The following is a 115,343-nucleotide window of genomic DNA, read 5'->3' as shown; positions in this document are numbered from 1 at the left end:
TGAACATAAAAAAACCCGTTCTAATAATAATTAGAACGGGTTAAAGCTAGCTAAAGTTAACCAATACCGATGATATTGAAGCCAGCATCCACGTAAACGATCTCACCAGTTACACCGCGTGAAAGAGCACCCAGTAAACCAACTGTCATATCGCCAACTTCTTCAGCAGAAACATTACGGCGAAGCGGTGCAGTATGCTCCACTTTTGAAAGAATGTCATTGAAAGAAGGTACGCCTTTTGCAGCCAATGTACGAATTGGACCTGCAGAGATAGCGTTAATACGGATATTATCCGGACCAAGATCATTTGCCAAGTAACGTACACTTGCTTCCAAAGCTGCTTTAGCAACACCCATAACGTTGTAGCCTTGAAGCACACGATCAGCACCAAGGTAGCTCATTGTTACAATGGAACCGCCTTCTGACATAATCGGGCGGACAGCTTTTGCTACAGCGACTAAAGAATACGCACTTGTATCCTGCGCAAATGCATAGCCGTCACGAGAAGTGTCGATGAAATCACCTTTCAAATCCTCTTGATGTGCATGTGCAACGGAATGCACAAGACCATGGACAGTTGTGAACTTGTCTTTGATTTCTGCAAATGCAGATGCGATGCTGTCATCATCGTTAACATCACACTGAATAACTGATGCTTCCATTTCATTCTTTTCCAATAGCTTGTTCAGCTTTTTAGCGGAACGCTCCTGACGATATGTAAAAATCAGCTTCGCACCAGCAGCATACAATGATTGCGCAACGCCCCATGCGATACTGCGATCATTTGCCACACCCATGATAACGATGTGCTTATCCTGTAATTGTAGAAAATCCTTCATTTTCATTCTCCTTCTAATGAACGATTTCGTTCACGTTTTCTACCGCCTATCATAACAGAAAACAGAAATGAAAGGAATGACACGTCTGTTCAGACAAGTCTCACTTCTATATAATAGGGTTTGGAAATAACAACCAAATAATTGCGAGGTGAAAAGATGGATACTACGCCTCCTAATAAACCTGGAGACAGTTTTGATAAAAGGCTCCAGGATTTATACGATCAAGGCTACATATCTGATGCAGTATTCACAAGCGCTTTAAACGGTAATCGAAGAAAGCGGCAAGATGATTCTTCAAAACACAAAGAAGCACAGACGCAAAAAGATTCAGTACCTATGCAGCAAACAGCTGCAACAGCAGTACAAACGCAACCTGTACCAAAACCGGCTGTATATGCAAATTCATCCTTTAAAAAACAAAAGACTCCGGAGCAAATCCGGGAACGCAATCTCACAATCATTCTTGTCCTAGGAATCATTATGCTTTTCTTTGGCGGATTATATCTCGGTACTTCCAACTGGGGAAACTTCTCTTCATTAGGAAAAGTGTTATTAATCAGCTTGATTCCTTTCCTTTTCGCAGGCTTGAGTTATATCAGCTATAAGGTCAGGATTCCACAGACAGCCTTCGCGTTCTTAATGCTTGCAGCGCTGTTTGTGCCGATTGTCATTTTCTCGGCATCTTATTACCAGCTGTTTGGCAGTTATTTGTCCTTCGGTGGTGATGGAGCAGCCTTAATCGGAACCATTGCAGCGTTAAGCTGTACAGCTTTGTACTATGCAGTGGCAGCACGCACAGGCTCAAAAGCATTCATTTGGGTGACCTATGTCGGCTTATCGTCGACACTAATCTCAGCACTGCTGTATGTGACGACTACATATAGTGCATTTCTATTCTGTTTACAGCTAGCCAATTTGCTGCTGCTTTTGTTCGAGCGAACGATCCGCAATTCATTCAAACTTCAGACACTGCAGCACTATTGGCCATATTATCTGCAAATGAAGCTTGGAACAGAAGCCATTATCACAATTATTTTGATGAGCAGCGCCATTACGTATGATCTGACTTTATTGGTGATTGGAATTAACGCATTGATTCTGGCCGCCAAGAACTTCAGCAAACTCTACCATCTTGGCTTTATCGCCTTTACCTTGATTGGCAGCATCTTACTTCTTTTGGAGATTGATTCTTATTTCAACATGTTCTTTGGACAATTCATAGGCCTAGGATTCGTTCTCGTTCTGTTAACATGGCGTCTGCCTCGCTGGATGCAAGTGGTCTATGAAAGTTTCATCCATGCAATAAATGGCTTTCTTCTATTCTTTTTCACAAGTCTTATCTATTATTTCGAATTTAATTGGGCGTACTTGATCGGGATTTTATTCCTGCTGGTTCAGTATACAATTTGGACGGCTGCATCACGCAAAGTTTACTACAGCTATCCTAGCGTCGGACTGTTCCTGATTGTCGTCTATTGGCTGCTTTATATGGCTGGTGCCTCAATCTGGATTCGCACAAGTGTATTCGCAACACTATCTTTCATTGGGCTTGCATACAATTATATTTGGCCGAGAAGGATATCACTTTTGAAGCCATTCCAAGCTACGATAAACTGGACAGCTATTGGATCTGCCATACCTATATTTCTAGTGAATCATAGTTATGGATATTATGAAGCAAATAGTTATCTGCTGCTATTAGTGGCTACGGCAGGTTTCTTCTGTTACAGCAAAGAAAATGCAGAAGTTGTGCTTATCAGTAAGATTGTTACACCAATTAGCTTGATTGCAGCGTTATTACTCGGTGGTTACCGTCTGTATACCGAAAATGAATTTTATCGTGAACAAGTTGGTATTTCAGGACACGCGACTTGGATTGCATTGATAGCTATTGCAATTGCATTCCTTTGCCGTAGATATCAATACCGGCCACTGTTTTTATCTTTCTTCCTAACCGGTCAAATCTTACAGAGTTACGCTGTTTTGCTCGCCATCTTTTCGTGGAATTTACCAGCAATCACCGTTACGATTGTTTCACTTATAAATGTCGGTATTCAGTTATTGGCTCTTCAAGTCTTTCGGAAACATCCATTATGGGTCGCCGTGCTCGGCTCCATCATCGTGACATACGCATCACTGCAAAGTCTATTCGGAATAAGGGACTCAAATATATTAACCGCTTATGTGCTGTTATGCGGCGTGCTATTCTTTGCAGCTAGTCTATACATCAAGAAGAAGGCTCCAATTGGTTCTGTCTACTTCTTCTGGTGCAGTCATGCTTTGATAATTTTTGGTACGCTATGGGTATTGCTTGCACAGTTGTTAGATTATGTTCCGCCTATCTGGCTTCTTGTTCCGCTCGTCCAATTCGCGTTGTCTGCACATTTTGTGACGAGAACGATAGAAAAGTATATATTTGCAAATGCCAGTATTATAGTTGTCTTCCTTATCTCGATCACTCATTTGGATCAGTACACAAATCTGAGTCATCAATTTACATTGGCAGCTGCTTTGACAACAGTTTGCATAGCCTTGGTATTTGCGCTTTTGCCCAACTGGCGTTTTATACTGAAGATCAGCCTGCTGACTGCCTATAACATTATTCTGCTGTTCGCGTTAGCAGAGCTTACTATGCTTTTCTCCTGGCAAATCATCCTGCTTGCCATCCTTGTCGGGGTAATTGCAATCTATCAGCAGCATCAATGGCAGCTAAGCATCATTTCTGCCGGTACATTGCTGTTACTTCTCACAATTACGCTTCTCTACGGAAGCATCGGCCAAGAAATCCGTACAGCTTACTTACTGCTGGCGGGGGCAGCAGGATTAGCTATTACCAGCTTCAGTAATTACCAATCTTTCGTTGCAGAAGCAGACAAGAATTCTGTTTGGAATAGAATAGATGTATATCGGATTGGCTCTATCGTTTATACCGTTGTAGGAAGTCTGGCGGGAGTTGCAGCGTATGAATCCGGCCTTGCTGATACACTGTTTGGTTTGACAGTTCCTGCACTGTTATTTGTGATCAGCATATCTACAGCTCCTGCTGCTGAAAAACGTTATGTACGACTGGCAGCCATCGTATCTTGTTTGTATCCTTATATACTTGTGCTGCAGGTTGCAGACATAAGTCCGTATTTAACAACAGAGCTCTATGTTGTGCCAATTGCATTACTAGTTCTTATCATCATGCGGCTGTTTTTCTACGATCCTGATGTGACACCGCATATCGAGTTAGTTTTGCTCACAATTGGTTTCGGCATCCTGGTGCTCGATGGACTGTCTACGATGACTATTTATGACGCCCTATCTCTCGGCAGTCTTTCTTTACTAGCTGCTGTCATTGGTTTCTTACGAAAATATCGCGCGTATTTCTTAACGGGTACGATCACCGTCGTATTTAACTTATTCTTCAACACGCGCACGCTTTGGGGCAGCGCACCATGGTGGTTATATCTTATTGGAGCCGGCTTCCTGCTGATTGCTTCTGCCAGCTTTATTGAATATCAGAAGCAAAAGCACGACAGAACCACCGAATCTCTGCTGAAAGCAAGCAAATCCAGGTGGACAAAATGGTTTAAGCAATACAAATAAAAGAAAGGAAGCTGTCTGCGTATAGACAGCTTCCTTTCTTTTTTATTTAAAAATCGAATTCATCCGGATGCGGTCCGCTGCGGGTACCATCATCCAATTGATCCAAACGCTCCATATCTTCTGGTTGAATTTCGAAATCAAAGACTTCCTTATTTTCAATAATACGTTTTTCTGTCATTGATTTTGGTATCGTGATGACATCATGCTGAATATCCCAGCGAAGTACAATCTGAGCCGGTGACTTCCCGTATTTAGCAGAAAGCTCCTGCAGCAAAGGCTGCGCTAGTAGCTCTCCGTTCATAAGCGGAGACCAAGCTTCCAAAAGAATACCCTTTTCCTTCGTGTATGCACGCAGCTGCTCTTGGATTAAACGCGGGTGGAATTCTACCTGATTGACTGCTGGCACAACAGATGCGGCACTTAATAATTTTTCTAGATGATGTACTTGGAAGTTGCTTACACCAATCGCTTTCACTTTCTTCTCTTGGTACAGTTCTTCCAGTGCTCGATAGGCTTCTAAGAACTTATCTTTTCCAGGCCAATGGATTAAATAAAGATCTAGATACTCAAGCTGCATTTTCTCCAAGCTCTCTTGATAAGCTGCTTTTGTTTGTTCAAACGTCAGCCCTGCATTCCACACTTTAGATGTGACAAATAGCTCTTCTCTTTTCACTAAACCTGCTTGGATGGCCCGGTTAATCCCTTGACCGACACTTGCCTCGTTTCCGTAAATAGCAGCTGTATCAATGCTGCGATAGCCTTGCTCAATAGCAAAGTAGACTTTATCAGCTAAATCCTTTCCATCTTCTACACGGAAGACACCGTAACCTAGTATTGGCATAGAGTTGCCGTTATTGAGCTTTACTGATTTCATGAGATATTTCTCCTTTGTTTTCTAGTTTTCTCGAAATTGCTGTTAAACCAACTGCTGCTGCAACCATAATGGCTGCTACCCAGCTTGTATGAAGCAGGCCAAGTCGCTCTGTAATGACTCCGCCCAAATAAGATCCAAGGGCAATTCCAGCGTTGAAAGCCGCAATATTCCAGGCAGAAGCTATATCGACTGCCTGCGGTACGAGCCGTTCGGCAAGCACAACGATATACGACTGCAAACCCGGAACGTTCATAAACGCGAACAATCCCATAAGCAGAATGAACAGCAAGCCGATTCCTTTGACTGGTAACGTGATGTACAAAGCTGCAAGCACAATTGCCTGTATGGCAAACATATAAAATAAAGCATGAACCGGCCGCCTATTCGCAAGTCTTCCACCTGCAATATTCCCGACTGCTACCGCCACACCATATACAAGCAGCAGCCATGTTACAGTCTCTGGCTGAAATCCGCTTATTTGCTGCAGAAGTGGTGACAAATACGTAAAGACAACGAATGTTCCTCCATAACCGAGCGCTGTAATAAGCAGAACAAGTACGATAGGTAGTGACCGTAAGAGGCTAGTTTGATCTTTGAGGCGAACTTTGACGCCTTTAGGCAGTGTATTTGGCAGCAATGCCAGATTAGCCAAGCTAGCGAGAATCCCAATAACTACGATGAATAGAAAAGCGATTCGCCAATCCAGCTGCTGACCGATGAATGTGCCGAATGGAACTCCCGTTATAGTCGCTACGGTAAGTCCAGTGAACATGATACTTATTGCTCCTGCCCGCTTATTTGGCGGAACTAAACTAGCAGCAATTGTCGAGCCGATAGACATAAATACGCCGTGCGCAAGCGCTGAGATGAAACGAGCCGTCAGCAGCACAGACATATTAGGAGCCACAGCGGCAATACTATTACCTATTAAAAAGACAAGCATAACCAATAGAAGCTGCTTCTTTTTCGGTATACTGGAAAGCATCGGTGTCAGGATCGGAGCACCGACGACGACCCCGATGGCATATAGGGACACTGTAAGTCCGGCCGCCTGCACTGATGAGTGAAAGTCATCCGCAATCAACGGCAACAGACCCACACTGATGAATTCTGTTGTGCCAATCGCAAAAGCTGTAATAGCCAAAGCGATCAAGGCAAAGGTTTGTTTTCCTTTCATATTACATTTCCTTTCCGATTCTTTTATCTCCCGCCTCAGCCGGAGTAATGTTATTATGTCGTATGGGATTCATATTGAACAGTACGTACTTTTTTGTGCTATAGGCACCATTTAGTACCTATATAAGGAGAATAGACGATGCAAAAGAAATATAATATTAGTGTCGAAGCAACACTTGAAGTGATCGGCGGGAAGTGGAAAACCGTTATTCTTTGCCATCTGACACACGGAAAGAAACGGACAAGCGAATTAAAGCGGCTTATGCCGAATATCTCCCAAAAAATGCTCACTCAGCAGCTCCGGGAGTTGGAGGCAGATGGAATTATTAATCGTATCCAATACCACGAGCTACCGCCGCGTGTCGAATACGAGCTGAGCGAGTATGGATGGAGTTTGAAAGTGATACTAGATTCCTTGTGCAGCTGGGGTGAATCTCACATCGTCAAGGTATATGGAAATAAAGAAGACTATCTGGAAAAGACGTATCTAAACGAATGAAAACAGCTATAGCATAGTCGCTATAGCTGTTTTTTCTTAAAATGTTTCGATTTTAACTTTGTTTTTCTGTTCCGCTTTGACTTGCTCTCCCTCTTTAAAGACAACTCTTTCAGCAGATCCCAGATTCGTGAACACAACCGGGGTCAGCAAGGATGGGACGTGTGGTTCAATTTTTGCGAGGTCAGCTTCCGCGATCTTTTGACCCGCAGTGACCCGGTCCCCCTCTTTCACGAATACCTCGAATCCCTCACCCTTCAAATTAACTGTTTCCAATCCAATGTGAATCAGCACCTCACGACCAGTGTCTGCCTCCAAGCCAATGGCATGCTTTGTCGGGAAAATGTTGATGACTTTCCCATTAACCGGAGAAACGACTGTCCCATCGACAGGTTCGATTGCAAAGCCATCTCCCATCAATTTTTCAGAGAAGACCACATCAGGTACGTCTTCCAAGTGACGAAGTGTTCCAGACATCGGGATAACAAATACATCCGCTTTCGGATCATTCTGAAGTGGGTTTGATATAGCATTCCCGACCACTTCTGTCGCAGATGCAGCTTCAATTTGTGGACTCGAACTTTTGCCAGTTATAATATCCTGCATCTGCTCTTTCAGCCCCTCCGATTTCGGTCCAAAGATAGCCTGCATATTGTTGCCGACTTCCAGCACACCCGCTGCTCCTAGTTTCTTCAGTGCATTTTTATCAACTTTGTTTTTATCATTCACTGTGACTCGAAGACGTGTGAGACATGCGTCTAAATACTTGATATTTTCTTTATTACCCATTGCTTCAAGCACGTGATACGCTATTCCTCCAGTCTTAGCATTACTTTCGTTTGTTACTTCTTCCACTCCTCTTTCACGGCCTGGCGTCATGAGATTGAATTTACGAATAGCAAATCGGAATCCAAAATAGTAGATTACCGCAAAAACCAGCCCTACTGGAATGACCAGCCACCAATCAGTCCGGTTAGGCAGGATTCCGTAGAGGAAGAAATCAATGAATCCACCGGAGAATGTCATTCCGACTTTAATATCCAGCATGTACATCGTCATATAGGAGAGCCCGGCAAATACACAGTGTACAGCGTACAATAGTGGTGCTACGAACAGGAAAGAGAAATCCAGCGGTTCGGTGATTCCTGTCAAGAAGGAAGTCAGTGCCGCCGACCCCATCAACCCAGCAACAACTTTCTTCCTTTTGGGGCTTGCTTCGTGATAAATAGCCAACGCTGCCGCAGGTAAGCCGAACATCATGAACGGATATCTTCCTGTCATGAATGTACCTGCTGTCAGTTCTGCCCCGTCTCTGATTTGTGCCATGAAAATACGCTGATCCCCACGGATCAGTTCACCAGCCGCATTTGTATAGCTGAAGAATTCATACCAAAACGGTGAATAAAAGATATGATGCAATCCGAACGGAATCAACGCCCGCTCAATGACACCGAAAATGAAAGCCGTCAGCGTCATATTGGAAGATAACAGGCCACTCGAGAAGCTATTCAATCCATGTTGGATTGGCGGCCAGACTACAAGCATCATCAGACCAAGCGCCAATGCCGCAATAGATGTCACGATTGGAACAAAACGCTTCCCGGCGAAGAACCCCAGATACTGCGGCAATTCAATCTTATAAAATCTATTGAACATAATGGCTGCCAGCACACCGACAATGATCCCGCCGAATACTCCTGTGGCGAGAGTCGGGATTCCGAGCATCGTCGTATAGGCCGGATTATTCCCCGCAAAGAATTCTGCTTGTTCCACAGCACCTTCCGGAATACTGCCATTAGCGATAAGCACCGCCCCCATCGTCGCGTTCATGGTCAGATAACCGATGATCGCAGCAATACCTGCCACGCCATCCCCATTCGCAAGTCCAATGGCAACACCCACCGCAAATAGCAACGGTAAGTTATCAAATACGATATAGCCGGCACTTTGCATGACCGAAGCAATGAGCTGCACCCAAGCATTGTTCAAAAAGCCGATATTCCCAATCAAATCCGGGTTCTGCAATGCATCTCCCAATGCCAGCAAAATACCGGCAGCAGGAAGGATTGCGACAGGCAGCATAAGTGCTCGTCCAATCTTCTGCAAAACACCAAAAGCATTTTTCATCTTCTTGACCTCCGATTTTCACGGTTGATAACGGTTACAAATAAGCTAATAAAAAAGACATGAGCGATAAAGAATATTACACAAAAAGAATAAGATTCTTCTTGCGCATCCTTTTATCCTCATGCCTGATCAGTTCAGTTACACGTATAAATGTAATGCACATTATAATTTATTGGTCAAACGGTACAGATGCAAAGTGAGATAGACCGTCTCCGCTTCTTGCACTGGACGTTTTAACGTTTGCTGTAATATTTTGACTAGCTTCCAAGCAGTATTATAGCATAGCGGGTATTCATTTTTCAATAGGGTCATAATCTTGTCCGGCTCTCGGACTTCCTCTCCCCGTTTTATCCTGTCGATTGCAAATCGGAAATGACGGACGAGTCTTATATAATTGATGCTTTCGCGATCCACTGTAATGGCTAAACTCTTCTCGATCACCTGGAACATCTGTGCGATAAGTCTTGTATATTGACTTAGCTCTCCTACTGGCTGATTGATACAGGCACTGTGAATATGCAAGGCGATAAAACCGATTTCCCCGTCTGGAAGTTCGATGCCAAGCCGTTCGTTTAATAATGATACTGCCTCACTAGCTACTGTATATTCTTTTGGATAAATGAATTTTGTTTCCACAGCAAAGGGGTTTTTGATACCTAAGCCTTGTTCCAGCCGTTTCATCGCAAAAGCTAAATGGTCCGTCAATCCGACATGGATATGTTCATTCAGCGGATGCTCCATTCGTTTTGCTATTAAATAAATCACATCATTCATTACTGCAACAAGCTCTTCATCGATATGATTCAGCATCTGTTTGTAGCTGTTTTGCTCTTTTTCATCTTGAAGGACAAACAGCTTTTCAAATGCACCTTCCTCCAATCTGCTGCCTGCTTTCTTCCCGAAACCAACTCCTTTACCGATCAGGACGACTTCTTTCGCTGCTTCGTTTTCAGCAATAAGTACATTGTTGTTCAACACCTTTTGGACAGAAAAGGAATTCCCCATAGATTATCTCCTTTTATTATTCATACCGATATTGTAATAGATAATTAGTCCTTTGTGTAACTTTTTGAATCCGCTTTCTTTCCTATATAGAAAAAATGTATAGCTATTTTTTGCTATACACTTCTTTATACGGGCTCTGGTATCGATGTATGCAATAATAAATCCGCGAAATTACGCGTTAGCGGCAAGGCATCGTCCAGGCTGCGGGAAGTACCATATGCATAAAGGAACGGGCTATGCTTCTTTTTCCTGATAGCAACACGGCAGCTGGCTTCTTTATATTTCTCTCGTACATCCATACACGCCAGCAGCTGGTCGAATGTCAGGATTGCGATTTCTCCGCCAAGAAGATCTTTCTTACTGCAGATCAGCACAAACAGCTGGTGTCGCTCTTCATCAGACCATTGCAGCAGACGTTCTCTTTCTTCATCCGAGAAGCGGAAATTCCACGTATTAGTGGAGCTTGTCGCGTACTTGGAGTACACTTTCATCCGATTCGATCCTGTTTCCAGCTGGTAAACCCGTCTTTCCTTACTTTCTTCGATCAGTGCAGGTACAATCTGCATGGATACAAGCTTAGAAAGGAAGGCACCATAATAATAATCATATTTGTTCAACATACAATCGTTGCTCCTGTCTTTGTTGTTCCAACAGTATAGCATGGCCGCAAGTTTTTTTGCAGATGCCTGTTACAAATAATAACTCGCTTACGAATGAGCATTTTGTTTGCTACCTTTTTCACAAGTCTCTAGAATATAGTCCATACAAAGGAGGAATATTTCCCATGAATGAAAAATACGCTTCTCTTTTCGAGAGTTTAACTTTACCAAATGGCGTTACGTTGAAAAACCGCTTCGTACTCGCTCCGATGACACATTACTCTTCCAATCCTGATGGAACGATTTCTGATCAGGAACTTCCATATATCGCGCAGCGCTCCAAGGATATCGGCTTGGTTATCACAGCTGCATCCAATGTATCTGATAGCGGGAAAGCGTTCCCTGGACAGCCTTCTGTCGCCCACGATACAGACATTCCTGGCTTAAAAAAGCAGGCAGATACAATCAAGGCTGAAGGAGCAAAAGCAATCATCCAGCTGCACCACGGCGGACGTGAAGCAGTTGCTGATCTTGTGCCTAATGGAGATGTCGTTGCTCCAAGCGCTGTCGAAAAAGAAGGAGCAGCTACTCCGCGAGCATTGGAAACTGCAGAGGTGCAGCAAATTGTAGAAGATTTTGGTGAAGCTACCCGCCGTGCTATCGAAGCTGGATTTGATGGCGTAGAAATCCATGGTGCAAACGGATATATCATTCAGCAGTTTTATTCTCCATTCTCCAATCGTCGTGATGATGAGTGGGGCGAGCGTCTACGCTTCCCATTGGCTATCATTGACAAAGTCACGGAAGCTGTGGAAAAGCATGGCTCAAAAGACTTTATCGTTGGTTACCGCTTCTCCCCAGAAGAACCGGAAACACCAGGGTTGACGATGAAAGAAACGTTCGAGTTAATTGATGCACTTGTTGAAAAACCATTAGATTATCTGCATGTATCGTTGATGGACTTCCATTCCACAGCTCGTCGCGGTGCTGATACAAATGCAAAACGTATTGATTTGATCAAAGAACGTATCAATAACAAAATACCATTGATCGGCGTTGGATCCTTGTATTCTGCTGAAGATGTAGCCGCAGCGAAAGCGACTGGTGTCCCGCTGATTGCTTTAGGCCGTGAATTGCTAATTGATCCAGAATTCGCTACCAAGCTTAAAGAAGGACGCGAAGACGAAATCGTCCGTCTAATCGATCCTACCCGTGCGGATCACCACGGTCTTACAGAAACGCTTTGGAATATCGTCTTGCAAACAAAAGGCTGGGTTCCGACAAAAGCAGAGTAATAGCGAAGCGCATCCTATTATGCTTTAATGGAATAAAAGCGTTCGAAGGAGAGAACTCAAATGGCAAAAATTTCAGCACTAGTATTGAAACCAGAAAGAGACTTCGCTGCAAAGTCCGTACCATCAGACCCGCAAGGCATTCAAAAATTCGTTGGCGGTTCACCTATCATGACAAGATTGGTTGATGGAATAGTTGTCGTCAGCAATGAAAGTGCTACGGAAAATGATCCGTTGAACTTCACTATTTTCCAGCGTCACAATGATCATGTTCATGAACTAGGCAAACTATATGGTGATGCTGTATTTGCAGCAGAATCCGATAAAGGATTGACTAGCCTCGACAAGGATCAGAAACAAGCTGTTAAAGAATGGTTCCAGTTCGGTCGGGATAGACTTCTATTAAATGAATAAATTTAATGAAAAATACCCTCTCATACGAGAGGGTATTTTTCATTTTTACAAATCTTCTCCATTACTCGCTATCACTTGTTTAAACCAGTCAAAGCTTTTCTTTTTCGTTCTTTCCATTGTACCTTTGCCATAGTCATCTAAATCAACATGGATGAAACCATATCGCTTACTGACCTCAGAAGTTGACACGCTGATAATATCAATCGGTCCCCAGCTGGTAAAGCCCATTACTTCCACTCCATCTTCTGCTATAGCTTTTCCTATTTCCCTTATATGTTCTCTCAAGTAATCAATTCGATAATCATCTTGGAAAACGCCATTTTCATCCTTCACATCGATTGCACCAAGTCCATTCTCCACAATAAACAATGGCTTTTCATAGCGATCGTAAAGCTTATTCAGCGTTACGCGCAAGCCAACAGGGTCAATCTGCCAGCCCCATTCAGATGATTCCAAGTAAGGATTTTTCAAACCAGAGAATAAATTCCCAGGTGCTCTATCCCCTTTGGGACCAGCACTCTCAACAAATGACATGTAATAGCTGAATGAGATGAAATCTACCGTGTTTTCCGCCAAAATCTTCTCATCTTCCGGACCCATTTCAATATTGATGTTTTCCGCCTCGAAATGCTTTTTGATCAAGTTCGGATAATGTCCTCTGACCTGCACATCCGTATAGAAGAAATTCATCTGATCCTGTCTAAGCGCCTTTAGGACATCTGCTGGATTACATGTCTCCGGATAAGTTTCCAAACGGGCTAGCATACAACCGATTTGAGCTGATGGGATAATCTCTCTGCACAATTTCACAGCCTGCGCACTTGCCACGAACTGGTGATGAAGAGCCTGATAGACTGCTTGATCAATATTATCAAAACGGTCATTTATGATTCCTCCAGCATTGTAAGGTGCTAATGGCATCGCATTTATTTCGTTAAAAGTAAGCCAATATTTCACTTTATCCTTGTAACGGTGGAAAACTGTTTCCGCAAAACGGGTGAATAAGTCAATCAAAGCCCGATCTGCCCATCCATCATATCTCTGCACAAGTACAGCTGGCATCTCATAATGCGATAGTGTAACTAACGGTTCAATATTATACTTGGCAAGTTCATCAAAAACCTTATCATAGAATGCTAAGCCTTCTTCATTAGGAGCTACATCATCTCCGTTCGGGAAGATTCTCGCCCATGATATAGATAAACGGAAAGTTTTGAATCCCATCTCTCCAAATAGAGCTATATCTTCTTTATAATGGTGGTAGAAGTCCACTCCCCATCGCTTCGGATAAAGAGTATCACCTGCATCTTCAAATGCTTGTTCAAATACTTCTGATGTAATATGAACAGCGTTATCTCCCGTTCTTTCTTCCTTCGGGATAAACGGAATCATATCAGCAGTAGATAAACCTTTTCCCCCTAGATTGTAGCCACCCTCTAATTGATTAGCAGCAGTTGCGCCGCCCCAAAGGAAATCTTCCGGAAATATATTCTTCATTGTGAAACTCCTCCTAATTGAATTCAATTATTCGCTTTAAAAAACAGTTTTTCGTTTTTGGAAATCTCAGTCGCTTTTGTTGATTCCATTTCTGGAAACTGACTTCCGTTCGTAATGATCACCATAGTGACTAAATTGTAGCCTTCGTTTGTTATGCTCGTCCCGTCAAAGAGTACCAACTCTTGTCCCTTTTCCACCTTCTGGTCCTGTTCTACCTTCAGCTCAAAATATTTACCTTCTAAATTGACTGTTTCAAGTCCGATATGAATCAGCAGCTCCAAACCATTTTCTGATCGGAGGCCAATAGCATGCTTGGTAGGGTAAACCATCGCTACTGTTCCTGCAAATGGAGCAACAAGGACACCATCAGCCGGCATGATTGCAACTGATTTACCAAGAACCTCATCTGAGAATGTCTTATCAGGCACTTCGGATAGCGGTACTACTTTTCCTGTCAAAGGACTTGCGATATCTTCAGGTGCGGCTGCTGTATCTGTATCATCTGCCTTACTAAGGATTGGCTGCTCTCCTTCTTCCACTTCATCCTTGAAACCAAATACCAGAGTTAGCACAAAGGCTATTACAAATGCAGCTAAAATGGATAACCCAGTATAAACTAGATTCATAGCATTATCAGGGTCTATATAAACCGGAAATGCTTCTACACCTTGTACTACAAATCCAAAACATTTTACCCCAAAGAATACAGCCATTCCCCCGCCAACTGCACCAGCAGCCATTGTAGCGTATAAAGGACGCTTTAATTTTAAGTTCACACCGAATACCGCAGGTTCCGTAACACCAAGGAAAGCTGATATACCTGATGATACAGCAATAGACTTCATTTTCTTGTTTTTTGTGCGGAGCGCTACAGCGAATGCAGCTCCAGATTGCGCTAAACTGTTTACTATATTCAACGGCAGAATCGCCGCATCATATCCATATCTGCCCATATTCTGCAAAATAATTGGCGCAAACCCATAATGCATACCTGTAACGACGAACAATGGTAATAGTCCGCCAATTAAGATACCAGCGAAAGGACCAATTGCTTCGTATAGCCAAGCAACACCTATGCCAACATAATCACCTATAACAAAACCAATCGGACCTGCCACGATAAGTGTGAAAGGTATCATGATAAGGAATACAAAAGTTGGCGTTAAAATGACTCTTAAAGCTGCAGGGACAATAGCATTAACCCATTTGAATACATAGCTCAGCACCCATACAGCAAGTATGATCGGGATGACCGTTGCACTATAACTAATAAAGGAAACAGAAAGCCCTAGAAATTGAAGTCCTTCTTCTCCGCTTGCAACCCCGTTCGTTATAGTCGGATAAAGCAGCGCTCCCGCCAGTGCAATGGATAAATATTCACTGACTTGGAATCGCTTAGCCGCCGAAACCGCGAGCAGGAATGGCAGGAAGTAGAAAGCGGCATCTGAAATGATTGTCAATACTTGATAAGCATCACTCTCTACCGAAACCCAGCCCAGCACCTGCATCAGGGCTAAAATACCTTTCATCATTCCCGCGCCAGCAATAGCTGGGATTACGGGGGAAAATACGCCGCTGATCATATCAAGGAAACTGCTCACCAGATTCTTCTTTTGTCCGCTTTGATTATCCTTCGTCTCTGCACTGATCATGGAGTTTAATTCCTTGAATACATCGGAAACTTTATTTCCAATGATTACTTGGAACTGTCCATTCTGGAACTGAGCTCCCATTACACCTGGTATTTCTCTAATACGATCCACATTAACTTCAGCTTCTTCGTTTACGTGAAATCGGAGTCTTGTAACACAATGCCAAGCCCGGATTATGTTTTCATCTCCGCCTATACTATCAATTATGTCTCTTGCAATTTTGGAATTATCCATCATCAATCTCCTATTCTATATAAATAAAAAAACCTAAATATATCCATCTGATAGATGAGTATATTTAGGTTATGCCTGATCGAATCAGTAACACCCTAATCAATTTTTTTCGTTCTGGAAGTCATTCGATGCAGGTGAAGGGTTAAATACGTCAATTCATCCTGCGTTGTGTGCCATCCATATTCAGACTGCAAATGCTTCGCTATTTTCCGGGCACACTCGAAGGAGCTTTCATATCGTACTTTGATAACATCATATAAAGATATTGGCTCTGGTTCAGCTTCATTTTCCTTATTTAGCTGTCTTAGAATAAAATATCGGAGATGCGTTAGGAATCGTGAATAGTTCATGGAGTTTTCATCGAGCCTCATCTGAAAATGATAGCTTATGATACCCAGTATTCTATTCGTAATCTCTGTGATTTGCATTGTCTCGGACATCTGTTCCTGTTGATATTGCGCATTTACGAAATGAAGTGCTATTGAACTAGCTTCGAAATCAGGCAGCTTGATTTTGGTAAATCTAAATATGATATTCAGCGCTTCCCGGCCTACTGCATACTCCCGAGGATAAAGCTTCTTTACCTCCCAATGCAGCGGATTCTTCATCAAGATACCTTTATTATGTCTCTCCATCGCAAAATTGATATGATCAGCCAAAGTGATCAACAGCGCATCACTTAATTTCATATCCAGTATGCGTTCACCGGCTTCAATGATGCTATTCGTAGCAAGGATATACTCTCCTGGGATTTGATCTAATATTTTAAAAGAGTAATTGGCATGACTGGAATTCAGTGTATATATCTTGTCGATTGTTGCTTCGTCGATCATGTCATATTTCCTTTTATTGAATCCCACCCCTTTTCCCATCACGATAACCTCATTGCCACTATTATCAACAGCTAATACTACGTTATTGTTAAATGGTTGCTTTAATTTCATAGGAATCCCTCTACTTTAAAGATAAAATTAAAAAAACCAATTATAAAAGCCGAAATCTCCCCTGGAAGACTTCAACAATTATAATTGGTTATGCCTGATCGAATCAGTAACAATCCAAGAATTTTCTTAATCATAGCATCAAATTGAAAACGTTGTCAATACCCTCGTAGGAATATATACTCACAGCGTATACTGCTTATGATTTGCTATTATTCTCAACAAAACGTTTAATTCGCTTCATCGCTTCCGTTAGCTGCTTCATCGAAGTCGCATAAGAACAGCGAATATAGCCTTCGCCGCTTTCCCCGAATACACTTCCAGGTACAACGGCCACCTTTTCTTCAATCAGCAGAGCTTCCGCAAAAGCTTCTGAAGTCATTCCGGTTTCTTTAATAGATGGGAAGATATAGAAAGCTCCGCCCGGTCTGTTGGTCATCAAGCCCATTTCTTCGAAAGCTGATGTAACAAAGTTCCTCCGCTGACGATAGCTTTTTCTCATATGCTCTACACTGGCAGATCCACTTCGCAGCGCTTCTACTGCGCCGTATTGAGCCATTGTTGGCGCGCACATGATCGTATACTGATGAATTTTCGTCATTGCTTGGATCAGTTCAGCAGGCCCCGCAGCATAACCGAGACGCCAGCCTGTCATCGCAAATGATTTAGAGAATCCGGAAATGAGAATCGTGCGATCCTGCATATTCGGTAAGCTGGAGAAGCTCACGTAATCAGCTTCATAGCTCAGCTCTGCATATATCTCATCAGAAAGGACGAGCAAGTCATGTTCTTCCACAAGCTCTGCAATCGGCAGCAATTCCTCTCGATTCAGCATAGTGCCGGTCGGGTTATTCGGATTACATAGGATAATGGCCTTTGTTTTAGATGTAAGAGCATTCTCCAACTCTTCCGGCTGCAGCTTAAAGCCATTCTCCGCTTTCGTACCGACAGAGACAGGTACGCCTCCTGCCAATGAAACAGCCGAAGCATAAGCAACAAAACATGGTTCGACGATGATAACTTCATCACCCGGGTTAAGAATCGCCCGCAAAGCAATATCAATTGCCTGGCTCGCTCCTACCGTCACGATTACTTGATCAGCAGGGCGGTAAGTCACAGCGTATGTTGTTTTAAGATAATCAGAAATCAGTTCCCGCAATTCCATCAGTCCAGCATTAGCTGTGTAAGCTGTATATCCTTGCTCGAGCGAATGATAGCTTGCTTCAATAACATTCCATGGCGTGACGAAATCTGGTTCACCCACTCCCAAGGAAATAACATTCTCCATTGTAGAAGCTAAGTCGAAGAAGCGACGAATCCCAGATGGTTTCAAAGCATCGACGTGCTCCGCAATGAAGCGGCTTGTATCTAAACTCATGGACTCACCGGCATTCTGCGATCATTATTGTCATCCTCACCGAAGATGATGCCATCATGTTTATACTTTTTCAAGATGAAGTGAGTGGTCGTCGAGATAACAGTGTCCAATGTGGACAGCTTTTCTGATACAAAGCGCGCCACCTGCGACATAGTTTTGCCCTCCACCGAAACGGATAAATCATATGCACCCGACATCAAATAAACAGCTTTCACTTCCGGGAAACGATAAATACGCTCTGCTACATCATCGAATCCTTTGCCTCGAATAGGCGTTACCTTTACATCAATCATGGCAGTCACACCTTCATGACCACGCACTTCCGTCCAATCGATCAACGTTGAATAACCATGAACAATTTGCATTTCCTCAAATTTACTGATAGCTGCTTCTACTTCATCAACGGACAGCTCTACCATCCGAGCTATCATATGTACATCCATTCTTCCGTTTTTCTCTAATAGCTCTAATATCTCTATCTCTTTCTTATCCAAGTCTGTCACTCCTCTATTACCTTAATGGTGTACGTTCTATTTTATCTGAAAACAAAGAATTGAGAAACCGAAAACGGATACACCGTCGAGATTATCCGATAATGATCCGTTCTTCCGGATTTCGCACGGCCGTCTTCTTGATTCGGAAAGCTAATGCGAACGCTATTGTAATCGGTCCAACACGGCCCATGAACATGAGGAGGGAAAGAAGCATCTTACCAGGTTCGGAAAGCTCCGGCGTCAATCCCAGTGTCATCCCAACCGTCCCGAAAGCAGAAAGTACTTCGAACGCAATATAATTGAGTGCAGCACCTTTCTCCGTAATAGCAAGTAAAAACACGAATAGCGATACGAGAAGAACAGAATATGTCGTGATCGAAAATGCCCGGAACACTAAATCACCCGGTATCCGCCGATTTCTAATATTCACTTCCTGCTTCCCTTTGATCAGTGCCCATACCGCGAACAGCAATATGGCAAATGTAGTGACTTTAATGCCCCCAGCCGTTCCTCCAGTTCCGCCGCCGATAAACATAAGTGCCATTGTTACCAACTGTGATCCTAATGTCAGATCAGCTGTATTCAACGAATTGAAACCAGCAGTTCTTGGAACTACGCCATGGAAATAGGAAGCCAATAGTTTATCATTCCATGGCAGATTTCCGATAGTGGCTGGATTACCATACTCCAATAAAAAGATTAATATTGTCCCGATAGCGACAAGTATAGCAGACATCCATAAAACAACTTTTGTATGAAGCATCAGCCGTTTTCCTTTTTTCTTCTGTAAGATATCAGCTACGACGATGAAGCCGATTCCACCTAATATCAGAAGACTTGTCAACGTAAGATTTACTATCGGATCACCAACAAAAGCAGTCATGCTACTGAAATCTCCCATAATATCAAATCCGGCATTATTGAAAGCAGATATTGAATGAAAGAGTCCGTAATAAAAAGATTTCAGATAGCCAAACTCATCCCCCCAGTGAATCCCGAGGATAATCGTTCCAATCACCTCACAAATAACTGTGAATAAGAGAACAAACCGCACCATTCGGACAATACCTTCGTACGAATTCTGATTGAGTGATTCTTTGACTAAATGCCGCTCCTCAAAGCTTATATTGCGGCGAAGCAGCAATGCGATGAATACTGTGAGTGTCATAAATCCTAATCCGCCTATCTGGATAAGACACAACAGTACAATTTGGCCAAATAAAGTAAAGGTGGTCTGTGTATCGACCACTACCAGCCCTGTCACGCAAACAGCTGAAGTTGCTTCGAATAGCGCATCAATAAATGAAAGATGGTGTCGATCCGCTGTCGCCATCGGAAGCATCAGAAGAAACGTACCCAATGCGATTAACACGAGAAATCCCAGCGCAAAAAATTGTGGCGGGTTGATCTTTATACGATGAAACAGCTTTCTCCTTCTAGTCGCCATGTCTATACAAGTCCTTTTATAGTTTTGTTTTACGTCTCACTTATACTATATATTATTCGATTATAATACTGAAAAAAGTGTGAATATGCTATGGTATATTGTAGCTAAATGAAGAAAAGGATGTTCGACATGCATATAGCAATTATTGGAGCAGGAATAGCGGGCTCTGTTACCGCTTATAAACTTGCCAAAGCGGGCATGCAGGTAACCGTAATCGATCGTTTTGACCAAGGACAAGCAACAGATGCAGCTGCTGGAATCGTCTGTCCATGGCTCTCTCAGCGACGAAACAAAGATTGGTATCAGCTAGCAAAAGGCGGGGCTCGCTATTACCCGGAGATTATTGAGGAACTTCGACTTGATGGCGAAGAGGAAACAGGCTATAGCCGTGTAGGTGCCTTAAGCTTGCATCAAGATGCCAAGAAATTAGAAGCCATGCAGAAACGAGCAGAAAAACGCAGAGACGATGCTCCTGAAATGGGAGACATTACCCTGTTGGAAGAAGATGAAGTACGTAAGATTTTCCCATTACTTGCACCAGGGTTCGGTGCCGTACACGTCAGCGGAGCAGCTCGTGTCGACGGCCGGGCTTTACGCAATAGCTTGCATCGGGCAGCCAAGAAATACAACGCTCATTTCGTTTCAGCCGATGCTCACCTTTCAATGAATGCAAATCAAATCGTTGTGACAGCTGGCGATGAAGAATGGATACCTGATCAGGTTGTAGTCACAGCCGGAGCTTGGGCCAAAGAGCTGCTCGAACCGTTAGGCTATTCACTGCAAGTCAGCTTCCAGAAAGCACAGATTTGTCATTTGCAGCTGGACGCTGCTCAAACAGAAGACTGGCCAGTTATTATACCGCCCAACGATCAATACCTGCTTGCCTACCCAGATGGCAGAATGGTAGCTGGAGCCACACACGAGAATGATGAAGAAATGAATACAAAAATCACCGCTGGCGGTGTGCATGAAGTGTTAAGCAAAGCCATCGAGCTTGCACCTGAACTAGCAGAGGCTAAGTTAACTGAGACCCGGGTTGGATTCCGGCCATTTACACCGGGCTTTCTTCCGGTATTCGGCCGCCTTCCAAAGCATCAAAATCTTTATGTAATGAATGGACTGGGCGCATCAGGTCTTACAATGGGGCCATTTGTCGCCTCTCAGCTCACGAAGTTGATACTAGGACAAGAAACCGATCTCGACATTTCTGCTTATAATCCGCTAGGTGCGCTATTATAAAGTAAGCCCATGGTCAGCATGGGCTCTTTGTCATAATCAGGAACAGCAAGCCATCAGACTCCCGATTAAATCGATTGATTTCCCGGAAGCCGGCCTTTTCATAAAGGTGGACAGCACGTTCATTGAAAGCAGCTACCGTAAGCCGGTATTGATTCTGCTCGATATTTTCTTTGATCCACTTCAGGATTTCAGAGAAAAACTGCGAACCTCTCCCTTGACCCGTCTTTTCGGGTACCATACCGACTCCGATATCCAAATAGGAATCGTCACTATAGTCACCGCCAAGCACTCGTGCATCATCTCCAACACAGAAATATCCAAGCAGGATCCCGTTTTCGTAGACTCCATAATAGTCGCCGACCATGAGCATCATGACTGCACCTTCTGTGTAGGTGAGGTTATAGAGATCATAAGGCGGGGAATAGCGCCAATGCAATACAGCATACGCATCATCTGCAGTTAGTGATTTTATCTCATATCCCATCAAAAGGACTCCTTCTATCAGTTATTGCTTGTATTATAGCATTTTCCATCTACAGAGAAATGGGTATACTTGAACTTAAGAAAGGACGGTATCATTATGGAATTGCGGCAGCTACGTTATCTGATCGAAATCGTAAAACAGAAAAGGCTGACAAAAGCAGCAGAAAGCCTGCATGTCTCTCAGCCTGCTCTCAGCAAAACGATCAAGAGTTTGGAAGAAGAACTCGGGATTACCTTATTCAAACGTACGAACAAATCCACTACCTTGACCGATGCAGGCAAAGTAGTACATACCTATGGTCAGCAAGTGCTTGCCCAATTGGACGAAATGCAAACGACACTCCAAGATCTTACTGATCTGAAACAAGGAGCTGTCACTATCGGGATTCCGCCTATCATCGGCAGTCTCTTCTTTCCTAAAGTAATGGCTCGCTTCCACCAGACCTATCCGAATGTCACAATCAATATTACCGAATATGGGGCTGCCCGGGTCGTAAAGGCGGTTGATGAGGGGGAATTCGAGCTTGGTGTTGCTGTTTTGCCCCTTGATGAAACAGAGTTCAATTATTATCCGATTGTTGAGGAAGATATGAAGCTGATGGTACATCGGGAGCATCCGCTTGCAGATCGGGAATTGGTTGAGCTGAAGGAATTAAAGGACGAAGATTTCATTTTCTATAATGAAGAATTTGCGTTACACGATATTATGCGAAAACGCTGCATCGAAGAAGGCTTCGAACCGCATATCCTCTTCAAGAGCGCGCAGTGGGATTTCATCAGTGAAATGGTTGCCGCTAACTTGGGCGTCAGTCTGCTTCCTGAATCCATTTGTAATCGTACTTATAATGCAGATATCCGCATTATTGATTTAACGCCCTCCATTCCGTGGAATCTGGCTATCATCACAAAAAAAGACAAATATATTTCCTATGCTGGAAGACGTTTTATTGAATTTTTCCTTTAATTAAATATAACTTTTAGTTATACACAATATAATATATATGTATTTTACGAATACGTGAGACCGCAGTATGATGGAGTTATCAATAATAGTTATGGATAACTTTCTGTTAGGAGGAAGAATTATGGTACGAAAAACGATTACCATGCTTTCTCAGCTAGCGATCATTCACGTATTTTATTTTGCCGGTGTCGGCTTAGCACATATATTATCTCTTCCGGTACCAGGCTCCATCGTAGGTCTGGTCTTGTTGTTACTAAGCTTATTTGCAGGCATCGTCAAACTGGAATGGATCGAGAAAGCAGGGGGCTGGCTATTGGCTGAACTTCTGCTTTTCTTTGTCCCATCAGCTGTCGGTATCCTGAATTATAAGGAGATTTTGAACTGGCAAGGTCTAGAGACAGTGCTGCTGATTCTTATCAGCACCTTCATCGTAATGGCCGCTACTGGATTCACCGCTGAGAAGCTGTACAGAAGAAAAAGAAAAGGAGGACACACACAATGACTACCGCACTGATTATCTTAATAGGCACCATTGTAACCTACGTCATCTACCGCGCCTCAAAAGTTGTTTACAAGAAATGGCCCATGCCGTTCTTCCACCCGCTGCTGCTGTGTCCCCTTATTCTTATCGGCATCATTCAATTGTCTCATTTACAGCCAAGTGACTATGCCCTATCTTCAAGCCTTTGGACACATATGCTCGGGCCAGCTACTGTTGCCTTTGCTATTCCAATTTATAAACATGCTCCCTTGCTGCGGAAGAACATCATGATCATTCTAACGAGTATTGCAGCCGGTACATTGGTAGCAATCGGTTCTTCTCTGCTTTTGAGTCTCGTTATGCGTTTCAATGGCGATTTACTGATCAGTATCCTGCCTCGATCCATTACAACACCTATCGCAATTGAAGTATCGAAAACGATTGGCGGCTTACCGACCTTGACGACTGTCTTCGTTATCGTTACTGGTGTGACAGGCGGTATCATCGGCCCGTATGTTATTCGACTGATGGCACTCAAATCCCCTGTTGCCCGCGGTTTGGCACTTGGAATGGGAGCTCATGGAGTGGGCACCAACAAAGCAATGGAATATGGTGAGCAAGAAGGTACATTCTCGACTATCGGAATGATTATGGCTGCCGCTATGACATTGATTTGGGGAGGCTTGCTCATCCCTTCCTTATTGAACATCACCATCCTATGAAAAAAAGCATTTGCCGAAAATGGCAAATGCTTTTTCTTATGCATGTTTTTTGCGAAGAACGAACATGCATACTGTGATGATTACGAAAGCGGTGAATGCCAGCAAAGGAATCGTGATGAATCCGAGCCAGTTGATATAGTGACCGGAACACGGCACACCGCTGGAACAGAGGCTCGCTCCTTGTAAAGCAGGAACCTTTTGATGCAGGTAGTGATAGCCTGAAATTAGTATTCCGAGAATACTAAGCGGCAGCACATACTTGTAGATTCGAACATCATTTTTATAAAATGCGATACCGAGTATGATAGCCAGCGGATACATAAGAATACGCTGGTACCAGCATAATGTACATGGCACGAATTTCATGATTTCACTGAAATAGAGACTGCCCAGCATCGCAATGACTGCAGTTACCCAGGCAAATAACAGGCTCTTATTCATCAGTTCGCCTCCTGCGTTTCCTCATCTACCATATCGATCAAGTCGTTCATGTCTTGACCTTCAAATAGTTTTCCATTGACGAAGATAGTAGGTGTACCTTGCACACCAAGTTCATCTGCAAGTTCTTTATCCGTTGAAACAGCATCGTCGGTTCCGTTATTCTGATACACTTGCAGCACCTCTTCCGCTTCCTCAGCGCTGACTACTTCACGAAGCTTGTCCATTAGGAAATCATCGGAAAAGCTTGTATTTAAATCTTCTGCAAAGAGAACATCATGGAATTTCCAGAATCCATCATCTCCAAGCACTTGGTAAACTGCCTCACTGAATTTTGCACCCTTCTCAGAGTCTGCATTGATGATTGGCATATTCATAAAGTAAAAGCTAGCCTTGCCAGTCTGAATTAATTCCTGATCGATTACCGGGAAATTATTATCATGGAACTCTTGGCAGTGGATACACTTGTAATCGCCGAATTCAACTATTTTAACCGGGGCATTTTCATCACCGAGGAAAGGCTGACTGCTGTAGTCGATGTCCTGCGCCTCATCACTGGAAGACCCTGTATAATTATTAATGAGGACCAGTGCTACTACTAAAAGGACAATCGCCAAGACAACCCACACAATGACCTTAGATGCTTTAGAAGCAGCCCCTGATGTATTGCCAGCGGATTTCTTCTTTTTTGCCATCTCACTATCGCTCCTTTATTACATAAAATAAGATGATAGATTTCTTCTATCACATAACATCATAACATTAAAAAGTAAAAATGGATGCCTTGCAACAAATTTGATTACAGGTATTTTATGCGCAAGTTTCACACTAAATACTTCACCCGTTTGAATTAGTTTGTGAATTGCATTACAATATAATAGTTCTGATTATGACCTTTTTTTATGGGTATCACGGAAAGAAAAGAAGGGATTTACTTGAAAGAATATCATTTACCACAGGCACCAGCGCGCCTTAGTCTGCGGGATGCATTGCGCGTCAGATCCGCTGCCTACCCATGGAATCGAGCAATTGGATCTGGCATTGCCACCTGCTTGCCGATATTGATTGGTTTACTGTTAGGTGACATCATCCATGGATTTTCAGCTGCGCTTGGTGCTTTCACATTCTTATATATAGGAGCAGAAACGTATAAACAAAGAGCTAAGAAGCTCGCTGCCGTGGCTATATGCCTTGCTGCCGCCATGGTGCTCGGAAGCCTGCTTGCTCCCTATACACTTATACTCTCTATAGTCGCAGGTATCATTGGTATTGTTGCCTTTTATGTCCTGAACACCTTGCAGCAACTCATACCAGGGCCAATGTTCTTCGTTTTAATATTCTGCATGGCTACTGGTCTGCCCGTAGACCCACAGAGTGCTTGGGAACGAGGATTCTACGTCCTGCTTGGAGGAGCACTATCCTGGCTTCTTGCCATGGCAAGCTGGCTCTGGACAAAAAAGAACCACGAAAAACAAGTTCTTATCAAATCTTACAGACAGCTTATGGCAATGCTGCAATCCATTGGGACACCATCGTTCTATCAAATGCAGCACCTTACCGTCCTGACCTTAAAGCAAACTGACCGAATCATCTATGCAGCCAAAAGGCAGCCAGCTGCGCTGCGTTTACATGAACTTGCAACTGATATTTTCTATACATTGACGCAGCTCAATAATGATGGACTCACACCTGACATGCGAAAATCCTTGGAAAATCAGCTGACCGCAGTCGTCGATGCACTCGAAAATGCAAAAGGCAACTGGCCTGCATATACAAAGTCAGACCAGTCAGTAGTACACAATCTACAGCTTGAGTTGGAGCAAGCATATGAACTTGCTACACAATCAACTAAAGAGGAAACAATCCATGTTGAGACAGAATCGGCATGGAGTGCGCTTCGAAATGGTATTTCACGTAAAAATATTACTGTCCGGCACGCTTTATTTTATGGTTTGTTTATTATGATCGCTTCGCTGCTGGCACATGGTCTGGGATTCAACCGGCCATATTGGGTGCCTGTAGCATGTGCGGCTGTACTTATCGGTGCAAATACGACGCTCACTATTCATCGTGCAATTCAACGCTCACTCGGCACCATTGTTGGTACGATAATAGGCGGATTAATCTTATCATTGGAACCGTCCGGAATTTACCTGATTCTTGTTGTCGGTCTGCTGCAGCTCTGCGTTGAACTAGTAATTGTACGCAACTACGTTTTTGCTAACATGTTCATTGCTCCTCTCGTCCTTGTACTGGTAGAAACAATGAATCCAGGCAATACTGTCAGCTATTTTGTCACAGCGAGGGTTGTTGATACAATTGTCGGAAGTACGATTGCCATTGTGGCCGTTTTGCTTTTATGGCGAGGTATCCATACGCGTTTCCTCCCTATCATATTGAAGGAAACGATTGTGAATATGCAGGAGCTGCTCCGTGCAATCCATTCAAATGATCAGCAAAAGAAACATACCAAAAAGCTAATGAACAGTTTAATCGAATTGCGAGCTGCCTATGACCGCAGCCTTGGCGATTTCTCAGCTTCCCAGCAGCAGGCAGAGGTTTTATGGCCAGCCATCATGCACACGCAGCATGCAGGATATTTGCTCATGTCTTTACGCAAGAACAAAGATAAATTAACGGAATCACAGTATGACGCAATTCAGAACCAGCTTGGCGGTATTATGACCAGTCTAACAACACGACAGCCAGTATCCTTTGAAAGGTACGATGAGCTCGATTTACAGCAGGAGCTAAACCAGCTGCAATCTGCTCTTCAGCAGCTTCATAAATCAAATAATGCGACGAAGCTCGCACCAAATTGACCTTCTCTGACTGCAGAGAAGGTTTTTTTGTGTTACAGGTACGAGAAAGAAGGGTACGATTAAACACAAGAACCAGAAGACAGGAGCGGTATATCATGCAAACAGAACAAAAAAAACGCCCAGTCGTTGCTTTGACAGGAGCGAGCGGCTACATAGGCAGCCATCTATTGGATAAATTGAAAGAGCGTTTTGACATTATTGCCCTATCACGGAGCGGTGACAAACGAGAAAACACAGAACAGGTAACATGGCGGTCTTGCGATTTATTTTCCCAGATCGATACTGAAAAAGGTCTTCAAGGAGCCGATATCGCCGTCTACCTTGTCCATTCGATGAGCCCCTCTGCCAAGCTAACACAAGCAAGATTTGAGGATATGGATGTCATTTTGGCCGATAACTTTGCACAAGCCGCCAAGAAAAACGGCGTGAAGCAAATAGTTTATTTAAGTGGGATTATTCCTCCGGAGGAAAAATTATCCCGCCATCTCCGCAGCCGATTGGAAGTAGAAAAAATACTTGGATCTTACGGCGTACCCGTTACGACAGTTCGAGCAGGATTAATCGTCGGTCCGAAAGGCTCTTCTTTCCCGATTGCTGAAAAATTGGTTAAAAGACTGCCAGTTATGGTGTTGCCTAGCTGGACAAGGACGAAGACTCATCCAATCGCGCTTGCAGATGTACTCACCGCCTTACAAAAAAGTGTCGGCAATAAAGATGTTGCTGATAAGGCAATTGATGTCGGCGGCCCAGAAGTCATGACGTACAAAGAAATGCTCGAGCACCTTGCCGGCGTAATGGGTAAAAAGCTCCGCAGTTTCAATGTACCATTCCCAACTGTTAAGCTCTCCCGTCTATGGGTGAAACTTATTAGCGGTATGCCAAAAGAGACAGTTTACCCATTGATCGAGAGCTTGTCCCATCCAATGGTTGCACAGCAGTCACATTATGTCGAGGGTATCAGCAATGGCAAAATTTCCTTTGATGAAGCTGCCAAAGCAGCAATGGAAGAAGAACAGAAAAGTAAAGATTCCAAGCATAGCAAGAAGCCATCACTTCCTTCGCTTCCGCCTCGTCAGGATGTGCGTTCGGTGCAGCGCATGCCGCTTCCTTCCGGCAAGGACGCAGATTGGGCAGCCAGACACTATATGAGCTGGGTTGCTGATTCACTTCGGCCTGTCGTTCGGACAGAAGTCGATGAAAACCTTAACTGCAAAATTTATTTGACTTTCATGCAGAAACCGTTACTGATTCTGTCCTACGCCAAGGAAAGAAGCACCGAACACCGCGCCCTTTATTACATTACTGGCGGCTTGTTCGCGAATGTTAAAGATACACAGAATGGCCGAATCGAGTTCCGTCAGATACCCGGCAAAGAGGAGATGATCGTTGCCATTCACGAATATTTACCTTCATTACCTTGGTTCGTCTATAAATACACTCAAGCTCCTATTCATATGCTTGTTATGTTCTTGTACCGAAAACATCTTGAACGACTAATTCGTAATAAGCAGCCTGGTTTTCAGTTACCACAGCTTGCGGCACAGCATTGAAAAAAGGCAGCGCCTAATGCGCTGCCTTTTCTTATTCACCGCTTCCCCCATCCATCGAGAAAGTGTTGTTATTGTTGTGCAGAACCATATCCATTACAATCATGACAGCAATATAAGTAAGCAAATGTGATTCATCCTCTATTTGCATTTCATACGTATCGCCCCAGGTGAACCACTTCTTTGTTACATGCATCAGCGGACCATTTTCATCCGTCAGCGTGTACTGGTGTGACCAAACGTCTCCATCCAAACTCCAGTTGTGCGGCTTTAACGAGAAGTTTGCTTTGAAAAATGTGAAGTTCTTAATTACTTCGGCAACTTGTTCGCCATTTTCTTCAATGATATATCTTGGCTTCCAAAAAGATAGCTGCTGCTTGATCTCAACAAGCGGCTGATCATCCAGATTGGTGATCGTCAGCCGATCCTGCAGAGAAAAGAGTTTGCTTTTGACACGGTAAAGCTCCCGTTGGTCTGCATCAAATACCGAAAAGCTATCCTTGAAGCTGAATACTCTCTGCTTGATATAATATGTCCCCATTGCCGCACCTCCGCAAATTCTTATTCCCTTCATACGAAGGTACGGAAGCTTTTGTTCCAATTTCTAAATAAGTTTGGTTTTTTCTTTCGACACGACACGTTCTATACTCGCATACCGCTGGCGCAGTGCCATTTCACAGAACAAGATGCCAAGCAGTGTAAGGACAATATAGCTGAAGCCCATACCATATTTGCCAACCGATTCCCCCATGATAATTCCTCCTGCGCCGATTAGCTTTCCGAATTGGAACACAAAACCATGGAAAGCCATGTATGTCCCGCGTTTCGTATCATCAACCATGTCAGCCAGCATGCTTTGCCTCGTAGGTACATACATCAGTTCTCCAAAAGATAAGATCAACACTGATACCGCCAATAGGAACGGACTGTTGCTGACAGCCATGATGGTGAATCCTATACCAAACATAACAAAGCCTGTGTACATAACCAGACGCTCATTATGACCTTTAATCAGCTTAGTGACCAATCCGGTGAAGAGCACAATCAACAGAGTATTTTCTACAGTCAGAAGACTGACCAGCCGCAGTCCATCTACAGATAAACTGAAGCCGAAAATAGACATACTCATCTCTGTGATATCTTTCTCCATGCGAACCGTCAAATAATTGCTCCGCTGGAACTCAAGCGAAAGGATAGCAATGCCGCTAAGTACAAACAGCAAGAAGGCTCTGTCTTTGCCAACACTGCGGTAACTTTGAAACAAAGATTTTAACCCAAGGTCTTTCTTTTCTCCAACTGCTGTACGAACTGTAAATGTTTCTTGGATGAACATAATTGTAATTACCATCGTGATGACCGACATGACGACCAAACCAAGAAGCAGCTGGAACATATAATCCTGAAACAGCCAACCGCCTATAGTAAGACCAATCATCATAGCCAGATTATTCGCCCAATAGTTAATCGCATACATATAAGCACGTGTTTCCTGTGTACTCACATCAATCAGCATCGCCTCTTGGGCTGGCATGATCATTCCGCTGGCAATACTAATCACCATCAGCATGGCAAAGGTGACTGAAGCAGAAGTGAAATTTGGTGTATTAGCAAGCACCATACCAATAAAAGCTGCCGCTTTAGCCGCTTCACCAAGTACCATCATCCGCTTTCTGCCGATTCGGTCAGCTAAGTGTCCGCCATAAAGACTTGCCAGGAACTGAATGACAACATTGACCATCATCAGTACCCCTGCTATTGTCGCATTCATTTCTTGCACAAAATAAACCGCCATAAACGGGAAGATCATGCTGCCAATCATGCGACTCATAAATGAAGTATAAATTCGTATTCGTATATTCGGATGCAGACTTCTGAACATTTCTGCTCCCCCCTCTCTCTTTTTTCCATTATGTAGGAGTTCAAAAGAGGTAAAAAGTGTATAATTTTAATAAAGATGTCACCTTTTAGGAGGGAAATACAACTTGGATATTAGCTACTACTTAATACGAGCACACTTATACGAGAAAGAAAGAAACGGGCAAGTATCGTGTACGCTGCAGGAAATTGAAGCTATCTGGCAATGTACGAGAAGACATGTCATCCGTAAACTGAAGAAGCTGGAGCAGCTCGGACAGCTCCGTTATCAGCCTGGACGAGGCAGAGGCAGAAAGTCCACTCTTACGTTTCCTAGTGATTTTCGCGAAGAAGTAGAAAAGTTTTTGAGATTCTGTATTCAGGAAAACAAACCTACTATCCTCTTCCAGCTCTTACAGCTGCCAATCCCCCGCCACTGGTATGCCCATATGACAGAGCTGGAGCAGCTTTTCGGCTATCAGCAACAAGAAGGGCAGGATACACTTCGCACCGTTTTCAACCGGCCAATTACAACACTTGATCCATGCGCGAGCTCGATTACCTTTGAAAGCCATCTGATTGAGCAGATCAGCGATACACTTGTTATCTACGATCAAGAAACGGACAGCGTGCACCCCCACCTTGCCCATCATTGGAAAACGAATGAAGATAATACAGAGTGGTTTTTCTATTTGCGAAAAGGAGTTCTTTTTCATCACATGCGGGAGATGACATCAGAAGATATAGCATATACAATAGACCGTTTCAAACCAGATTCACCTTATTATTGGCTCGTTAGTGATGTAGTGCAGACAGAAGTGATTGATCGTTACATCATCCGTTTCCAGCTAGCGAGATCAAATCCATTTTTCCTTCGTTATATGGCGAGTGTAAGCATGGCCATCCTTCCCCGAGATGTGCTGTTCAATGAATATGAATGGGTTGCAACTGGACCTTATCAGTTGAAAGAAAGAACGGAGCAAAAACTTGTACTCGAGGTTTTCCCATCATACTTCCATATGCGGCCTTTTCTGGATAGAGTTGAGATGTGGCGAATCAAGCCCGGAGAAAAGAAAGTAAATTACAGTTTGTCCGAGCAGGGACCGACGCAATCTCACTATGAAGTCGAGCAAGGGTTCCGATTTCTTGCATTCAACTTTCATCGTGATTCTATTATTCAGGATAAATATTTCCGTGAAGCTATGTATCACTTAGTAGATACCGAGAGGATTTTCACCGAATTAAATCTAGAGCAGTTGTTCGGTAAACTAAAACATGCCAGCAGCTTCTTTCTTGAAAAGTCCGTTGCACCTATAAAGAGTGAGCAGAAACTGAAAGAAGCACTGAAAAAATCAGCTTATCAGGGTGAGCCATTAAAGGTTGGTGTTCTGCGTCATAAATCTACCGGAATTCAGGCCGAATGGCTGTTACAAGAAGCAGCTAAGTATGGCATAGTCCTTGAATTATGCGAATACGAACTGGACAGTATTTACAACAAAAACGAGATGCTTGCATTCGACATGGCCTTCATGGGGGAAGTTGCCAATATCGACCGGGAACTTTCCTTCATTGGCGCCTTCAAGAATGAAGCGTTGTTATTCCGGACATACTTTGGCCCATCACACCTTCGAAAGATTGATACTTATTTAGAAGCTTTCAAAAACGGTAAAACAAAAAAAGAAAGATACAAGATTGCCGACAAAATCGAATCTTATCTTCACCAGGAACGATTGATTATCTTCCAAAACCACCCGATGAAAGAACGAACCCATACCGCTTTCCTGCAGGATTTTGAGCTGACTGGCTTCGGCCATCCGAATTTCCGTAGATTATGGATTGATAGATTGGCATAAAAAAAGCACCCTCAGGGTGCTTTTTACTTGGCTTCCTTCTCATTTTCGATGATATCTAGTATTTGATTCTTTAGTATTTCTGCTTTTGGTCCGTAGATTGCTTGAATACCATTGCCCACTTCCAGCACACCTTTGGCTCCAAGATCCTTCAAAGCGTCTCGATCAACCTTGCTTTTATCATGGATCCCAACACGAAGACGCGTGATGCAGGCATCAAGATTGCTTATATTCTCTTCTCCTCCAAGTGCAGAGAGAACTTGTAATGCTTGGTCGCTGTTCTTTTGCCCTTTTTGCTTCTTCTTGTACTCTTCCTTTGTCACCAGTGCATTTGATGCACCACGGCCAGGCGTCTGCAGATTCCATTTTTGAATTGCAAAACGGAAGACTGCATAATAAACAGCAAACATGCAGATTCCGACAATCGGTACATACCACCATGGTTCCCCAACACCCGGCAGAATACCGAACAACGTAAAGTCGATGAAGCCTGAGCCTCCCGCATATCCGATATTTACATCTAGTACATACATGAGCATGAAAGAAAGCCCCGCCATCAAGCAATGGAAGATGTACAAGATTGGCGCCGCGAATAGGAAGGTGAATTCTAACGGCTCGGTAATCCCTGTAAGAAATGCCGTCAGACCCGCAGTTAGTAAAAGTCCTCCGACTGCTTTCCTGTTTTCCGGCTTAGCAGTGTGATACATAGCAAGTGTGATAGCTGGCAAACCGAATAGTACGAACGGGAATTTCCCAGCCATGAAGCGCCCTGCCGTTATCTCTACCGCACTATCTACTTGACGATCAGCAAGCTGCGCCATATACATCGCCGTATCACCGGATACCATTTGACCGGCTAGCGTCATATACGTTCCACCCACTTCCGAGAATCGAATCGGAATGTAGAAGATATGATGCAGCCCGAATGGAATGAGTGCCCGCTCTACCAAACCATAGATGAACAGATAAAATGGCGGTGTATTTTGTCCAGCCAGCTGATTGCCCAGCCAGAAGATACCATTTTGAATCGATGGCCAAACAAATGAAAGAAGAAGTGCTATAACGATCGAAACACCTGCTGTCACAATCGGTACAAAACGTGCTCCGCCGAAAAAGGAAAGCACTTCAGGCAGCTGGAAATCATGAAAACGCTGATAAAGCGCTGCTGCCACAAAACCGATGATGATACCCCCAAACACACCGATTTGCAGTGTTGGTATGCCTAATTCTGTTGTGTAACCCGCTTGGCTTGCATTCTCAGGTGTCACACCCACCACGATTCCGATAACCGTGTGCATAATAATGTACCCCACAAAAGCCGATAAACCAGCAGCTGCTTTTCCGCCTGTCCAGCTTCCTGCAATTCCGATGGCGAATAAGATACCTAAGTTCGAGAAGATGACACTCCCCGCTCCACGCATCAGCTCTCCGAATGTTTGCCATCCTCCGCTTTCTAAAAACGGAAAGTACTCAATAAAGTACGGAGACTGCAGCGTTGTCCCGATACCGAGCAACAGCCCTGCTGCTGGCAGCAAGGAAATGACGACCATGAAAGTCTTTCCGACTCGCTGGAAGAAATCAAAGCTGAATATATTTTTCATAATTCTACCACTCCTCAAAGAAAGCGTTTACTATATAGTGCAAAGAAAAGGAGCTTTACTCCTTTCCTCACTTCAATTCCGGCCAAAAATCACCGTTTGCTTCAATCAATGCATCCAGTACTTCCCGCGCCTTTTGAGCAGAAACGACCGTTCTGTTCAACGTCAACGCCTGCAAGGCCTTTTGATAGGAGTTCTCTACATATGCTTCTACTGTGAGTCTTTCATAGGCATATTGCCCTTCGATCAATCCCTTATAAAAGACCGGAATCTCTCCGACCGCATATGGGCGTGGCCCATTCGCTGTCAAACTCGCAGCCACTTCTACCATTGCATCGTCTGGGAGATTAGATATGATACCGTTATTTGGAATGATTACGATGAAATTATCCCCTTTATTATAAGCGATTGACTCTGCCACAATCAGGATGAACTCTCCATGTGCATCGTTATGCACGACAGATGCACCAACAGTTGTTCCTTTATCTACTACCTCACGGCATGCTTCGAACACACGCTTCTCACGACCTTCCATCACCTCGTTCGCTCGAGTGTGTGTTGGGTCTAATTTCTTCAGCACTTTATCCGGATACAAATAATATTGTAAATACGTATTCGGAAGATAATCCGGGAAGTCACGTACTGTCTGTTCGACCATCGCATACGTATCCAGCCAGGATTGATCACGCTGCTCATAATCTACAGGACGGAAGCCTCCGTCTAAAATCATTTCGCGTAGTTCTGGCAGCAGATCATTACCGGATTCATCATATAAATGTGTGAACCAGCCAAAATGGTTCAGACCGAAGTAAACCGGGTCGAATGATCTTGGGTCACGTTCTAGCAATCTGCCATAGGATCTGAGCAGGTTCTCAGGCTGATCACAAATATTCAAGATTCGCTTATCATTCGGGAACAGCTGCTGCAAAGCATCTGCTACAATCGCTGCAGGATTCGTGTAATTTAGAATCCACGCCTTTGGATTATGTTCTCGTACATCCGTGACAAGCTGCGCCATATCCTTGATGGAACGCAAACCATATGCAAATCCACCGGGGCCGCATGTCTCTTGACCGATAACTCCGTGCTGGAGCGGAATTTTCTCATCCTGCTCCCGCATCCCATATCCCCCAGTTCGCATCTGAACAAAGACGAAATCAAGTTCTTGGGCATAAGCTGCTTGTTTATCTGTTGTATACTCAAATTCAAGTTCCGGGTATTCTTCCTGGAATAATATTTTGGCGAATTCACCGATAACTGCTTGTCGTTCTTCATTCACGTCAACCATTGTTAATTTCCCAATTGGGAAAGAATTTTTTCGAACACATAAGCTTTTCAAAAGTCCAGGCGTCCATGTACTTCCGCCTCCGACAATAAGGATATTGAATTTCTTCATGTTGACCTCTCCATTCTCTATATCTAATATCTATGCCCTTACTCTATCAGCAACGAAAGCGATTACAGTAAAAGTTTCATATTATGAAACTTTTGGTTTACAATGATACGTGAGAGGGGGATCACCATGTATAATTTCTTCGCAAAGCTACAGAACTTCCTGGAAGCATCAACCGACCATTCCACTTCCGATCATACGATAGCGGAATATATTCTCCGCCATGTCTCCGAGATTCCGAATATGACGATCTATGAATTAGCAGAGGCTTGTCACCTCTCTCCAGCAACAATCTCCCGTTTTTGTCGTCGTTTCGAAAGCATTTCATTCAAGGAACTAAAGGAACATGCCAGCGAATTCAATGACTTCAATCGGACAGAAATACACCAAGGACCAGAATCAGACATGATAGTTGGTTTACCCGATTATTTTGAGCAAGTAAAGAAATCACTTGCTCAAACAGAAAAACTGCTGCAAGAGGACATATTGCAGCAGGCCGCAATCTTAATGCATGATGCTAATAAACTATCTTTCTTCGGCGTCACGTTTTCAAATGTCGTGGCCAAAAACGCACAAATCAAATTCATGCGGTTAGGAAAACATACCGCATCCTACAGCAATCATGAAAACCAGATCATCGAGGCAAATGCAATGATTCCCGACGACCTTGCCATTGTGATTAGTTCCTCCGGTGACACGCGTTTCATTGTAAAACTAACAAAAGAACTGTCTAGAAATGAAGTTCCAATATTAGCAATTACGAGCAACCCGAGTAGCTATTTAGGACAACACGCAAAGCTTATTATTCAGATAAGCGGACAGAAAATGGATGGCTATAAATCTCCCATACTGGAAGAAATCAATCTGCAAGCAGCCGTGAATATGTTGTATCTGCACTACTCTGGACGATACAACTGAAAAAGGACTGCTAGGTAAGCAGTCCTTTATGGTTTTAAAATGACTTTGATACAGCCATCTGTTTTTGTATCGAATTTTTCGTAGCCTTCCTTAGCTTGATCAAGCGGAAGGATATGCGTGATGATATCAGCTAAATCGACCTTCTGATCCTGAAGCAGACCATGTAAATAGGGCATCGTGTGAATAACAGGAGCTTGTCCGCTCTTGATTGTGACGTTGCGCTGGAAGATATCCCCGAAAGGAAATGCATTGTAACGGCCGCCATATGCCCCTGTCACTTGGATATTACCGCCCTTGCGTACGCACTGTGCCGCCATGACGAATGCCCCTAATGCTCCGCCCTGTAGCTTCAGTCCGCTTCCGATAAACTCCATTGGCGTCATCTTTCCATCCATGCCGACAGCATCGATGACGACATCAGCTCCGCCTTTGGTTATTTCCTTTAAGTACTCCCCTGTATTCTCATGTTGTTCGAAATTCACTACCTCTACATTATTGGTACGCTTGGCATGTTCCAGACGATAGTCGATGTAGTCAACAGCAATAACCCGTTTGGCACCTTTCAGCCAAGCGAATTTCTGTGCTAGTAAACCGACCGGGCCACATCCAAAAATGATGACCGTATCTCCAGGTTTTACGCCCCCATTATCAACAGACCAGAAAGCTGTTGATCCTGCATCTGCCAGCAGAATCAGCTGTTCATCTGCTACTTCGGAATTCTCGGGAATCTTGAAAGGCACAAAGTTACCATAAGGCACTCTCATGTATTCCGCTTGTCCGCCCGGATAGCCTCCATTGTTATCTGAGTAGCCAAAATAAGCACCCATCTGTCCGTTTTCATTGCTGTTGTCACATTGGCTTTCCAAATCATGCTGACAGAAAAAGCACTCCCCACAGCTCACATTGAACGGAATAACAACGCGGTCACCCTTTTTCACTTTTGTTACCTCGGGACCGACTTCCTCCACGATACCCATCGGTTCATGGCCGATAATATAATTCTCTGGCATATTCGGAACCATGCCATGAATCAAATGCAAATCAGAACCGCAAATCGCTGTAGCAGTCAGCTTCACGATAATATCATCCGGTTTCTTGATAGAAGGTGCCTTTACTTCTTTTACACGAACATCTTTAATCCCTTGATACGTAACTGCCTTCATTGCTGATTCTCCTTCGATTCGGTATTGGTCGGCGTTGCAAACATACCGAGACGGTCGGTGTCATACGGGAACAAATCCATGCTGACTACATCGATTGCTGTATTGGCAGCCTTCCGGTCAAATGGAAACTGCGATTTCGGGTCGGCTGGAAACAGCCAGTTGTGCTGAGCCATCAAAGAAGAAATAGCGCCCTGCATCTCAATTGCTTCATCCAAATGACGAACAAGGGTTTGTCGGAGCTCGGGATTTACAGCTTCTGTTATGGCGATTGCATAGTTGTTCACTGCCGACTTTGCAGTGATAAGCATTTCCGTACAAATGGCGGAATCCATCAGATCAGGCATGCCTTTGGCGTTTTCCGGATCTAAGTAGTCACGCATCTGCTTCACCTTCCTTTAATAACTGAGACTTGCTGTACAGCTCCTCCAGTTCCCGAATTTGGCGTACTGAGGTTTCCACGTCTTTCTCCATCAGCTGCTTGATTTTTTGATCAAACACAACACCTTGCAGAAACTTCGCCTTCATGACTGCCGTTGTCTTGAAGTTCAGCAGCTCATGAACTTCCATCGTTTCATGCGGTGCCAGTTGTTGATTATCGCTCATCGTTCATCCTCCTTGTCTTGTTTCAGCTTGTCCCCGAGACACGATTTTATGTATGTATAAAGCAGCCAGTTTCTCACAAGATAGTGTTAAAAAAGGAGGCACATCCGTTATGCATCAATCGGGTATCCATGAAACAATGGAGGCTATGGAGCTATTGAATACAGCTTGTCTTTCGCTAACAAAGTCCTCAGGTATGCAATTCTTGGCAAAGGACGATGGACTTAAAACCTTACTGACAGCTCAAGCGGATGCAGATAAACGTCATATCCATATGCTGCAGCGCTTTCTAAACGAGGAGGCACAGCATGGATAAGCTTATTCAAATACTAGGATCTGCTCGGGAGATAACAGATCAAGTAATTGCCACAGATTTGTTAGTCACCGTTAAAACTGGCATTATTAACACCGCGAAGGCAATAAACGAAACAAGCAATGATCAGCTGCGCAACGATTTGAAATCAAAGTTGCATGAACATATAGAGCAGCATGAACGTGTTTTCAGCTACATGATGGAACACGGCTATTACTCTCCACAAACACCAGCTAAGCAAATTCATGTATTGAATGAAACAGCTGAAACTGTCTTGACACTGAATAAAGACTAAGCAGGAAAGCACGAGCTCTACGCTCGTGCTTTCTGCTTTGTAAGCTGTTCTTTTGCTTTCTATTCTTTCACCTACGTATAATAATCGGTAGAGCGTGTAAGTCGCATGACGAACTAGGAGGCCATTATGAACGACTTCATTAATCAATTGCACAATCACCGTTCCGTACGGACATTCACTGATAAAAAACTGACACAAAAGCAGCTCGATGCAATTATGGGAGCAGCAATTCAAGCACCAAACTGGATCAACGGTCAGCAAGTTTCTGTTATCGTCGTAACTGACGAGGAGAGAAAACGCCGGTTAGCAGAGCTTTCCGGAAATCAGAAACATATAGATGACGCAGCAGCTTTTCTCGTCTTTTGCATGGATTACAGTCGCGCTAAGCATATAACGGAACTGCATGATAAGAAACTTGAGGTAATGGAGAATATCGAGGCTGTACTAGTAGGTTCTACTGATGTTGGCATCGCACTTGGTACTGCTGTTGCTGCAGCAGAATCTATGGGTATCGGCACCGTTCCAATCGGCGGCGTCCGCAGAAGCCCAGCCGAAATTTCAGAGCTGCTTGAGCTGCCTGAGCTTGCTTTCCCAATCTCTGGTCTTGCCATCGGTTACCCTGCTGATCCGCTGCCAGCACAAAGTCCGAGAATTCCAATGGAAGCTTTTTATCATAAAGAAACATACGTACAAAACCAGCGGGAAGCGGTCGAAGAAATGGATAAAAGACAGCAGGAAGCAATTAAAGTCCGAACTGGCGAAACGAAAGCACATCCTTGGTCAGAAAGAATTGCCGCTTTCTATTCCGAACGATATAAAGAATACGGAAAAGTAACAGACGTTCTGAAACAGAACGGATACGATTATAAATAAAAAGAACCAAGTAGAAAGGAAGTATATATGATGACCAGAACACCTTTATCGGTTTTGGATTTATCACCTGTACCAGACAATAAAACACCGAAAGAAGCCTTTGAAAACAGCAAACAGCTGATTCAGCACACAGAAAAACTAGGATATAATCGTTACTGGGTTGCTGAGCACCACAATATGCCGAGCATTGCCAGCTCTGCAACTTCTGTATTGATCGGTTATCTTGCTGGCCATAGCTCTACTATCCGTGTTGGCTCCGGCGGTGTGATGCTGCCAAACCACTCTCCGCTAGTCATAGCGGAACAATTCGGGACATTGGCAACGATGTATCCAGACCGCATCGACCTTGGACTAGGACGAGCACCTGGTACAGACTATATGACAAGCCGCGCTTTGCGCCGTGATGCACATACGAGTGCAGAGAACTTCCCCGAAGATGTGAAAGAGCTGCTTGCATATTTCAGTGATGCCAACCTGCCAATCAAAGCACATCCTGGGCACGGTACGAATGTGCCGGTATATCTATTAGGTTCCAGCACATTCAGCGCACAGCTTGCCGCTATGCTCGGTTTGCCGTTTGCATTTGCCAGCCACTTCGCACCGGGAGAGCTGCACAATGCATTGCGCTTATACCGTGAACGATTCCAGCCATCTGTTTACCTGGACAAACCATATGCAATGGTTACAGTTAACGGTATCGTAGCAGATACGAATGAAGAAGCGGAATTCCTTTCCACGACATTAAAACTTAAGTTCCTAAGCATCATCCGCGGTCGCTCTGGATCTTCCACTGCACCAGTTGAGAGCATGGATCATATCTGGAATGAACACGAAAAGCTGCATGTCACAAACACACTGACTTACTCTTTCGTCGGAGATAAAGAAAAAGTGGCTAGTGAACTGGAAGCCTTCCATGCAAAAACACAGTTTGACGAACTTATCGTTTCAGCAGACATTTATGACCAGGAAAAACGCAGAAATAGCTATAAATTGCTTTCTGAACTTTGGAAGTGATCTAAAAAGAACCTCATTTTAGAGGTTCTTTTTTACGTTGTTATGTAATAACCGATTAATGTCTCTCTTAATGCTGGCTTGCTTCAGCATTTTATGGCGCTTCAGGTATAGGAGGTCAGCGATATTATCATAGGAAAGCTGCGTATAGAAGTAGTTTATGTACTCCAATATAGCGAAGAGATATATAAATAATGCTATAAATAATCCGCCTATAGGCAGTGGAGACTGTAAGTGTAAAAGATCATAGATAAAAGCAAAAAGAGGAATGGAAATCAGCAGCAAATTTATTTTCCTTAGTTTTATTAGTTTGTATACTACCTTTTCTGGGGTAATAAATGTCTTCTCATTCCTGAACCTTTTAAGCTTGATATACCAATACATAGTGCCTTGCAATAACAGGAACTCCAAAAGAAGAAATGCTGTCCAAAATGAAAAAAGAGAATAGAGCTTCAAATCCGGATAGTTTTGATTTATAAGTACGCTGAGAATTACGAAGGAGATTACAGCAGCTAACTCCCCGGAGTAGAGAAATTTCAACCTATTTTCTATATGTCCTTTCAACTGTAAACCCCCTTGAGAATTTTAACTAAGTATATAATTGCTATTCGTTTTCCGTATCCTTATTTTCATTGATCTTTTCGAAAGAGAACCTATCTTTCTTTTCATTCATGTTTTCCCTCCTAAAAAGTATATTGTAAGTCTACATGAATTATCGCTAGAAGGATTCGTTAATTTGTAAAAAATTACAATATAATTTCATACAAGTACTGTTATTATAACAATAAAAAAGACCGCTAAATTAGCGGCCTTCCTTTACGTTATTAGTTATAAACATCCTCAACCGGTGTATCTCCAGCAAGCAAGGAAACAATCTTTCCTTTCGCCTTATCATTTCCGATAGCTGCCGCGATGGCACGCGCTACATCCTCGCGCGGAATTTGAGTTGTCTTGAATCCAGATTCATCTGTTGTAACTTTGCCAGTTCCTGCATCATCTGATAGTCCGCCCGGACGCAGGATAGTGTAATTCAGCTTACTGCCTTGGACAATCTGATCCGCGTAATGTTTTGCGATATAATACGGCTTCATGTCTTCCGTCCATTGATCTGGAGAATCCGCATGGATGGCACTAACCATGATGAACTGCTTCGCTCCAACTTTCTCAGCAGCTTTCACTGATTTCGCAGCTCCGTCCAAATCAATCGTTAATGTCTTATCTGGTCCAGTGCTGCCGCCGGAACCTGCTGTGAATACAACTACATCGGATCCGTTGATAGCGTCTGTAAACGCGTCTAAATTATCCTCTAGATTTAGGAATACGGGTTTAACGCCTTTTTCTTCAAAATATCCAAATTGCTCTTCCTTCCGCAGTCCTACGGAAACTTCGTGTTCTTTGCTTTCATTCAGTACGTTAACTAGGTTTTTCCCTACTTTACCGTTTGCTCCAATAATGAATACTTTGCTCATATTAATCCCTCATTCCTATTTATTTTAAAAAGCTATCATAATCTGTGCGTTCGTTTTGTACACCGATCCATTTTGTTTCCGTGAATTCTTCTAATGCCCACTTACCGTTGAATCGGCCAAGACCGGATTGTTTCACACCGCCGAATGGTGCTTGCGGTTCGTCATTGATACTCTGATCATTAACATGAATCATTCCTGTTTCAATTCGCTTAGCAATCAATTCACCATGTCCTACTGTAGAATGAACTGCACCAGAAAGACCAAACGGATGCTCATTTGCCATCTCGACTGCTTCGTCTTCTGTTTCAAACGTAATGATTGGTGCGATTGGTCCGAATATCTCTTCCGCTGCGAGTGGTGACTGGTTATCTACTTGATTGACGACTGTAGGCTCTAATACGTTGCCTTGGAAGTTGCCGCCAGTAAGAACATTTGCACCAGCGTCAATTGCGCGCTGCAGCTGCTCTTTTATGCTGTCCACTTGCTGCTCGTTTATAATCGGACCTACTTGTGTATTTTTATCTTCAGGGTCACCGTAACGCAGATCTTTAACTTTTTCAACGAACTTGCTCGTGAATTCCTCTGCAACAGATGACTGTACAAGTATGCGGTTCAGCGCAATACAAACCTGCCCCTGGTGATAGAACTTACCATATACAGCGGATTCTACTGCCGCATCGATATTGGCATCCTCCATCACGATAAGCACGTTGTTACCTCCAAGCTCCAATGCTGTGCTTTTCAATTCGCCTGCAGCAAGAGATGCGATATGCTTACCTACTTCAGTAGATCCTGTAAAGGAAATCATACGGGGAATCGGGTGCTTCACAAAACTATCCCCGATTTCGGAACTCTTACCACTAACAAGATTAATCAACCCTTTAGGTGCCCCTGCCTCCTCGAATACAGCAGCCACTAGCGAACCTGCAGTCACGGTTGTATCTTTAGAAGGTTTGATAACTACTCCGTTTCCTGTAGCCAGTGCTGCAGCCACAGAGCGCATAGTCAAATGAAGCGGGAAGTTCCAAGGACTAATAACACCGACCACTCCTAGCGGCTCCTGATAAACTTTATTCACTTTGCCAGGAACATGAGAAAGAAATACCTCCCCCTTCATCCGATTCGGATAAGAAGCAGCTTCTTTCATGAAATTAACCGCGGTCGTAATTTCACCGACAGCTTTTCTGTACGTACTGCCAGCTTCTTTAATCAGCCATTCGATAAACAGCTCTTTCTCCTGCTCAATGATTTGGATTGCTTTTTCAATCAGCTCTCGCTTCACTTGTGGCGGCTGCTCAGCCCATTCCTTCTGTGCACGTGCCGCTGCTTGGTAAGCTTCATCCAAGTCTTCCTCGTTTGCCCCTTGGATTGTAAGCAGCGTTTCTCCTGTATATGGATTGGTATTATCGAATGTATCTTCACTATTCCCTTTTCGCCATTCACCATTTATATAAAGTAAATCAAACTGCTTTTGCAAAATAACGCCTCCTTAGGATTTGTCTCGACTTAGAGACAATTCCCCCTTTGCATAAGATTAAACAAGTTGTCTGTGAAACGTCTTCTTCTTTTCTCAGCGTTTTCTAATTTTCACTTCATGTTGCTCTAAGATGCGTTGGATATAGTAGTACCATAACAACGATCAAGGAGATGGATAATATGAAAAGAAAAAACTTATTAGCAAGCGGTCTGGCGATTACATTGGCAGCGGGATTAGGCTTTGGATTTCAGCATGTAAGTGCAGATGACGATAAAGTACCTGCAGATACAAAGGTGAATCTGAACCAAGCAATTGACAATGCCAGCAAAGAACAAACAGGAACAGTCACAAGCGTCGAGCTTGATACTACACGGAGTGGGCAGGCTTATTACGAAGTGGATGTAAATGATGATAAAGAGGAATACGATGTTCGAGTAAACGCTGATGACGGAACAGTCGAATCAAGAAAAGATAATGACGATGATAACGATAATAACAAAGCACCGCAGCCAAAAGTAGACATCAAAACTGCTGCTGAAACAGCTCTAGCACAGGAAAAAGGTGCTACACTGACAGATATCTCATTAGACGAAGATGACGGCAGACTGGAATATGATGTGGAGCTTCGTACCGATAAGGATGAAATCGAAGTGACTGTTGATGCAGAATCCGGCGAAGTGACATATACAGAAAAAGAATCCATCCAAGATGATCAAGACGATGATGGCGATGATGACTAATTAACACTAGAGTCTCCTATAGGAGGCTCTTTTTTTATGTTTCAGATTTTCCAAACGGGTTATTAGTAGGGGGTACAAGATATTCGAAGGGAGCAATCAAACTATGAGCGAAAATATTCAAGATAAAGTTGTCATCATTACAGGTGCATCAAGCGGCATTGGAGAGGCAACGGCTAAAGAATTAGCGCAGCATGGTGCTAAGGTTGTCCTTGCTGCCCGACGAGAAGAACGTTTGCAAGAGTTAGCAGAATCCATCAAGCAAGATGGTGGAGAAGCAATTTATCAAGTGACTGACGTAACAAAACAGGAAGAGGTCGAACAGCTAGCTCAGCTGGCTCTAGATACGTATGGTCAAATCGATGCCATCTTCAACAATGCTGGTTTGATGCCACTATCCTTCCTGCATAAAAAGCAAATCTCTGAATGGGATACGATGGTAGACGTTAATATCAAAGGAGTATTGTACGGCATTGCTGCTGTGCTGCCTCATATGCGCGAGCGCAAGCAAGGCCACATTATTAATACTTCCTCCGTTGCGGGGCATAAATCCGGACCAGGAACAGCTGTTTATTCTGGAACTAAATTCGCAGTACGTGCCATCACGGAAGGCTTGCGCCAGGAAGAAGCGGAAAACAATATCCGAACAACAATCATCTCACCAGGAGCTATTAAAACCGAACTTCCGGATAGTATCACAGACGATGAAATCCGCGAAAGCATGGGCGAAACATTAGGAGCAGCTGTTACACCTGACAGTATTGCACGCGCAGTCCGTTATGCTTTAAGTGAACCGGGTGATGTTGCAGTCAATGAGCTGCTCATTCGTCCGACGAACCAGAAAGGCTAATAATAAAAGAACAGCACCTCTTCCGGCTGATCCGGAGAGGTGCTGTTTTGTTAATCTTTCAAATTTCCACCATTCGTTTCGATGACTTCCTTATACCAATGGAAGCTGCTCTTTTTGATCCGTTTAAGAGAACCATTTCCATCGTTATCCTTATCCACGTAGATATAGCCATACCGCTTCTTCATTTCTCCAGTACTCGCGCTGACAAGGTCGATCGGCCCCCAGCTAGTATAGCCAAGGATTTCAACGCCATCCTGTATTGCTTCACCCATTTGTTCCAGGTGCTTTTGCAGATAGTCAATGCGATATGAATCCTCCACTTGACCTTCTTCATTGACTGTATCCACTGCACCTAGTCCGTTCTCTACGACAAACAACGGTTTTTGATATCGATCATAAAGCTGATTCGCTGTAATACGGAAACCTGTCGGGTCAATCGTCCATCCCCATTCCGATTTTGGCAGATACGGATTTTCCACAGAACCGAATACATTACCAGCAGTCGTCTTACCGAGCACTTCCGGATCCGTGCTCGTTGTACGGCTGGCATAATAACTGAACCCGATATAATCGACAGTATGACGGAGGATTGTTTCATCTTCTGGTTCCATCTGGATATCGATATTATTATCCTTGAAAAAGCGCTTAGCATATCCAGGGTAAGCTCCTCGAGCCTGAACATCTATAAAGAAGAAGGAATCTCTGTCTCTGTCCATTGCATCCAGATAATCTGCCGGATTCGCCGAATACGGATAAGTCGTACCTGCAGCCAGCATACAGCCGATTTTGGCATCTGGAATGATGTCGTGACATGCTTTTACCGCTATTGCACTGGCGACTAACTGATGATGAGCTGCTTGGTATTGGATTTGCTTTCTATCATCACCTTCATGAAAGACAAGGCCAGCCCCGACAAACGGCAAATGCAGGAGCATGTTGATTTCGTTGAAAGTCATCCAATACTTCACTTTCTCTTTGTATCTTGTAAATATTGTTTTAGCATATTTTTCAAAGAAGGATACGAGCTCACGGTTCCGCCAGCTTCCGTATTTCTCTACAAGATGGACTGGCACGTCGAAATGCGCCATCGTAACGACTGGCTCAATGTCATACTTCCGCAATTCATCAAACAGATTATCATAAAATTGCAGCCCTTCTTCATTTGGTTGTTCTTCATCTCCCTTTGGAAAGATACGAGCCCAAGCAATGGAAACTCGTAATGCCTTGAACCCCATCTCTGCAAATAATGCGATATCCTCTTTATAGTCATGATAGAAATCAATCGCCTCATGCGACGGATAATACGCTCCTGCAATTGGTTCAAGTGTTTCTATATTACCTTGCATAATTGAAAATCTATCTGCTCCTATCGGCAGCAAATCGACTGTCGTCAGCCCTTTACCGCCTTCACGATAAGCACCTTCTACTTGATTGGCCGCGACAGCGCCGCCCCATAAAAATCCTTCTGGAAAAACACTCATATACTCCGCTCCCCTCTCTCTTTATATCTACCGATCAAGTATTCTATATATTCAGGGTAAGCAGCGGCTCGCCCCATTTCACTTGTTTCTCCTCTGTTGCTGCCACTAAATTGTAACCCCTTACATCTGTCACCACAACTGGCGTCGTAATATCAAAGCCGGCATTCTGGATACTATCCAAATCAAACTCTATGAGCAGCTGCCCTTTTTCCACACGATCTCCTTGCTTTACATGAGCGTCAAAGAACTTGCCGTCCAACTGAACCGTATCCATCCCGATATGGACCAGAATCTCGGCTCCGCTATCCGCTGTGATTCCGATGGCATGTTTCGTTGGGAATAAAACAGATACAACGCCAGATGCAGGAGCGTACAGTTTTCCTTCTGACGGAATGATTGCTACACCCTTGCCGAGTGCGCCTGTCGCAAACGCCTCATCTTTGATCTCAGATAATGAAACAATCGAACCTTGAAATGGACTAGCAATCACGTCATTACCAATAGCCAGCTTCTCTTCTTTCTGAATCGGTGTTGTTGGCTCTTGCACTGTGTCAGGTTTGTTGTTTTCCTTTGTGAATCCAAATAGCATCGTCAGTACGAAAGCACTCGCAAACGCTACTCCTATTGAGATAAATGATCCCCAGAATCCCAAATCAAAACCGTTTGGACCGATGAAGGTAGGGATTTGGAAAATTCCTAATCCGCCAGTCATATATCCTGTCGTTTTCGTTATACCTAAAACAGCACCACCTAAGGCACCACCGATACAGCTAATGATAAATGGACGTTTCAGAGGAAGTGTAATACCATAGATAGCTGGTTCCGTAACTCCAAAAATGCCTGAAATAAAGGCTGGTATACTTAATGTTTTAAGTTTTTTCTGCTTGATGCGGATCCAAACAGCCAACACTGCACCAATCTGGGCGAAAGAAGCAGCAAAGACAAGCGCTAACACAGGGTCTCCGCCGTAGACAGCTAGGTTATTGATCGAGATCGGTACAAGTCCCCAATGCAAACCGAAGATAACGAAGATCTGCCAGAAAGCTCCCAGGAATAAACCAGCAATAATTGGGCTCAAGTCATAGATGCTAAGTGTTGCTTGCCCGATCAGTTGTCCTGCCCATGTTGCAATCGGACCGATAATCAGGAATGTCAGCGGTACAACCACCAACAGTGTCAAAAACGGGACAACAAAGGTCTTGATGACACTAGGTACAATCTTTGCGAAACCTCTTTCCACTTTCGCTGCAAAAAACGTCGCCAAAATGATTGGAATAACTGACGATGAATAAGTCATCAAGATTACCGGCATACCCAAGAAGGTAATATGCACAGGCGATTCAAACAGCGTACCACTAAATAGCGTATACAGCGGATCGCCGGTTGTAAGTCCGGATAATGTCGGATAAACAAGCGCCGCCCCAATAGCCATTCCGATAAAATGACTGCCGCCGAACTTCCTCATCGCAGTATAACCCAAGAATATCGGGAAGAAGTAGAACAGAGAATCACCAACAGCGTTTAAAATCTGATAAGTTCCTGATTCTTCTTTGAGCCATCCGAAAGCAAGAAACATTGCGTTAAAACCTTTGATCATACCTGTTGCAGCCAATACACCCAGCACTGGCGTAAAGATACTAGAAATAATATCGATAAACTTATTGAAAGGATTCGTATCCTTGTCTTTTTCTTGTGATGCTTGTTCATTACCAGTAAACCCGCCAACATGCGCTACTGCTTTATATACATCCGGCACATGGTTGCCGATGACAACTTGATACTGTCCGCCACTCTTAAGAACGGTAACAACATCATCCATGTTCTTCAGTGCTTCAGTATTTGCTTTATTTTCATCCTTTAACTTGAAGCGTAAACGAGTAATACAATGGACAACACTGTTAACATTTTCGCGGCCACCGACTTGCTCGATGATATCTTTGGCCAGTTGCTCATACTTCATCTTAATCCCACCTTTTATTTGGAATTTGGCAAATAAAAAACCTGATCAGGTTGGCGCACAAAATTCGTGCAGCCAAGCTAATCAGGTTATGCCCTATTAAGGTAACATTCCTTCGAAGGATATTCAGCTGATAAGTAAAATTTATCACCTTACTCCTAAAATGTCAACGCTTACATTTACAATTTATTTACTTTTATTTTGCTGCGACTGTTCTGTAAGACGATGTATATGAACAGTTAAATACAATTGTTCATCCTGCGTAAGTCCAGAATTAAACTTTTCCTTTAGATAGACATCCATTCTTTCTGTACATTGAAATGCTTGTTTGTACTTCAGCCGCACTTGGTCATAAAGGAATGATTCAGCCAGTTCAGGTAATCTCTCATCACGCAGAAAACGTACAGCAAAAAAACGTAAGTGTGTTAGGAACCGCTCATAATTGACCGAGCTTTCATCTACGTTTCCTTTTAAATGATAGGTAACAATATTAAGCAAATTGCTGACTATTTCCGTTACTTGTACAGCTGTCAGCATGTGCTCGCCTGTCACCTGGCTGTTAACTAAATGCAATGCAATAGATGCAGCTTCATCTTCTCCTAAATGATAGCCTGTATCTTCCTCGATGATATCCAATGCTTTCCAGGCAATCTTATATTCTTGCTTATAATATTTCCGTATCTCCCAAACAAGCGGGTTCTTTAAAGTGATGCCTTGTTTCTCCCTGCTGATAGCAAAACTAAGGTGATCAGTCAATGCAACATAAAGGTATTCATCCAAGTCGTACGGAAGATGACCGCGAGCATACTCCACTATTTTTGCAGCAATATTAAGATAAACGGGAGAAACGTCTCGCAGAAGTGTCTCTAATTTATCGGCCATACCTGATTTCTCTAAGATAAATTTTTTCTCGATCTGAGATACATCTATCGGATCCCCGATTTTCTTCTTGAAAGCCAAGCCTTTTCCCATCACGACCAGTTCCTGATTTTTGTCATTCCTTGTGACCACAACACTATTGTTCAAGATCTTTTCTATCTTCATCGTTATCCCCCATTTCTCTAACAGAATGAAAAAAACCCAAATTCACACATAGCAGCTAATCGCTTGTGCAAATTCAGGTTTTGCCCGCAGTGCGGTAACAATCCTCGTTCATTTGTAAACGCTTTATATAGAAAGTATCATAGCAGTTTTTTCCTGTCAATCTGATCATTATATACTTAATTTCACTTTCTTTAGTTTAACTATCATTTATTTTAATTATAAAATGGGAATTACAAGCCAATTTATCGCTTTCCTACTCTGCAGAAAGGTATAATCGAAGCTGGTATAGAAATCTACTATTAGATATTTACATATACAGAAGGGATGTAAGAGGATGAGTAATCTACGAGAAGATGCACTGAAAATACACCGTGAAAATAAAGGGAAACTGACAATGAAGTCGAAGATCCCTGTCCGTAATGCAACGGATTTGAGTCTTGCTTATTCTCCTGGTGTAGCTGAACCTTGTAAAGAGATCCACCAAAACAAGGATAATGTCTACGAATACACGATGAAAGGCAACATGGTTGCGGTTGTCAGTGACGGCTCTGCCGTGCTTGGCCTTGGTAACATCGGTCCAGAAGCGTCTCTTCCGGTAATGGAAGGAAAATCCGTTCTATTCCAAAGCTTCGCAGGTGTTGATAGCTTCCCAATCGTGCTTGATACAAACGATGTCGACGAAATCGTTCGCACGGTAAAATTGATGGCACCAACATTCGGCGGCGTGAACTTAGAGGATATTTCCGCTCCTCGCTGCTTCGAAATCGAAGAGCGTTTGAAAGCAGAAACTGACATTCCAGTATTCCACGATGATCAGCATGGTACTGCAATCGTAACAGTTGCTGGTTTACTGAACGCATTGAAATTGGTTGGCAAAAGCTTTGATAACATCAAAGTTGTAGCGAACGGCGCTGGCGCTGCAGGTATCGCAATTATTGAATTGCTGCACAGCCTTGGCGTAAACAATGTTATCATGTGTGACTCCAAAGGTATGATCTACGAAGGTCGTCCAGAGGGCATGAACAAAATGAAGGACCGTGTTGCGAAAATCACAAACCGTGATCGTCAGGAAGGTAGCCTTTCCGATGCGATCAAGGATGCTGACGTGTTCATCGGTGTATCTTTGGCAAACCTATTGTCTAAAGATGACGTACGCACAATGGCTAAAGATCCGATCATCTTCGCAATGGCGAACCCAGATCCGGAAATCCTTCCAGATGATGCAAAAGAAGCAGGTGCCCGTGTAATTGGTACAGGCCGCTCTGACTTCCCTAACCAGGTGAACAACGTACTTGCTTTCCCTGGTATCTTCCGTGGTGCCCTGGATGTTCGCGCAACTGGCATTAATGAAGAAATGAAGATTGCAGCTGCTAGAGCGATTGCAGATCTAATCGACGAAAGTGATCTGAACGAAGACTACGTTATCCCAGCTCCATTCGACCCACGCGTTGCACCAGCTGTTGCAAAAGCAGTAGCAAAAGCGGCGATGGATACTGGCGTCAACCGTATCACTGTTGATCCAGAAGAAATAGCTGAGAAAACACGTCAGCTTACAATCATTGACGAAGACTAAATACAAAAAAGAGGAATCCCGCGGGATTCCTCTTTTTTTATTTTATTTATCCAAGTTCAATACAGTCAATTTTTCTCTTGTCATAGAAAGGATGCTGTTCGCAATACCTTGCGTACCCATACCAGAACCTTTTACTCCAAGGAATGGGAAGTGATCAGGGCCACGCTCTGTGCGTCCATTGATTTGGACAGCTCCTGTTTCCAATTCATTCGCAATATAGAAGGCTTTATCTACATCACGAGTGAAGATGCTCGCCTGCAAGCCGTACTCAGATTTATTAGCTAACTCGATTGCTTCCTCATCAGAACCAACGCGGATGACAGGCAGTACCGGACCGAATGGTTCTACCCATGCAACGTCCATATCTTCGGTTACATGATCAAGCAATGTCGGATGAATCAGATTGCCTTCACGTTTGTTACCTGCAATAAGTGTTGCGCCTTTTTCCAAAGCATCATCGATTAACGCTTGCACGCCATCTGCTGATTTACTATCAATCAATGGAACAACTGTATTGCCGTCTTCTGGAGATCCAACAGCCAATTTTTCCACTTCCGCTTGCAATCTTGCAACCAAGTCATTTGCCACATTATCATGGACAAGTACACGTTTGATTGCTGTACAACGCTGACCTGAATAAGAATATGCTCCGCTGATGATATTCTTCACTGCTTTATCAAGATCTGCATCTTCGCGGACGATACCAGGATCCTTACCGCCAAGCTCAAGAACGACAGGCTTCATGCCAGCGACTTTCGCCAGATTTTCACCCGTTTTAGTTCCTCCAGTGAAGGAAACCATGCTAATATCTTTATGCTCCACAAGGAAGTCACCGATGACAGAACCGCGGCCAGTGACGATATTGACGACACCTGCTGGGAAGCCAGCTCGGTCGAACGCCTCCATCATCTTGATACCGCTCAAAGCGCCTTGCGTTGCAGGCTTGAAGATGACCGTATTACCGGAAATAAGTGCTGGAGCCAGTTTGGATGCTGACAAGTTTACTGGATAGTTGAAAGGCGAAATTGCCAGAATGACACCTAACGGTACTCTGTCCACAATTCCAACCTTGGAGCTGGATCCACCAGGGAAACGATCGCCTCTCATGCTTTCGCCATTGGTATGCAATGCTTCTTGCGCAGTATAACGGATATAGTCATAAGTCCGCTGTACTTCGCTTTTGGCATCTTTCAGGCTCTTACCGACTTCAAGCATCATTGTTTGTGCAAGTTCATCCTGCATAGCAAGAAGCTCATCAGCCCATTTATAAAGCAGATCTGCTTTTTCCTGCAAGGAAACCTTTGCCCATTCTTTTTGTACTTGCTTCGCAGATTGAATTGCTGCTGCTGCCTCTTCTTGAGACAATGCCTGCACAGTACCAACGACACCCTCTTTGTACGGTGACATGATTTCTACGACATTTCCTGTGGTGCTTTCTTTCCATTCGCCATTCACATAATAACGTTGTGCTGTTAATGTTGACTCCACTACTTTTTCCTCCTCGTGTTACAGTTAGTTTATTTAATTAAAAAACTTAAAAAAGTTTCTGACACCCATTCTACTACTAACATTTTTATAATGGAATCATTTTGCTCAAAAAAAATAATTAAATATTTTCCATAATATCAAGGTTTCTAAGTATATAACATATAAGATTAGTATGTCATTTTTATTATCCAGTTTACTACCACCCCAAAACCACACCTATAAATTTTAGTTAATTACGCACTCTTTTTTAACTAAAAAAAGAGGAGCATTATTTGCTCCTCTCTTCTTCCTGGCATAAGTCATCTACATATTCGGTTAGGATTTCTGCAGCATACTCGCCGGAAAAATTCTTAGGATCAATGAAACGATGGAAAGCCAATCCATCGATCAGTGCATATAATTTTTCCGTTTCCTTCAGCAGATCTTTCCCCTCTTTCATGTTTCCACTTTCTGAAAGGAATATCAACAGACGTTGCACCGTCTCCCGGATACCGTCAGTTTGGCGGAAAGTGTCTCCTTGCTTGTATTTGAAATGCAGTGTGAACATAAACCACACCTGCATTTCCGCCATTGTTTCTTTATCAATTGGAATAAGCTCCAATAAAACTCTTGTCACAAGCTGTTTTGGCTGCAGCACCTGTTGAATCACTTGCATAATCCGGGCTTCACAGCGGGCTTTAACAAGTTCCATTGCATAGTGAAGCAGTTCTTCCTGTGTCGTGAAATAATGACGCAGCGCACCAAGTGACAAATTGGCTTCTTTGGCAATATTACGGACGGAGGCTGCCTCCATCCCACCATCCATGATGACCTTCCAAGTTGCTTTGGCTATATCTTGTTTTCTTGCTTCATGATCTATTTTTTTTGGCATAGCTTTACTGTAGCAAAAACTTTATTTGAAATCAATTTATATAATACACTTGTATCACAAAAACTTCCGTGTTAGCATAATAATACAACTGTACTATAAAAGGAGATGAAAAATGAACGGCATTATTGTTTTAATCATTTTATGTGAAGTCGGATTTTGGGTTTTTATTGCTGCCGGACTGATTGCTCGCTATGTGTTTAAACTTCCTAAAGTCGGTATAATCTTGCTCGGAGCAACCCCTTTAATTGACCTCACACTTCTTGCAGCCACCGGATTTGATCTAGCTCGCGGGTCAACAGCAACAAACGCTCATGCCATTGCCGCCATTTATATAGGCGTCAGCTTAGCATATGGAAAATCTATGATACGCTGGGCCGATCAGCGCTTTGCTTATTACATTACAAAACAAGGCGAGAAACCGAAGAAACTCTACGGTAAAGAGCATGCTAGAAAGGAAGCTAAGGGTTGGCTGCAGCACTTGCTTGCATATATCATCGGTGCTGGCTTGCTGCTCGCAGTCATCTATTGGATTCACGATGCTAGTCGCACAGAAGCACTCTCTAATGTCCTGCGTATCTGGTCAATCATACTTGGCATCGATTTTATTATCAGCTTCAGCTACACCTTATACCCAAAAAAAGAGAAGCATGCCGGCTCTTAAAGCGGCATACTTCTCTTTTTAGAAGTCTTCTTTCTTAGATCTTTCATTTGCTCTATTCATGATGAAATAACAAATAACAAGCAGGAGAATCGCACCGCAGTAATACAATGTATATAGCGCGCTCTCATGATAAACGACAATCAAACGAATAAGTGCTGTGATGCCGATATAAAGAAAATACCGGATCGGAAAGTGATAATCCTCCTGAAAATACTTTACGATCATAGCGATAAACTCGAAATACAGGAAAAATACCAGGATATTATTCAAAAATTCCAGGCGGGATGTATTGCCTTCATTGAACAAGGAGTTGGAGATAATATCGATCAATTCCTTCACTAGCAATATGGAAATTGCGATAGCTAAAAGAATAAGTGCTACATTCAGTACGTACTGCAGGACTGTTGCAATTGTGCCCTTCGTCCGTTTTTTCTTTGTGTGTGTTTGTGTCCGCATAGTTTCACCTCTAAATGTGCTATTCCCTACCTTTTTACTAAATAAGCTGCATCTATGTCCTTTGTTCGAGCCACTCCTGACAAAGCATATGTCAACTGAAGCTCTGTTCGCAGATCCTCGATCACCCGGCTTACCCCAGCTTGTCCTCCAGCGGCGAGTCCGTACACATACGGCCGGCCAATCAAAACGCTGTCGGCTCCCAGGGCTATTGCCTTGAATACATCCGCTCCACTTCGCACACCACCATCCATTAATACCGGCACTGCTCCATTTACTGTTTTCGCAATAGCTGGCAATGCACGCAAAGAAGCAATGGCACTATCAAGTTGTCTTCCACCATGGTTGGATACAACAATAGCATCCATCCCTAATGCTACTGCCTGCTTGGCATCTGCTGGGTGCAGAATACCTTTCACAACAATCGGCAAGCTTGTCTGTTCACGCAGGAATAACAAATCATCCCATGTGAGATTCGGATGATGAATATTCTCCAGTATCGCTTCTCTTATATGCTCTTCTGTAAGCTCTGGTACCAGCTCCTGAAAAACAGGGTCATTTATGTAATTTGCTGCTCCTTTTAACAGCTTCAACGGCGAATATCCATTCCGGTAATCGCGCTTCCGCCAGCCTAGCAGGCCTGTATCGACCGTTACTACAATTGCCTTATAGCCCGCTTTCTCTGCCCGCTTTGCCATGCTGGCAGTTAAATCACGATTTTTAGACCAATACAATTGGAACCATTTCACTGCATCTGGTTCCGCCGCAGCAATCTCTTCCAAGGAAGCAGATGTAACCGTGCTTGCAACAAACGGAATACCAGCAGCTGCTGCAGCTTTCACAGTGCCAAGCTCCATCTGTGAATGAAAGATTCCTTGAAACCCTACCGGTGCAAGCATCACAGGCATACTTTGCGACTGCCTGAACAGCTTGATAGAAGTATCTACATTCGAGACATCCCGCAGTACTCGCGGCAGGATATCGTACTCGCTGAATGCTTCTCGATTCTGCCCGAGTGTCACTTCATCTCCAGCTCCGCTTTGTAAAAAACCAAAAGGACCAGCCGGCAGAATTTCGCGAGCCCGCTCTTCCCACTCCGCTGTAAACAACGGATAATCACTTATCTTTTCTCCGATTCTTGTAAAAACATTTCCCATTTCCCGAACCCCCATTCCTTTCTTTGTAATATTAATAGAATAATTCGAACACGTTAGGAATTCCACTCTTTTCGTGTTAAGATAATCTTTGAAAAATAAGCAACGGAGGCGGCAACCATGGCTAATTATCAAGATCTTTCGAATGAAGCGTTACAACAGAAATACAATACACTGCAGGATGCATACGAGGCGATCGCCAGTCAGCAGCTGCAGCTGGATATGTCACGCGGGAAACCATGCACAGAGCAGCTTGATCTTTCCCAGCCGATGCTCGATATTATTACATCAAGCAGCACGGTAAAAACGGAAAATGGAACAGATGCCCGGAATTACGGTGTATTGGACGGCATCCCAGAAGCAAAAGCATTATTCGCTTCTCTCCTAGATGTTGAACCGAAGCAAGTAATCGTCGGCGGAAACAGCAGTTTGACTTTGATGCATGATTCTATCGTTCAATTCCTGCTTCATGGTGTATCCGAGGAAGCAACACCATGGATCAAGCAAGACAACGTGAAATTCCTCTGCCCCAGCCCTGGCTATGACCGTCACTTCACAATTTGCGAAGCATTAGGAATCGAGATGATCCCAGTTGCAATGACACCTGAAGGTCCTGACATGGATGAAGTGGAAAAACTCGTTGCAGCGGACTCTCAAATCAAAGGCATTTGGTGTGTACCTAAATACAGCAATCCGGATGGTTTTACATACTCCGATGCTGTTGTTGATCGTCTTGCTGGTATGCAAACGGCTGCAGATGATTTTCGGATTTTCTGGGACAATGCTTATACCGTCCACCATCTTACAGAAGAACCAGATGAACTGAAAAACATCATGACAGCAGTAGTAGATGCAGGAAATCCAGATCGTGTCATGGAATTCACTTCTACTTCCAAGGTGACCTTCCCAGGCTCTGGTGTTGCTGCTCTTGCTTCCAGCGAAAAGAATATTACTTTCTATAAAAAGCATCTATCTGTTCAATCAATTGGATCTGATAAGCTGAATCAGATGCGCCACGTGGCGTTCTTGAAAGATAAAAACACTCTCTCTGCCCATATGAAAAAGCATGCCGAAATCATTGCGCCAAAATTCCAGACTGTCCTTACAATCCTGGAGGAGAAGCTGGGTGGTAAAAACATTGCCGATTGGACGAATCCGAAAGGCGGCTACTTCATTAGCTTGAACACAATGGAAGGCTGTGCCAAGGATGTCGTGGAGCTTGCCAAAAAAGCCGGCGTAACATTGACTGGCGCAGGTGCAACTTACCCTTACGGCAAGGATCCATATGACCGGAACATCCGTATTGCACCAACACTGCCACCGACTGAAGAACTGAAGAAAGCCATCGATGTACTATGCTTGTGCGTCGAAATGGTGAGTATTAATCGTCTATTGCAGAAATAAAGTAAGGCCACCCTTAGGGTGGCCTTTTTAAATAGAATAAAGATAATAATCCTGCTGGCTCTCCTTTATAAATCCTATCGCCGTATATAAAGACAATGCCTTTTCATTCTCAGTCTGGACATCCAAATAAACTGATTGCCCCTGCTGAGCTTCCATCCGCACAGCTTTCTGAAGAGCCTTTCTTCCATATCCTTTTCCTTGGAAATCTGGTAGTACAGCAAAGCCATATATCTCACTTCGTTCTTTATCACGATGGATACGGATTTTCCCGACTATTTTATCTTCCGCCTCAATCATGAAAAACTCCTTCTGTAATCCTTCCTTTTCCAAACGGTCGTTATACATTTTTGCTTCCTCCGCTTTGAAATCAAAACAGACAATATCCAATTTCATTTTCATGTCGATATCTTCTTTACGTGAAGGTCGTAAACTGATGGATTCATCCTGATCAGGAAGTACCTTTCCCTCCCATTTCATCATGTACTCTGATTCTTCATATATACAAGTTATTGAATCTAACCATTGCTTGCCTAATTTACTGTTTGCCGGGACATTCAGCAGTATGTGCCGAGCTTTTTCCAGGGCAAAATGACTGTTCTGGAATAAATTGCTGAAGATGCCTTTCCGGCGGTAATCTGGATGCACCATGCCACATACTTCGATTTTGCTCCCGAAACTATATAACCCAAGAAATCCTACAAGCTGACCCGAATCATAGGTCAAAAAATCAGTCTGCTCCTCTTCACTTCTGTTCTCAAGCATATCCCAATTCAGCTTCAACTCTATACTGTCGTATCTTTCTACTACTTGCTGAAGTGCTTTTATTTCTTCTAATTGTTCAATAGTAAGCAAACACTTTACCCCCAATCTCTGTTTACCCACTTATCATACCTTAATTTTCCATGTAAAAAAATCCTGCCGAATAAACGGCAGGATTTTAATTAATTTGCTTGATGATCCACTTTCACTCGTCGGATGAAGATACTGATGACCACACCGATAATAGCAACAATGATACCAAATATAAACGAACTTTGGACACCTTCTGTGAAGGCTTGAATCATTGTAGCTGGATCTTGTGGATTAGCTGCATCTTCCATGAAGCTCTTCTGTCCAGCTGTCATGATAGAGATCGCTACAGCAGTACCAATTGCACCAGCAACCTGTTGCAATGTGTTCATAATAGCTGTTCCATCTGGGTACAGACTAGGAGGTAACTGGTTCAAACCATTTGTCTGTGCTGGCATCATGATCATTGAGATACCAATCATCAAAGCGATATGCAATCCAATGATGAAGCCAGTAGACGTATCTAGAGAAATGGTAGAGAATCCGAACATAACCAAAGTGACAATGATAAGACCAGGAGTAACAAGGAATCTCGGTCCAAATTTATCAAATAGTCCACCCATTACTGGGGAAAGCAAACCATTGATAACACCGCCAGGAAGCATTGTCAGACCAGCAACTAGCGGAGTAAGCGCTAGAGATGTTTGCAAGTACAAAGGCAGCAAGATCATAGAAGAAAGCATAACCATCATACTTACTAAAATCAGTACCAATCCTAATACGAACATTGGATACTTAAATGCATTCAAATTCATCATCGGCTGATCCATCTTAACCTGACGAACAGAGAATAGAATAAGACTCAAGACACCAGCTGCAATAGCAACGATTACGATTGGGTCACCCCAACCTCCGCCTTCACCAGCATGACTGAAGCCATAAACTACTCCACCGAAACCGATAGTCGATAAGATAATAGACAGGATATCGATTTTCGGCTTCGTTAATTGTGTTACGTTTTGCATGAAGAATGCACCGAAAACAAGTGCAACTAATAGCAATGGCAAGGAGAACCAGAAGATCCAATGCCAAGTTAATTTATCGATGATCAACCCTGAAATTGTCGGCCCTACTGCAGGTGCGAACATAATAACTAGCCCGATCAATCCCATTGCTTTACCACGTCGATGCGGCGGGATGATGTTCAAGATAGTGTTGAACATTAGCGGCAGCAATAGCGCAGTTCCGACTGCCTGCACAATACGTGCGATCAAAAGTACAGCAAATGATGGTGCAACGGCAGCAATGATAGTACCGATAATTGAGAACACTAAAGATGTTAAAAATAGCTGACGCGTCGTGAACCACTGCATGATTAAACCAGAAACCGGCACAAGCACACCAAGTGTCAATAGATAACCCGTAGTCAGCCATTGAGCTGAAGATGCTGAGATACCAAATCCATTAATAATATTCTGCAGCGCAATATTCAACGCTGTCTCACTGAACAGACCGACAAAACCAGCAATCAAGAATGAGATGATGATTGGCATAGCTTTGATTTCGCTGCTATTCACTGCTGTTGAAGCAGTATTATTACTATCCATTTGCAAAGCTTTCTCCTCCAATGTGGAATTATTGTTTAAGTAATGACGGAAGCTGTCTCGCCACACTATATAGCGGGCTTCCCGATGCACTTGTCAGAGCCAGGGTTACGGCCCCTTCTATCAAGGCATTTATCGTAACGGCTAAATCATTCGCCATTTCCTTTTCATAGCCAAAAGCGATCAATCGATTTGCGTACAATGCCTGCCAGTCAGCATAAGCATGCTGGCAACTGTTTCGCAGCGCTTCATGCGTCGCTGCAGTTTCCGACGCAATCAGTCCGATTTGAACACCTTCCATTTGATGTTTTTTTTCAAAATCGGAAGCAATCTTATGGATATGATACTGAAAAGCCTCTGCTGCAGTATCCTTCTCCTCCAGATCCTTTGCGGCTCCTTCGAGGACATGCTTCTTCATCAGCTTAATTGCTTCTACTGCAATCTCTTCTTTCCCATTGGGAAAATGATAGTACAGCGAACCTTTAGGAGCACCGCTTTCCTCAATAATCTGATTCAAGCCTGTGCCATGATAACCCTGACGCTGGAACAGCTCTGAAGCGGTACGTAAGATAAGTTCTTTTGTGCTTTCCTTCTTTTTCACTGTCCCATACAACCTTGCACCCCTTAAATTATAACGATTGGTCTAGATAATAATAATTTCTTTTGTTTGAACTGTCAAGAATGTAATCTGCAATTTTATTTATTAATTTAATGTAAATTCTCATGCGTCATAGGAAAGGCAATGTTATAGTACAAATGAATTTTCATAACACGTTTCACCCCATTCCAACGATTAATATATGGAAAGGAACACTGAATATGACGAATACCTCAAAAAAATTATCAAATCTCCTTACTATCTTTTTAATTTCTTTCCGCTTAGGATGTACATCATTTGGTGGTCCTATTGCTCATCTCGGTTACTTTCAGGAAACATATGTACGGAACAAACGCTGGATCGATGAACACACATATGCCAATTTGGTTGCACTGAGCCAATTCCTTCCCGGCCCTGCCAGCAGTCAAGTCGGTATTGGCATCGGAATTATAAGAGGCGGGATCATTGGAGGAATTATCTCATTTATCGGGTTTACCCTGCCTTCGGTTCTGATACTCATCTTATTCGCCCTATTTACGGGGCAAACAAACCTTTCAGATGCAGGCTGGATTCAAGGATTGAAGCTAGTCGCAGTTGCTGTTGTTGCTCATGCCGTACTTGGAATGAGCCAAAAACTCACAGCTAACTCTATTACGAAGGGCATTGCCTTAGGTGCGCTTGTCCTGACACTTTTATGGCCTCATCAATTATCTCAGCTGCTGGCACTATTGCTTGCAGCAGGTGTTGGATACTTTCTGCTTCGTCCAAATCAAAAAGGTGAGGAATCCGGTCATTTACATATTTCTATCAGTAAGAGAACTGGCGCGATTTGCCTTAGTCTGTTTTTCCTTTTGTTAGCCGGACTGCCTATGATCCGCGCTATAACAGATTCTCCGTTTCTTGCCATGGCCGACAGCTTCTATAGATCCGGCTCACTTGTATTCGGAGGCGGTCATGTTGTACTTCCGCTTTTGGAGCGAGAATTCGTCCCAAGCGGTTTGATTAGTCAGCAAGATTTTCTTGCAGGATACGGAGCTGCTCAGGCAGTCCCTGGGCCACTCTTTACATTTGCAGCATATCTAGGGACCGTGCTTTACGGATGGCAAGGCGGATTATTAGCTACTGCAGCTATTTTCCTTCCAGCTTTTCTGCTCTTGATCGGAGCACTGCCATTCTGGACGAGTCTGCAAAAAAACAGTAGCTTCCGCAAAGCCTTCGCTGGAATAAATGCTGCAGTAGTAGGAATATTAATCAGCGCCTTTTTCATCCCTATTTGGTCATCGACTATTCACACAGCCACTGATATTGCACTTGCCGCAATCTTTTACTGCCTGCTTGCTTTTTGGAAGGTCCCGGCGTGGGTTATCGTATTTCTCGGTGCTGCTTGCGGCTTGATTTTGTAAAGATTCGTAAACACATAAGAAAAAGCCTGGTACCCCGAAGGATATCAGGCTTTTTCTCGTACTGGTGCTCTTTTGCTGATTATGATTAATAGGACCGTCAACGATAACATGATCAGACAGCCAGTCTGCACTGCTACTGCTACACTCGTCAGCTGATTGATACCAGCTAAAACTGCTGTCATCCCGATTATTAAGATCGATTCTATTGATTGATACATACTCAGCATACGACCCATCTTTTCAACTGAAACATGCTCTTGCATATAAGTTATATACCCAGTATTCGCAAAAGCAAGCGCTCCGGATAAAATGAAAACACCCACACTCGCCGGAAGAAAGCTTTGAGAAAAAGCAAACAGCACATACCCTAACGCTCCTCCGACTCCCCCATAAGTAAGCAGCTGAATGGCACGAAAATGGCGACTTACAATAGTCAACAGTATAGAACCTGAAATAAAACCGATTCCAGCAATACTTACAAGCAGTCCATAAGCAGGCTCTGATAATCCGATTGCTTCTGCAGAAAAAGCAACTTCCATCGAATCGACAGCTGCAGTCATGACAGTGATGCAGCTGAACAGCAGCAGCAAAAGAGTCAGCATGACGAACTTTTTACTGAAAGCTGTAACAAGACGCCAATCTTCCTTCCAAATTTGCAGCCACTTTTTTTCTGTTCTTTCTTCCAAGATGACTTTTACAGACGGCAAGGCAATGATAATAAAAACTGCTAGTAATAGCAGCATTATATTGGCACTTAAAGCAACCTCAACAGATCCTGCGCCAACCAAAATTCCTGCAGCCGCAGGACCTAAAACAAATCCGCTGCCATCCGCAATAGCACGGTAGGAATTGAATTTCTGCCAGTGCCGTTTTTGGATTAATCCAGTTATATATGGCAAGCTCGCAGGTTCAAAGATAGCACCTGCAGCTGCTACGAAGAAAACCAGTACGTAAATTTGCCACAGTGAATTGGCCATGATCATCCCAGCTATTCCTGAAATCCTTATAACGTACAATAAAATCATCAGCTTCCGATTATCCAACCGATCAATCATACTGCCAGCCCAGCTGTTCATTAGTAACCCTGCTGCAGGCTTGATCATATAAAGGATTGCAACAGCTGCTGCAGCTTGATCTGCTTGCTCGTATACCTTTAAATTCAAAGCAATCAGATACAGCCACTCCCCGCATGATGCACATGCAATTGCGATAAGCATTCCGATAGCACGTAAACGGTATTTCTTCATCTCCATTCCCCTCTCTCTGATTGAAGTGAAGCAATAAAAAAATCCCACCCCCAAGATTGTCATCTTAGGGGCGAGATACCGTCGCGGTGCCACCCTAGTTTCCCCAGCAGGTCACCCAAGCCAGGCTCAAAAAGTACGCGCATTCCTGCGTATACCCTTGCGCGCTAACGGGCGCTCCCGACCTGCCATCATTTTTATCCGGCAAGCAGCTCCGCGGTTTGTTCCAACTGTTCTCCTTCACCCTTTTCACCAATACAGGGATTCTCTGCACAAGGAGTTTACATGCTGTACTATTCCGCTTCATCACTTGTAAATTTTTTCTATAATACCACCTTTAGTCATACAGCGCAATAAGTAGTAAGAATTTTTTGATATATATTTTTAGACAAAAAAAGCAGACATTCCAAAAGGAATGTCTGCTTTTTTAACTTATTAGTAAGCTAAGCTGAATAGGCCTTTTACGTGAGTCAAGTAGCGGATGTTACTTGCTTCTTTCATCATCGTAGCTGGAAGACCTTTCAATGGTGTTTGGTTAGCACCAATGAATGCTACAGCATCCTTGCGGCCAAGGCTTGCAAGTGTACCAGAGTTGATCGGGCTGAAGTTTTCCATTGTTTTGCCTTCAAGGAAAGCAAATAGGTTATAACCTACTAGCTCGCCCATTTGCCAAGCGATTTGTGCAGTTGGTGGCCAAGGGCGACCGTCTTCACCAAAGTATACAGCACTGTCACCGACAACAAATACATCTGGGTGGCTCTTAGACTGAAGGAAGTTGTTAACAGTCGCACGGCCGCGATCTGTTTCAAGTCCTGATTCAGCTACCATTGGAAGCGCTTGTACGCCGCCTGTCCAAACAAATGTATTTGTTTCGATTTTCTGACCATCTTTCAATTCCACGACATTGCCTTCCACGTTCGTTACAGGCAAGCCAAGCAAGAATTCTACGCCGCGTTTTTCCAAGCTGGATTGCGCACGGTCGATTAGATGCTGTGGAAGCATTGGAAGAACCTTTGGACCAGCTTCAACGAGCTGAAGCTTGATTTCTTTAGGATCTACACCGTGAGGCAAGCAGTAAGAAGCAAGCTTGTCCGCGATTTCACCAACTAGCTCAACACCAGTCAGACCGCCGCCACCGATAAGAATTGTTGCATCTGCAGGGTTTTTAGAAGCTGCATATGCTTTAATTTTATCTTGGATTTGGTTGAATACTTTGTTTGCATCATCTGCTGATTTCAATACAAGGCTGTTTTCTTCCAATCCAGGGATACCGAAGTAAGCAGTCTTACTTCCAAGACCTACTACCAAAGCATCGTAAGAAAGCGTATTTCCGCCTGCAAGAACAACTTCTTTCTTGTCGACATTAAAGCCTTCTACTGTTGCTACTTTGAAGTCTACATCCAAACCTTTCAAAAGCTTCTCTACAGGCATTGCCACTGCTTTCTCAGAAATGCTTCCTGCTGCAAGACGGTGAAGCTCAGTGATAATTTGGTGTGTAGGTGTTTTATTGATAAGTGTTACATTCGCTTGCGCTTTAGTGTAATACTTACGTACGTTTTGAGCGGCTAAGACTCCGCCATAACCGGCGCCTAAAATAACGATATTCTTTGCCATACTTAATCCTCCGTCCTTACCTTAAGCTCTTATTTTTGTTTTTGTTTTTCTTTTTCGTTCGCAACTTCAAGATAGCTCTGAACAAAACGGAACATCTTCTGTGCTTGTGGATCCTTCATCAGACGTAGCAAACCGAACAAACCGATTGTTTCGTTGCTTGCTTCTGCGCGATCTTTTGCTTCAATTGCAGTTTGAGCTACTGACTTCACTGAGTCTGTGACTGGGTGAAGCACTTCAGTAATAGCACCTACTGTATCGGATTTCAACACATCATCTGTAGCTACAGCTTGCGCGAAGTCGTAAGAAGCAGTCAAAGCGTTCACAAGTTCATTGATTTTTGGAAGCTGTTCAATTAAAGAAGTCAATGATTCTTGTACTTCAGGTTTTAGCAATTGTGCAGCTAGGTCTTGTTGGCTCTGGCTAACACTTTCGTTTGTTTCTGACATAACGTATTCTCCTTTGCTATGGTAATGCATTATATTTATACGTAAACATTATACTTTGTTGTGAATTTGTTCACAACTGTACGTTCACAATTTGCTCAAAATATCCACCTACAACTTTACTCCTACTTGGAGAACTTGTCAAAAGTTATTTCACACGCGTTAATGATTTTTTTCATTTCCTATTATATATTCGAAAAAAAGACATAATAAAAGCCCTGTCACTCTTCTGCTTTCGTAGCTTTCCCCCTATTTGGGGAAAATATCAATATTATTATGCATTCTTCCCAAAGCTCATATTTTCATAGCGACCGCGGATGACACTGTATACTCCGAACAGAATGAAACCAACCGCTACAATTGCAAGAAGCCAGCGTCCGAATGGCTGCTGTGACACTTCCGAGAGTGCACCATCCAGCCCCTTTGCTTCATCCGGATCGGATTGAATAGCAGTCAGGACAAAAAAGAATCCAACTATAGCAAAAACAATACCTCTGCTAATCAAACCCATACGGCCCGCATGGCGAGCTGCCCGTTTTTCGTGCTTATTCATTTCTCCTGCCTTAAATTTATTCATAAAACTTCCCGTTACACCACTGAAAAATTCAAAGATACCGTATCCGATAATAATAAGCCCGACAGCCGCAACCAGCCACTGTCCGAAGGGATATGTAAGAAGCTTTGCTGTCAGGGATTGTTCGCTCCCTCCGCCACTCCCTTGATTTGTAGCAGCAAAACGAAGCGCATTAAACGCAATACTGGCATATATGATGGTGCTGACGCCATAGCCTATGCGAACAATAATTCCTTTTGCCCCGTTTCCTTCATTGTTCGGATCCTTGATGGCAAGTATCGCATCCCAGCATACATACCCAATTAGCCCTATTCCGATCAGCCATAACAAAACATTTCCGAAGGGCATACCTGCAAGTTTCTGCAGCATACCACCTGTGTCAGTTGTATCTCCTCCCACATGAAGCGCAGCTAATAATGCTAGAACACCGATGAGGGCATAGACGATTCCCTGAGACATATAGCCGATTCGTCCGAATCTGCGGATCCATGGTTTTGTTTCTTCTTTTGTCTCCCTTGCTTTTCGTTTGGCTTCTTGTTTGTCGGCCATAACCGTCTTCCTCTCCTGTTTTAAAAGCTATACCCAAGCCGTGTATAAGAGAAACCAGAAAAATAGTATAGGCAAGCTACCCTTGCACAGATGCCTACATACGATGAAGGAGAAGCAAGAAGGGAGAATGATGATGTACAACGAAAATGATGATAAACAAGAACAGCAACGACAAATTCAATTTCCAGGCGGACCTGGTTTTGGCGGTCCTGGCTCAGGTGGTCCCGGTTTCGGTGGTCCTGGCTTCGGTGGTCCTGGTTTCGGAGGCGGCCAAGGCGGCTTTCCAGGCGGACCTCCTCCAGGAAGTGGCGGACAGCAGGGGCAATTTGGACCTCCTGGACCTCCTCCATCTCAAATTCCACAGCTGCAGTCAGTAGGCACAGGTGGTCCCTCTACATTTGCTGTAGATCCGGGTGGAATCCGTTTCTGTCTTTTCCGATACACTTACATGCAGCTTGAGAACGGGCAGCGCTTCTGGTACTACCCAGTATTTGTCGGCCGCACGTCCATCGCCGGCTTCCGTTGGCGTCCACAGCAGTTCCGCTGGCAGTATTTTGGCATCGATCTCAGACGAGTTGCGGCATTCAGCTGCTTTTAATAAAAAAACAGGCCTTCCTGAAGGCCTGTTTTTCTATTTATTCAGTACGCCCATAAGCTCCGGCAGCCATAGACTCAGAGCTGGAATATAGGCTACTGCAAGGAAAGCAAGAAACACAGGAATGTAGAACAGCAGCAATGGCTTTGTCATTTGTTCTACTGTGACATTGCCGACCTTGGATCCAATAAACAGCACCGTTCCGACCGGTGGTGTAATCGTACCGATAGCAAGCCCCATCGACATAATCGTACCGAAATGAACTGGATCGACTCCGAACTCCAACGCAACAGGCAGCAGGATTGGTGTAAAAATCAGCAATGCAGGCGCGATATCCATGAAGGTCCCGACAAGCAATAAAATCAAGACAATAATCAGCATCAGCACTGCTGCATTACCGCTGAAATCAAGTATTCCGGAAGACAGCATCTGCGGTAGCTTGGAGTACGACAGAATCCAAGACATAGCTCCAGATGCTCCGATCAACAGCAGGATAACGCCGGAGAACATGACTGTATCACGAAGAATCACCGGGATATCCTTCCACTTGAGACTACGGTAAATCAAACTCAGAACCACTGCATAGAGAATTGCTACAGCTGCTCCTTCGGTTGCCGTAAAGACTCCAAAAGAAATCCCGCCAATCACGACTACAATCAGCATCAGACTCGGAATGGCATCCAAAACAACTTTGGCAGCCTGAGAGAAACGGATTGGTTCAGATACAGCAAAACCTTTCCTTTTTGCAACTATGTAAGCAGTAACCATAATCAAGACAGACATCAGGATACCTGGTACATAACCGGCAATGAATAATGCCCCAATTGATGTCCCTCCGCTGAGGACAGAATACAAAATAGGGGTACCACTAGGCGGGATAATCAGACCAGCCGGTGCAGAAGCCACGTTGACGGCTGCTGAATAAGATGGATCATAGCCTTCCTTCTTCTGCATTGGTGCCATAATTTTACCCATCGTTGCTGCAGATGCAATGGCAGAACCAGATAGCGCTCCGAAAAGCGTATTCCCGATAACATTTGTGTGCGCCAAGGAACCAGGTAGTCTTCCTGCCAACAGCTTGGCCAAATTGATCAGACGCAAAGCGATGCCGCCCGTATTCATAATACTTCCAGCCAAAGTGAAGAAAACAAGGGATAAAAGGACAAAGCTATCGATTCCAGCAACAAATTGCTGGGAAACGACTATTAAAATCTCATCAAATGGCAGAAGCATAGCTCCAGCTGCCAACGATGACAAACCAATGCTTATTGCTATGGGAACACCGAAGAAGATTAAGAGAAAAAATAGAGCAAATAAGACGATACCTGCCAAAACGACACTTGTCATGCTGCGTCCCTCCCTCTAGCAGCTTCCTTGCGTGCCATAAGCCGGTTCGTGACTATATAGTAAACACTCAGCAAGCCAGACAACGGTAATGCAGCATATACATAGCCCATCGGCAGACCAAGAACCGGTGAAGTCTGTGTCATGGAGGCAAGCATCAGCTGTGTCCCGCCGATAATAAAGACAACTATCATGAATACCAGAACTGTCACTTCTATAATCAGCTCGGCAGCTTTTTTGTCCTTTGCATGCTTCCATTTGGACATCAAGAACGTCAGCGCAATATGTTCTTTCACACCGAAAGCATAACTGGCTCCGAGCAAACCAACCCAGATGAAGGAAAAACGCAGCACCTCTTCTGTGAAAACGCTCGGATTTTGCAGGACAAATCGAGTGAAGACCTGCCATATGGCACCTGCCACTAAGAAGACAGTTAGCGTACAAGTCACGAGCAAAATACATCTATCAACCCAATACCGTACTTTTTCCACCTCGTTCAGCTCCTTTTCATTTACTGTAACGCCGCGATGTCATCCAGCACTTTCGCCACTTCCGGATCTTCCCGTCTTTCCTCAATCAACGGCTGCACCAGTTTCTTGAACGGCTCCTGATCAAGCTCATTGAAGGTAACACCCATCTCATCCTCAGCCTTTTTTATGCTTTCTTCGATCAGCTGGTCCCAGCGCGCATTATGGTTGTCAGATGAAATTGCCGCAGACTCTTCTACTGCTTGCTGCTGCTCAGGACTCAGACTATCCCATGTCTTCTCGCTCATAATGAGAAAGTCCGGAATGCGTGTATGTTCGTCGTAAGAAAAGTATTTGGCTACCTCACCATGGTTGGCATCTGTAAGGGCGATCGGACTGCTCTCCGCTCCGTCAATGACACCTTGTTGAAGCCCCGTATATACTTCCGGTGCAGGAAGCGGTGTCGGGGAAGCGCCGAGCAGTTCCATTGTCCGAATTGATGTTGTATTCGTCATCGTACGTATTTTCAGTCCATGCAGGTCTTCTGGTTTCTCAATCGGCGTATCTGCTGTATAGAAACTTCTTGCCCCTGCGTCGTAATAAGCGATACCATGCAGGCCGATAGATTCCAGTTCTTCATAAAGGTCCTTTACTATATCGGACACCATAACTTCTTTAAAATGCTCTTCATCTTCAAATACATAAGGCAGACTGAAAATGGAGAAATCAGAGTAAAAGCTCTCCAGCACACCGCCATTTACTTTGGCCATATCAACTACCCCATTCTGGACAAGCTCCAGCATCACCCTCTCATCACCAAGGCCGCCTTCCGTATAAATATCCGTTGCCAGCACACCATCAGTGCGCTGCTCCAGCTCCTCGCTGAATTCCTCCAGACTAGCATACACGGGACTATTTGGATTATGAATGTGCCCCATCGTCAGCTCTCTCGTCTCCTGACCAGCAGCATCTGAAGCCGGAGCGACAGCCATCAGCACAACTATGCCAAGCAATAAAACAGCAAGAATTAGCCACGTTGTTTTCGCTCGTTTCATATTTCACCCTCCACAAGGTATTATAAAGCGCTTACAATAATAAGCATTCAACCGGCTGTGATCAGACGCTCCCCTTTTCGAGTGTCTGAATCACATCGGCCTGTTTAGCTGGTTTACTCCATGGTATTTGTAATTCATATGGCAGTTTTCCACTCATAAAGCATGCATTCATCGTCTGCTCTAAATCGATGACAGTCCGGAGTTTTCCCGCAGTCTGTTTGACTGCTTCTGCAGGAAAAGGGTGCCCAGGCGCAATATTTTGGTGCAACGCTTCAATAATCGCCGCATGACCTAACGCGGTTTCATATGTGCATGGAATGGCACTATCATCCGTTAGTGCAGCGATGCAATAATCCAATTTATCCAAATGATTGGCCTGAGGATTCCCATAAATCTTTTCCTGACCATCTTCCGTGTATGCCGTAATGATTCCTTGATCGAGATTGCAATCATATACAATATAGCCTTTTTCAAACGTATATAAGAATTGAGGTCCTTGCTCTGTTTCCGTGGCATGCGATCCATAAAAGAGCAGTTCGCAGCCAGATTCCGTGTGCATACGAATGGCACACGTATCAAAGGTTTCGATATCATTGGCTCGATACAATTCGGCTTCCAGGCGTTTGATTTGCATCGTTTCCTGAAGCTTATGTCCGAGCACGAAAAGCATATTATGGATGAAGTGAGCAGCTGCATTATTGGCTACACTGTCGCGAATCTGCCGACCATCGGCTGCCATCTGCTTCCCTGACCAGGATGAACGGGAAAAATATGCTTCATCCCGCGGCCATAGCACCATTGTTTTCAGCTGCTTCGGTTTTCCATAGAGCCCACTTTGGATATCTTTCTTAAGCTCCAGGATTGGGGCAGTGAACGACCAGTTGAAACCAATTGCAGCCCACTTCCCTGATTCCGAGATAGCTTGCTCCCACTTCATTTGATCTCGCATATCAGCAAATATCGGTTTTTCGCAAAGAACATTCGAGCCATGTCGAAGCGCAAGGATCGCCTGCTCCGTATGCAAATGAATAGGTGTGGCGATGATGGCTAGATCCGCTTGATTATCCTGATAGAATGCATCCATCGCAGAAAATATCGGGATTCCTCGCTGCTTTACTTGTTCCAAAAGACTGCTTTTCTCCGGATGGATTTCCACGATACCAGCGAATGTGATGTCCTCACGCTTCAGCAATGCATCCAAGTAATGCTCACCGTATCCATTCATCCCAATTAAAACGACCGATTGCTTCATCGCTTCTCTCCTACCTTTATCAGGCTGATTGCCTGCTCCTGTGCCTGGATTGCCAGAGCCGCCGCCTGGAAAGTATGCTCCTGAGTCATTGCTGTTTCCGTCCCTTGCTGACAATCAGTAATCAATTGTCTGAAATACGGAATTCCTATCTTTCCATTAGCTGAAAAATACACTTCCTCCTGATCCGTTACTACATACAGATGGTTCCCTTCTGCAGAGCGTGCTACATCCGTGTATTTTCGCAGTTCCACAAACCCATTTGTACCGTGCAGCACCGTTCGTCCGTCTCCCCAGACCCGAAGTCCATCAGGCGTGAACCAGTCAACACGGAAATATTGGCTGACGCCTGTATTAGTGACCAGTGTCGCATCACCGAAATCCTGCCAAGCACCATGCTGCGGATGGGCATAGTTTGCTACCTTACTATGCAGTACCTCTGCCTCTTTACTTCTCGCATAATGAAGCAGCTGCTCGATCTGGTGACTACCAATATCACAAAGAATACCGCCATTTTTCTGAGGATCAAAAAACCAATCCGGCCTTGTCTCTGCCCGAAGTCGGTGTGGTCCCGAACCAGTGAGCTGATAGAGTTCTCCAATCAGCCCCTCTTGTACAATATTATCTGCCAGTAGTGCCGCTTCTACAGCTAATCGTTCACTATAGAACACCGCCCATTTCTTTCCTGTACGGCGCACTGCTTCCTCGGCCGCCTGCAATTGAGCCATCGTCGTAAATGGAGCCTTTGCTGAAAGAAAATGCTTCTCGTGCTCCAACACCTGGATGCCTAATGCCCCGCGCTCAGATGGCACAATACTTGTTGCAATCAAGTCCACCTCGCTGTGCAGAATCTGGGACAGCTCTGAGACGACTTCTCCTGTTTGAAATTTTTGGTGAAGAGCATTTGCTTGATCCAGATTTCTGTCATAGATGTGAATTAGCTGCGCTCCTGCATCCAAGAGTCCTTGCACCATACTGTAGATATGCGGATGATCCAGCCCCGCAACTGAAAAAGCGAAAGGGGCTGTTATCTTACTGTCAGCAGCTTTTGCAGCTTCTTGAGCTAACTCCTCTAATTGATTAAGCAGTGCCATTTTTCAGCTCCCCTTATACGTGCGCTTGATAGCAGCGCTTCATTTGATGGAGCACCTCATCGCCTGGCTGATCCCATATCTCCTGATTGATGATTTCCACTTCAATTGGTCCTTGATAGCCTGCTTCCTCCACCATGCTGCGCATCTCACGCAGATTTATGACGCCATCTCCCATCATGGCTCGCCCCTTGAACATATCCTTCATCGGTACCTTCCAATCTGACACATGGAAGCCTAGTATCTTACCCTTTGCCCGATCAATCTGGCGACTCAGCTCCGGATCCCACCAAACATGGAAGGCATCCACTACTACCCCAAGATGATCTGATTGCAGCTTCTCCGCCATAGTGTTGGCCTGACCAAGTGTATTGATAACAGAACGATCAGCTGCATACATAGGATGAAGCGGCTCAATTCCAAGCTTTACACCCAGTTCTTCCGCATATGGGAGTATTGCTTCTATTCCTGCCTCCACCCAATGACGGCCCTGGGCGATACTTTTGTCGGCAGCCGGACCGCAAACGAGTACCAGCACATCTGTACCCAATGTCTTCGCATCTTCTATTGCTCGTTTGTTGTCATCTATACGCTGCTGCCTCTCACGCTCTGTAGCTGCTGGAAACATGCCGCCACGGCAAAGACTGGACACGCGCAAGCCGTATTCCGTCAACAGTTTTTTTGCCTCTTTCACACCGATTTCCTCCAGCTTATGCCGCCAAATGGATATCCAGTGGATATCATGACGGGCACAGCCTTGGATTGCTTCGGTCAGTGACCAGTTTTCTGTCGTAATCTGATTCAGACTAAGAAGCTGTAAATCGGCCTTTGTCATGACATCACCTTCTGTTCAATACCTGCAAGCTTCAATACAAGCTGCATCCGCTCTGCTGCAAGCGCCGGATCCACTAGGACGCCCGCTTGATCAGCAAGTCTGAACAGCTCACTCAAATGGAGAACCGACCGGGCTCCTTCTGCACCGCCGATCATCCGGAAATGAGATTGATACCCATTCAAATATGCCAGGAAAACAACACCTGTTTTGTAGGCGTATGTTGGTGTTTCAAAGATATGCCTTGCAAGCGGTACCGTCTTATCGAAGATTTCCCGATATTGGTCCTGATCATCGGCATCAAGTGCGCGTAGTGCCTCAGAAGCAGCTGGTGCAATCGCATCAAAGATACCTAGCAACGCATGGCTAAATTGCACTCCATCACCTTGAATCAGCTCTGGATAATTAAAATCATCTCCTGTATACATCCGAACCGATGCTGGGAGCTTTGCTCGCATCTCGATTTCTTTGTCCTTATCAAGCAGAGAAATCTTAATACCGTCGATTTTCCCTTCGTACTGATGAATCAATTCCAAGCAGTCGTCCATCGCACGGCTGATTGTTTCCGATCCCCAGTAGCCAGTCAATTTCGGATCGAACATCGGACCGAGCCAATGGAGGATAACCGGATTCTGCACTCCGTCAAGCACATGCCCGTATACGTTCTTGTAATCCGCTGCCGATCGTGCACTGGCTGCCAATGCTCGGCTCGCCATCAGGATGATCCGGCTTCCGGTACCTTCGACGAATGTACATTGCTCTTCGTAAGCCTGCTTAATCTCCGACATCGTATACGTACTGTCAGCCGGCAAATGATCCGTCCCTGCTCCCGAAGCAAGCAATGCCTTCTCTTTTTTTGCTTCTTCTGCGCTTATGGAAATTAATTCTTTCGCCATCTCATATGTGAGTCCCATGCCTCGCTGCGCTGTATCCATTGCCTCTGCTACGCCGAATCCAAGCTTCCACAGCGCTTTCCGATAAGCTAAAGTTGCATCCCAATCAATCGCTCCGCCTAAGATAGGGTGTGCTTCAGATTGCGCATCCGCAACGACATGAGCAGCCGAATAGGCTGTTCTTGTCCGAAAAGCACCTTCTGTCGGAAAAGTGGAAGCTGGATGAACCAATGTGTACGCCTCTAATGAACGACCTTGCTTTGGTAAAAGAATCGTTGTCATGCTGCTTCCTCCTTTATACTTCCAGACTCGGAACAGTGACCCATTTCTTCTCGCGCCATGCTTCCAGCCCAAGATCTGACAGCTGGGTACCTTTTGCGCCCTCTAGCAAGTCCCAAGGGAATGCCGTATCTTCTTCTATATGCTTCAAAAACAGCTCCCATTGAATCTTGAATCCATTGTCATACGTACGATTCTCCGGCAATGTCTCCCATTGGGAACGGAAATCAATTGCATTAGGTATATCCGGATTCCACACTGGCTTCGGTGTTGTGACACGATGCTGGACCTTACAATCCCGCAGACCAGCTACTGCGCTTCCCAGTGTCCCATCCACTTGGAAGGTAACTAGATCATCTCGGTCAACTCTTGTCGTCCAAGAGGAGTTTGCCTGTACAACTATCCCGTTCTTAAGGGCAAAAATTGCATATGCTGCATCATCGGCTGTTGCTTTATAGCGATTGCCCGCTTCATCCACCCGGTATGGAATATGAGTCGCACCAAGACAAGTCAGACTATCGATTTCCCCAAAAAGATGATCAATGACATAGCGCCAGTGCGCAAACATATCAACAATGATTCCGCCGCCATCTTCGGCACGGTAATTCCAGCTTGGACGTTGCGCCTCCTGCCAATCACCTTCGAATACCCAATATCCAAAGTCCAGTTTTACGGACAATATGTCTCCGAAGTAATCGCTATCGATCAGATGCTTCAGCTTCAGCAATCCAGGAAGGAAAAGCTTATCTTGCACTACCCCGTTTTTCACACCATTCTCGCGTGCCAATCTTGCTAGTTCCAAGGATCCTTCCAAGCTGGTAGCCGTCGGTTTCTCACAATAAATATGCTTGCCTGCTTCGATCGCCTGCTTGATGCTGGCTTCCCGGCGATTGGTAGTTTGTGAATCAAAGTAAATCTGGTTATAGTCGTCAGCCAAAGCAGCCTCCAAATCGGTGCTGTAGCGCTCTACGCTATTCTCTCCTGCAAGTTTGGCGAGCTTCTCTTCATTCCTTCCGACGAGAATCGGATCCGGCAGCAAGCGATCTCCGTTAGAAAGCAGCACACCACCCTCCGCACGAATTGCTGCAATGGACCTGACAAGATGCTGATTTGTTCCCATTCTTCCTGTTACACCGTTCATGATTATCCCAATTTTCTTTGTCGCCATCCTTACGCCCTCCCATTATCCTTATTAAAGATAGTATAAGTAAAGCGTTTACATCTTTCTTATCATTCTCTTCTGATATTCTCAATTTCGGAAATCATCTGTGGTTCGCCGATAGACATTCGGTGTCACACCAACATATTTTTTAAAGACACGATAAAATGTCGAGACCGCTTCAAATCCAACTTCAAAGCAGATCGAAACAATTTCTCTATCGGATTCACGCAGCATCTTCTTCACCTTCAGCAGCCTTACCTCTGTCAGAAACTGATAAGGCGTCGTATCATACATTTCTTTAAAAATTTGATTCATGTACCGGCTGCTCACACCAGCTTTAGCCGCAACTTCTTCCATACTGGCAATCTCAAAATATCGTGTTTCAAAGTGATGCTTGAGCCACTTCGCCCGCCTTGTATTTGTATCCTGTGTTGTATCTTCCTGCTGCATGATAGCAAGCTGATAAAGCACCTGAGCAAGCAGGAGCTTCAGCCCCATCGTATGAATGGGGTGGTTTTGGGATTGTTCGAATAGCATCTTCCGCAGCAGCTGACGAAGCTCACTGCTTTCGAATAAAGATAGATTTAAGACACGAGACTCAGCAAACACTGGCTCGAGAAGATAAGAAACAACATCGTTTGTCAAATGACGGATATCGAATTCCAGCACGAGCACCGTCATCTTAGAATGAGCTTGGATTGCATGATTTGTATGCGGGGAGATGAGCACGATACTGTCAGGCTGCAGCTTCTGGATCCTGATGCCCAATTCACATTCCCCTTCTCCATCCAGGACATATAGCAGCTGATGTGTGTCATGCTGATGCCTGGCCACCTCATCCTTTTCCTGGTGTTTATTTTCATAAAGTCTGATCATCTTGTCTGCCTACCTCCAATAAAAAAAGGCCGGGATGCATAGGAGGCATCCCGGCCTTTTTCTTTATTCACGATTCTTAAGCTTCCAGCATCGGAAGCTGTTTTTGTTCCAGGATGCGCAGTTCAATCATAAGTATCTGGTGGTTATCCATTTCGATAACCTCCCACTCATTTCCTGCTACATCCACCACAGTCGTTTGAGAATCTACTTCGTCGTTCTTAACAAAAATCCAGCCTCCGATTGTATCGACATCTTCTCGATTGTCGAACACAGAGCCAAATTGATCCTCCAGATCATCCAGCAGTACACGACCGTTGATATGAAACGTACGATCGGACACTTCCTGAATATCCGGCACTTCATCTTCATCGAATTCGTCATGGATTTCGCCGACGATCTCTTCCAGAATGTCCTCCATCGTCAGAATACCTGCAGTTCCGCCGTATTCATCCACTACGAGTGCAATATGCACACGTTCAGTCTGCATCTTCAAAAGAGCATCCTGCAACGACGTTCCTTCATGGATAAGCGGCAGCTCATGGATGAAGTTAGGCAGACTTTGTCTTCTGCCGGCTGCAAAATCCGTAAGCATTTCCTTCACATTGACGAAACCGATGATATGGTCTTTATCTCCATCCTCCGTCACAAGATAACGTGTGAACTGATGTTCATCGATGATCTCGATTACTTCTGCAGCTGTCATGGATTTCTCCAAGGTGACCACTTGTGTCCGCGGCACCATGATATCCTTCGCCACACGCTCGTCGAATGTGAAAATATTTTCCATATAACTAAGTTCTGTTTTGTTAATTTCACCACTTTGATAGCTTTGCGTCATGATGATACGCAGTTCCTCTTCCGAGTGTGCTGATTCATGAGCCGCCGGCTTCACACCGAACAACTTCAGAAATACACGAGCAGAACCATTCAGCAAATAGATGAACGGAGCCATTAGCTTACCAAACCAATATAACGGCGGACCTAAAATTAACGTCAATTGCTCCGTATACTGGATTGCTAGTGTCTTCGGCGCCAATTCACCAATTACAACGTGCAAGAAAGTGACCGACGCAAAAGCAATGGCGTAGGAAAGTAAAGTAGAAACAGATTCAGACAATCCAAAATCATTGAACAGCGGGTGCAAGATTTTCTCTACTGTAGGTTCGCCTAATGCACCTAGCACAAGCGCCGTTACAGTAATACCCAGCTGGCAGGCTGATAAGTAATAATCAAGATTATTCACTAGCTTACTAACAATGATTGCCCGTTTGTTACCTTCCGCAACAAGCTGGTCGATCCGGGACATACGCACCTTCACAACTGAAAACTCTGCACCTACGAAAAAGGCTGTAAAAATGATGAATAACACTACTAAACTTAAATTAATGACTATTGATGGGTCCAATTAATTCCCTTCGTTAATTGAAGGGACTCACCTCGCTTATTTGTTTGATAGTTTACAAGCAGATTAATAAAACAGCTGCGACACCTCGACGAGGAGCAGCGCCAGCAAAACTTCTGTTATATAAGGTTGTTATCTTCAGCAAAGCCTTCCCAATGCAATCTCCTCCTTCTTATAGCGTCTAAGCTAATATCTGTACTTGCCTATCATCTTTCGCGCATTTTTCATTGGCGAACACGAGCTTTGTCTGCAGCTCATAGACCAATGCACCGGAGCTTGGTTCCAATTCCTCTGGCAAACGGAATGTGAACGGCTTCTTCATTTGTTCATTTGATTTCAATTGCTTGGTCATAAAAATGCTTAATACATTCTTTATATTCACTATTTTATCGTTTGCACTGTTTTTTATAACCAAATCGCAATCCAATCTGTTTAAATTCTGGTCCTTCCAGCCTCCGAGAAGCTGAAAATGACCCTCTATTTTTTCGCCTGCATGATAGCTTGCCTGATTCAGTTCGAGCTTGATGGATGGTGCCCTGAGCTGCATCAGTTCTAAGCATTTCTTCAACACGGAATTATTTCCTCCATTTGTGTGTTCTAAACGAAAAGGACCCCCACAGTGTGAAGGTCCTGTCTGTAATCAGTCTTCACCAAATTGGCAAAGGTCTGGCAAACAACTTAACGTTGTCAGTTAAACCGGCGATAGCAAGCTATCACGTGTTGTCGACTTAACTGGAAGCTACTCCCCTTTGGAGCAATCACAATCCTATTCTATTAATCTGCAATATAGCATACACGATTGTTTGTTCTCTGTCAATATACCCCAAATCACATGCGGTTGAGCGGATACGTAGCAGAAGCAAAGTAACGATCATGAAGGACATTGTGGTGATGACGTTCATGGCCAAGCATTATATACGCCAGCGAGCGTACAGAAGTGACATGACCGTTTGCCATACCCTGTCTGACCCAATCCTGATCGTGCAGTGATTCCAGCAGAGCGATCGTGGACGCACGCACTGCCTTATATTGCGCCAGAAGGCTCGCTACTGTCATCTCCGTGAATTTCGCTTGCAGCACATAGGAATCTTCATGAAAACCAGGCAGCGGCGTCACATCTCCGCGGGCAATGGTAAGCAGTCGATAAGACATAATCCTTTCTGTGTCTGTAAGGTGGCCGATCACTTCCTTGATCGTCCATTTTTCATTGTCGTAAGCGAATCGGGCTTGCTCGTCTGTCAGGCCTTGCAGAAGATTGGATGTTTGCCTTTCCTGTTCCTTAAACAGAGCTACTATATTTCCCTCAGGCACAAGTTTCATGTAATCTTGGAAATAAGCAGGATATTCTGTCGTACTAGGTCTCTCTTGCATGTAATCACCTTTTTTCTTTATATGATTTCGATTAGGTTAGGAAAAGTAGAGCTTTATAGATTGACGATATAGTTATTTTCCCTAAAGGTAAAGGAAACAGTCCCTGTTAGGATGAAAATAGCTAGAAAGCAGGAAAAGCAGCGCCCGGAATTACGGAGGATGGACTAGCTTTTTTACTATTTTATGCACCTACTTCCGTGTTCGTGCGTATGATAACTGTACAAGCCCTTGTTCCAAAGAAAAGGAGTGCTGGAAATGGCTGATTTTGAGCAGATCGTTGAGCAGATTCACATGTCTGGTTCTGATACAATGCCCCATTTAACAGCGTACCCTTCCTCTCTCGTTTTGATCGGGACTGGCAGGAGCGCATTTGCATTCCGCCTTACGGAAACTTCTAAAGTAATGAAGGTATTTTTTCCTGCCTTCCGTCACATTGCAGCGGAAGAAGCGGAAATCTATAAAACACTTGAAAGCAATCACTTCTTCCCGGCTCTTCATGCAGCCGGAAACGGTTATCTAGTAATGGATTATATCCCCGGCCATACACTGTACGATTGCCTCCGCGCGGGGATTCCCATAACAGATCATCATATAGCCGACATTGATAATGCCTTGGCGGGCGCAGCAGCAGAAGGATTGAATCCATCTGACATTCATCTGCGGAACATCTTAATCACACCAAATGGAGACATCCGATTAATCGATCCTGCCAGGTTCCGTCAGCAAAAGCATTGCACACAATGGGAAGATCTTCACCGTGCCTATGAAAAACTCTACAAGAAAAAACTTTTTCCGAAAAAGGTTCCCGGCTTTTTGCTGGAACTGATTGCCTATCTGTACAAAAGACGAAAATCCTTCACCATCCAAGCACCATCTAATAAAGCCATTCATTAAAGGAGAATTGAACATGACAATCACCATTTCTCAAGCAGAAGCCTACCAAATCGAACGTATTGCCCATAGCGGTCTTGGAAGAGAACAAACCGCAAAGCTAATAGAGGCAGGTGAATGGAGTACAATTCAGGACAGCTACCCAAAAGCCGATCCAGAAATGCTCCAGTCGCAGAAAAGCAAACTTATATCCGCTTTGAAAGATGGCTACACCATTTCCTTCCCTACCTTCAATGGTGTACGGAACCTTCTGCACTTGCGCTTCGGTTTAGAGGAGGATAAGGATTACGTTGTAGATGACAAGTCAGTACAGAGCTTGAACACAGATGAACCTACAGCTGCCATTTTACGCACGATGTTTGAGCCATTATGGAAAGTGGAAGCAAACAGCGGAAAATTGTCTATCATCCATATCAGCAAGCAATAAAAAAACTGCCGACGCACAAGTGCGTCGGCAGTTTCTATTCCGCGAAGGAATCTTTCTTATTTTACAGCTTCTTTGAAATCTTTACCCGCTTTGAAAGCTGGCGCTTTGGAAGCAGGGATTGTGATTTCTTCGCCCGTCTGTGGGTTACGGCCAGTACGTGCTGCACGCTCTCTTACTTCAAAAGTACCGAAGCCTACAAGCTGTACTTTTTCTTCTTTAGCAAGTGTTTCAGAGATTGTTTCAAGTAGTGCATCAACTGCTTTGCTTGCATCTTTTTTAGATAGTTCTGCTTGTTGTGCTACTGCTTCTACTAGTTCTGCTTTGTTCATGAAAAACACCTCATTTGATAAATTTATACATAACCTTCACCTGATGTAAAAGCTGTATGTTTTAGATTAATGTGCAGGAACATAGATGTTCCCGTATTTCCTTATTATAGCATGCATCCCTGTGTTCATGGCTATTAATCTGCATTCTTAACATTGCTGCAACAGCATTTTCACAGGTTTTCCATTTAAAAGATAAGAACTGGATGATACAGTTATTCCCATTAAACAGAATTGTAACCCTATCAACTTGTTGTGTGCAAAGATTTTACATGCTCTTTCACTTTCTGGATATTCGCCATCTTATTATCCCAGCACTTCTGACTAAGGTCGACAGGATATTCCTCAGGAGCTTTCGGACGTTTATACTCATCCCATAGCAGAGATAGATTATCTTTCGCATAAGCCTTGATATCTTCAATAGCTGGCAGCTCGTATACAAGCTCGCCGTCCTGGAATATTGTCTGATGCAAATTAACTGCATCGTAATTCGTCACAAACTTGCTCACATACGTATGGACAGGATGGAACATCTTCAGATGATCTTCTTCCTGCGGATTTTCATCCTCCATGGCGATGTAGTCGCCTTCGGATTTTTTATTGATCCGATTGACGATTCGGTAAACCTTCTTCAATCCTGGCGTCGATACCTTCTCGGGATTGGCACTGATTTTGATTGTATCCTGCATAGCACCATCATCCTCGATGCTCACCAGTTTATATACCGCACCTAAGGCCGGCTGATCATAAGCAGTAATCAGCTTCGTACCTATGCCCCAGATATCTATTTTAGCTCCTTGTGACTTCAAGCTTTGAATCGTTTCTTCGTCCAAATCATTCGATGCGGAAATCTTAGTATCAGTAAATCCGGCATCATCCAACGCTTTCCGAGCCTTTTTGGATAAGTAAGCCAAGTCTCCGCTATCAAGTCTGATTGCAGTGAACTTAATCTTATCACCCTGTTCCTTTGCAACACGGATAGCATTCGGTACACCAGAACGAAGCGTATCGTATGTGTCGACAAGGAATGTACAATTCGTATGTCGCTCTGCATACTTAGTGAATGCAGTATATTCATCACGGTAAGCCTGAATCATTGAATGTGCCAATGTCCCTGCTACCGGAATGCCGAACTTCTTGCCGGCACGAACATTCGAAGTAGCCTCAAAACCGCCGATATAGGCTGCTCGCGTACCCCAGACCGCTGCATCCAACTCATGCGCACGACGGCTGCCCATCTCTAGTGCAATCTCATCGCCAAGCAGGAGCTTGATTCTGGATGCCTTTGTCGCAATCAGCGTCTGGTAATTGACGATATTCAAAATTGCCGTCTCTACCAGCTGCGCCTCAGCCAGCGGAGCCTCGACCCGCATAAGCGGTTCATTGCTGAAGACAAGCTCTCCCTCAACAACAGAGTACACAGTTCCTGTAAAGCGCAAATCCTTTAGATAAGCCAGGAAGTCTTCCCCGTAGCCAAGCTCATCCTTTAAGTACGCCAGATCACTCTCTGTGAAACGGAATTGCTGTAAATATTCTATAACACGTTCCAATCCTGCAAATATGGCAAAGCCATTACCGAACGGCAGCTTGCGGAACGAAACCTCGAACACTGCCTTTCTTTCATGGACCCCATCGCTCCAATACGTCTCCGCCATATTGATTTGATAAAGATCTGTATGTAAAGCCAGTCCATCATCTGGATATTGCGAACTCATGCTTGAAACCTCCACTAATCAGCCCGTTCTCTGACAGCTGTTTTCCCGTATCCGTTTACATAAGGCAACGGGTATCTTATTTGTTCCATCTATTGTACCGCAAAAATGGTAAAAAACATAAAAAAAACGCCGAAAAACATCAAGAGATGCTTTCAGCGGTTTGTTAATGTATATGCTTAATACCCGCGATATGGATTATCATTCGTTTCTTTTCAGCATTTTCCAGGCAAAGTGTTTGGTCCAAGAGATTCAGATTATGATATCTTCCGGTAAAGGTATGCAGCATGCCGTTCTCATAATAAGAGATCGTCATATCACCTGTTTCCTTAAGCGCTTTCAAGATCATTCTCAGCCTCTCCTTTCTGTATACCCTCCACTTTATATTGTTAGTATACGCTATAAAGTAACCGCTTACACATAACAGTGTGACCAATTTGTGAAGTTTTATACATAAAGAAAGGTATCTTTCAATTTCTATTTTGCAAGGAAAGATTTCTTTTAGAATGCTCGGGAAATTTGCATCGTTTTACATATATTGTAGACAGTTTGTTCAATATTTGTTTCCCCATTAATCAACGCCTCTGACAAGTCCATCACTCCCGGCATGATACTGAACACAGCATCTATTCCATGGTCATACACTGCCTCGCTTCCTTCACCTACATTTCCGGCGATAGCAATGACCGGAACTCCGAATTGTTTTGCTGTTCTCGCTACTCCTATTGGTGTCTTTCCATAAATCGTCTGGCCATCAATCTTTCCTTCGCCTGTAATAACCAAATCTGCGTCCTTAATATGATCAGCCAACCCCGCTGCTTCTTTGACTATGGTGATACCGCTCTTTAGTTCTGCGGGCAGGAAAGCCACTAACCCTGCTCCTAATCCGCCTGCAGCTCCTGCACCTGGCAGCTGCTTAATTGATTTCCCGATAGTCTGTTCTACTTTCTCAGCGTAATGTGTGAGTATCTCGTCTAATTGAATGACCATTTCGTCATCCGCACCTTTTTGCGGACCGAACACGTAAGATGCACCATTCTCCCCAGTCAGCGGGTTCTCCACATCGCAGGCTACCTCTACTTGGACATGCTGCCAGCGCGGATCTACTCCTTCTGCTTTTACTTCGGAGAGTTTCTTCAAAGCTAGCGCACCATCTTTCAGGAGCTGGCCTTTTGCATCAAGGAATTCAACTCCTAGAGCAGCAGCCATACCTGCGCCTCCATCATTCGTTGCGCTGCCGCCAAGGCCGATGATGACATGCTCTGCCCCTGCATCTAATGCGGCCTGCATCAATTCGCCTGTTCCACGCGTTGTAGCCCGAAGCGGATCCCGCTGATCACGTGGTACAAGATGGAGACCCGATGCCTCAGCCATTTCAATAACAGCCGTTTTTCCGTCACCAAGCATACCAAATACTGCAGTCACTTTATTCCCAAGAGGTCCTGTCACTTCACGTGTATGCAGCTTGCCGCCCGTTGCGTCGACCAGCGATTGCACAGTCCCTTCACCGCCATCTGCCATTGGTACCTTCACAACTTCCGCGTTCGGAATCGCCCGTTTGATTCCCTGTTCACATGCAGATGCGGCTTCCAAGGCTGTCATACTCTCCTTAAAGGAGTCAGGAGCTACGACAATCTTCATAGTGCAGCTCCTGCCTTCTCCTCCAGCACCAAGGAATATTCGCCTACCCGGTCTTTCTCATACAGATTTGTAATGCTTGTGCTGTATTGTTTAATCGCTGCTTCGAAAGCAATGTTTTCTTCCGGAACTTCCACTCGAAAATCATCTTTATACAGCAAAACAGCTACATCATGGTAATCCTCACTTGTTACGGGGAACTTGAAGCTGATCTCGTTCAATTCCTTCCCGTTTTTCGTGACATATTTATGTTCATAATCATAAGCCGCCAAATCCATGCCGTTCACTACTACTTTTCTGTTCATAACTTATCATCTCTCCTTTTCCAATAAGTGTATCACCTCTTACTTTTGGAATACAAAAGCTAAGCATGGTTCCTACTGCATTGTGTAATGCCTGATGCTATCCCGGAGAAATTGAGCTGCTCCTTCTCTGATTTTATTGTCGTAATATGCCGTGAAACGCTCGTCATGGACATACATCTCTGCTAGACCTGCATGTGCTTCTTTGGAGTAGGCAGACCAATTGAATGACAGCCATTCCCGATGCAGCTCAGCAGTCTGCATTGCACCTGGTGATGTTGGATCTCCTCCCTGCATTGCACGCTTCAATTTTTCGAATAAACGCTGCTCAACTGCCTCCATTTTCCTATACTGTTCCTCGCTCAGACCACGATATTTTTGATTGGCAGCTTCTACTGCTTCTTTGCCATATGCTTCTCTGATTTCTTCTCCATAATTAGCCTCATTTTCAGCGATTTTCTCTACCTTGAAGCCTATGAATTTCTCGTTATCGGTCATCTCTACCTTCCTTTCCATCGCTTGTATGCTTTTTTCAACGTTTCCAAGAAGCATTCGGATATGCTCCTGCTTATACAACAATTTATCTCGATGCTCCTCTAAAGCCTTCTTCCTATCGAAATCAGGAGAATAGATAATAGACTTAATCGTTGCGAGATCCACATCCAACTCTCTAAAAAAAAGAATTTGCTGCAACAGATCCACTTCTTTCTCCGTGTAAATCCGATAACCGCTCGCATTGATTTCAGCTGGATGCAGCAAACCAATTTGATTGTAATAGCGCAGTGTACGCTTGCTTACACCAGCAAGCTCTGCCAGCTTCTGAACGGTGTATGTCATTATGATTCCCTCCTTCTGACTACAATCTAAACGATGACGCTGCGTCAACCGCAAGCCTTTTTTAAAGAAAAAAGACAAACCGATAAAATCAGTTTGTCTCCAATGTACTCCGCCACACGGACGCAGGAAGCTGGCTTTCACGCAAAGTGTCGATAAGTGGATAAGGTTGCAAATCCAGCTCTTCGTACTCTTCAACTGTTGCCCAGAAGAATTTAAGATGCGGCTCCTGGCTCTCGACCTGCTCCTTATCAATCACAGCTTCAAAAACATGCGTCAGTTCAAAATGTACTGTATCATCGTGCTGCCAACTATGTTCGAAGTCCCCGAGAAAGCTAGTGATCCTGCCATTTACACCAAGCTCTTCCTGCAGTTCCCGCAGCAGGGCTGTCTCAGCGCCTTCTCCAATTTCCACATGACCACCAGGCAGGAAGCTATTCTGCCATCCTTCAGCCTTAGCAAGTAAGATGCTGTCTCCTTTTCGGATTACAGCACGGGCAAGGCGGTGAAATTCTTTCTTTTTCATATAATGCTAATCTCCTTAGAAGAAATCATAGATGTACGGTTCACGCCTTGGGATACTCAGCTCGAATTTACGGATCATTTCCTCTGGTCCGTCTATCAATCCTGCCTGCCAAAGAACAAGCGGACGCTTGTAACCAAACGCAATAGCAGCAAGCATATTGATGGATAGCTTAATGCCTTTCGCCTCTGATGAAATCACTGTGTTTTCATCCTTAAAAGTAAAAGTATCGTTATTTTCCTTGATGATCGTATCCTCCACATGCAGCACAACACCTGCAGGACTTCCTTGCCAATCGTATTTCTCGAAGAAGGCTGGTACATCTAAAATACGAGCCATGAAGTATGGGTAATGCTTCACTTCAAGCTGTGGATCTGGCAACATGAAGACGAGTGGATCATGCGGCGGCAGGTCTAATTTTACTTCCTCAAACATGGAATCATGCTGCGCAAGGAAATTCCACAGACCGATACGTGCCTCGGCATTAAGCGCAACAAATTGCGAAACATCTAACTTGTCACGCGAAGAAATCTCATAAATGATATACCCTTGCGCCTTGCCCTCAGAGTCACGATACAGGGCAATAAAATCATGGTCGCGGTATACCCGATACTTCCACCAAAAGTCTTCCCGCGCAAGCATGCCGCTGTATGTAGCTGCATAAGCAGTATAAATATCTTCAATTTCCTGCGTATGTTCTTCTTTTTTCATACGTTCAATTGTTCCATTCACCGGAGCCAGACGAATGAGGTCCTTCTTCTTCAGTGTATAAATCGTACGATCCGTAAATAACTCGTATCCAAACCGGCGATAGAAGTCGACATAAAATGGATGCAGCATAGAAACAGGCATCCCTTGCTCACGCATGTGATAAAGCGTATCAGTTAATAGTTGCTTGATATATCCATTCCGGCGATATTCCGGATATGTTGCCACTCCGGCAATCCCGCCCATCAGCATTGTCTGCTCACCAAGTTTGATCGAAAGAGGCAACAGCTGCAGCTTAGCAGCCAACTTCCCATTTTCCTTGATACCATAAAGCTCCTGGTGCTGATCCATCTGCTCCAGTCTTGCGTCTAGCTTATCCTCTGGTATGCGGTAACGGAAAGCATACTCCGACATCCGCATCGCCGCTTCCAAATCCTGCTTCTGCAACCGTTCTGACTGCATCCTGATCCCTCCTCTAATTTTCCCTTTTACTATAGCATAGACATGCACAAACCTTATCATCAACCAGTATTCTTTTTGGGTGAATGATGTCCCTTCTTTTTATCTGCAGTAAGAAGAAAAATCGAAAGCAGCATAACACTTGCCCCTGCGATCTTTTGCCATGTGACTTCAACCGGGAAGAAAGGAAAAGAGATAACAGCGAGCAGTATCGGACTAAATGCGCGTATCGTATTGGCAATCGAAAATCTCAAATACTTCAATGCTTCATATAGAAACAGTGTGCCAATGAAACCCGTCAGTAAAGAAGATAATGCAATCAAACCTATACCTGAGAACGATATAGTTCCTTCCCAAAGCTGTCCAGTAACGATTGCATAGAGCGTCACAAAAACAAGCGCGATACAGTTATTTGTGAACAAGATAGAATTGGAATCCTTATCGGTCGCCATCGTTTTCTTAATATAGATATTGGAGAGAGCAAAGAAGAATGTCTGGAAGAGTGCACACACGCTGCCTATCAAGCTAGCACCATATACGTTTGCCGTATCAATAAATAGAAAGATCCCTAACATGGCTGCGAGGATAAAGAACGTTTCTTTTCTGTTCAATCGCTCCTTCAGGATGAGCAAAGACAGCAGGATTGCGAATACCGTGTAGAAGCGGCCAATAAACCCTATCTCAACGGGAGATAACAAACTGGTGCTTATGTAAAGGAGAATAACACCGAACGAATTTAGCACCCCGAGCAGAATCATCTCTTTATCTGCATAAAAGGTTACTTGTTTACCTTGAACCCATCCGAATAGATAGCTCGCTAGTAAAATAACGAGCACATTAATGATTGCAGCTTTTGCCGGGCTTATTTCTAGCACGCCGAACTTAGCCAGCAGAGGTCCTATCGCCATCATTAGAATTGAAATAAGGTTATAGATATGCCCTTTTCGTTCCATAACGTCTCCCTTCTTTCCGCTTAGCATGCGCAGATAAAATCTATTCACTTCCTCCAAGGTTACTATAAATAATCTACTAAAATGTATTTATAATTAATATTTTTCCACCAAAATCCAAAAACATAGTATATAATGCTCAAGAAAAGCAAATTTTACCACTATACACACTCTTGTTTTTCCAAATTCAAATAAGGAGTGTTTTGTTTTATGTTAGCACTTGCACTAATTTTTCTGGCGTTATTTTTAGCAGCACTTATATTTCTTGTTTTAGGGTTAATTAACCCTAGGTTCGCTTTCTTCAAAAGACGACGGCATATTCTGTATATATATCCAGGTGCAATTCTCCTCTTCTTCTTTTGCATGATCACTTTCACTTTTAGTTGGTCCGTAACAAGTGACGGTAATGCAACTCTAGCAACACAAAATGATGCTGATGCTGACTTACAACAGAAACTAGATACTTTAACAACAGAGAAGGATGAACTTCAAAATCAATTAGACGCATCAGCTCAGGAAGTGAAGGACCTGACATCTACGATTTCAGATCTAAAGAAGAAAAACGATGACTTGAACCAGGATGCAAAAGAAAGCGGCAAAAATAAAGAAACCTTAGAAACTAACATTGAAAAATTAGAAAAAGAGAAAGACACATTACAAGGTGATTTGGATTCTGAAAAAGAGAAAAACAGCACGCTAACAACTCAACTCTCGAATGCTGAAGACGAAATTGATAATCTAGAGTCCAAAGCAACAACATCAGTACAAACAGCTTCTAGTAGTAACGAAAATACTTACGAAGAAGAGTCAAATGACACAGCGGCAACTAGTGTTTATTTTGACAACTGTACTGCTGCTAAAGCAGCTGGAGCAGCGCCAGTTAGCGAAGGAGATCCTGGATACGGCAGGCATCTAGATCGTGACGGAGATGGAATAGGCTGTGAATGGTAAGAAAGGTAAGAATGAAAGCTGTCTGATATTCAGATAGCCTTCTTTTGATTCTACACCTATAGACCTCTTACAATATGAGTGTCAACGCAAAAAAAGAGCGCCCTCTCGGCGCTCTTCTTTCTTATCGTTTGTTCATGTCATTCGGATGTGCACCTTTACGGCGTCCTGCATCCAATTTGTTGATTGCATCCATATCCTCTGCAGAAAGCTCAAAGTCGAATACTTGGAAGTTTTCTTCGATACGGGATGGTGTTACCGATTTCGGAATGACGATTGTGTCATTCTGAAGGTGCCAGCGAAGCACAACTTGTGCAGCTGTTTTGCCAAGTTTTTCAGCAATTGCTGTCACAACTTCATCTTTTAGCACATCGCCGCCTTGGTCAAGCGGGCTCCATGCTTCTACAAAGATGTCATGCTTTTTGCAGAAGTCTTTTAGTTCGTTTTGTGCCAAGTACGGGTGGCACTCCACTTGGTTCAAGACTGGTACGATTTCTGTTTCTTTCAAGAGACGTTCCAAATGCTCGATTTCGAAGTTACATACGCCGATAGCTTTCACGCGACCGTCTTTGTAAAGCTTCTCTAGTGCTTTGAACGTATCTACATACTCGTCATATTGAGGAGTAGGCCAGTGGATAAGATAAAGATCCACATATTCAAGACCAAGACGCTCAAGGCTTGCTTCAAAAGCTGCAATTGTATTGTCGAATCCTTGGTCAGAATTCCATACTTTAGTTGTGATAAACAGATCTTCTCTGTTTACGTTAGCTTCCTTGATTGCTTTGCCGACTCCTGCTTCGTTTTTGTAGATCATTGCTGTGTCGATGCTTGTATAACCAACTTCAAGTGCTTTCGCTACTGCTGCAGTTGCTTCTTCATCTCCAACCTGCCAGACTCCAAAGCCAAGCTGTGGCATTTTCACGCCATTGTTCAGTGTTACATAGTTCATTTAAAAGCACTCCTTTAGCGGTTTTTCTCGTTTAGTATAGCGTTGCCTGCATTAGGCTGTCATGTAAAATGCCTATGCATTCACACGACCTCCAACGGTACTTTCGACATCGGTGGCGGGAACTCCTTGTCTAATTTTGCAAGATCTTCTTTATTTAAGACAAGATTACCAGCCTCAGCATTTTCCACCACATGAGCAGCCTGTCCCGCTTTTGGAATACTGAGTACATGCCCTGACTGAATCGTCCACGCTAAAGCAATCTGTGAAACAGAAACATCGTATGCTCTTGCCAAGTCACGGACTGCGGCATTATGCAGGATTTCCTTTCGGTCACCTTGCGCTAATGGACAATATGCCATAATCGGAATGCCTTTTTCCTTCTGCCATGGAAGCAGATCATATTCGATTCCTCGTGCAGTAAGATTGTAGAGTACTTGATTGACTGCACAATTCTGTCCGTTTTCAACATTCCATAGCTCTTCCATATCATCTGTATCGAAATTAGATACACCCCAGTGCTTAATCTTTCCTTCTTCCTTCAACTGTTCAAAAGCTGCCACCGTCTCACCAAGCGGCACCGCTCCGCGCCAATGAAGCAAATACAAATCCAGATAATCTGTTCCTAATCGCTCCAAGGAACGATCGCAGGCTACAAGCACATCATCGAATGCTGCATGTGATGGCAGCACCTTCGAAACGAGGAAAACTTTTTCCCTTCGATTTGCAATTGCCTCTTGTACGAGCCGTTCGGAGCGGCCATCACCATACATTTCAGCTGTATCAATCACCTGCAATTCCTGATCAAGTCCCGTGCGCAAGGCCTGAATCTCATCATGACGCGTCGACTCGTCATCCCCCATATACCAAGTTCCTTGTCCGATCGCCGCTAATTCTGTTCCATCCGGCAGGGTAATAGTCTTCATCGTATTCTCCTCCTTAAATACTTACTTTTTCCCGGTCAGCTATCTTTATCAAACGTTTGATCAATATATAGATGGCAGCTTAACTGCTCTTATTGGCAGGATACACCATCTGCTATTGTTTTTCCTCTGCTGACCGTTACACTGGAAATATCAACAAATAAAAGACAGAAGGTGTGCTATGAAAATCACAATTCAGGAGGACGACAATTGCCAGGAAACCGAGGTGCAAATCACCTGCCGTCAAACAGACTCGAGCATTCTAGAACTTGTCAAAATCCTATCAATCTCTAACAAGGAACGATTGTCTGGTGAGAGGAACGGCGAGCTGCATCTTCTCCAGCCAGAATCCATCTACTACATTGAATCCGTGGACAATACAGTATTTCTCTATGATAAGAACGCTGTATACCAATCCTCATTAAAGCTGTATCAAATAGAGGAGTCGCATTTCAGTCCTGATCTTATACGTATATCTAAATCTGTTATCGTCAATCTTTCAAAGGTGGAAAAGCTAAAGCCCACTCTAGGCCGGAAACTCACAGCCACCCTCACGAACGGAGAAAAAGTCATAATTTCCAGGCAGTACGTACCGCAGCTAAAACATAAGCTCGGATTAGGAAAGGAGGAGTAATGATGAAGACTATCGTAAGTTTCATCCAAACATGGGGCATCATGTTTATGTTCTCTATTTTGGCAACAAGCGTATACATTTATGCCTTCATCGGAAATAACACAATGGATATTGCCCTTGTACCTCAAAATCTGCTTATTACTTTTGTGCTGACTTGGATACAGCATTTGTTTCTCAAGCGAGCAAATGAATCTAACATCCTTACCCGCTCACTTCTGTTCCTGATTGTTGTCTTGGGTACTTTCACAGGTTCCGCTGCTCTGTTCGGCTGGTTTGATACAAGTAACTGGAAGCTGCTCGGGTTATTACTTGCTCTTGTTATCTTCATTTATATCGTCCTTTGGGCTATCTATCGTCTTATTCATAGTGTTGAAGCAAAGCAATTGAATGAAGAACTGGCTAATTATAAAAGGAAGAAGGCTGGAGCGAATGAAAATCATTGAAATTAATAATCTAACGAAAAGCTATGGTAAGTTCATTGCTGTGAATGACATATCCTTCGATGTGGAGAAAGGGCATCTATTCGCATTTTTAGGTGTAAATGGCGCGGGAAAGTCGACAACCATCCATATGATTGCAACCCGCTTGCAGCAGTCAAATGGCACTATTTGCGTTGATGGTTTCCAAGCGGGCAAGGATGACGCAGAAATTCGCAAGCGGATTGGTTTGGTTTTTCAAGATAATGTACTCGATGATGTTCTTACCGTAAAGGAGAATCTCGACATGTGGGGGCGTTTCTATGGTATGTCGAAAACTGATACTCAAAAAAGTATCTCCTGGGTAACTGATACCTTGCTGCTGGAACCCATCCTAAAAAAACAATTTCGGCATCTGTCAGGCGGACAGAAACGGCGTGCAGAGATAGCCCGGGCACTGCTGCACCGGCCAGCCATTCTATTCTTGGATGAACCGACGACTGGTCTGGATCCTCAAACAAGAGTCGATGTGTGGAAAACAATTGCAAGTCTGCAGCAGCAGCTCCAGATGACTGTATTTCTGACGACGCATTACATGGAGGAAGCGGCTGAAGCAAATCAAATTGTTGTCATCGATAAAGGTAAAATCAAGGCTCAGGGCACACCAGCTGAGTTAAAACGGCTTTACGCTTCAGATACATTACGCTTGCAGGTGAACGATAACGATCTTGCAGCAACGTATTTAGATGAACATCGTCACAGCTACAACCTTAAGAACGACTCGTTTCAAATCTCCGTACCAAACAGTTTGCAAGCGTACCATATCCTGCGACATTTAGAGGACAGTATCACCGATTTCGAATTAATTAAAGGCAGTCTGGACGATGTGTTCATTAACTTAGTAAAGGAGAATACACATGCACACAATCTGGCAGCTGACAAAGCGCTCTAATCGATTGTATTTTCGTGACAAGACTGCTGTCTTCATGTCTTTACTCACAACAAGTATCATTATTGTCCTTTATTTGCTTTTCTTAGCTGATGTGACGACTAATTCGGCACAGCAAGCAGCTCAGGGAGCCGTTGGCATGAAGGAGCTGATGCAAAGCTGGCTTCTCGCCGGAATCATTGTAGTCATTTCCCTGACAGTCACATTGGCTGTTTTAAGTACGATGATTGAAGACGCGGTCAGCAACCAGCTGCACGCTTTATTGATTACGCCAATAACAAGAACTCAATTGGTTATCGGGTATCTATTATCCGCTTGGCTGATCGCTGTACTATTTTCTGTCGGCGCCTTGCTCATTGCTCAAGGATACTTCTGGTTGAGTGATAAACCTACCGTCACTTGGAATGGCTTACTATCGGCGATCGGTTTAATCATGCTGATTACTTTTTCTTCGGCAACTTTCCTTTTCGCTATTACAGTTCTAATCCGTTCCAGAAAATCTTTTTCATCGATGGGTACTCTGGTCGGTACCTTATCCGGATTTCTGCTTGGCATCTACATACCAATCGGACAGCTACCGACATTTGTGCAGGAAATAACCAAGTTCTTTCCCCCGACTTATGGTGTCGCAGCACTACGTGACGTTCTGATGCAGCCTGCAATTGAAACTACCTTTGCCGATGCTCCCGCCCCGATTTTAGATGGGTTTAAAGATACATTTGGTTTGCAAATCACCTTATTTGATTCTGCTGCTCAACTGCCCGTTATACTCGGTATTCTCTTTCTGACAGGGGTTATATTTTTAAGTCTTGGTGTATGGATGCGATCAGTTCGAATGTAGATAAACATTGATAATGGGTACTAGAAGTATATTAGAATGATGTTGTATCATTCTTCCTAGTTAACATCATTGCAGTAGTGTATGGATTGCAATTATTAAGAATATGGTTGATAAAAAAATGAAAAGCATCTTCATCCAAATGTGATGAAGGTGCTTATTTTTCACCTAAACAAACGATTGATCATAAAACAAATGCCGACAAATTCTATTCTTGAAGATACCGATACAGCGTTGTCTTACTGATACCTGTCTCAATGGTTATTTCAGCTATCGAGTATTTCTTACTTCGATACATATCGATAGCTTTTTGAACATTCCTATCTGGTTTTCGCGGTCTCCCGCCCGCTCGGTTCTTTGCTTTTGCCTCAGAAAGCCCTGCCTTAGTTCTTTCTCCTACCACTTCTTTCCGGAATACAGCAATCTGCTCCAAATGCTGAAAAAACGAGTCTTCTCTCGTATCAATACTATCCTCGATCGATACAAGATCCGCTTGCTTCTCCTGCAAATTACGGCAAATTTCGATCAGATGCTTTGTCGAATTTGCCAGGCTGTAAAGCTTGCGCACAACAAGCACATCCCCGTACTGCAGCCTTTCCAAGAGTTCCTCTAATAGAGGCTGACCTTGCACGTCTTCCTTCTCTTCTATCATTGTTTCGCAGTTCATCATTTCTGTTGGCTGCATATCCCATTTTCCCTGAACAAACTCACGTATATATCCAATTCGCAATTTATCTCACTCCAAATAAAGTACCAAAAACGTTAGTTTTGGTTCCAAAAGTACCTGAATCATGTTACAGTAAGCTTATCAAAATTCGGACTCGACTTCTATGAGACTTAGAAGTCAACAAAATAATATAAATGAGGTGTATTTAAATTGGCAGCAGTACAATTAAATAAGCAATGGTTTGGCAACATCCGCAGGGACATTCTTTCCGGTATAGTTGTTGCTTTGGCTTTGATTCCGGAGGCAATAGCATTCTCTATCATCGCAGGCGTGGATCCGATGGTCGGATTATATGCATCCTTCTCGATGGCAGTTGTCATTGCTATCGTCGGCGGCAGACCGGCAATGATCTCTGCAGCAACCGGCGCAATGGCTTTATTGATGGTGACATTAGTGAAGGACCACGGATTACAATACTTATTCGCTACTACAATTTTGACTGGTGTATTGCAGCTCGTATTCGGCGTATTAGGTATTGCCCGTTTTATGAAATTCATTCCACGCTCTGTCATGATCGGATTCGTGAACGCACTCGCTATTCTGATTTTTATGGCGCAGGTTCCACATTTCATCGGTATCAATACGACTACCTATATCGTAGTGGGGGTAACGCTTGCCATCATCTATTTGTTCCCACTCATCACGAAAACTGTTCCTGCTCCGCTTGTTGCCATCTTGGCAGTGACAATTATGTCGTTGTTCCTGCATATTGACGTTCGGACTGTCGGTGATTTAGGAGAAATAAAACAAGCACTGCCTTCTTTCCTGATTCCTGACATCCCTCTCAACTCGGAGACATTGCAAATCATTTTCCCGACTGCACTTGCTTTGTCGATTGTCGGATTGCTGGAATCCTTGTTGACTGCCACAATCGTCGATGACATGACGGATACAGGCAGTAACAAGAACAAAGAAGCCCGAGGACAAGGTATTGCCAATATTGTAACTGGCTTTTTCGGCGGGATGGCTGGCTGTGCGATGATCGGACAATCCGTCATTAACGTCAAATCCGGCGGCCGCGGACGGCTTTCTACTCTCGTTGCAGGTATTTTTCTAATGTTTCTCATCCTTGTATTAGGAGACTGGGTAGTAAGAATACCAATGCCCGCACTTGTTGGGGTCATGATCATGGTTTCAATCGGCACGTTTGACTGGTCCTCACTGCGCAGCCTTACCCGTGTCCCTTTATCCGATTCAACCGTCATGGTCGTGACTGTCATTGCTGTTGTGGTGACGCATAACCTGTCTATCGGTGTATTTATAGGCATTCTGCTGAGCGCTATTTTCTTTGTTGCTAAAATATCGAAAGTGAAAGTCGAAAAAAGAACCGACACTACAGCAGATCATATTCGCTACACTATTACCGGACAACTGTTCTTTGCTTCCGTGACCGATTTCACAAGTAGCTTTTTCTTTGGAAATTCAGCAAAACAAGTAACACTTGATTTCACCAACACTCATGTTTGGGATGACTCCGCAGTGGCAGCGATTGACAAAGTCGTGCTAAAATTTAAGGAGAAGGGCTCTTCCGTTACCTTAGAAGGGTTGAACAAAGATAGCCAAGCACTTATGCACAAATTGACAACTAGCGATTCAGCACATGTGAACGTATCAAACCATTAAAAGGCGGTGCATCCATGTTTAAGAAAATCGTAGTAGCAATTGACGGGTCCGACCACTCCTTCCTTGCAGCAGAGCACGCCATACAGCTTGCAAAGCTGCAGCCTGGAACTCACGTGGAGGGAATTCAAGTTCTTGATTATGAAAAAACAAAAGCAGATGTTCTGCACAGTACTGATCCAATTCAACTGCAAAGCAAACGCGACGAAAAGCTCCAGCGTTTCCGTGATGCTTTCGAAGCAGCATCTATCCATTACAAACTGATCATGAAACACGGCGAACCTGCACCGATGATCTTAGAGCATGCACGTGATACCAAAGCAGATCTCATTATCATCGGCAGCCGCGGACTAAATCCACTCCAGGAAATAGTCCTTGGAAGTGTCAGCAGTCGTGTAGCGAAACGAGCAAAATGCTCTGTCATGATTGTCAAATAACTTCCGTAACAAAAGGCTGCCGAAGGGTTTCGGCAGCCTTTTTCATAGCCTATTATAGAAAAAAATCGAGGTGTGAATTGATGAAGATACGCAAGCTCCACCCAACTGAAACACCACCCATGGATCTCTTGCTCGAAGCTGATCCATCTATAACAAAAATAGAGTCTTACCTTCGTCAAGGAAGCAGTTTTATTGCAGAAACGGACAATCATATCTCCGGCATTTACGTTCTGCTGCCGACCAGCTCAGAAATCGCGGAAGTAATCAATATTTCTGTCAGAGAAGCTTATCAAGGAAAAGGTATAGGTAAAAAACTCATCCATCATGCGATTGAGCAAGCCCGCGCACAGAGCTATGCTTATCTGGAAGTAGGAACAGGCAATTCCAGTATTGATCAAATTGCCTTCTATCAAAAATGCGGCTTCCGCATGATAGCAATTGATCATGATTTCTTTCTCCGCCATTATGAAGAACCTATCTTTGAAAATGGTATTCAGTGCAGAGATATGGTCCGTTTCCGTTATAATCTTTAAATTGCATCTGTGGTACTTTTTTGCATTTAATCCGGTACGGCAGAAAGCTCTGTTAAACCTAAATTCTCTCGCAGTGTGTGACTCTTATAATCTGTTGAATAATAGCCCTGTTCCTCCAGTATAGGTAGAACATGTGTTATAAGCTCTTCAAGTGCCGGCGCTAGAATTGGCGCCCCAAAGATAAAGCCATCAGCAGCATCTTGATCGATCCATTCGATAAGCTTATTTGCAATCTGCTCATACGTTCCGAAAAATTCACCCTCCGGTACTGTTATCTGCAGTGCTGTCTCACGGAGAGTAAGCTGTTGATCCTTTGCTCGCTGCTTAATAGCATCTGTTGTAGATTGAAAGCCGCTTTTCCCAACGTCTCCGATATCGGGAAAAGGTTCGTCGAGTGGGTATTGACTGAAATCAAAATGATCGAAGAACCTGCCCAAATAAAGCAGCGCATCATCAATCGACGTATAAGAAAGGATTTGCTTATACTTTTCTTCTGCTTCTTCTAATGTGCTTCCACCGATAACCTGAATACCTGGGAAAACACAGATCTGTCTTCCATTCTTCTCAGCTCGGTCTTTTACATCCTTATAATATTGTTTTGCTTCCTCCAAAGTTGCAGCATTCGTAAAGACCGCATCAGCATTAGCTGAAGCGAAGTCTCTACCTGCTTCTGAAGCCCCTGCTTGGAAGATGACCGGCTGACCTTGCGGCGAACGAGCGATATTCAACGGGCCTTTAACCGAAAAATAATCGCCGTTGTGATCAAGTGTGTGCATCTTTTCTTCATTGAAGAATTGGCCTGTTTCCCTGTCACGTACAAAGGCGTCATCATCCCATGAATGCCATAATCCCTGCACGACCTCAAGGTACTCCTGGGCAATTCGATATCGTTCTGCATGATCCGGATGCTGTCCTTTGTTATAATTAGCAGCCGCTCCTTTATTCGGTGAAGTGACGAGATTCCATCCTGCCCGGCCGCCGCTCAGCATATCCAGGGAAGCAAACTGTCTGGCTACAGTGAAGGGTTCACTATACGTGGTAGACAAGGTCCCGACGAGACCGATATGACTTGTGACCGACGCCAAAGCAGATAATAAAGTTAAAGGCTCGAAGCGATTTAGAAAATGAGGAATCGACTGATTGCTGATACTCAACCCGTCAGCAATAAAGGCAAATGTGAATCCTGCAGCTTCTGCTTGCTTCACGACAGACTGGTAATAGCGGATATTCACACTTGCATCGACAGGTATACGAGGGTCCTTCCACGCGTGCATATGATTTCCCGGCCCTTGGATCATGATACCGAATTGGATTTTTTTAGCTGCTGACATTCGCTTTCTCCTTTCTCGCCGAATGATACTGAACAGGACTGAGCAAATGGAAGGATTGCATCCGTTGTTCCTTTGTTCCGATGCTCGTCAGAAGCAGAAATTCGTCTATATCGTACTCCCGCTGTAATTGTCCCAAACGATGATGTACATCGTCTGCTGTACCAGCGATAACTTCGATCGTATGTGCTTCAATTTCGAACGCTTCACCTGTCTGATTCCCTAACTTCTCTGCTTCCTCTCTTGTCGTCACCGTGACTGTCTTACCGGCTGTTTTAACTTTGTATACTTTACTATCCCCGGCTAAAGCTACAGCGGCCTGCCTGCTGTTCGCGGCAAAGACCGGCAGACAGCAAATGAATCTGCCTTCTGGGTACTGATTTCGGTAAGCTTGCGCTGTACGTTGAAGTTCCTCTCTATCACCATTGATAAATGCTGCAAATACGAAGTTCCAGTTATGCTCAGCAGCAAGTTCCGCACTTGCCACACCTGCTCCTAGCAGAAATCTTTCTGGCGGTTCTACTGGGATAGGACTAGGCAATGCATCTGTGTAGCTGCCTGTTAAAAGCAGGTCCAGCTCTTGGAGTTTCTCTGTAAAAGGGAACGTGTCCGGCCCACCTTGCCGCAGTGCCGCTGATGTTTTCGGTCCTCCCCCAGGTCCTTTCCCGATACCTGCATCAATACGGCCAGACGCAAGATTCGCTAAGACGTGGAAGTTTTCTGCTATCTTATACGGACTATAATGCTGAAGCATTACACCTCCGCTACCAATCCGGATCGTTTTTGTTTTAGCCAACAAATAACTCATCAAAATTTCTGGTGAAGTGCCTGCAAGCTCTTCTTTTCCATGATGCTCTGAAACCCAGAATCGATCATATCCCCATTCTTCTGCTTGCTCAGCAAGTCGAACAGTGTTGTGCAGCGCATCTTGCGGATTGTCTTCTTCCGCTAATCGACTTTGATCCAGAATGCCCAATCGATAGGTCATGGAATGCCTCCCCGCTTAATATTTCTAGCCGAATCGTTTCTTTTCTGTAATGTCCACTTGCTTGATTTCGTTGTCATGCACAGTGATTAAGACGGTGCCATATTGCAGGTCATCCACTTTCTCAATAATCTCTTCCCACTTTTCTTCGTTTTCTTGCTTACTCAAATCTATCATCCTTTCATCATCGATTATTTAAGATTGGACTTTTGTATTCTGGTTCCGGAAGTCCTAGATGCGCTCGTAATGTGCTGCTCGTATAATCCTTGCGGTAAATTCCTCTTTCTTGAAGCACGGGAATCACCTGATCTACGAAATCATCCAAGCTATTTGGAAAGGATGGCAGCATCAGATTGAAGCCGTCTGCAGCATCAGATTGAAGCCAGTTTTCTAGATCATCCGCAATTTCTTCAGCTGTTCCAAAAATAAGTCGATGCCCTCTAGACCCCGCTACATACTGATAGAGTTCACGAATCGTCAGCTGCTTTTCCTCTGCCAATTTAATCAACAACGCCCTGCGGCTTTTATTGCCATTCGTTTCTGGTATCTCAGGAAGTGGTCCATCCACATCATACGGACTAATATCAAAGCCCCCAAGGTATTCAGACAACAGATTTTGACCAACCTCCGGCGTAATCAATTGCTGCAATTGCTCATACTTTTCTACCGCTTCTTCACGTGTACTTCCGACATAAACAGAAACTCCTGGCATGATTTTGACATGTTGCGGGTTGCGTCCATATGCCTGAACTTTATCTTTGACTCTTTGATAGAATGCTTTGGCATCTGCTAGATTATCCTGAGCGGTGAATATAATGTCAGCTGACTTAGCAGCAAGATCCACTCCCGCATCCGAAGAGCCTGCTTGAATGATAACCGGCTTCCCTTGCGGTGATCTCGCGATATTCAACGGTCCTTCAACTGAGAAATACGTACCTGTATGATGAATTCGATGAAGCTTTTCTTTCTCGAAATAAACGCCTTGTTCCTTGTTTCGCACCAGTGCATCCGGTTCCCAGCTATCCCACAATCCATTCACTATATCAAGGAATTCCTTTGCCCGTATGTATCGATCATGATGGGCAAGATGCTCAGACTTACTGAAGTTTTTAGCTTCCGATTCATAATAAGAAGTGACCACATTCCAACCAGCCCGCCCTCCGCTCAAGTGATCAAGGGAAAGGAATTTCCTCGCCACATGGAAGGGCTCATTATAAGTGGTTGTGACCGTGGAAGCGAGCCCTATTCTTTTCGTGACAACAGCCAGTGCGCTCAGCAAGGAAATCGGTTCGAATCGGCTCAGCTCTGCAGGATGGGATAGTTCATGGAAGGATAGCCCATCACTTAGAAAAAGCATATCCAGCTTACCTGCTTCCGCTTTCTTCGCGATTTCCGCAAAATAATTGAAGGTAGTCACTTGGTTCGAATCCACATCAGGATGCCGCCATGATGCGATATGGTGACCGCTTCCCATCAGGAAGAGGCCTAAATGTAATTGCTTAACTCCCATGGTAGATCCTCCTTCATTTAGATTGGGACGAAGCCGGCGAACTAGGTGCTACATTTTTAGATGCAATCTCTCTTTCCCCCATTACAAATCCTTGCTCCAAAAGTTCCAGAAATGTATCGAATGGCAGTGGTGATTCCAAATTGAAGAATAAGAGATGCTCTTGCTGCGCCTTCTCATAAGAAAGCTCACAAAACGTTTGAGGAGGTGCTGCGAAGGCTTCTGCACCATGTTGTCTAGCTAATGCCAATGCCGCTCCCCTTCGGCCTTCCGTCAATTTAGGCGCCGGATTTTCCATATTCGTAAATTCCTTCGTTTGCGTATCATACAATCGAAGCGTCTCCCCCTCCACTATTGGAACGATATAATCCTTCTGGTTAATTGCCGCTGCTATCTTCATATGATTCTCCTCCTTTTAATTTGCTTGCAACGCCTGATCAAGATCTCCAAGAATATCATCAATATCTTCCAAACCAATTGATAATCGGATTTGATCCGGGTATACACCTGCCTGCAGCTGCTGCTCCTCCGTCATTCGAGCATGCGTTGTACTTGCCGGATGAATAGCTAATGTTTTCGAATCTCCTACATTGGCTAAGTGAGAGATTAGTGTTAGAGAATCGATGAAATGCTCTGCAGCTTTTCGACCGCCTTTGATTCCGAATGTGAAAATAGAGCTTACTCCTTTTGGCAAATACGTCTGGGCCAGTTCATACTGCGGATCATCCGGTGAGTCCGGGTAGTTTACCCATTCTACAGCCTGATGCTGACGCAGGAAGGCTGCTGTCTTTTTAGCATTATAGACATGCTGCCTCATACGAAAAGACAATGTCTCCAGTCCTTGGATGAACAGCCAGCTATTGAATGGTGAAAGGCTCGTGCCAAGGTCATGCCCCAATTCAAAACGCGCTTTGGCTATGAATGCTCGATCGCCTGCGAGTTTTGTGAATGATGTATTCCCGATACTCGGCTTATCCCGATTGAAGTCTGGAAAACGTTCATTCGTCCAATCGAATGTGCCGGCATCCACTATCGCACCACCTATAGAAGTACCATGACCGCCGATAAATTTCGTAGTGGAAAAGACGACGATATCTGCTCCAAAATCTATCGGCTTCTGCAAGTAAGGTGTTGTAAAAGTGTTGTCTACGACTAATGGCAGATGATGTCTTTTAGCAATTGCTGATAAGCCGTTCAGGTCCGCAATCTCAGCATTTGGATTCCCGATAGATTCGGTGAAAATTGCCTTTGTCCGGTCATTGACTGCCTGCTCTACTTCCTCAAGATTACGTCCATCTACGAATCTCACGGTCACGCCGAACCCTTTGAAAGTTTCAGCGAATAAATTATATGTACCGCCGTAAAGGGCGTTCGTTGTGATGATTTCATCTCCTGTTTTTGCCAACGTCAGCAAGGCGACCGAGATAGCTGCCTGCCCGGAAGAAACGGCAAAACCGCCGATTCCTCCTTCCAATTCTGTTAATCGCTCCTCCAATACAGCGTTTGTCGGGTTGCCGTTCCGAGAATAAATGTAGCCCGGCTCTTGCATGCGGAATAATGCTGCTGCTTTTTCTGTTGACTCAAATACATAAGAACTCGTTTGAAATAGCGGCACTGCTCTCGCCCCATTATGCGGATCCGGATGCTGGCCGGCATGGAGAGCTGCTGTATCAAACCCTAACTTTTTAGTTGCAATGTGTTTCTCCGTCATGTCCCCACCCTTTCAGATATCGTGATGAACTGCTCCAAATTCCTCGCAAGCCCGCCTTTACCAAATTTGTCTCCATCTCTTTGTCCCGCTTGCTGAAGGAATAGAATCATTACTTTTCTTCTTTCCTTCAACTCGAGGATGCCGTACTCATACAGCCAGGCATCAATCGTATTGTAGATGCCCCGATTGATTCCATACTGGCTAGAGCACCAGTTGATGAACTGGAGGTCGGGCCATTGCAGCTGCGCTTGCTCTATATTCACCAAGTTTTGACTCCTCTCTTTTCGCCTGTCTCCCATCACTCTGGCAGGACCCACGTATCATAGAAATACGGCGACCCTTTTGTATCAAAATCGATATCGTATACCTGCTTACTTGCAGCGACCGTATACGGAAGCACATAAACAGGGATAGAATATACTTCCTCAAATAGATACTCCTGCAATTGCTGATAAAGGGCAGCCCGCTTTTCGGTATCCTGTTCATCTGTAGCTGCATCAAGCAATTCTGTCACTCTTGTATCCTCGTATTCATCGTGGTAGCCTTCCTTGGCTACTAGATAAGCACGCAGCACACCGTCAGGGTCCGGACCATACTGGCTTCCGATCCACATGTCATAATCTCCGGCCATTCTTCTGTCTGTATACTCACCTCGGGATATTGTATGGATGTTTAACTCAACACCGATATTTTTCCAAGAATTTTGGACCATTGTCATAACATCCATTCTCTTCTCACGGTTAGCATAGAAGTCGATCATTTCTAACGAAAGGCGTTTGCCATCCTTCACACGGATACCGTCTGCTCCTTTTTTCCACCCGAGTTCATCAAGCATTGCTTCAGCCTCACCCGCATTGAACTCCCAATTCCCCTCTAAATCTGTATCTGCTCCGAGTAGTGATGGAGATAGTGCCGCGTATGCGCGATCATACGTCCCAAGATAGACGGTCCGTACAATAGCATCCCAATCGACACCGAGACGAAGTGCTTCCCGTAATTCTTTGTTCTGCAAAAGCCCTTTTGTCGCATTGAATTGAATTGCTGCATTATAGTTCAGCAGCTCGACTTCAGATATATTCAGATCCTTATCATTCTCCAAAACCTCAACATGCTGCGGCGGAATCGTATCAATAGCGTCGACATCGCCACTATGCAGACTGCTCACTCGCGTGGAGTCCTCTGTGATGATTTTAATGATCAATTTGTCTAGATACGCTTTACCTGTATGTCCTGCATTTGCCGGTCCCCAGTTATAGTCCTCATTTCGCTCTAGCACATACTCTGTGCCAAGTGTGTAATCCGTTACCTTGAACGGACCAGAACCTACCGGATTGACCGCAAAGGAATCTCCTCTTTCTTCTACAGCAGTTGGCGATACCATAGCCAAGTTCTCTGTTGCCAGATTGCTAAGGAACGGAGAAAAAGGTTTGCTGAAATGAATTCGAACTGTATGTTCATCAATTATTTCCGTCGATTCATACGGCCCGATGAAGCTGAGCGCCAGCCCTGGCGCATCCAGTTTTTTAATCCTCTCGAAATTGAATTTCACTGCTTCTGCGTTAAAAGGGGTGCCGTCTGTAAAAGTCACATCATCCTGCAAATGGAATGTGTAAGATTTCTGATCCTCCGATATCTCCCACTCTGTCGCCAGCCAAGGGGCAAAACTGCCATCCTCTTCTTGCGCTACAAGACTGTCAAACATACTTCTTTGAATGCGAGAGTTACCAGGACTCGCAGATCGATGCGGATCAAGCAGATCTCCAACGATTGGAACACTAATAGCAAAGGTCAAGGTGCCGCCATACCTGTCATTCTCGGCAACATCAGCAGCACTAATTGTCCTTTCTGCATCCTGACAAGCTGTCAGACCTAGCAAACTTATAAGGAGGATGACGAGGTACAATCTCTTCATCTGCTGATCTACCTCCCTATTTCCGCTTTTGAAGCCCTTTTCTCGGTATACCGATTCTGCGGAATCGGCAATCCCATATTGTCACGTAGTGTTGCATCCGGAGCATATTCGCTGCGGAAGACCCCTCTTTCCTGAAGAATCGGCACAACATGCGCTGTAAAATCATGCAGACTTGAAGGTGATGCCTCTGGACCGATGATAAAACCATCTGCCGCTTCCTCTTCAAACCACTGCTGGACAAGGTCTGCTACTTTCTCCGGCGTACCGATGAACGGTGTTCGAGGGATGGCGCTTTCCAAAGCTACTTCACGTAACGTCATCTTCCGCTTTTGGGCCATTTCCACTACCTTTTCGGTTGTGCTCCGGATTGATTCTTTCCCGATATCTCCTAAATCCGGGAATGGCGCATCCAAGTCATGCTTGGAAAAGTCATAGTAATTGAACGGTCTCCCTAAAGAAATAAGCGCGCTTTCCAATGTAATCAGACTGAGGCGCTGCTGATACTTTTCCTCCGCTTCCTCCTCTGTCGGCGCAATGATGGGATTGATACCCGGCATGACGGAAATATGGTTCGGATCTCGTCCGTAAGCTGCAGTACGCTGCTTGATATCCTTGAAGTAAGCTTTCGCGTTGTCAATACTTCCAACACCGCAGAAGATTCCTTCCGCATGTCGTGCTGCATAGTCTCTCCCTGTTTCCGACATCCCCGCCTGAAAGATGACCGGCTGCCCCTGCTTCGAACGGGAAATATTCAACGGCCCTTTGACCGAGAAAAAATCTCCTTTATGATTCAATGCGTGCAGCTTATCACGTTCATAGAAAGCCCCTGCCTGTTTATCTCGGAGGAATGCGTCATCTTCCCACGAGTCCCAAAGTCCTTTCGTCACTTCCAGAAATTCGTCCGCAATCTGGTATCTGAGGTCATGCGGATAATGCTCTTCTTGACTATAGTTAGCTGCTGTGCCTTCAAGGAAGGATGTTACGACATTCCAACCAGCACGACCCTTGCTAATATGATCAAGTGACGCCAGCTGCCTGGCGACAGTATAGGGCTGCGTGTAGCTGACGGTTATCGTTGCAACTAACCCTAGATGTTTCGTAGCCATCGCAAGTGCTGATAGGATGGTGAGCGGCTCAAACCGGTTCAAATAATGCGGTGTGGAATCTGGTGTGATATAGACACTGTCTGCGACAAAGGCAAAATCAAATTTTGCTTCCTCCGCTTGCCTTGCCTGTTCCAAATAAAATTCCAGATTTGTCCCCGCATCAGCCACAGCATCTGGGTGTTTCCAGTTATCCCATCCTGTTCCGACACCATGCAGCATTGCGCCCAATTTCAAACGTCTCTCAGTCATCTCAACAACTCCACCCTTTCCTTTTTCTCCAATGGATAATGGCATGCAACAGCTCGTTCACCGATAAGGGATTCCATTGCAGGAGTTTCCGATCGGCATTTTTCTGTAGCCAGCGGGCATCTTGTATGAAAATGACAGCCGGCAGGCGGATTCACAGGTGACGGAATCTCGCCATGCAGCACGTGACGCTCACGCTTGCGATCCAAATCAATGGTCGGATTCGCTTCCAATAACGCTTTTGTGTACGGATGTGCCGGTCTTGTAAATAACTCTTCAGCGGGCGCAATCTCTACAATTCTCCCCAGATACATGACACCGATACGATGTGATATGTCACGTACAACATCCAGCCCGTGTGCAATAAATACATAAGACAGTCCCATTTCCAGCTGCAGCTTTTTCAGCAAATCGATTACCTTGGATTGGACGGCAAGGTCCAGAGCAGATACAGCCTCATCCAATAACAGGAATTCCGGATGCAGAATGATAGCACGGGCAATATTGATACGCTGCCGCTGCCCTCCGGAGAATTCGTGCGGATATCGTGTACGAGAAGCAGGATCCAAGTCGACAAGCTGCAGAACTTCCTCTACCCGCTCTCTTATCTCATCTTTGGATAAGCGGGTATGAACCCGAAGCGGTTCTCCGATGATGTCTTCTACCTTCCAGCGCGGATTCAAAGCTGAAAAGGTATCCTGAAAAACAACTTGTGTATTTTTGCGAAGTTCCTTCTTCTCTCGCTTCGTTCCTCCGGTTACATCCTTACCGCGGTATAGAATCTGTCCGCTATCTGCTTCCTGAAGGGAAACGAGCAGCTTGCCGAGTGTTGATTTTCCGCTTCCTGATTCTCCGACCAGACCCAGTGTCTCTCCTTTCCGTATATATAAACTCACTTCATCCACAGCCTGAACGTATCTCTTCGGCTGGAACGGTTTTCCCTTTAGAAGAAATGCCTTGCTGATTCCTTCTGCTTCCAAAATTACTTCGTCATCCTGCCTGTTCTCTTCAGAGGCAGAACTCGTAAGCAAATCACGCTTTGATTGCACCAATGTCTTTGTATACCAATGACCAGGAAAAGCAAAAATCTCCCTAACCGTCCCTTGTTCTACAATGCTTCCTTCATGCATAACTGCTACTTTGTCAGCTATTTCCGCGGCAACAGCTAAGTCATGAGTGATGAATAAAATCGACATACCCTCTTCTGCTCGAAGCTCAAGAAGCAAGTTCAGTATTTGCGCTTGAATAGTTACATCCAACGCTGTCGTCGGTTCATCCGCTATTAGAAGTTCTGGCTGACAAGCAAGTGCTAATGCGATGGCTACACGTTGCAGCATACCCCCAGACAGTTCAAGCGGGTATTGCTTCATCCTGGATGCAGGCTCCGGGATATGTACTTTCTCTAATAATTTGATAGCTTCGTCCCACGCCTCAGAACGGCTGACAGATTTGTGTTTGCGAATCACCTCAACGAATTGATTTCCGATCGTAAAAACTGGATTTAATGCAGTCATCGGATCCTGTGTCACCATGGCAATCTTTCTGCCCCGTATACCGTTTATTTCCTTTTGCGCTAAAGAGGCAATATCTTGTTCTTGGAAGATGATTTCCCCTCCTGTAATACGTCCTCCTTCGTAATCGATCAAACGAAGAACAGCCAGGGACGTTACTGTCTTGCCACTTCCGGAACCTCCTACTAGGCAGACGATTTCTCCGCTTCGGATATCCAGATTCACATTGCGAACTGCTGGAATTACGTCTTTTCCACGCTCTATCCCTACAGATAAATTTCTGATCTCCAGTAATGTACGCATATTACAACTCCTTTCTGTTTCTTAAGACGCGGCAGATCGTGGATCAAGATAATTTCGATAGGCATCGCCGAGAATGTTGACTGAAATAACGAATAAAGAAATGAACAGACCTGGGAAAAATCCGATCCACCAAGCAACTGTAAGGTAGTCCCTTCCTAGTGACAGCAGATAACCCCAATCCGGTATTTCGTGCACAGTACCTAAACCCAGAAAACTAAGACCTGTTGCCATTAAGATTGCATTCCCAACGCCGATTGTTGCCATGACAAGCATGGGCGGCAAACTATTCGGTAGTATGTGGAAAAGAATCCGTCCTGTATGTCCCAATCCTATTGACCTGGAAGCATGGACATAACCTGCATCCTTCACATGCAGTACTTGCCCGCGCATCACTCTGGCATAGCCTGGCAATGAAGCGATGGAAACGGCCAGAATAAGGTTCAGCGTACTTGGCCCCAATACAGCTGAAACGAGAATAGCCAGCATAATACCAGGAATCGTCATAATAATGTCCATGATTCTCATGAACGTATTATCGACTGCGTTGTTACAGTAGCCAGACACCAACCCGATTAACCCGCCGATTCCTCCGCCAATTAAGACTGACAGTACACCGATAACCAAGGATTGTTGACTGCCATGTACAATCAGACTGAAAATATCTCTGCCGAATTGATCAGTTCCTAGCAGATGCTCCAATGATGGAGCTAATAAAGCATCGCTTGGATCCATCCTTGTCGGCGAATGACTGGCAATCTGATCAGGGAATAATGAACAAATTACAATGAATAAGATAAAGCCGGCTGAGAGCAGCAGCAGACTTCCTGTCCACCAGCTATTTCGGCGATACGACAAAGTTTTTGTTTTCTTTAAGCTGCCAATCATCTTCAATCACCCTTTCTTACTTCTCATTCAGCCGGATTCTTGGATCAATTAATCTGTAGGAAATATCAACAAGCATATTGATCACAACATAAAAGGCGGCAGTAAACAGAATGGCACCTTGAATGATCGGAATATCCTTTTGGTCGATTGCATCTACAATAAGTCTCCCTAGTCCCTGTCTTGAAAAAACGGTTTCTGTAACAACCGAACCAGCAAGCATCTCTCCGAAGATCATTCCCACCATAGTCACCGCAGGAATAAGGGCATGACGCAGAATATGCTTAAACAAAATTGCCCGATGCCCGATGCCTTTTCCGCGTAAAGATCGGATAAAGGGCTCATTAGATGCTTCTAGAATGCTGTTCCGAATCAACCTTGTAATTACTCCAGCGCCGGTAATCCCGAGACCAATCGATGGCAGAATCAGCTGCTCAAAGGATCCATTTCCGATGGACGGCAGCAGGTGGAGCTGCACAGAAAAGATCCAAATAAGAAGAATACCAATCCAAAAATTAGGAGTGGAAACCCCAATCAAACTCAACACCCGGATGATGCCATCCAGCAGTTTGTTCTGATATACCGCGGATAAGATACCTAAGATCAGACCTAGTACAATGGCTACGATCATGCTTGAAATGGTCAGCGCCAATGTCGGTCCCAAATTATCAAGCAGGCGTTCCAGTACCGGTTCACTATTCGCATAAGAAGTCCCAAGATCTCCTTGAAATAGTCCAGCTACGTAATCCAGATATTGCACAATAAGGGGTCTATCCAATCCAAGTTTTTCTCGAAGCTGATTTACCGTCTCTGTCGGCACATCATCTCCGGCTAATAAAGTCGCTACATCACCGGGAAGAATATTAACTATCAAAAATACGAGCGTGACCGATCCTAAAATAACACCGGCTGCCATCCCGAAACGAGACAATACATACAACATTGCTGCTTCCACCTCCATCTACTTCATATAAATTACACTTTTCCAATCACTATAGTAGGAATTAAAGACGCAGAAGCCTCTGTTTAAAAATAAAACAACTCCCCACGAAAGATAAGTGGGGAGTCGTTCCTGCTTATCTTCCGGGATCACCCGATGGATTTGGCACAGTTTTCCTAACGGAATCCGCTGCCGAAGCTTCACAGGGCCATATCCCTCCACTTCTCTTGATAAGGATTATTCAATTAAATAAAAAAACGCTTTTACTCCTACAGATCGGGAATAAAAGCTTCTGGTGGTCCAGTCAGCATTTATACAACTTATGGTAATTAGAATATACGCAATCCTTGTACGCGTCAATATAAATTCAAAATATTTAAATTATTTTAATAGTATATGTGCGGCAACAGCTTGATGCTGCAACGCCTCATCTAGCCCAATAACAAATTGCTCTAGCGTTTTTTTACAGTCTGGTGCCAGAATAGAATCTTTAAATTCCTTACGGCTTACAGCGAGCTGCTGAGGAATTGCATGCGCAGACAGACTGCGGAAAACTGTCCGCAATCCATTCAAAGTGTTAATACCGCCCTTCAGGCCGCCTGTACTCGTTAACAATCCGACAGGCTTACCTTTCAGCAAGTCTTTATCAAAATAATCAATTGCGTTTTTTAATGCTCCGCTATAGCTGCCATGATATTCAGGTGAACCGATCACAAGTCCTTCCGCCGAATCGATTCTTTCCCGCAGCCAATCAGCTGCTGCTCCAGCCGGCTGGGCCGGGTGAAAAAGCGGCAGCTCTAATTCACCTATATTGATTATCTCGGTTTCATATTTGGCCTTTTGCAATAGCGTCTGCACTTGTTTCAACAGCTTCTTAGTAGTGGATGCAGGATTCAAACTTCCGTTTAGCAATAAGATTGTCATCCGAACTCTCCTCCTGTATTAGGCTTCTGCTTTTGCCGGTGTTCTCGCGGCAACCCGATAATAATGGCTATCAGATTCAACGTTTTCTCTGTGCAGAAGAATAGTCTCACCAGACGGCAAATGAACGAAAGGAACTGCCTCATGTTTCTCCGTGAATTTGATTACCCGCTTTACTTCGATTTCCTTCCGCTGGTGAACAAGATTCGCTAAATCCTCGACAATGGCGCTTGCCGTCGGCAGGGCTCCGGCACCTGGTCCTTGAAGCTTCAGTTTGCCAACAAGGTCACCTTCCACACATACAGCATTATCTACTCCATCCACGCTGTACAGAGGATGTGCAGCCGTTAAGATGACCGGTTCGACAGATGCAGTCACTTCTCCGCCCGCGTTTTCAAGCGTCGCAACATGCTTGATTTTCCAACCTTGTTTTGCAGCGGCTTGGATATCCTGTGAGGAAACTGAGCGGATTCCCTTTCGTGTAACTTTCTCCCAGTCCGGCTGATCTTCGAATAACAAATCACTCAGCACCATCAGTTTATAAAAAGCGTCCCAGCCATCAACGTCATTGGCGGGATCAGCTTCTGCAAATCCCGCTTCCTGCGCAAGCTGCAGCGCTTCTTCAAACGGCAGTCCCTTATCGGACATTTCCGTTAGAATAAAATTGGATGTGCCATTCAAAATCGCCTCTACCTTAACGACGTGGTTGATATGGAGAAGCTGCTTCAGCGTCCCAATCACCGGAACTCCGCCTGCGACTGCTGCTTCATATTCCAACCGTACACCTTTTTCCTTTGCCAAGCGCTTGAGCTCCGCCCCCCGTGAGGCAATTAGCTCTTTATTCGCTGTGATAATATGACAGCCATGATGGATTGCTTCAGTCAAGTAGCTAAAAGCTGGCTCAATACCGACACTAGCTTCGATGATTACATCAAGGTCGGATATAGAGAAAAGCTCCGCTGCATCGTCTGTCAGCAAGGCGTCCGTTACTTGCTGTTCATACTTCTGCTTCTCCCGCACCAAGACACCTGCCACTTGTACTTCCCTACCGAAAATTGTCTGCAGATTCTCCTGATGGGAGCGGATCGTCCTCCCTACAGCACTTCCTACTGTGCCATATCCAATCAATCCAATCTTCACTGCTGCCATCTGTTTTACCCCCTTGAATGATTTTCTGCATAAAAAAAGCCTCCCTGAGAGGACAGGGAGACGAATGTACCGTACTGTGTCTTCTCTCATCTACAGGAATTAGCACCTATACAAGTTAAAGTTACACTTGCAGGTTGCCGGGCATCATCGGGCCAGTCCCTCCGCCGCTCTTGATAAGAGTTTTGTATGTGTTTGTTATGAAGGAGTTTAGCATGAATAAGAAAACGCGTCAACAGAAAATTCTAATAAATAAGACAGCGCAGAAAACTGCGCTGTCTTACTAAAAATTAGTATTTATAAGATTGTCCGCCATCAATCGGCACTACAGTAGCATTGATGAAGTTTGCTTGATCAGAGAGAAGGAATGCAACAAGATAACCAACTTCTTCTGGCTTACCGAAACGTTTCATCGGGTTAACGCTGACGAATTCCTTGCCTGCCTCTTCCCAGTTATCTCCGCCGATTTGACGAAGGGAGCCTTCAACCATTGGCGTCATGATAGCACCTGGTGCAATGGCTTTGATACTAACACCGAACTGTCCGTATTCAATACCGGAGTTCTTCGTCAAACCTACCACACCATGCTTACTTGCTGCATAGCCGGACTGGTTGCCGATTCCGCGGATACCGCCTACAGAAGCTGTATTTACTACAGAACCATGGCCTTGCTCCTTCATTACTTTCAATACGTGACGCATACCGTAGAAAACACCATTCAAGTTGATATTTACAACGCGGTCGAATTCATCTACAGGATATTCTTCTGTTAGATTCTGTGTTCCTTCTACACCAGCGTTGTTGAAGAAACTATCGATCTTGCCAAACTGATCAACCGTTTGTTTTACATACGCCTCAACTTCCGATTCATTTGCACAGTTTGCCACAATTGTAAGAACCTCTGCTTCAGGTACTGCTGCAAGAACTTCCTGCTTTGTTTCTTCTAATCCTTTTTCACTCAAATCAACAAGGGAAAGCTTTGCACCTTCTTTTGCTACTTGCAAAGCTGCAGAACGGCCTAAACCGGAGCCGCCACCTGTAATCAACACTACTTTATCTTCAAAACGTTTCATAGAAATCTCTCCTTTTATGTTTTTGTTAAATTGCAGTAAATCCGCCATCAATCGGCACAACTACACCATTTATATAAGGTGCTTTACCAGTCAATAGGAATGTAACAAGCTCTGCAACTTCCTCTGGCTGGCCAAGACGCTTCTGAGGAATCGGTTCTGTCGCATTTTTAAATGCATCTGGATTCTTCTCTTTGTATTCACGAACCATCGGCGTCTCTGTAGTACCTGGAGCAATTGCATTCACAACAATTCCTTGCTCAGCATACTCAGCAGCCAATGTCTTCGTAATACCGACCATCGCATGCTTCGTTGCAGAATATGTACCAACTGTTGCCTGACCGACAACACCTGCTGTGGATGATGTATTGACAATACGACCGCCGCCATTAGCAAGCATTACTTCCAATACATATTTAAGACCGTAAAGGGCACCGTTAAGGTTGATTCCTAGTACCATATCGATCTGCTCAATTGTGTTGTCCACGAATTTCACACCAGGACCGGAGATTCCTGCATTATTATAGAACATATCAATGGTCCCAAATGCCTCGACCGTTTTATCCACATAATGCTTCACTTCTTCTGCCTTGCTTACATCAGCTTTTACGAATATAGCTTTTGATCCTTTTTCTTCTACTAAGCGAACAGTCTCCAGACCAGCTACCTCAGATACGTCAACCACGCTGATTGCGACACCTTCTTCTGCTAGTCTTAATGCTGCTGCTTGCCCAAGACCGCTGCCGCCGCCTGTGACGACTGCTACTTTATGCCTACCCATAAGCAAAGCCCCCTTTTAATAGATATAAATAGGTTAATTTACCCACTCTACATGTAAGAGCTTACACCTTTGCAGAAAATACAGCAAGCGATTTGCAATCGTGCAGAAAACTTTTTTGTACACTTACGATTATTATGTTCATTTAAATAAAAAAGTAATATTTATGACTGTTAGAAGTGATGCTGCCCATGGTTTCCTATTAAATGCAGGTTGCGAATCAAGTTGGGGTAGTGTGCGAGAGGATCAGGGTAGCGGATTTGTCCGGCAATACCCATGCATATAGCCGCTTTTCATTTTGTCTCCGCAACAAATGTCTCTTTATGAATCAGATGCATCGATGCTGATGGGAGATTAACTAGCTTCCCACGTAGAAAATCAGGTTTTATTGGAAGCTCCTCAATTTTTTCTAAAGGAACCCATTCATAATGGAACTCCCCGCTTTCAAGAGAGATGACTTCTCCCGTTCCTGGAAGCCTATTTTCAACATCCTGCATTAAATAAATAAAGCTGAATTCATGATAAGGACGCCCTTTGTAGATAAAGAAGTTCTCTACTGACCATAACAGCCGTTCTGCCTTAGCAGGGACACCAAGTTCCTCCTCGAATTCCCGTTCCACAGCCTGCGCTGAGTCTTCTCCTAACTGGATCCGCCCGCCAATCAGCGTCCAGAATGGATCCTTCTTGTTCTTATGCATCAGCACATGATTATCCTTTACGATAATGCCAGCTGTCCGGCAATTCAGCATCTGTTCTCCTAAATCAACGGTTAAATCCTGCGTCATTTGCTTTCCTGCCTCCTATTCTTCGATTGCTTGAACCATGTAATATGGACCGGCACCGTGGTTTGAAGGTACCACTACCTTTCGTCCAGTCTCCGGATAATAAGCCGAATGGAAACTCACACCCGGATCAAAGCCAACAACATAATACTTCTTGATTCTCTCTGCGTCTTTTTCTATCCAGACACCGTATCCGTAAGAAGATTCCTCATCTACTTGGATATGCGGCTTCAGCAGTTCCTCAGTAAATTCTGCGTTCAGAAGCTTATGCTGAGTCAGCGCATCCCAAAAACGTGCCATATCAGAAGCACTCACATATACCCCACCGTCCGCACCGCCTCTTACCGGCAACGCATAAATATTGGAACGATACTCTTCTTCCTCTTTAATATAGCCGATTGCAGTATTCCCCGGCAGTTTGTCGAATGCAAAATAGCCAGCTTCTGTCATTCCAGCAGGTTCAAAGATATGCTTTTGGACAAAGCTCGTAAAAGGTTCGCCAGCCAGTTCCTCTACTACTAATCCCAATACAATGAAAGCTGCGTTATTATAATGGAACCGTTCGCCCGGCGAAAACATCATTTTCTTGTCTTGGAATAATGGCAGAAAATCCTCACCAGATCTAACCCGGTACATCGGCAATGTTTGCCATAACTCCTCAAAGTCATCCATTTCTTCTTCATCAAAATAATCCGGTATACCAGACGTATGTGTCAGCAGATGGTGAATTGTAACGTCTTGATGGAAATGTGGAAATACTATTGGGAGACAATCTGTTAACTTTGTCTGAAAATCCAGTCGTCCTTGCTCTACTAGCTTTGCTATCGCCACAGCTGTGAAAATCTTTGCTCCAGAAGCTATTCCGAACCTTGTGTGCTTATCAAATGCTAGCTTATCTTGCTTATTCGCATAGCCATTTTGGAAGAAAAAGCTTTCCCGATCTCCTTCCACATATGCCACACCAGAGAAATCTATTTCTTTTGCTACCTTTTCCAACTTATTCTTTAATCTGCTCATACTTGAATATCCTCCTCTTTTGAATCTTCAAAATACTTACAGCAGTCTACTAGTAAAAGAAGCAGCCATCTGCCGACCGGCGCCGCCAACGGCAGCAGTAGGAATCCGTAGATAAATCCCCATACTATAATATCTCCGACCGCTAAGTTTTCCAGTTCATTTCCCCATACAATCCTATGCGTCGTCAGGGAACCAATCGTTCCGGCATAAGTGACAACAACATAAGCCATGATGCTGCTGATGACCCATTTAGCCCCTTCCCTGACTCGGTCAATTTTCTTGAATTGCGCTCCAGCAATACTGAAAACCACCAGAAAAGGCACAATGACCTGAAGAAATACCCCGATATACATTATCGAGGGGGCGGCCATTAGAAATGAAGAGCTGACAACAATTCCAAAAATAAATGTACAAAGTACAGCAGCCATGATACTGAATGCAGCCCCAACAATCATTCCTTTCACACTCATGCAATCGACCCCTATTCTTCACTCACAAACCATGTTACCATAATTGGAAATATATTCAGGATATAAAAAGTATGAATGGGGTTGGTTATATGCGCATTTCTATCTTTCATGGAGGACAGCTATGAAAATAAAAAAAGCGGACAACTTAGTTGTCCGCTTTTCAAGTAGTAGAAAGACCTTTCCCACCGAGCGTGTGTAGGGTATTGATACGTTCCATCCCAGTTATAAGAGGCTTTGCCCGTCGGATCAATGTTTGTGTCGCATCTAAAGCAAGTGAGGCTTGATGAGCTGCTTCATCCTTCCATACTTCGTAT

116 protein-coding genes, 2 riboswitches and 1 other annotated feature (1 of these 119 only partly in view) are annotated in these 115,343 nt (G+C 44.2%); of the genes, 33 read left to right on the top strand and 83 right to left on the bottom strand.

Annotation, left to right across the window (positions count from 1 at the left end):
• Nucleotides 1-56 precede the first annotated feature (56 nt).
• Complete coding sequence (gene fabI / locus GZ22_RS00860) at nucleotides 57-839, bottom strand: enoyl-ACP reductase FabI (RefSeq protein WP_038557779.1); 783 nt, start codon at nucleotides 837-839, stop codon at nucleotides 57-59.
• 156 nt (nucleotides 840-995) lie between these two features.
• Between fabI and GZ22_RS00855 the strand changes: the two genes are divergently transcribed.
• A complete protein-coding gene (locus GZ22_RS00855) occupies nucleotides 996-4,430 on the top strand; it encodes a hypothetical protein (protein WP_038557777.1) in 3,435 nt (1,144 codons plus the stop codon).
• Between the two features lie 46 nt (nucleotides 4,431-4,476).
• Here the strand turns inward: GZ22_RS00855 and GZ22_RS00850 are convergent, their stop codons facing one another.
• Entirely contained in the window at nucleotides 4,477-5,304 is an 828-nt protein-coding gene (locus tag GZ22_RS00850) for an aldo/keto reductase (protein WP_038557775.1), read from the bottom strand.
• Complete coding sequence (locus tag GZ22_RS00845) at nucleotides 5,282-6,481, bottom strand: MFS transporter (protein ID WP_038557773.1); 1,200 nt, start codon at nucleotides 6,479-6,481, stop codon at nucleotides 5,282-5,284. Before GZ22_RS00845 ends, GZ22_RS00850 begins: the two co-directional genes overlap by 23 nt.
• A gap of 138 nt (nucleotides 6,482-6,619) precedes the next feature.
• Between GZ22_RS00845 and GZ22_RS00840 the strand changes: the two genes are divergently transcribed.
• Nucleotides 6,620-6,979 carry a winged helix-turn-helix transcriptional regulator gene (locus tag GZ22_RS00840; RefSeq protein WP_038557770.1) on the top strand — a complete coding sequence of 120 codons (360 nt, stop codon included), beginning with the start codon at nucleotides 6,620-6,622 and terminating at the stop codon, nucleotides 6,977-6,979.
• Between the two features lie 36 nt (nucleotides 6,980-7,015).
• Here the strand turns inward: GZ22_RS00840 and ptsG (GZ22_RS00835) are convergent, their stop codons facing one another.
• From ptsG (GZ22_RS00835) to GZ22_RS00825, 3 genes are all read right to left on the bottom strand, one after another.
• The gene (gene ptsG, locus GZ22_RS00835; protein ID WP_038557768.1) at nucleotides 7,016-9,103 is read right to left on the bottom strand and encodes a glucose-specific PTS transporter subunit IIBC; all 2,088 of its coding nucleotides are present in this window, start codon (nucleotides 9,101-9,103) and stop codon (nucleotides 7,016-7,018) included.
• A 162-nt stretch (nucleotides 9,104-9,265) separates the two neighbouring features.
• A complete protein-coding gene (gene glcT / locus GZ22_RS00830) occupies nucleotides 9,266-10,108 on the bottom strand; it encodes a glucose PTS transporter transcription antiterminator GlcT (RefSeq protein ID WP_038557766.1) in 843 nt (280 codons plus the stop codon).
• A gap of 125 nt (nucleotides 10,109-10,233) precedes the next feature.
• Nucleotides 10,234-10,728: a hypothetical protein gene (locus GZ22_RS00825; protein ID WP_038557764.1), complete on the bottom strand. Its 495-nt coding sequence runs from the start codon at nucleotides 10,726-10,728 to the stop codon at nucleotides 10,234-10,236.
• Between the two features lie 164 nt (nucleotides 10,729-10,892).
• Here GZ22_RS00825 and GZ22_RS00820 point away from each other — a divergent pair, with 164 nt between their 5' ends.
• On the top strand, nucleotides 10,893-12,002 hold the full coding sequence (locus GZ22_RS00820; protein WP_038557762.1) for an NADH-dependent flavin oxidoreductase: 1,110 nt from the start codon (nucleotides 10,893-10,895) through the stop codon (nucleotides 12,000-12,002).
• A gap of 60 nt (nucleotides 12,003-12,062) precedes the next feature.
• Entirely contained in the window at nucleotides 12,063-12,413 is a 351-nt protein-coding gene (locus GZ22_RS00815) for a DUF3846 domain-containing protein (RefSeq protein WP_038557760.1), read from the top strand.
• A gap of 45 nt (nucleotides 12,414-12,458) precedes the next feature.
• Here the strand turns inward: GZ22_RS00815 and GZ22_RS00810 are convergent, their stop codons facing one another.
• The 6 genes from GZ22_RS00810 to GZ22_RS00785 form a co-directional block, all read right to left on the bottom strand.
• A complete protein-coding gene (locus tag GZ22_RS00810) occupies nucleotides 12,459-13,910 on the bottom strand; it encodes a glycoside hydrolase family 1 protein (protein ID WP_038557758.1) in 1,452 nt (483 codons plus the stop codon).
• A 23-nt stretch (nucleotides 13,911-13,933) separates the two neighbouring features.
• Nucleotides 13,934-15,799, bottom strand: coding sequence for a beta-glucoside-specific PTS transporter subunit IIABC (locus GZ22_RS00805; protein WP_084160604.1), 1,866 nt, complete (start codon nucleotides 15,797-15,799; stop codon nucleotides 13,934-13,936).
• A gap of 92 nt (nucleotides 15,800-15,891) precedes the next feature.
• Entirely contained in the window at nucleotides 15,892-16,740 is an 849-nt protein-coding gene (gene licT / locus GZ22_RS00800; RefSeq protein WP_038557755.1) for a BglG family transcription antiterminator LicT, read from the bottom strand.
• 196 nt (nucleotides 16,741-16,936) lie between these two features.
• Complete coding sequence (locus tag GZ22_RS00795) at nucleotides 16,937-18,115, bottom strand: aminotransferase (protein WP_038557753.1); 1,179 nt, start codon at nucleotides 18,113-18,115, stop codon at nucleotides 16,937-16,939.
• Complete coding sequence (locus tag GZ22_RS00790; protein ID WP_084160603.1) at nucleotides 18,112-18,609, bottom strand: Lrp/AsnC family transcriptional regulator; 498 nt, start codon at nucleotides 18,607-18,609, stop codon at nucleotides 18,112-18,114. The genes GZ22_RS00795 and GZ22_RS00790 overlap by 4 nt, the downstream gene beginning before the upstream one ends.
• A gap of 91 nt (nucleotides 18,610-18,700) precedes the next feature.
• A complete protein-coding gene (locus tag GZ22_RS00785; RefSeq protein ID WP_038557750.1) occupies nucleotides 18,701-20,056 on the bottom strand; it encodes a TrkH family potassium uptake protein in 1,356 nt (451 codons plus the stop codon).
• 129 nt (nucleotides 20,057-20,185) lie between these two features.
• On the opposite strand from GZ22_RS00785, the gene GZ22_RS00780 reads away from it, so the two are divergent.
• Entirely contained in the window at nucleotides 20,186-21,295 is a 1,110-nt protein-coding gene (locus tag GZ22_RS00780) for an NAD(P)/FAD-dependent oxidoreductase (RefSeq protein WP_038557749.1), read from the top strand.
• Nucleotides 21,296-21,308: 13 nt separating this feature from the next.
• On the opposite strand, the gene GZ22_RS00775 is transcribed toward GZ22_RS00780, so the two are convergent.
• Nucleotides 21,309-21,779 carry a GNAT family N-acetyltransferase gene (locus GZ22_RS00775; protein WP_038557746.1) on the bottom strand — a complete coding sequence of 157 codons (471 nt, stop codon included), beginning with the start codon at nucleotides 21,777-21,779 and terminating at the stop codon, nucleotides 21,309-21,311.
• A 96-nt stretch (nucleotides 21,780-21,875) separates the two neighbouring features.
• On the opposite strand from GZ22_RS00775, the gene GZ22_RS00770 reads away from it, so the two are divergent.
• From GZ22_RS00770 to GZ22_RS00760, 3 genes are all read left to right on the top strand, one after another.
• Nucleotides 21,876-22,742 carry a LysR family transcriptional regulator gene (locus GZ22_RS00770; protein WP_038557744.1) on the top strand — a complete coding sequence of 289 codons (867 nt, stop codon included), beginning with the start codon at nucleotides 21,876-21,878 and terminating at the stop codon, nucleotides 22,740-22,742.
• Nucleotides 22,743-22,863: 121 nt separating this feature from the next.
• Nucleotides 22,864-23,244, top strand: coding sequence for a CidA/LrgA family protein (locus GZ22_RS00765; RefSeq protein WP_038557742.1), 381 nt, complete (start codon nucleotides 22,864-22,866; stop codon nucleotides 23,242-23,244).
• Nucleotides 23,241-23,945, top strand: a complete 705-nt coding sequence (locus tag GZ22_RS00760) for an LrgB family protein (RefSeq protein WP_038557741.1) — start codon at nucleotides 23,241-23,243, stop codon at nucleotides 23,943-23,945. The genes GZ22_RS00765 and GZ22_RS00760 overlap by 4 nt, the downstream gene beginning before the upstream one ends.
• A 36-nt stretch (nucleotides 23,946-23,981) precedes the next feature.
• Here GZ22_RS00760 and GZ22_RS00755 read toward each other — a convergent pair whose 3' ends face one another.
• Together GZ22_RS00755 and GZ22_RS00750 are read right to left on the bottom strand one after the other, a co-directional pair.
• Nucleotides 23,982-24,386 carry a disulfide oxidoreductase gene (locus GZ22_RS00755; RefSeq protein ID WP_038557740.1) on the bottom strand — a complete coding sequence of 135 codons (405 nt, stop codon included), beginning with the start codon at nucleotides 24,384-24,386 and terminating at the stop codon, nucleotides 23,982-23,984.
• The gene (locus GZ22_RS00750; protein WP_038557738.1) at nucleotides 24,386-25,078 is read right to left on the bottom strand and encodes a DsbA family protein; all 693 of its coding nucleotides are present in this window, start codon (nucleotides 25,076-25,078) and stop codon (nucleotides 24,386-24,388) included. Before GZ22_RS00750 ends, GZ22_RS00755 begins: the two co-directional genes overlap by 1 nt.
• Before the next feature lie 240 nt (nucleotides 25,079-25,318).
• Between GZ22_RS00750 and GZ22_RS00745 the strand changes: the two genes are divergently transcribed.
• Both GZ22_RS00745 and GZ22_RS00740 read left to right on the top strand, forming a co-directional pair.
• A complete protein-coding gene (locus GZ22_RS00745; RefSeq protein WP_038557737.1) occupies nucleotides 25,319-27,205 on the top strand; it encodes an FUSC family protein in 1,887 nt (628 codons plus the stop codon).
• A gap of 95 nt (nucleotides 27,206-27,300) precedes the next feature.
• On the top strand, nucleotides 27,301-28,755 hold the full coding sequence (locus tag GZ22_RS00740) for an NAD(P)H-binding protein (protein WP_051747901.1): 1,455 nt from the start codon (nucleotides 27,301-27,303) through the stop codon (nucleotides 28,753-28,755).
• A 31-nt stretch (nucleotides 28,756-28,786) separates the two neighbouring features.
• On the opposite strand, the gene GZ22_RS00735 is transcribed toward GZ22_RS00740, so the two are convergent.
• Nucleotides 28,787-29,293, bottom strand: coding sequence for an LURP-one-related/scramblase family protein (locus tag GZ22_RS00735; RefSeq protein WP_038557735.1), 507 nt, complete (start codon nucleotides 29,291-29,293; stop codon nucleotides 28,787-28,789).
• Between the two features lie 63 nt (nucleotides 29,294-29,356).
• Nucleotides 29,357-30,631: an MDR family MFS transporter gene (locus tag GZ22_RS00730; protein ID WP_038557734.1), complete on the bottom strand. Its 1,275-nt coding sequence runs from the start codon at nucleotides 30,629-30,631 to the stop codon at nucleotides 29,357-29,359.
• A 103-nt stretch (nucleotides 30,632-30,734) separates the two neighbouring features.
• Here GZ22_RS00730 and GZ22_RS00725 point away from each other — a divergent pair, with 103 nt between their 5' ends.
• Nucleotides 30,735-32,459, top strand: coding sequence for an ABC transporter substrate-binding protein (locus tag GZ22_RS00725; protein ID WP_038557733.1), 1,725 nt, complete (start codon nucleotides 30,735-30,737; stop codon nucleotides 32,457-32,459).
• Nucleotides 32,460-32,482: 23 nt separating this feature from the next.
• On the opposite strand, the gene ptsG (GZ22_RS00720) is transcribed toward GZ22_RS00725, so the two are convergent.
• Nucleotides 32,483-34,057, bottom strand: coding sequence for a glucose-specific PTS transporter subunit IIBC (gene ptsG / locus GZ22_RS00720; protein ID WP_099046348.1), 1,575 nt, complete (start codon nucleotides 34,055-34,057; stop codon nucleotides 32,483-32,485).
• Between the two features lie 67 nt (nucleotides 34,058-34,124).
• On the bottom strand, nucleotides 34,125-35,450 hold the full coding sequence (locus GZ22_RS00715) for a 6-phospho-alpha-glucosidase (RefSeq protein ID WP_038557731.1): 1,326 nt from the start codon (nucleotides 35,448-35,450) through the stop codon (nucleotides 34,125-34,127).
• A gap of 126 nt (nucleotides 35,451-35,576) precedes the next feature.
• On the opposite strand from GZ22_RS00715, the gene GZ22_RS00710 reads away from it, so the two are divergent.
• Complete coding sequence (locus GZ22_RS00710; protein ID WP_038557730.1) at nucleotides 35,577-36,365, top strand: MurR/RpiR family transcriptional regulator; 789 nt, start codon at nucleotides 35,577-35,579, stop codon at nucleotides 36,363-36,365.
• A gap of 26 nt (nucleotides 36,366-36,391) precedes the next feature.
• On the opposite strand, the gene GZ22_RS00705 is transcribed toward GZ22_RS00710, so the two are convergent.
• The 3 genes from GZ22_RS00705 to GZ22_RS00695 are packed head-to-tail and all read right to left on the bottom strand — an operon-like array spanning nucleotide 36,392 to nucleotide 38,131.
• A complete protein-coding gene (locus tag GZ22_RS00705) occupies nucleotides 36,392-37,528 on the bottom strand; it encodes a zinc-dependent alcohol dehydrogenase (RefSeq protein ID WP_038557729.1) in 1,137 nt (378 codons plus the stop codon).
• The gene (locus GZ22_RS00700; RefSeq protein ID WP_038557728.1) at nucleotides 37,525-37,908 is read right to left on the bottom strand and encodes a spore coat protein; all 384 of its coding nucleotides are present in this window, start codon (nucleotides 37,906-37,908) and stop codon (nucleotides 37,525-37,527) included. Before GZ22_RS00700 ends, GZ22_RS00705 begins: the two co-directional genes overlap by 4 nt.
• The gene (locus GZ22_RS00695; RefSeq protein WP_038557725.1) at nucleotides 37,901-38,131 is read right to left on the bottom strand and encodes a hypothetical protein; all 231 of its coding nucleotides are present in this window, start codon (nucleotides 38,129-38,131) and stop codon (nucleotides 37,901-37,903) included. Before GZ22_RS00695 ends, GZ22_RS00700 begins: the two co-directional genes overlap by 8 nt.
• Before the next feature lie 109 nt (nucleotides 38,132-38,240).
• Between GZ22_RS00695 and GZ22_RS00690 the strand changes: the two genes are divergently transcribed.
• From GZ22_RS00690 to GZ22_RS00675, 4 genes are all read left to right on the top strand, one after another.
• Nucleotides 38,241-38,444, top strand: a complete 204-nt coding sequence (locus GZ22_RS00690; protein ID WP_038557724.1) for a hypothetical protein — start codon at nucleotides 38,241-38,243, stop codon at nucleotides 38,442-38,444.
• Nucleotides 38,437-38,736 (top strand): spore coat protein, encoded by a 300-nt coding sequence (locus tag GZ22_RS00685; protein WP_038557722.1) that lies wholly within the window; start codon nucleotides 38,437-38,439, stop codon nucleotides 38,734-38,736. Before GZ22_RS00690 ends, GZ22_RS00685 begins: the two co-directional genes overlap by 8 nt.
• A 126-nt stretch (nucleotides 38,737-38,862) precedes the next feature.
• A complete protein-coding gene (locus GZ22_RS00680; protein WP_038557721.1) occupies nucleotides 38,863-39,609 on the top strand; it encodes an NADPH-dependent oxidoreductase in 747 nt (248 codons plus the stop codon).
• Nucleotides 39,610-39,636: 27 nt separating this feature from the next.
• On the top strand, nucleotides 39,637-40,623 hold the full coding sequence (locus GZ22_RS00675; protein WP_038557719.1) for an LLM class flavin-dependent oxidoreductase: 987 nt from the start codon (nucleotides 39,637-39,639) through the stop codon (nucleotides 40,621-40,623).
• Nucleotides 40,624-40,641: 18 nt separating this feature from the next.
• Here GZ22_RS00675 and GZ22_RS18790 read toward each other — a convergent pair whose 3' ends face one another.
• The 3 genes from GZ22_RS18790 to GZ22_RS00660 all read right to left on the bottom strand — a co-directional run bounded on the left by GZ22_RS18790 (nucleotide 40,642) and on the right by GZ22_RS00660 (nucleotide 43,566).
• The gene (locus tag GZ22_RS18790) at nucleotides 40,642-41,184 is read right to left on the bottom strand and encodes a hypothetical protein (protein WP_038557717.1); all 543 of its coding nucleotides are present in this window, start codon (nucleotides 41,182-41,184) and stop codon (nucleotides 40,642-40,644) included.
• Between the two features lie 260 nt (nucleotides 41,185-41,444).
• Entirely contained in the window at nucleotides 41,445-42,089 is a 645-nt protein-coding gene (locus GZ22_RS00665) for an SDR family oxidoreductase (RefSeq protein ID WP_038557715.1), read from the bottom strand.
• A gap of 19 nt (nucleotides 42,090-42,108) precedes the next feature.
• Nucleotides 42,109-43,566, bottom strand: coding sequence for an aldehyde dehydrogenase family protein (locus tag GZ22_RS00660; RefSeq protein WP_038557714.1), 1,458 nt, complete (start codon nucleotides 43,564-43,566; stop codon nucleotides 42,109-42,111).
• A 179-nt stretch (nucleotides 43,567-43,745) separates the two neighbouring features.
• On the opposite strand from GZ22_RS00660, the gene GZ22_RS00655 reads away from it, so the two are divergent.
• Nucleotides 43,746-44,306, top strand: coding sequence for a PepSY domain-containing protein (locus tag GZ22_RS00655; protein ID WP_038557712.1), 561 nt, complete (start codon nucleotides 43,746-43,748; stop codon nucleotides 44,304-44,306).
• Nucleotides 44,307-44,409: 103 nt separating this feature from the next.
• Complete coding sequence (locus GZ22_RS00650) at nucleotides 44,410-45,153, top strand: SDR family oxidoreductase (protein ID WP_038557710.1); 744 nt, start codon at nucleotides 44,410-44,412, stop codon at nucleotides 45,151-45,153.
• 50 nt (nucleotides 45,154-45,203) lie between these two features.
• Here the strand turns inward: GZ22_RS00650 and GZ22_RS00645 are convergent, their stop codons facing one another.
• From GZ22_RS00645 to licT (GZ22_RS00635), 3 genes are all read right to left on the bottom strand, one after another.
• Nucleotides 45,204-46,634 (bottom strand): 6-phospho-beta-glucosidase, encoded by a 1,431-nt coding sequence (locus GZ22_RS00645; RefSeq protein WP_038557708.1) that lies wholly within the window; start codon nucleotides 46,632-46,634, stop codon nucleotides 45,204-45,206.
• Between the two features lie 43 nt (nucleotides 46,635-46,677).
• Complete coding sequence (locus GZ22_RS00640) at nucleotides 46,678-48,594, bottom strand: beta-glucoside-specific PTS transporter subunit IIABC (protein ID WP_038557707.1); 1,917 nt, start codon at nucleotides 48,592-48,594, stop codon at nucleotides 46,678-46,680.
• Nucleotides 48,595-48,777: 183 nt separating this feature from the next.
• The gene (gene licT, locus GZ22_RS00635) at nucleotides 48,778-49,635 is read right to left on the bottom strand and encodes a BglG family transcription antiterminator LicT (RefSeq protein ID WP_038557704.1); all 858 of its coding nucleotides are present in this window, start codon (nucleotides 49,633-49,635) and stop codon (nucleotides 48,778-48,780) included.
• 334 nt (nucleotides 49,636-49,969) lie between these two features.
• Here licT (GZ22_RS00635) and ystJ point away from each other — a divergent pair, with 334 nt between their 5' ends.
• Nucleotides 49,970-51,208, top strand: coding sequence for an NADP-dependent malic enzyme (gene ystJ, locus GZ22_RS00630; protein WP_038557702.1), 1,239 nt, complete (start codon nucleotides 49,970-49,972; stop codon nucleotides 51,206-51,208).
• Between the two features lie 42 nt (nucleotides 51,209-51,250).
• Here ystJ and GZ22_RS00625 read toward each other — a convergent pair whose 3' ends face one another.
• Both GZ22_RS00625 and GZ22_RS00620 read right to left on the bottom strand, forming a co-directional pair.
• Nucleotides 51,251-52,696, bottom strand: a complete 1,446-nt coding sequence (locus tag GZ22_RS00625; RefSeq protein ID WP_038557700.1) for an NADP-dependent glyceraldehyde-3-phosphate dehydrogenase — start codon at nucleotides 52,694-52,696, stop codon at nucleotides 51,251-51,253.
• Between the two features lie 268 nt (nucleotides 52,697-52,964).
• Nucleotides 52,965-53,567 carry a TetR/AcrR family transcriptional regulator gene (locus GZ22_RS00620; RefSeq protein ID WP_038557699.1) on the bottom strand — a complete coding sequence of 201 codons (603 nt, stop codon included), beginning with the start codon at nucleotides 53,565-53,567 and terminating at the stop codon, nucleotides 52,965-52,967.
• A 112-nt stretch (nucleotides 53,568-53,679) separates the two neighbouring features.
• Here GZ22_RS00620 and GZ22_RS00615 point away from each other — a divergent pair, with 112 nt between their 5' ends.
• Complete coding sequence (locus GZ22_RS00615) at nucleotides 53,680-54,228, top strand: hypothetical protein (protein WP_038557698.1); 549 nt, start codon at nucleotides 53,680-53,682, stop codon at nucleotides 54,226-54,228.
• A gap of 18 nt (nucleotides 54,229-54,246) precedes the next feature.
• Here the strand turns inward: GZ22_RS00615 and psiE are convergent, their stop codons facing one another.
• The gene (psiE, locus tag GZ22_RS00610; protein WP_051747899.1) at nucleotides 54,247-54,684 is read right to left on the bottom strand and encodes a phosphate-starvation-inducible protein PsiE; all 438 of its coding nucleotides are present in this window, start codon (nucleotides 54,682-54,684) and stop codon (nucleotides 54,247-54,249) included.
• 26 nt (nucleotides 54,685-54,710) lie between these two features.
• Complete coding sequence (locus GZ22_RS00605; RefSeq protein ID WP_038557695.1) at nucleotides 54,711-55,838, bottom strand: alpha-hydroxy acid oxidase; 1,128 nt, start codon at nucleotides 55,836-55,838, stop codon at nucleotides 54,711-54,713.
• Nucleotides 55,839-55,955: 117 nt separating this feature from the next.
• On the opposite strand from GZ22_RS00605, the gene GZ22_RS00600 reads away from it, so the two are divergent.
• Nucleotides 55,956-57,239, top strand: a complete 1,284-nt coding sequence (locus tag GZ22_RS00600; protein WP_038557694.1) for an aspartate aminotransferase type Ic — start codon at nucleotides 55,956-55,958, stop codon at nucleotides 57,237-57,239.
• A 27-nt stretch (nucleotides 57,240-57,266) separates the two neighbouring features.
• Here GZ22_RS00600 and GZ22_RS00595 read toward each other — a convergent pair whose 3' ends face one another.
• The 3 genes from GZ22_RS00595 to GZ22_RS00585 form a co-directional block, all read right to left on the bottom strand.
• Nucleotides 57,267-58,091: a GNAT family N-acetyltransferase gene (locus tag GZ22_RS00595; protein WP_038557693.1), complete on the bottom strand. Its 825-nt coding sequence runs from the start codon at nucleotides 58,089-58,091 to the stop codon at nucleotides 57,267-57,269.
• An 89-nt stretch (nucleotides 58,092-58,180) separates the two neighbouring features.
• Entirely contained in the window at nucleotides 58,181-59,635 is a 1,455-nt protein-coding gene (locus tag GZ22_RS00590; RefSeq protein WP_051747897.1) for a DHA2 family efflux MFS transporter permease subunit, read from the bottom strand.
• Between the two features lie 28 nt (nucleotides 59,636-59,663).
• Nucleotides 59,664-60,245 carry a TetR/AcrR family transcriptional regulator gene (locus GZ22_RS00585; RefSeq protein WP_245609693.1) on the bottom strand — a complete coding sequence of 194 codons (582 nt, stop codon included), beginning with the start codon at nucleotides 60,243-60,245 and terminating at the stop codon, nucleotides 59,664-59,666.
• 206 nt (nucleotides 60,246-60,451) lie between these two features.
• Between GZ22_RS00585 and chrA the strand changes: the two genes are divergently transcribed.
• Complete coding sequence (chrA, locus tag GZ22_RS00580; RefSeq protein WP_038557691.1) at nucleotides 60,452-61,633, top strand: chromate efflux transporter; 1,182 nt, start codon at nucleotides 60,452-60,454, stop codon at nucleotides 61,631-61,633.
• A gap of 44 nt (nucleotides 61,634-61,677) precedes the next feature.
• Here chrA and GZ22_RS00575 read toward each other — a convergent pair whose 3' ends face one another.
• The 4 genes from GZ22_RS00575 to GZ22_RS00560 all read right to left on the bottom strand — a co-directional run bounded on the left by GZ22_RS00575 (nucleotide 61,678) and on the right by GZ22_RS00560 (nucleotide 66,057).
• Nucleotides 61,678-62,880: an MFS transporter gene (locus tag GZ22_RS00575; RefSeq protein WP_051747896.1), complete on the bottom strand. Its 1,203-nt coding sequence runs from the start codon at nucleotides 62,878-62,880 to the stop codon at nucleotides 61,678-61,680.
• A 63-nt stretch (nucleotides 62,881-62,943) separates the two neighbouring features.
• Nucleotides 62,944-63,193 (bottom strand) — a binding site (T-box leader).
• Between the two features lie 119 nt (nucleotides 63,194-63,312).
• The gene (locus GZ22_RS00570) at nucleotides 63,313-64,491 is read right to left on the bottom strand and encodes an NAD(P)/FAD-dependent oxidoreductase (RefSeq protein ID WP_038557688.1); all 1,179 of its coding nucleotides are present in this window, start codon (nucleotides 64,489-64,491) and stop codon (nucleotides 63,313-63,315) included.
• A 29-nt stretch (nucleotides 64,492-64,520) separates the two neighbouring features.
• Nucleotides 64,521-64,937 (bottom strand): DUF1641 domain-containing protein, encoded by a 417-nt coding sequence (locus GZ22_RS00565; protein WP_038557686.1) that lies wholly within the window; start codon nucleotides 64,935-64,937, stop codon nucleotides 64,521-64,523.
• Between the two features lie 271 nt (nucleotides 64,938-65,208).
• Complete coding sequence (locus GZ22_RS00560) at nucleotides 65,209-66,057, bottom strand: DUF1206 domain-containing protein (RefSeq protein ID WP_038557685.1); 849 nt, start codon at nucleotides 66,055-66,057, stop codon at nucleotides 65,209-65,211.
• A gap of 103 nt (nucleotides 66,058-66,160) precedes the next feature.
• Between GZ22_RS00560 and GZ22_RS00555 the strand changes: the two genes are divergently transcribed.
• Complete coding sequence (locus GZ22_RS00555) at nucleotides 66,161-66,655, top strand: hypothetical protein (protein WP_174416606.1); 495 nt, start codon at nucleotides 66,161-66,163, stop codon at nucleotides 66,653-66,655.
• A gap of 33 nt (nucleotides 66,656-66,688) precedes the next feature.
• Here GZ22_RS00555 and GZ22_RS00550 read toward each other — a convergent pair whose 3' ends face one another.
• From GZ22_RS00550 to GZ22_RS00495, 12 genes are all read right to left on the bottom strand, one after another.
• The gene (locus GZ22_RS00550; RefSeq protein ID WP_038557683.1) at nucleotides 66,689-67,999 is read right to left on the bottom strand and encodes a TRAP transporter large permease; all 1,311 of its coding nucleotides are present in this window, start codon (nucleotides 67,997-67,999) and stop codon (nucleotides 66,689-66,691) included.
• A complete protein-coding gene (locus tag GZ22_RS00545; protein ID WP_038557682.1) occupies nucleotides 67,996-68,487 on the bottom strand; it encodes a TRAP transporter small permease in 492 nt (163 codons plus the stop codon). Before GZ22_RS00545 ends, GZ22_RS00550 begins: the two co-directional genes overlap by 4 nt.
• Nucleotides 68,488-68,507: 20 nt before the next feature.
• Complete coding sequence (locus GZ22_RS00540) at nucleotides 68,508-69,518, bottom strand: TRAP transporter substrate-binding protein (RefSeq protein ID WP_038557680.1); 1,011 nt, start codon at nucleotides 69,516-69,518, stop codon at nucleotides 68,508-68,510.
• 61 nt (nucleotides 69,519-69,579) lie between these two features.
• Nucleotides 69,580-70,770: a Gfo/Idh/MocA family protein gene (locus GZ22_RS00535; RefSeq protein WP_038557679.1), complete on the bottom strand. Its 1,191-nt coding sequence runs from the start codon at nucleotides 70,768-70,770 to the stop codon at nucleotides 69,580-69,582.
• Nucleotides 70,767-71,861, bottom strand: coding sequence for a Gfo/Idh/MocA family protein (locus GZ22_RS00530; protein WP_123921876.1), 1,095 nt, complete (start codon nucleotides 71,859-71,861; stop codon nucleotides 70,767-70,769). The genes GZ22_RS00535 and GZ22_RS00530 overlap by 4 nt, the downstream gene beginning before the upstream one ends.
• Nucleotides 71,862-71,874: 13 nt before the next feature.
• Nucleotides 71,875-72,693, bottom strand: coding sequence for a sugar phosphate isomerase/epimerase family protein (locus GZ22_RS00525; RefSeq protein ID WP_038557677.1), 819 nt, complete (start codon nucleotides 72,691-72,693; stop codon nucleotides 71,875-71,877).
• Nucleotides 72,690-73,865, bottom strand: coding sequence for a dihydrodipicolinate synthase family protein (locus tag GZ22_RS00520; protein WP_038557674.1), 1,176 nt, complete (start codon nucleotides 73,863-73,865; stop codon nucleotides 72,690-72,692). Before GZ22_RS00520 ends, GZ22_RS00525 begins: the two co-directional genes overlap by 4 nt.
• A gap of 13 nt (nucleotides 73,866-73,878) precedes the next feature.
• Nucleotides 73,879-75,030, bottom strand: a complete 1,152-nt coding sequence (locus GZ22_RS00515; protein WP_038557671.1) for a Gfo/Idh/MocA family protein — start codon at nucleotides 75,028-75,030, stop codon at nucleotides 73,879-73,881.
• Between the two features lie 81 nt (nucleotides 75,031-75,111).
• Complete coding sequence (locus GZ22_RS00510; protein WP_038557670.1) at nucleotides 75,112-75,900, bottom strand: helix-turn-helix transcriptional regulator; 789 nt, start codon at nucleotides 75,898-75,900, stop codon at nucleotides 75,112-75,114.
• Nucleotides 75,901-75,976: 76 nt separating this feature from the next.
• The gene (locus GZ22_RS00505) at nucleotides 75,977-77,305 is read right to left on the bottom strand and encodes a hemolysin family protein (protein ID WP_038557668.1); all 1,329 of its coding nucleotides are present in this window, start codon (nucleotides 77,303-77,305) and stop codon (nucleotides 75,977-75,979) included.
• 178 nt (nucleotides 77,306-77,483) lie between these two features.
• A complete protein-coding gene (locus GZ22_RS00500; protein WP_038557667.1) occupies nucleotides 77,484-77,873 on the bottom strand; it encodes a sporulation protein in 390 nt (129 codons plus the stop codon).
• 257 nt (nucleotides 77,874-78,130) lie between these two features.
• Nucleotides 78,131-78,673, bottom strand: coding sequence for a DinB family protein (locus GZ22_RS00495; RefSeq protein ID WP_038557665.1), 543 nt, complete (start codon nucleotides 78,671-78,673; stop codon nucleotides 78,131-78,133).
• A 255-nt stretch (nucleotides 78,674-78,928) separates the two neighbouring features.
• Between GZ22_RS00495 and GZ22_RS00490 the strand changes: the two genes are divergently transcribed.
• Together GZ22_RS00490 and GZ22_RS00485 are read left to right on the top strand one after the other, a co-directional pair.
• Nucleotides 78,929-79,567: a hypothetical protein gene (locus GZ22_RS00490; RefSeq protein WP_051747894.1), complete on the top strand. Its 639-nt coding sequence runs from the start codon at nucleotides 78,929-78,931 to the stop codon at nucleotides 79,565-79,567.
• 13 nt (nucleotides 79,568-79,580) lie between these two features.
• A complete protein-coding gene (locus GZ22_RS00485; RefSeq protein WP_038557664.1) occupies nucleotides 79,581-79,991 on the top strand; it encodes a hypothetical protein in 411 nt (136 codons plus the stop codon).
• Between the two features lie 56 nt (nucleotides 79,992-80,047).
• Here the strand turns inward: GZ22_RS00485 and GZ22_RS00480 are convergent, their stop codons facing one another.
• The 9 genes from GZ22_RS00480 to GZ22_RS00440 form a co-directional block, all read right to left on the bottom strand.
• Nucleotides 80,048-80,320, bottom strand: a complete 273-nt coding sequence (locus tag GZ22_RS00480; protein ID WP_038557662.1) for an HU family DNA-binding protein — start codon at nucleotides 80,318-80,320, stop codon at nucleotides 80,048-80,050.
• A 242-nt stretch (nucleotides 80,321-80,562) separates the two neighbouring features.
• Complete coding sequence (locus GZ22_RS00475; RefSeq protein WP_038557661.1) at nucleotides 80,563-82,032, bottom strand: nicotinate phosphoribosyltransferase; 1,470 nt, start codon at nucleotides 82,030-82,032, stop codon at nucleotides 80,563-80,565.
• Nucleotides 82,033-82,195: 163 nt separating this feature from the next.
• On the bottom strand, nucleotides 82,196-82,378 hold the full coding sequence (locus tag GZ22_RS00470; protein ID WP_038557659.1) for a YolD-like family protein: 183 nt from the start codon (nucleotides 82,376-82,378) through the stop codon (nucleotides 82,196-82,198).
• Between the two features lie 152 nt (nucleotides 82,379-82,530).
• Nucleotides 82,531-83,670: a glycerate kinase gene (locus GZ22_RS00465; protein WP_038557658.1), complete on the bottom strand. Its 1,140-nt coding sequence runs from the start codon at nucleotides 83,668-83,670 to the stop codon at nucleotides 82,531-82,533.
• A complete protein-coding gene (locus tag GZ22_RS00460) occupies nucleotides 83,667-83,972 on the bottom strand; it encodes a DUF3219 family protein (protein ID WP_038557656.1) in 306 nt (101 codons plus the stop codon). Before GZ22_RS00460 ends, GZ22_RS00465 begins: the two co-directional genes overlap by 4 nt.
• A 72-nt stretch (nucleotides 83,973-84,044) precedes the next feature.
• Nucleotides 84,045-84,806: a MerR family transcriptional regulator gene (locus GZ22_RS00455; RefSeq protein WP_038557655.1), complete on the bottom strand. Its 762-nt coding sequence runs from the start codon at nucleotides 84,804-84,806 to the stop codon at nucleotides 84,045-84,047.
• An 88-nt stretch (nucleotides 84,807-84,894) separates the two neighbouring features.
• Nucleotides 84,895-85,329 carry an NUDIX domain-containing protein gene (locus tag GZ22_RS00450; protein WP_038557653.1) on the bottom strand — a complete coding sequence of 145 codons (435 nt, stop codon included), beginning with the start codon at nucleotides 85,327-85,329 and terminating at the stop codon, nucleotides 84,895-84,897.
• A gap of 15 nt (nucleotides 85,330-85,344) precedes the next feature.
• On the bottom strand, nucleotides 85,345-86,496 hold the full coding sequence (locus GZ22_RS00445) for a GNAT family N-acetyltransferase (protein WP_038557652.1): 1,152 nt from the start codon (nucleotides 86,494-86,496) through the stop codon (nucleotides 85,345-85,347).
• A 59-nt stretch (nucleotides 86,497-86,555) separates the two neighbouring features.
• On the bottom strand, nucleotides 86,556-87,446 hold the full coding sequence (locus GZ22_RS00440; RefSeq protein ID WP_051747893.1) for a DMT family transporter: 891 nt from the start codon (nucleotides 87,444-87,446) through the stop codon (nucleotides 86,556-86,558).
• A 207-nt stretch (nucleotides 87,447-87,653) separates the two neighbouring features.
• On the opposite strand from GZ22_RS00440, the gene GZ22_RS18140 reads away from it, so the two are divergent.
• A complete protein-coding gene (locus tag GZ22_RS18140) occupies nucleotides 87,654-88,394 on the top strand; it encodes an excalibur calcium-binding domain-containing protein (RefSeq protein WP_038557650.1) in 741 nt (246 codons plus the stop codon).
• Nucleotides 88,395-88,515: 121 nt separating this feature from the next.
• Here the strand turns inward: GZ22_RS18140 and GZ22_RS00430 are convergent, their stop codons facing one another.
• On the bottom strand, nucleotides 88,516-89,340 hold the full coding sequence (locus GZ22_RS00430; RefSeq protein ID WP_038557648.1) for an aldo/keto reductase: 825 nt from the start codon (nucleotides 89,338-89,340) through the stop codon (nucleotides 88,516-88,518).
• 80 nt (nucleotides 89,341-89,420) lie between these two features.
• Entirely contained in the window at nucleotides 89,421-90,263 is an 843-nt protein-coding gene (locus GZ22_RS00425; RefSeq protein WP_051747892.1) for an aldo/keto reductase, read from the bottom strand.
• Between the two features lie 178 nt (nucleotides 90,264-90,441).
• Here GZ22_RS00425 and GZ22_RS00420 point away from each other — a divergent pair, with 178 nt between their 5' ends.
• From GZ22_RS00420 to GZ22_RS00405, 4 genes are read left to right on the top strand one after another with little or no spacing between them, the layout of a single operon-like run.
• Entirely contained in the window at nucleotides 90,442-90,894 is a 453-nt protein-coding gene (locus GZ22_RS00420; protein ID WP_038557646.1) for a LytTR family DNA-binding domain-containing protein, read from the top strand.
• Nucleotides 90,894-91,337 (top strand): DUF3021 family protein, encoded by a 444-nt coding sequence (locus GZ22_RS00415; protein ID WP_084160591.1) that lies wholly within the window; start codon nucleotides 90,894-90,896, stop codon nucleotides 91,335-91,337. The genes GZ22_RS00420 and GZ22_RS00415 overlap by 1 nt, the downstream gene beginning before the upstream one ends.
• Entirely contained in the window at nucleotides 91,324-92,262 is a 939-nt protein-coding gene (locus GZ22_RS00410) for an ABC transporter ATP-binding protein (protein WP_038557644.1), read from the top strand. The genes GZ22_RS00415 and GZ22_RS00410 overlap by 14 nt, the downstream gene beginning before the upstream one ends.
• Entirely contained in the window at nucleotides 92,228-93,100 is an 873-nt protein-coding gene (locus GZ22_RS00405) for an ABC transporter permease (RefSeq protein WP_038557642.1), read from the top strand. The genes GZ22_RS00410 and GZ22_RS00405 overlap by 35 nt, the downstream gene beginning before the upstream one ends.
• A 205-nt stretch (nucleotides 93,101-93,305) precedes the next feature.
• Here the strand turns inward: GZ22_RS00405 and GZ22_RS00400 are convergent, their stop codons facing one another.
• A complete protein-coding gene (locus GZ22_RS00400) occupies nucleotides 93,306-93,827 on the bottom strand; it encodes a recombinase family protein (protein WP_038557641.1) in 522 nt (173 codons plus the stop codon).
• A 147-nt stretch (nucleotides 93,828-93,974) separates the two neighbouring features.
• Between GZ22_RS00400 and GZ22_RS00395 the strand changes: the two genes are divergently transcribed.
• The 3 genes from GZ22_RS00395 to GZ22_RS00385 all read left to right on the top strand — a co-directional run bounded on the left by GZ22_RS00395 (nucleotide 93,975) and on the right by GZ22_RS00385 (nucleotide 96,414).
• Nucleotides 93,975-95,447 (top strand): SulP family inorganic anion transporter, encoded by a 1,473-nt coding sequence (locus tag GZ22_RS00395; RefSeq protein WP_038557640.1) that lies wholly within the window; start codon nucleotides 93,975-93,977, stop codon nucleotides 95,445-95,447.
• A 14-nt stretch (nucleotides 95,448-95,461) separates the two neighbouring features.
• A complete protein-coding gene (locus GZ22_RS00390) occupies nucleotides 95,462-95,881 on the top strand; it encodes a universal stress protein (RefSeq protein WP_038557638.1) in 420 nt (139 codons plus the stop codon).
• Between the two features lie 80 nt (nucleotides 95,882-95,961).
• On the top strand, nucleotides 95,962-96,414 hold the full coding sequence (locus GZ22_RS00385) for a GNAT family N-acetyltransferase (protein ID WP_038557636.1): 453 nt from the start codon (nucleotides 95,962-95,964) through the stop codon (nucleotides 96,412-96,414).
• 26 nt (nucleotides 96,415-96,440) lie between these two features.
• On the opposite strand, the gene GZ22_RS00380 is transcribed toward GZ22_RS00385, so the two are convergent.
• The 20 genes from GZ22_RS00380 to GZ22_RS00290 all read right to left on the bottom strand — a co-directional run.
• On the bottom strand, nucleotides 96,441-97,745 hold the full coding sequence (locus GZ22_RS00380) for an LLM class flavin-dependent oxidoreductase (protein ID WP_038557634.1): 1,305 nt from the start codon (nucleotides 97,743-97,745) through the stop codon (nucleotides 96,441-96,443).
• Nucleotides 97,732-98,730: an MsnO8 family LLM class oxidoreductase gene (locus tag GZ22_RS00375; protein WP_038557631.1), complete on the bottom strand. Its 999-nt coding sequence runs from the start codon at nucleotides 98,728-98,730 to the stop codon at nucleotides 97,732-97,734. The genes GZ22_RS00380 and GZ22_RS00375 overlap by 14 nt, the downstream gene beginning before the upstream one ends.
• A 24-nt stretch (nucleotides 98,731-98,754) precedes the next feature.
• The gene (locus tag GZ22_RS18135; protein WP_318250124.1) at nucleotides 98,755-98,895 is read right to left on the bottom strand and encodes a YezD family protein; all 141 of its coding nucleotides are present in this window, start codon (nucleotides 98,893-98,895) and stop codon (nucleotides 98,755-98,757) included.
• A gap of 16 nt (nucleotides 98,896-98,911) precedes the next feature.
• A complete protein-coding gene (locus GZ22_RS00370; protein ID WP_038557630.1) occupies nucleotides 98,912-100,237 on the bottom strand; it encodes an LLM class flavin-dependent oxidoreductase in 1,326 nt (441 codons plus the stop codon).
• 13 nt (nucleotides 100,238-100,250) lie between these two features.
• Entirely contained in the window at nucleotides 100,251-100,634 is a 384-nt protein-coding gene (locus GZ22_RS00365; RefSeq protein ID WP_038557629.1) for a NifB/NifX family molybdenum-iron cluster-binding protein, read from the bottom strand.
• Between the two features lie 15 nt (nucleotides 100,635-100,649).
• Nucleotides 100,650-101,945, bottom strand: coding sequence for an O-acetylhomoserine aminocarboxypropyltransferase/cysteine synthase family protein (locus GZ22_RS00360; RefSeq protein WP_038557627.1), 1,296 nt, complete (start codon nucleotides 101,943-101,945; stop codon nucleotides 100,650-100,652).
• On the bottom strand, nucleotides 101,942-102,208 hold the full coding sequence (locus GZ22_RS00355) for a hypothetical protein (protein WP_038565337.1): 267 nt from the start codon (nucleotides 102,206-102,208) through the stop codon (nucleotides 101,942-101,944). The genes GZ22_RS00360 and GZ22_RS00355 overlap by 4 nt, the downstream gene beginning before the upstream one ends.
• Nucleotides 102,209-102,243: 35 nt before the next feature.
• Complete coding sequence (locus GZ22_RS00350; protein WP_038557626.1) at nucleotides 102,244-103,857, bottom strand: ABC transporter substrate-binding protein; 1,614 nt, start codon at nucleotides 103,855-103,857, stop codon at nucleotides 102,244-102,246.
• A gap of 8 nt (nucleotides 103,858-103,865) precedes the next feature.
• The gene (locus GZ22_RS00345) at nucleotides 103,866-105,212 is read right to left on the bottom strand and encodes an LLM class flavin-dependent oxidoreductase (protein WP_038557625.1); all 1,347 of its coding nucleotides are present in this window, start codon (nucleotides 105,210-105,212) and stop codon (nucleotides 103,866-103,868) included.
• On the bottom strand, nucleotides 105,209-107,023 hold the full coding sequence (locus GZ22_RS00340) for an ABC transporter ATP-binding protein (RefSeq protein ID WP_038557623.1): 1,815 nt from the start codon (nucleotides 107,021-107,023) through the stop codon (nucleotides 105,209-105,211). The genes GZ22_RS00345 and GZ22_RS00340 overlap by 4 nt, the downstream gene beginning before the upstream one ends.
• Before the next feature lie 21 nt (nucleotides 107,024-107,044).
• Complete coding sequence (locus GZ22_RS00335; RefSeq protein WP_051747891.1) at nucleotides 107,045-107,908, bottom strand: ABC transporter permease; 864 nt, start codon at nucleotides 107,906-107,908, stop codon at nucleotides 107,045-107,047.
• A 16-nt stretch (nucleotides 107,909-107,924) separates the two neighbouring features.
• Nucleotides 107,925-108,848, bottom strand: a complete 924-nt coding sequence (locus GZ22_RS00330; RefSeq protein ID WP_038557622.1) for an ABC transporter permease — start codon at nucleotides 108,846-108,848, stop codon at nucleotides 107,925-107,927.
• Nucleotides 108,849-108,978: 130 nt separating this feature from the next.
• Nucleotides 108,979-109,082, bottom strand: a riboswitch (SAM riboswitch).
• Nucleotides 109,083-109,226: 144 nt separating this feature from the next.
• Nucleotides 109,227-109,769 carry an NADPH-dependent FMN reductase gene (locus GZ22_RS00325; RefSeq protein ID WP_038557621.1) on the bottom strand — a complete coding sequence of 181 codons (543 nt, stop codon included), beginning with the start codon at nucleotides 109,767-109,769 and terminating at the stop codon, nucleotides 109,227-109,229.
• Between the two features lie 18 nt (nucleotides 109,770-109,787).
• Nucleotides 109,788-110,915 (bottom strand): homoserine dehydrogenase, encoded by a 1,128-nt coding sequence (locus tag GZ22_RS00320; RefSeq protein WP_084160585.1) that lies wholly within the window; start codon nucleotides 110,913-110,915, stop codon nucleotides 109,788-109,790.
• A gap of 83 nt (nucleotides 110,916-110,998) precedes the next feature.
• Nucleotides 110,999-111,095, bottom strand: a riboswitch (SAM riboswitch).
• Between the two features lie 107 nt (nucleotides 111,096-111,202).
• Nucleotides 111,203-111,985, bottom strand: coding sequence for an SDR family oxidoreductase (locus GZ22_RS00315; RefSeq protein WP_038557618.1), 783 nt, complete (start codon nucleotides 111,983-111,985; stop codon nucleotides 111,203-111,205).
• Between the two features lie 25 nt (nucleotides 111,986-112,010).
• Nucleotides 112,011-112,763, bottom strand: coding sequence for an SDR family NAD(P)-dependent oxidoreductase (locus tag GZ22_RS00310; RefSeq protein WP_038557617.1), 753 nt, complete (start codon nucleotides 112,761-112,763; stop codon nucleotides 112,011-112,013).
• Between the two features lie 290 nt (nucleotides 112,764-113,053).
• Complete coding sequence (locus GZ22_RS00305; protein ID WP_038557614.1) at nucleotides 113,054-113,545, bottom strand: NUDIX hydrolase; 492 nt, start codon at nucleotides 113,543-113,545, stop codon at nucleotides 113,054-113,056.
• A 15-nt stretch (nucleotides 113,546-113,560) separates the two neighbouring features.
• Complete coding sequence (locus GZ22_RS00300; RefSeq protein ID WP_038557613.1) at nucleotides 113,561-114,559, bottom strand: serine hydrolase domain-containing protein; 999 nt, start codon at nucleotides 114,557-114,559, stop codon at nucleotides 113,561-113,563.
• The gene (locus tag GZ22_RS00295; RefSeq protein WP_038557611.1) at nucleotides 114,556-115,029 is read right to left on the bottom strand and encodes a hypothetical protein; all 474 of its coding nucleotides are present in this window, start codon (nucleotides 115,027-115,029) and stop codon (nucleotides 114,556-114,558) included. The genes GZ22_RS00300 and GZ22_RS00295 overlap by 4 nt, the downstream gene beginning before the upstream one ends.
• A 160-nt stretch (nucleotides 115,030-115,189) precedes the next feature.
• A protein-coding gene (locus GZ22_RS00290) for a putative quinol monooxygenase (protein ID WP_038557610.1) crosses the window boundary here: on the bottom strand, nucleotides 115,190-115,343 show its final stretch. Its footprint extends 161 nt past the window's final position; the window shows 154 of its 315 coding nt (coding positions 162-315); its start codon lies beyond the right edge, outside the window; it ends in the stop codon at nucleotides 115,190-115,192.

This window comes from Terribacillus saccharophilus, from assembly GCF_000725365.1.
In the GTDB taxonomy this organism is placed as follows: Bacteria; Bacillota; Bacilli; order Bacillales; family Amphibacillaceae; genus Terribacillus; species Terribacillus saccharophilus.
This window is presented reverse-complemented; position numbering and strand designations above follow the sequence as displayed.

Excerpts from the sequence above, each read along its gene's own strand:
- fabI (WP_038557779.1), bottom strand. The coding sequence starts at position 839 with ATGAAGGATTTTCTACAATTACAGGATAAGCACATCGTTATCATGGGT.
- GZ22_RS00855 (WP_038557777.1), top strand. The coding sequence starts at position 996 with ATGGATACTACGCCTCCTAATAAACCTGGAGACAGTTTTGATAAAAGG.
- GZ22_RS00850 (WP_038557775.1), bottom strand. The coding sequence starts at position 5,304 with ATGAAATCAGTAAAGCTCAATAACGGCAACTCTATGCCAATACTAGGT.
- GZ22_RS00845 (WP_038557773.1), bottom strand. The coding sequence starts at position 6,481 with ATGAAAGGAAAACAAACCTTTGCCTTGATCGCTTTGGCTATTACAGCT.
- GZ22_RS00840 (WP_038557770.1), top strand. The coding sequence starts at position 6,620 with ATGCAAAAGAAATATAATATTAGTGTCGAAGCAACACTTGAAGTGATC.
- ptsG (WP_038557768.1), bottom strand. The coding sequence starts at position 9,103 with ATGAAAAATGCTTTTGGTGTTTTGCAGAAGATTGGACGAGCACTTATG.
- glcT (WP_038557766.1), bottom strand. The coding sequence starts at position 10,108 with ATGGGGAATTCCTTTTCTGTCCAAAAGGTGTTGAACAACAATGTACTT.
- GZ22_RS00825 (WP_038557764.1), bottom strand. The coding sequence starts at position 10,728 with ATGTTGAACAAATATGATTATTATTATGGTGCCTTCCTTTCTAAGCTT.
- GZ22_RS00820 (WP_038557762.1), top strand. The coding sequence starts at position 10,893 with ATGAATGAAAAATACGCTTCTCTTTTCGAGAGTTTAACTTTACCAAAT.
- GZ22_RS00815 (WP_038557760.1), top strand. The coding sequence starts at position 12,063 with ATGGCAAAAATTTCAGCACTAGTATTGAAACCAGAAAGAGACTTCGCT.
- GZ22_RS00810 (WP_038557758.1), bottom strand. The coding sequence starts at position 13,910 with ATGAAGAATATATTTCCGGAAGATTTCCTTTGGGGCGGCGCAACTGCT.
- GZ22_RS00805 (WP_084160604.1), bottom strand. The coding sequence starts at position 15,799 with ATGATGGATAATTCCAAAATTGCAAGAGACATAATTGATAGTATAGGC.
- licT (WP_038557755.1), bottom strand. The coding sequence starts at position 16,740 with ATGAAATTAAAGCAACCATTTAACAATAACGTAGTATTAGCTGTTGAT.
- GZ22_RS00795 (WP_038557753.1), bottom strand. The coding sequence starts at position 18,115 with ATGAGTTTAGATACAAGCCGCTTCATTGCGGAGCACGTCGATGCTTTG.
- GZ22_RS00785 (WP_038557750.1), bottom strand. The coding sequence starts at position 20,056 with ATGGCGACTAGAAGGAGAAAGCTGTTTCATCGTATAAAGATCAACCCG.
- GZ22_RS00780 (WP_038557749.1), top strand. The coding sequence starts at position 20,186 with ATGCATATAGCAATTATTGGAGCAGGAATAGCGGGCTCTGTTACCGCT.
- GZ22_RS00775 (WP_038557746.1), bottom strand. The coding sequence starts at position 21,779 with ATGGGATATGAGATAAAATCACTAACTGCAGATGATGCGTATGCTGTA.
- GZ22_RS00770 (WP_038557744.1), top strand. The coding sequence starts at position 21,876 with ATGGAATTGCGGCAGCTACGTTATCTGATCGAAATCGTAAAACAGAAA.
- GZ22_RS00765 (WP_038557742.1), top strand. The coding sequence starts at position 22,864 with ATGGTACGAAAAACGATTACCATGCTTTCTCAGCTAGCGATCATTCAC.
- GZ22_RS00760 (WP_038557741.1), top strand. The coding sequence starts at position 23,241 with ATGACTACCGCACTGATTATCTTAATAGGCACCATTGTAACCTACGTC.
- GZ22_RS00755 (WP_038557740.1), bottom strand. The coding sequence starts at position 24,386 with ATGAATAAGAGCCTGTTATTTGCCTGGGTAACTGCAGTCATTGCGATG.
- GZ22_RS00750 (WP_038557738.1), bottom strand. The coding sequence starts at position 25,078 with ATGGCAAAAAAGAAGAAATCCGCTGGCAATACATCAGGGGCTGCTTCT.
- GZ22_RS00740 (WP_051747901.1), top strand. The coding sequence starts at position 27,301 with ATGCAAACAGAACAAAAAAAACGCCCAGTCGTTGCTTTGACAGGAGCG.
- GZ22_RS00735 (WP_038557735.1), bottom strand. The coding sequence starts at position 29,293 with ATGGGGACATATTATATCAAGCAGAGAGTATTCAGCTTCAAGGATAGC.
- GZ22_RS00730 (WP_038557734.1), bottom strand. The coding sequence starts at position 30,631 with ATGTTCAGAAGTCTGCATCCGAATATACGAATACGAATTTATACTTCA.
- ptsG (WP_099046348.1), bottom strand. The coding sequence starts at position 34,057 with ATGAAAAATATATTCAGCTTTGATTTCTTCCAGCGAGTCGGAAAGACT.
- GZ22_RS00715 (WP_038557731.1), bottom strand. The coding sequence starts at position 35,450 with ATGAAGAAATTCAATATCCTTATTGTCGGAGGCGGAAGTACATGGACG.
- GZ22_RS00710 (WP_038557730.1), top strand. The coding sequence starts at position 35,577 with ATGTATAATTTCTTCGCAAAGCTACAGAACTTCCTGGAAGCATCAACC.
- GZ22_RS00705 (WP_038557729.1), bottom strand. The coding sequence starts at position 37,528 with ATGAAGGCAGTTACGTATCAAGGGATTAAAGATGTTCGTGTAAAAGAA.
- GZ22_RS00700 (WP_038557728.1), bottom strand. The coding sequence starts at position 37,908 with ATGCGTGACTACTTAGATCCGGAAAACGCCAAAGGCATGCCTGATCTG.
- GZ22_RS00695 (WP_038557725.1), bottom strand. The coding sequence starts at position 38,131 with ATGAGCGATAATCAACAACTGGCACCGCATGAAACGATGGAAGTTCAT.
- GZ22_RS00690 (WP_038557724.1), top strand. The coding sequence starts at position 38,241 with ATGCATCAATCGGGTATCCATGAAACAATGGAGGCTATGGAGCTATTG.
- GZ22_RS00685 (WP_038557722.1), top strand. The coding sequence starts at position 38,437 with ATGGATAAGCTTATTCAAATACTAGGATCTGCTCGGGAGATAACAGAT.
- GZ22_RS00680 (WP_038557721.1), top strand. The coding sequence starts at position 38,863 with ATGAACGACTTCATTAATCAATTGCACAATCACCGTTCCGTACGGACA.
- GZ22_RS00675 (WP_038557719.1), top strand. The coding sequence starts at position 39,637 with ATGATGACCAGAACACCTTTATCGGTTTTGGATTTATCACCTGTACCA.
- GZ22_RS00665 (WP_038557715.1), bottom strand. The coding sequence starts at position 42,089 with ATGAGCAAAGTATTCATTATTGGAGCAAACGGTAAAGTAGGGAAAAAC.
- GZ22_RS00655 (WP_038557712.1), top strand. The coding sequence starts at position 43,746 with ATGAAAAGAAAAAACTTATTAGCAAGCGGTCTGGCGATTACATTGGCA.
- GZ22_RS00650 (WP_038557710.1), top strand. The coding sequence starts at position 44,410 with ATGAGCGAAAATATTCAAGATAAAGTTGTCATCATTACAGGTGCATCA.
- GZ22_RS00645 (WP_038557708.1), bottom strand. The coding sequence starts at position 46,634 with ATGAGTGTTTTTCCAGAAGGATTTTTATGGGGCGGCGCTGTCGCGGCC.
- GZ22_RS00640 (WP_038557707.1), bottom strand. The coding sequence starts at position 48,594 with ATGAAGTATGAGCAACTGGCCAAAGATATCATCGAGCAAGTCGGTGGC.
- licT (WP_038557704.1), bottom strand. The coding sequence starts at position 49,635 with ATGAAGATAGAAAAGATCTTGAACAATAGTGTTGTGGTCACAAGGAAT.
- ystJ (WP_038557702.1), top strand. The coding sequence starts at position 49,970 with ATGAGTAATCTACGAGAAGATGCACTGAAAATACACCGTGAAAATAAA.
- GZ22_RS00620 (WP_038557699.1), bottom strand. The coding sequence starts at position 53,567 with ATGCCAAAAAAAATAGATCATGAAGCAAGAAAACAAGATATAGCCAAA.
- GZ22_RS00615 (WP_038557698.1), top strand. The coding sequence starts at position 53,680 with ATGAACGGCATTATTGTTTTAATCATTTTATGTGAAGTCGGATTTTGG.
- psiE (WP_051747899.1), bottom strand. The coding sequence starts at position 54,684 with ATGCGGACACAAACACACACAAAGAAAAAACGGACGAAGGGCACAATT.
- GZ22_RS00605 (WP_038557695.1), bottom strand. The coding sequence starts at position 55,838 with ATGGGAAATGTTTTTACAAGAATCGGAGAAAAGATAAGTGATTATCCG.
- GZ22_RS00600 (WP_038557694.1), top strand. The coding sequence starts at position 55,956 with ATGGCTAATTATCAAGATCTTTCGAATGAAGCGTTACAACAGAAATAC.
- GZ22_RS00590 (WP_051747897.1), bottom strand. The coding sequence starts at position 59,635 with ATGGATAGTAATAATACTGCTTCAACAGCAGTGAATAGCAGCGAAATC.
- chrA (WP_038557691.1), top strand. The coding sequence starts at position 60,452 with ATGACGAATACCTCAAAAAAATTATCAAATCTCCTTACTATCTTTTTA.
- GZ22_RS00575 (WP_051747896.1), bottom strand. The coding sequence starts at position 62,880 with ATGAAGAAATACCGTTTACGTGCTATCGGAATGCTTATCGCAATTGCA.
- GZ22_RS00570 (WP_038557688.1), bottom strand. The coding sequence starts at position 64,491 with ATGGCAAAGAATATCGTTATTTTAGGCGCCGGTTATGGCGGAGTCTTA.
- GZ22_RS00565 (WP_038557686.1), bottom strand. The coding sequence starts at position 64,937 with ATGTCAGAAACAAACGAAAGTGTTAGCCAGAGCCAACAAGACCTAGCT.
- GZ22_RS00560 (WP_038557685.1), bottom strand. The coding sequence starts at position 66,057 with ATGGCCGACAAACAAGAAGCCAAACGAAAAGCAAGGGAGACAAAAGAA.
- GZ22_RS00555 (WP_174416606.1), top strand. The coding sequence starts at position 66,161 with ATGAAGGAGAAGCAAGAAGGGAGAATGATGATGTACAACGAAAATGAT.
- GZ22_RS00550 (WP_038557683.1), bottom strand. The coding sequence starts at position 67,999 with ATGACAAGTGTCGTTTTGGCAGGTATCGTCTTATTTGCTCTATTTTTT.
- GZ22_RS00540 (WP_038557680.1), bottom strand. The coding sequence starts at position 69,518 with ATGAAACGAGCGAAAACAACGTGGCTAATTCTTGCTGTTTTATTGCTT.
- GZ22_RS00535 (WP_038557679.1), bottom strand. The coding sequence starts at position 70,770 with ATGAAGCAATCGGTCGTTTTAATTGGGATGAATGGATACGGTGAGCAT.
- GZ22_RS00530 (WP_123921876.1), bottom strand. The coding sequence starts at position 71,861 with ATGGCACTGCTTAATCAATTAGAGGAGTTAGCTCAAGAAGCTGCAAAA.
- GZ22_RS00525 (WP_038557677.1), bottom strand. The coding sequence starts at position 72,693 with ATGACAAAGGCCGATTTACAGCTTCTTAGTCTGAATCAGATTACGACA.
- GZ22_RS00520 (WP_038557674.1), bottom strand. The coding sequence starts at position 73,865 with ATGACAACGATTCTTTTACCAAAGCAAGGTCGTTCATTAGAGGCGTAC.
- GZ22_RS00515 (WP_038557671.1), bottom strand. The coding sequence starts at position 75,030 with ATGGCGACAAAGAAAATTGGGATAATCATGAACGGTGTAACAGGAAGA.
- GZ22_RS00510 (WP_038557670.1), bottom strand. The coding sequence starts at position 75,900 with ATGATCAGACTTTATGAAAATAAACACCAGGAAAAGGATGAGGTGGCC.
- GZ22_RS00495 (WP_038557665.1), bottom strand. The coding sequence starts at position 78,673 with ATGCAAGAGAGACCTAGTACGACAGAATATCCTGCTTATTTCCAAGAT.
- GZ22_RS00490 (WP_051747894.1), top strand. The coding sequence starts at position 78,929 with ATGGCTGATTTTGAGCAGATCGTTGAGCAGATTCACATGTCTGGTTCT.
- GZ22_RS00485 (WP_038557664.1), top strand. The coding sequence starts at position 79,581 with ATGACAATCACCATTTCTCAAGCAGAAGCCTACCAAATCGAACGTATT.
- GZ22_RS00480 (WP_038557662.1), bottom strand. The coding sequence starts at position 80,320 with ATGAACAAAGCAGAACTAGTAGAAGCAGTAGCACAACAAGCAGAACTA.
- GZ22_RS00475 (WP_038557661.1), bottom strand. The coding sequence starts at position 82,032 with ATGAGTTCGCAATATCCAGATGATGGACTGGCTTTACATACAGATCTT.
- GZ22_RS00470 (WP_038557659.1), bottom strand. The coding sequence starts at position 82,378 with ATGATCTTGAAAGCGCTTAAGGAAACAGGTGATATGACGATCTCTTAT.
- GZ22_RS00465 (WP_038557658.1), bottom strand. The coding sequence starts at position 83,670 with ATGAAGATTGTCGTAGCTCCTGACTCCTTTAAGGAGAGTATGACAGCC.
- GZ22_RS00460 (WP_038557656.1), bottom strand. The coding sequence starts at position 83,972 with ATGAACAGAAAAGTAGTAGTGAACGGCATGGATTTGGCGGCTTATGAT.
- GZ22_RS00455 (WP_038557655.1), bottom strand. The coding sequence starts at position 84,806 with ATGACATACACCGTTCAGAAGCTGGCAGAGCTTGCTGGTGTAAGCAAG.
- GZ22_RS00450 (WP_038557653.1), bottom strand. The coding sequence starts at position 85,329 with ATGAAAAAGAAAGAATTTCACCGCCTTGCCCGTGCTGTAATCCGAAAA.
- GZ22_RS00445 (WP_038557652.1), bottom strand. The coding sequence starts at position 86,496 with ATGCAGTCAGAACGGTTGCAGAAGCAGGATTTGGAAGCGGCGATGCGG.
- GZ22_RS00440 (WP_051747893.1), bottom strand. The coding sequence starts at position 87,446 with ATGGAACGAAAAGGGCATATCTATAACCTTATTTCAATTCTAATGATG.
- GZ22_RS18140 (WP_038557650.1), top strand. The coding sequence starts at position 87,654 with ATGTTAGCACTTGCACTAATTTTTCTGGCGTTATTTTTAGCAGCACTT.
- GZ22_RS00430 (WP_038557648.1), bottom strand. The coding sequence starts at position 89,340 with ATGAACTATGTAACACTGAACAATGGCGTGAAAATGCCACAGCTTGGC.
- GZ22_RS00425 (WP_051747892.1), bottom strand. The coding sequence starts at position 90,263 with ATGAAGACTATTACCCTGCCGGATGGAACAGAATTAGCGGCGATCGGA.
- GZ22_RS00420 (WP_038557646.1), top strand. The coding sequence starts at position 90,442 with ATGAAAATCACAATTCAGGAGGACGACAATTGCCAGGAAACCGAGGTG.
- GZ22_RS00415 (WP_084160591.1), top strand. The coding sequence starts at position 90,894 with ATGATGAAGACTATCGTAAGTTTCATCCAAACATGGGGCATCATGTTT.
- GZ22_RS00410 (WP_038557644.1), top strand. The coding sequence starts at position 91,324 with ATGAAAATCATTGAAATTAATAATCTAACGAAAAGCTATGGTAAGTTC.
- GZ22_RS00405 (WP_038557642.1), top strand. The coding sequence starts at position 92,228 with ATGCACACAATCTGGCAGCTGACAAAGCGCTCTAATCGATTGTATTTT.
- GZ22_RS00390 (WP_038557638.1), top strand. The coding sequence starts at position 95,462 with ATGTTTAAGAAAATCGTAGTAGCAATTGACGGGTCCGACCACTCCTTC.
- GZ22_RS00385 (WP_038557636.1), top strand. The coding sequence starts at position 95,962 with ATGAAGATACGCAAGCTCCACCCAACTGAAACACCACCCATGGATCTC.
- GZ22_RS00380 (WP_038557634.1), bottom strand. The coding sequence starts at position 97,745 with ATGTCAGCAGCTAAAAAAATCCAATTCGGTATCATGATCCAAGGGCCG.
- GZ22_RS00375 (WP_038557631.1), bottom strand. The coding sequence starts at position 98,730 with ATGACCTATCGATTGGGCATTCTGGATCAAAGTCGATTAGCGGAAGAA.
- GZ22_RS00370 (WP_038557630.1), bottom strand. The coding sequence starts at position 100,237 with ATGGGAGTTAAGCAATTACATTTAGGCCTCTTCCTGATGGGAAGCGGT.
- GZ22_RS00365 (WP_038557629.1), bottom strand. The coding sequence starts at position 100,634 with ATGAAGATAGCAGCGGCAATTAACCAGAAGGATTATATCGTTCCAATA.
- GZ22_RS00360 (WP_038557627.1), bottom strand. The coding sequence starts at position 101,945 with ATGACGGAGAAACACATTGCAACTAAAAAGTTAGGGTTTGATACAGCA.
- GZ22_RS00350 (WP_038557626.1), bottom strand. The coding sequence starts at position 103,857 with ATGAAGAGATTGTACCTCGTCATCCTCCTTATAAGTTTGCTAGGTCTG.
- GZ22_RS00345 (WP_038557625.1), bottom strand. The coding sequence starts at position 105,212 with ATGACTGAGAGACGTTTGAAATTGGGCGCAATGCTGCATGGTGTCGGA.
- GZ22_RS00340 (WP_038557623.1), bottom strand. The coding sequence starts at position 107,023 with ATGCGTACATTACTGGAGATCAGAAATTTATCTGTAGGGATAGAGCGT.
- GZ22_RS00335 (WP_051747891.1), bottom strand. The coding sequence starts at position 107,908 with ATGATTGGCAGCTTAAAGAAAACAAAAACTTTGTCGTATCGCCGAAAT.
- GZ22_RS00330 (WP_038557622.1), bottom strand. The coding sequence starts at position 108,848 with ATGTTGTATGTATTGTCTCGTTTCGGGATGGCAGCCGGTGTTATTTTA.
- GZ22_RS00325 (WP_038557621.1), bottom strand. The coding sequence starts at position 109,769 with ATGACAATCTTATTGCTAAACGGAAGTTTGAATCCTGCATCCACTACT.
- GZ22_RS00320 (WP_084160585.1), bottom strand. The coding sequence starts at position 110,915 with ATGGCAGCAGTGAAGATTGGATTGATTGGATATGGCACAGTAGGAAGT.
- GZ22_RS00315 (WP_038557618.1), bottom strand. The coding sequence starts at position 111,985 with ATGAAACGTTTTGAAGATAAAGTAGTGTTGATTACAGGTGGCGGCTCC.
- GZ22_RS00310 (WP_038557617.1), bottom strand. The coding sequence starts at position 112,763 with ATGGGTAGGCATAAAGTAGCAGTCGTCACAGGCGGCGGCAGCGGTCTT.
- GZ22_RS00305 (WP_038557614.1), bottom strand. The coding sequence starts at position 113,545 with ATGACGCAGGATTTAACCGTTGATTTAGGAGAACAGATGCTGAATTGC.
- GZ22_RS00300 (WP_038557613.1), bottom strand. The coding sequence starts at position 114,559 with ATGAGCAGATTAAAGAATAAGTTGGAAAAGGTAGCAAAAGAAATAGAT.
- GZ22_RS00295 (WP_038557611.1), bottom strand. The coding sequence starts at position 115,029 with ATGAGTGTGAAAGGAATGATTGTTGGGGCTGCATTCAGTATCATGGCT.